The 87,819-nt window shown below is 70.0% G+C and carries 76 protein-coding genes, 2 tRNA genes, 1 other RNA gene and 1 pseudogene (1 of these 80 only partly in view); 25 read left to right on the top strand and 55 right to left on the bottom strand.

What is annotated here, in order from left to right; genetic code table 11:
- Nucleotides 1-93: 93 nt before the first annotated feature.
- Nucleotides 94-723, bottom strand: a complete 630-nt coding sequence (gene bluB, locus ABEU20_RS17075; protein ID WP_420165552.1) for a 5,6-dimethylbenzimidazole synthase — start codon at nucleotides 721-723, stop codon at nucleotides 94-96.
- A gap of 46 nt (nucleotides 724-769) precedes the next feature.
- Complete coding sequence (locus ABEU20_RS17070) at nucleotides 770-1,843, bottom strand: CobW family GTP-binding protein (RefSeq protein WP_420165551.1); 1,074 nt, start codon at nucleotides 1,841-1,843, stop codon at nucleotides 770-772.
- 143 nt (nucleotides 1,844-1,986) lie between these two features.
- Between ABEU20_RS17070 and ABEU20_RS17065 the strand changes: the two genes are divergently transcribed.
- The 3 genes from ABEU20_RS17065 to ABEU20_RS17055 all read left to right on the top strand — a co-directional run bounded on the left by ABEU20_RS17065 (nucleotide 1,987) and on the right by ABEU20_RS17055 (nucleotide 3,511).
- Nucleotides 1,987-2,712, top strand: coding sequence for a (2Fe-2S)-binding protein (locus ABEU20_RS17065; RefSeq protein WP_420165550.1), 726 nt, complete (start codon nucleotides 1,987-1,989; stop codon nucleotides 2,710-2,712).
- A 194-nt stretch (nucleotides 2,713-2,906) separates the two neighbouring features.
- Nucleotides 2,907-3,203 carry an antibiotic biosynthesis monooxygenase family protein gene (locus ABEU20_RS17060; RefSeq protein WP_420165549.1) on the top strand — a complete coding sequence of 99 codons (297 nt, stop codon included), beginning with the start codon at nucleotides 2,907-2,909 and terminating at the stop codon, nucleotides 3,201-3,203.
- 179 nt (nucleotides 3,204-3,382) lie between these two features.
- On the top strand, nucleotides 3,383-3,511 hold the full coding sequence (locus ABEU20_RS17055; RefSeq protein WP_420165548.1) for a hypothetical protein: 129 nt from the start codon (nucleotides 3,383-3,385) through the stop codon (nucleotides 3,509-3,511).
- A gap of 144 nt (nucleotides 3,512-3,655) precedes the next feature.
- On the opposite strand, the gene ABEU20_RS17050 is transcribed toward ABEU20_RS17055, so the two are convergent.
- The 3 genes from ABEU20_RS17050 to ABEU20_RS17040 form a co-directional block, all read right to left on the bottom strand.
- Nucleotides 3,656-3,728 (bottom strand) — tRNA-Ala (locus ABEU20_RS17050).
- 146 nt (nucleotides 3,729-3,874) lie between these two features.
- Nucleotides 3,875-4,624 (bottom strand): DsbA family protein, encoded by a 750-nt coding sequence (locus ABEU20_RS17045; protein WP_420165547.1) that lies wholly within the window; start codon nucleotides 4,622-4,624, stop codon nucleotides 3,875-3,877.
- 86 nt (nucleotides 4,625-4,710) lie between these two features.
- The gene (locus tag ABEU20_RS17040) at nucleotides 4,711-5,199 is read right to left on the bottom strand and encodes a MauE/DoxX family redox-associated membrane protein (RefSeq protein WP_420165546.1); all 489 of its coding nucleotides are present in this window, start codon (nucleotides 5,197-5,199) and stop codon (nucleotides 4,711-4,713) included.
- Nucleotides 5,200-5,272: 73 nt separating this feature from the next.
- Between ABEU20_RS17040 and ABEU20_RS17035 the strand changes: the two genes are divergently transcribed.
- Nucleotides 5,273-6,025 carry a VIT1/CCC1 transporter family protein gene (locus ABEU20_RS17035; protein WP_420165545.1) on the top strand — a complete coding sequence of 251 codons (753 nt, stop codon included), beginning with the start codon at nucleotides 5,273-5,275 and terminating at the stop codon, nucleotides 6,023-6,025.
- Nucleotides 6,026-6,031: 6 nt separating this feature from the next.
- Here the strand turns inward: ABEU20_RS17035 and ABEU20_RS17030 are convergent.
- The 12 genes and pseudogenes from ABEU20_RS17030 to ssrA form a co-directional block, all read right to left on the bottom strand.
- Nucleotides 6,032-7,222, bottom strand: a pseudogene (locus tag ABEU20_RS17030) (MFS transporter); the annotation flags it as partial.
- Nucleotides 7,223-7,257: 35 nt separating this feature from the next.
- Nucleotides 7,258-8,895 (bottom strand): phosphoglucomutase (alpha-D-glucose-1,6-bisphosphate-dependent), encoded by a 1,638-nt coding sequence (pgm, locus tag ABEU20_RS17025; RefSeq protein WP_420165544.1) that lies wholly within the window; start codon nucleotides 8,893-8,895, stop codon nucleotides 7,258-7,260.
- Between the two features lie 69 nt (nucleotides 8,896-8,964).
- Nucleotides 8,965-9,309 (bottom strand): fluoride efflux transporter CrcB, encoded by a 345-nt coding sequence (gene crcB, locus ABEU20_RS17020; RefSeq protein ID WP_420165582.1) that lies wholly within the window; start codon nucleotides 9,307-9,309, stop codon nucleotides 8,965-8,967.
- Nucleotides 9,306-9,662 carry a fluoride efflux transporter FluC gene (locus ABEU20_RS17015; RefSeq protein WP_420165543.1) on the bottom strand — a complete coding sequence of 119 codons (357 nt, stop codon included), beginning with the start codon at nucleotides 9,660-9,662 and terminating at the stop codon, nucleotides 9,306-9,308. Before ABEU20_RS17015 ends, crcB begins: the two co-directional genes overlap by 4 nt.
- A 57-nt stretch (nucleotides 9,663-9,719) precedes the next feature.
- Nucleotides 9,720-10,511, bottom strand: a complete 792-nt coding sequence (locus ABEU20_RS17010; protein WP_420165542.1) for a DUF1295 domain-containing protein — start codon at nucleotides 10,509-10,511, stop codon at nucleotides 9,720-9,722.
- Nucleotides 10,508-11,803 carry a class I SAM-dependent methyltransferase gene (locus ABEU20_RS17005; protein ID WP_420165541.1) on the bottom strand — a complete coding sequence of 432 codons (1,296 nt, stop codon included), beginning with the start codon at nucleotides 11,801-11,803 and terminating at the stop codon, nucleotides 10,508-10,510. The genes ABEU20_RS17010 and ABEU20_RS17005 overlap by 4 nt, the downstream gene beginning before the upstream one ends.
- Nucleotides 11,800-13,077, bottom strand: coding sequence for a class I SAM-dependent methyltransferase (locus ABEU20_RS17000; protein WP_420165540.1), 1,278 nt, complete (start codon nucleotides 13,075-13,077; stop codon nucleotides 11,800-11,802). Before ABEU20_RS17000 ends, ABEU20_RS17005 begins: the two co-directional genes overlap by 4 nt.
- Nucleotides 13,077-13,820, bottom strand: coding sequence for a DUF1365 domain-containing protein (locus tag ABEU20_RS16995; RefSeq protein ID WP_420165539.1), 744 nt, complete (start codon nucleotides 13,818-13,820; stop codon nucleotides 13,077-13,079). Before ABEU20_RS16995 ends, ABEU20_RS17000 begins: the two co-directional genes overlap by 1 nt.
- Nucleotides 13,817-15,109, bottom strand: coding sequence for an NAD(P)/FAD-dependent oxidoreductase (locus tag ABEU20_RS16990; protein WP_420165538.1), 1,293 nt, complete (start codon nucleotides 15,107-15,109; stop codon nucleotides 13,817-13,819). Before ABEU20_RS16990 ends, ABEU20_RS16995 begins: the two co-directional genes overlap by 4 nt.
- A gap of 25 nt (nucleotides 15,110-15,134) precedes the next feature.
- On the bottom strand, nucleotides 15,135-15,710 hold the full coding sequence (locus ABEU20_RS16985; protein WP_420165537.1) for an alpha/beta hydrolase: 576 nt from the start codon (nucleotides 15,708-15,710) through the stop codon (nucleotides 15,135-15,137).
- Nucleotides 15,711-15,803: 93 nt separating this feature from the next.
- Nucleotides 15,804-16,775, bottom strand: a complete 972-nt coding sequence (gene pip / locus ABEU20_RS16980; RefSeq protein ID WP_420165536.1) for a prolyl aminopeptidase — start codon at nucleotides 16,773-16,775, stop codon at nucleotides 15,804-15,806.
- 85 nt (nucleotides 16,776-16,860) lie between these two features.
- Nucleotides 16,861-17,232, bottom strand: a transfer-messenger RNA (tmRNA) gene (ssrA, locus tag ABEU20_RS16975).
- Nucleotides 17,233-17,453: 221 nt separating this feature from the next.
- Here ssrA and ABEU20_RS16970 point away from each other — a divergent pair.
- Complete coding sequence (locus tag ABEU20_RS16970) at nucleotides 17,454-18,659, top strand: lipase family protein (protein WP_420165535.1); 1,206 nt, start codon at nucleotides 17,454-17,456, stop codon at nucleotides 18,657-18,659.
- A gap of 139 nt (nucleotides 18,660-18,798) precedes the next feature.
- Nucleotides 18,799-20,868 carry a peptidase gene (locus ABEU20_RS16965; protein ID WP_420165534.1) on the top strand — a complete coding sequence of 690 codons (2,070 nt, stop codon included), beginning with the start codon at nucleotides 18,799-18,801 and terminating at the stop codon, nucleotides 20,866-20,868.
- Nucleotides 20,869-20,963: 95 nt separating this feature from the next.
- Here ABEU20_RS16965 and smpB read toward each other — a convergent pair whose 3' ends face one another.
- The 6 genes from smpB to prfB all read right to left on the bottom strand — a co-directional run bounded on the left by smpB (nucleotide 20,964) and on the right by prfB (nucleotide 25,746).
- Complete coding sequence (gene smpB / locus ABEU20_RS16960; protein ID WP_420165533.1) at nucleotides 20,964-21,437, bottom strand: SsrA-binding protein SmpB; 474 nt, start codon at nucleotides 21,435-21,437, stop codon at nucleotides 20,964-20,966.
- Between the two features lie 86 nt (nucleotides 21,438-21,523).
- Entirely contained in the window at nucleotides 21,524-22,429 is a 906-nt protein-coding gene (gene ftsX, locus ABEU20_RS16955; protein WP_420165532.1) for a permease-like cell division protein FtsX, read from the bottom strand.
- Between the two features lie 61 nt (nucleotides 22,430-22,490).
- The gene (ftsE, locus tag ABEU20_RS16950; protein WP_420165531.1) at nucleotides 22,491-23,180 is read right to left on the bottom strand and encodes a cell division ATP-binding protein FtsE; all 690 of its coding nucleotides are present in this window, start codon (nucleotides 23,178-23,180) and stop codon (nucleotides 22,491-22,493) included.
- Nucleotides 23,181-23,246: 66 nt separating this feature from the next.
- The gene (locus ABEU20_RS16945; RefSeq protein WP_420165530.1) at nucleotides 23,247-23,735 is read right to left on the bottom strand and encodes a hypothetical protein; all 489 of its coding nucleotides are present in this window, start codon (nucleotides 23,733-23,735) and stop codon (nucleotides 23,247-23,249) included.
- Nucleotides 23,732-24,637, bottom strand: a complete 906-nt coding sequence (locus ABEU20_RS16940; protein ID WP_420165529.1) for a mechanosensitive ion channel family protein — start codon at nucleotides 24,635-24,637, stop codon at nucleotides 23,732-23,734. The genes ABEU20_RS16945 and ABEU20_RS16940 overlap by 4 nt, the downstream gene beginning before the upstream one ends.
- Before the next feature lie 5 nt (nucleotides 24,638-24,642).
- On the bottom strand, nucleotides 24,643-25,746 hold the full coding sequence (gene prfB / locus ABEU20_RS16935; RefSeq protein ID WP_420165528.1) for a peptide chain release factor 2: 1,104 nt from the start codon (nucleotides 25,744-25,746) through the stop codon (nucleotides 24,643-24,645).
- A gap of 118 nt (nucleotides 25,747-25,864) precedes the next feature.
- Between prfB and hisN the strand changes: the two genes are divergently transcribed.
- From hisN to ABEU20_RS16920, 3 genes are all read left to right on the top strand, one after another.
- Complete coding sequence (gene hisN / locus ABEU20_RS16930; protein ID WP_420165527.1) at nucleotides 25,865-26,641, top strand: histidinol-phosphatase; 777 nt, start codon at nucleotides 25,865-25,867, stop codon at nucleotides 26,639-26,641.
- A 149-nt stretch (nucleotides 26,642-26,790) separates the two neighbouring features.
- Complete coding sequence (locus ABEU20_RS16925; RefSeq protein ID WP_420165526.1) at nucleotides 26,791-28,329, top strand: multicopper oxidase family protein; 1,539 nt, start codon at nucleotides 26,791-26,793, stop codon at nucleotides 28,327-28,329.
- Nucleotides 28,330-28,350: 21 nt separating this feature from the next.
- Nucleotides 28,351-28,680, top strand: a complete 330-nt coding sequence (locus tag ABEU20_RS16920) for a hypothetical protein (RefSeq protein ID WP_081120589.1) — start codon at nucleotides 28,351-28,353, stop codon at nucleotides 28,678-28,680.
- A gap of 11 nt (nucleotides 28,681-28,691) precedes the next feature.
- On the opposite strand, the gene ABEU20_RS16915 is transcribed toward ABEU20_RS16920, so the two are convergent.
- From ABEU20_RS16915 to ABEU20_RS16895, 5 genes are all read right to left on the bottom strand, one after another.
- Complete coding sequence (locus ABEU20_RS16915) at nucleotides 28,692-30,197, bottom strand: DUF4153 domain-containing protein (RefSeq protein WP_420165525.1); 1,506 nt, start codon at nucleotides 30,195-30,197, stop codon at nucleotides 28,692-28,694.
- Between the two features lie 98 nt (nucleotides 30,198-30,295).
- Nucleotides 30,296-31,291, bottom strand: a complete 996-nt coding sequence (locus ABEU20_RS16910; protein ID WP_420165524.1) for a HAMP domain-containing sensor histidine kinase — start codon at nucleotides 31,289-31,291, stop codon at nucleotides 30,296-30,298.
- Nucleotides 31,288-31,977, bottom strand: a complete 690-nt coding sequence (locus ABEU20_RS16905; RefSeq protein WP_081120592.1) for a response regulator transcription factor — start codon at nucleotides 31,975-31,977, stop codon at nucleotides 31,288-31,290. The genes ABEU20_RS16910 and ABEU20_RS16905 overlap by 4 nt, the downstream gene beginning before the upstream one ends.
- Nucleotides 31,978-32,066: 89 nt before the next feature.
- Nucleotides 32,067-32,705 carry a response regulator transcription factor gene (locus tag ABEU20_RS16900; protein ID WP_081120593.1) on the bottom strand — a complete coding sequence of 213 codons (639 nt, stop codon included), beginning with the start codon at nucleotides 32,703-32,705 and terminating at the stop codon, nucleotides 32,067-32,069.
- The gene (locus ABEU20_RS16895) at nucleotides 32,702-33,892 is read right to left on the bottom strand and encodes a sensor histidine kinase (protein ID WP_420165523.1); all 1,191 of its coding nucleotides are present in this window, start codon (nucleotides 33,890-33,892) and stop codon (nucleotides 32,702-32,704) included. The genes ABEU20_RS16900 and ABEU20_RS16895 overlap by 4 nt, the downstream gene beginning before the upstream one ends.
- Before the next feature lie 231 nt (nucleotides 33,893-34,123).
- Here ABEU20_RS16895 and ABEU20_RS16890 point away from each other — a divergent pair, with 231 nt between their 5' ends.
- Nucleotides 34,124-35,536 (top strand): acyl-CoA dehydrogenase family protein, encoded by a 1,413-nt coding sequence (locus ABEU20_RS16890; RefSeq protein ID WP_420165522.1) that lies wholly within the window; start codon nucleotides 34,124-34,126, stop codon nucleotides 35,534-35,536.
- A gap of 33 nt (nucleotides 35,537-35,569) precedes the next feature.
- On the top strand, nucleotides 35,570-36,778 hold the full coding sequence (locus ABEU20_RS16885) for an acyl-CoA dehydrogenase family protein (protein ID WP_013416686.1): 1,209 nt from the start codon (nucleotides 35,570-35,572) through the stop codon (nucleotides 36,776-36,778).
- A 445-nt stretch (nucleotides 36,779-37,223) separates the two neighbouring features.
- Here the strand turns inward: ABEU20_RS16885 and ABEU20_RS16880 are convergent, their stop codons facing one another.
- From ABEU20_RS16880 to ABEU20_RS16870, 3 genes are all read right to left on the bottom strand, one after another.
- Nucleotides 37,224-37,700 (bottom strand): Rv2732c family membrane protein, encoded by a 477-nt coding sequence (locus ABEU20_RS16880; RefSeq protein WP_420165521.1) that lies wholly within the window; start codon nucleotides 37,698-37,700, stop codon nucleotides 37,224-37,226.
- Complete coding sequence (locus ABEU20_RS16875; protein ID WP_420165520.1) at nucleotides 37,697-39,181, bottom strand: PepSY-associated TM helix domain-containing protein; 1,485 nt, start codon at nucleotides 39,179-39,181, stop codon at nucleotides 37,697-37,699. Before ABEU20_RS16875 ends, ABEU20_RS16880 begins: the two co-directional genes overlap by 4 nt.
- Before the next feature lie 152 nt (nucleotides 39,182-39,333).
- On the bottom strand, nucleotides 39,334-39,870 hold the full coding sequence (locus tag ABEU20_RS16870) for a hypothetical protein (protein ID WP_420165519.1): 537 nt from the start codon (nucleotides 39,868-39,870) through the stop codon (nucleotides 39,334-39,336).
- 127 nt (nucleotides 39,871-39,997) lie between these two features.
- Here ABEU20_RS16870 and ABEU20_RS16865 point away from each other — a divergent pair, with 127 nt between their 5' ends.
- Nucleotides 39,998-41,641: an acyl-CoA synthetase gene (locus tag ABEU20_RS16865; RefSeq protein WP_420165518.1), complete on the top strand. Its 1,644-nt coding sequence runs from the start codon at nucleotides 39,998-40,000 to the stop codon at nucleotides 41,639-41,641.
- A 176-nt stretch (nucleotides 41,642-41,817) separates the two neighbouring features.
- Here ABEU20_RS16865 and ABEU20_RS16860 read toward each other — a convergent pair.
- A tRNA-Met gene (locus ABEU20_RS16860) sits at nucleotides 41,818-41,894 on the bottom strand.
- 458 nt (nucleotides 41,895-42,352) lie between these two features.
- On the opposite strand from ABEU20_RS16860, the gene ABEU20_RS16855 reads away from it, so the two are divergent.
- On the top strand, nucleotides 42,353-42,904 hold the full coding sequence (locus ABEU20_RS16855) for a transglycosylase family protein (RefSeq protein WP_420165517.1): 552 nt from the start codon (nucleotides 42,353-42,355) through the stop codon (nucleotides 42,902-42,904).
- 84 nt (nucleotides 42,905-42,988) lie between these two features.
- Here ABEU20_RS16855 and ABEU20_RS16850 read toward each other — a convergent pair whose 3' ends face one another.
- Nucleotides 42,989-45,907: a UPF0182 family protein gene (locus tag ABEU20_RS16850; protein WP_420165581.1), complete on the bottom strand. Its 2,919-nt coding sequence runs from the start codon at nucleotides 45,905-45,907 to the stop codon at nucleotides 42,989-42,991.
- 228 nt (nucleotides 45,908-46,135) lie between these two features.
- Between ABEU20_RS16850 and ABEU20_RS16845 the strand changes: the two genes are divergently transcribed.
- A complete protein-coding gene (locus tag ABEU20_RS16845) occupies nucleotides 46,136-46,720 on the top strand; it encodes a PPA1309 family protein (RefSeq protein WP_420165580.1) in 585 nt (194 codons plus the stop codon).
- On the opposite strand, the gene ABEU20_RS16840 is transcribed toward ABEU20_RS16845, so the two are convergent.
- The gene (locus tag ABEU20_RS16840) at nucleotides 46,717-47,751 is read right to left on the bottom strand and encodes a YlbL family protein (protein WP_420165516.1); all 1,035 of its coding nucleotides are present in this window, start codon (nucleotides 47,749-47,751) and stop codon (nucleotides 46,717-46,719) included. The two genes, ABEU20_RS16845 and ABEU20_RS16840, sit on opposite strands and share 4 nt — an antisense overlap.
- Nucleotides 47,752-47,862: 111 nt before the next feature.
- Here ABEU20_RS16840 and ABEU20_RS16835 point away from each other — a divergent pair, with 111 nt between their 5' ends.
- Complete coding sequence (locus tag ABEU20_RS16835; RefSeq protein WP_420165515.1) at nucleotides 47,863-49,305, top strand: zinc-dependent metalloprotease; 1,443 nt, start codon at nucleotides 47,863-47,865, stop codon at nucleotides 49,303-49,305.
- Here ABEU20_RS16835 and ABEU20_RS16830 read toward each other — a convergent pair.
- Nucleotides 49,302-49,907, bottom strand: a complete 606-nt coding sequence (locus ABEU20_RS16830; RefSeq protein ID WP_420165514.1) for a M48 metallopeptidase family protein — start codon at nucleotides 49,905-49,907, stop codon at nucleotides 49,302-49,304. The genes ABEU20_RS16835 and ABEU20_RS16830 overlap by 4 nt on opposite strands.
- Before the next feature lie 157 nt (nucleotides 49,908-50,064).
- On the opposite strand from ABEU20_RS16830, the gene ABEU20_RS16825 reads away from it, so the two are divergent.
- On the top strand, nucleotides 50,065-50,958 hold the full coding sequence (locus ABEU20_RS16825) for a hypothetical protein (protein WP_420165513.1): 894 nt from the start codon (nucleotides 50,065-50,067) through the stop codon (nucleotides 50,956-50,958).
- Between the two features lie 7 nt (nucleotides 50,959-50,965).
- Nucleotides 50,966-52,309, top strand: coding sequence for an ABC1 kinase family protein (locus ABEU20_RS16820; RefSeq protein WP_420165512.1), 1,344 nt, complete (start codon nucleotides 50,966-50,968; stop codon nucleotides 52,307-52,309).
- Between the two features lie 89 nt (nucleotides 52,310-52,398).
- Here the strand turns inward: ABEU20_RS16820 and ABEU20_RS16815 are convergent, their stop codons facing one another.
- The gene (locus tag ABEU20_RS16815; protein WP_420165579.1) at nucleotides 52,399-52,725 is read right to left on the bottom strand and encodes a WhiB family transcriptional regulator; all 327 of its coding nucleotides are present in this window, start codon (nucleotides 52,723-52,725) and stop codon (nucleotides 52,399-52,401) included.
- A 504-nt stretch (nucleotides 52,726-53,229) separates the two neighbouring features.
- Nucleotides 53,230-55,401 carry an ATP-dependent DNA helicase UvrD2 gene (locus ABEU20_RS16810; protein ID WP_420165511.1) on the bottom strand — a complete coding sequence of 724 codons (2,172 nt, stop codon included), beginning with the start codon at nucleotides 55,399-55,401 and terminating at the stop codon, nucleotides 53,230-53,232.
- A 125-nt stretch (nucleotides 55,402-55,526) separates the two neighbouring features.
- On the opposite strand from ABEU20_RS16810, the gene ABEU20_RS16805 reads away from it, so the two are divergent.
- Complete coding sequence (locus ABEU20_RS16805) at nucleotides 55,527-55,751, top strand: mycoredoxin (RefSeq protein WP_420165578.1); 225 nt, start codon at nucleotides 55,527-55,529, stop codon at nucleotides 55,749-55,751.
- A gap of 4 nt (nucleotides 55,752-55,755) precedes the next feature.
- Here ABEU20_RS16805 and nudC read toward each other — a convergent pair whose 3' ends face one another.
- Together nudC and ABEU20_RS16795 are read right to left on the bottom strand one after the other, a co-directional pair.
- A complete protein-coding gene (gene nudC / locus ABEU20_RS16800; protein WP_420165510.1) occupies nucleotides 55,756-56,658 on the bottom strand; it encodes an NAD(+) diphosphatase in 903 nt (300 codons plus the stop codon).
- Between the two features lie 43 nt (nucleotides 56,659-56,701).
- Complete coding sequence (locus ABEU20_RS16795; protein ID WP_420165509.1) at nucleotides 56,702-57,769, bottom strand: potassium channel family protein; 1,068 nt, start codon at nucleotides 57,767-57,769, stop codon at nucleotides 56,702-56,704.
- Nucleotides 57,770-57,912: 143 nt separating this feature from the next.
- Here ABEU20_RS16795 and ABEU20_RS16790 point away from each other — a divergent pair, with 143 nt between their 5' ends.
- Complete coding sequence (locus tag ABEU20_RS16790) at nucleotides 57,913-58,305, top strand: DoxX family protein (protein ID WP_420165508.1); 393 nt, start codon at nucleotides 57,913-57,915, stop codon at nucleotides 58,303-58,305.
- Nucleotides 58,306-58,314: 9 nt separating this feature from the next.
- Here ABEU20_RS16790 and ABEU20_RS16785 read toward each other — a convergent pair whose 3' ends face one another.
- The gene (locus tag ABEU20_RS16785; protein WP_420165507.1) at nucleotides 58,315-61,692 is read right to left on the bottom strand and encodes an ATP-dependent helicase; all 3,378 of its coding nucleotides are present in this window, start codon (nucleotides 61,690-61,692) and stop codon (nucleotides 58,315-58,317) included.
- Nucleotides 61,689-65,006, bottom strand: coding sequence for an ATP-dependent helicase (locus tag ABEU20_RS16780; RefSeq protein WP_420165506.1), 3,318 nt, complete (start codon nucleotides 65,004-65,006; stop codon nucleotides 61,689-61,691). Before ABEU20_RS16780 ends, ABEU20_RS16785 begins: the two co-directional genes overlap by 4 nt.
- A 56-nt stretch (nucleotides 65,007-65,062) precedes the next feature.
- On the opposite strand from ABEU20_RS16780, the gene ABEU20_RS16775 reads away from it, so the two are divergent.
- From ABEU20_RS16775 to ABEU20_RS16765, 3 genes are all read left to right on the top strand, one after another.
- Nucleotides 65,063-65,839: an alpha/beta fold hydrolase gene (locus ABEU20_RS16775; RefSeq protein ID WP_420165505.1), complete on the top strand. Its 777-nt coding sequence runs from the start codon at nucleotides 65,063-65,065 to the stop codon at nucleotides 65,837-65,839.
- A gap of 9 nt (nucleotides 65,840-65,848) precedes the next feature.
- Nucleotides 65,849-66,145: an MGMT family protein gene (locus ABEU20_RS16770; RefSeq protein WP_420165504.1), complete on the top strand. Its 297-nt coding sequence runs from the start codon at nucleotides 65,849-65,851 to the stop codon at nucleotides 66,143-66,145.
- A gap of 65 nt (nucleotides 66,146-66,210) precedes the next feature.
- Nucleotides 66,211-67,980, top strand: a complete 1,770-nt coding sequence (locus tag ABEU20_RS16765) for an NTP transferase domain-containing protein (protein WP_420165503.1) — start codon at nucleotides 66,211-66,213, stop codon at nucleotides 67,978-67,980.
- Nucleotides 67,981-67,987: 7 nt separating this feature from the next.
- Here ABEU20_RS16765 and ABEU20_RS16760 read toward each other — a convergent pair whose 3' ends face one another.
- Together ABEU20_RS16760 and ABEU20_RS16755 are read right to left on the bottom strand one after the other, a co-directional pair.
- On the bottom strand, nucleotides 67,988-68,338 hold the full coding sequence (locus tag ABEU20_RS16760) for a PLD nuclease N-terminal domain-containing protein (RefSeq protein WP_420165502.1): 351 nt from the start codon (nucleotides 68,336-68,338) through the stop codon (nucleotides 67,988-67,990).
- Nucleotides 68,339-68,477: 139 nt separating this feature from the next.
- Entirely contained in the window at nucleotides 68,478-69,518 is a 1,041-nt protein-coding gene (locus ABEU20_RS16755; RefSeq protein WP_420165501.1) for an alpha/beta hydrolase, read from the bottom strand.
- Nucleotides 69,519-69,899: 381 nt separating this feature from the next.
- Between ABEU20_RS16755 and rsgA the strand changes: the two genes are divergently transcribed.
- Complete coding sequence (gene rsgA, locus ABEU20_RS16750) at nucleotides 69,900-70,988, top strand: ribosome small subunit-dependent GTPase A (protein ID WP_420165500.1); 1,089 nt, start codon at nucleotides 69,900-69,902, stop codon at nucleotides 70,986-70,988.
- 32 nt (nucleotides 70,989-71,020) lie between these two features.
- On the opposite strand, the gene ABEU20_RS16745 is transcribed toward rsgA, so the two are convergent.
- Together ABEU20_RS16745 and ABEU20_RS16740 are read right to left on the bottom strand one after the other, a co-directional pair.
- The gene (locus tag ABEU20_RS16745) at nucleotides 71,021-72,067 is read right to left on the bottom strand and encodes a hypothetical protein (RefSeq protein WP_420165499.1); all 1,047 of its coding nucleotides are present in this window, start codon (nucleotides 72,065-72,067) and stop codon (nucleotides 71,021-71,023) included.
- Between the two features lie 55 nt (nucleotides 72,068-72,122).
- Nucleotides 72,123-73,094 carry a R2-like ligand-binding oxidase gene (locus tag ABEU20_RS16740; protein ID WP_420165498.1) on the bottom strand — a complete coding sequence of 324 codons (972 nt, stop codon included), beginning with the start codon at nucleotides 73,092-73,094 and terminating at the stop codon, nucleotides 72,123-72,125.
- Between the two features lie 249 nt (nucleotides 73,095-73,343).
- On the opposite strand from ABEU20_RS16740, the gene ABEU20_RS16735 reads away from it, so the two are divergent.
- On the top strand, nucleotides 73,344-74,147 hold the full coding sequence (locus ABEU20_RS16735) for an acyl-CoA thioesterase domain-containing protein (protein WP_420165497.1): 804 nt from the start codon (nucleotides 73,344-73,346) through the stop codon (nucleotides 74,145-74,147).
- Here the strand turns inward: ABEU20_RS16735 and ABEU20_RS16730 are convergent.
- The 8 genes from ABEU20_RS16730 to ABEU20_RS16695 all read right to left on the bottom strand — a co-directional run bounded on the left by ABEU20_RS16730 (nucleotide 74,101) and on the right by ABEU20_RS16695 (nucleotide 85,354).
- A complete protein-coding gene (locus ABEU20_RS16730; RefSeq protein WP_420165496.1) occupies nucleotides 74,101-74,832 on the bottom strand; it encodes a sirohydrochlorin chelatase in 732 nt (243 codons plus the stop codon). The genes ABEU20_RS16735 and ABEU20_RS16730 overlap by 47 nt on opposite strands.
- Nucleotides 74,829-76,001 (bottom strand): uroporphyrinogen-III synthase, encoded by a 1,173-nt coding sequence (locus tag ABEU20_RS16725; RefSeq protein WP_420165495.1) that lies wholly within the window; start codon nucleotides 75,999-76,001, stop codon nucleotides 74,829-74,831. The genes ABEU20_RS16730 and ABEU20_RS16725 overlap by 4 nt, the downstream gene beginning before the upstream one ends.
- A complete protein-coding gene (nirD, locus tag ABEU20_RS16720; protein WP_420165494.1) occupies nucleotides 75,998-76,420 on the bottom strand; it encodes a nitrite reductase small subunit NirD in 423 nt (140 codons plus the stop codon). Before nirD ends, ABEU20_RS16725 begins: the two co-directional genes overlap by 4 nt.
- 63 nt (nucleotides 76,421-76,483) lie before the next feature.
- The gene (gene nirB / locus ABEU20_RS16715) at nucleotides 76,484-79,009 is read right to left on the bottom strand and encodes a nitrite reductase large subunit NirB (protein WP_420165493.1); all 2,526 of its coding nucleotides are present in this window, start codon (nucleotides 79,007-79,009) and stop codon (nucleotides 76,484-76,486) included.
- Nucleotides 79,006-80,493, bottom strand: coding sequence for an FAD-dependent oxidoreductase (locus ABEU20_RS16710; protein ID WP_420165492.1), 1,488 nt, complete (start codon nucleotides 80,491-80,493; stop codon nucleotides 79,006-79,008). Before ABEU20_RS16710 ends, nirB begins: the two co-directional genes overlap by 4 nt.
- Nucleotides 80,490-82,610 carry a molybdopterin oxidoreductase family protein gene (locus ABEU20_RS16705; protein WP_420165491.1) on the bottom strand — a complete coding sequence of 707 codons (2,121 nt, stop codon included), beginning with the start codon at nucleotides 82,608-82,610 and terminating at the stop codon, nucleotides 80,490-80,492. The genes ABEU20_RS16710 and ABEU20_RS16705 overlap by 4 nt, the downstream gene beginning before the upstream one ends.
- Nucleotides 82,607-84,055, bottom strand: a complete 1,449-nt coding sequence (locus ABEU20_RS16700) for a nitrate/nitrite transporter (RefSeq protein ID WP_420165490.1) — start codon at nucleotides 84,053-84,055, stop codon at nucleotides 82,607-82,609. The genes ABEU20_RS16705 and ABEU20_RS16700 overlap by 4 nt, the downstream gene beginning before the upstream one ends.
- A 132-nt stretch (nucleotides 84,056-84,187) precedes the next feature.
- A complete protein-coding gene (locus ABEU20_RS16695; RefSeq protein WP_420165577.1) occupies nucleotides 84,188-85,354 on the bottom strand; it encodes an MFS transporter in 1,167 nt (388 codons plus the stop codon).
- Nucleotides 85,355-85,611: 257 nt separating this feature from the next.
- On the opposite strand from ABEU20_RS16695, the gene ABEU20_RS16690 reads away from it, so the two are divergent.
- On the top strand, nucleotides 85,612-86,277 hold the full coding sequence (locus ABEU20_RS16690) for a FadR/GntR family transcriptional regulator (protein WP_420165489.1): 666 nt from the start codon (nucleotides 85,612-85,614) through the stop codon (nucleotides 86,275-86,277).
- A gap of 24 nt (nucleotides 86,278-86,301) precedes the next feature.
- On the opposite strand, the gene ABEU20_RS16685 is transcribed toward ABEU20_RS16690, so the two are convergent.
- On the bottom strand, nucleotides 86,302-87,156 hold the full coding sequence (locus ABEU20_RS16685; RefSeq protein WP_420165488.1) for a TIGR02569 family protein: 855 nt from the start codon (nucleotides 87,154-87,156) through the stop codon (nucleotides 86,302-86,304).
- Nucleotides 87,157-87,234: 78 nt separating this feature from the next.
- Nucleotides 87,235-87,819, bottom strand: partial view of an adenylyltransferase/sulfurtransferase MoeZ gene (gene moeZ, locus ABEU20_RS16680; protein WP_420165487.1) — the final stretch only. Its footprint extends 594 nt past the window's final position; 585 of the gene's 1,179 nt are visible here — the last part of the coding sequence; its start codon lies beyond the right edge, outside the window; it ends in the stop codon at nucleotides 87,235-87,237.

Here is an 87,819-nt window from a genome sequence, read left to right as displayed (position 1 = left end):
GGGCGCGGCCGGCGGATCCGCGTCGGGCTCCGGCACGGGCAGCCAGGCGGGCGGCGGCTCGCGCCGCCGCCGCGGCTGACCTCGGTCACCAGCTCAGAAGCGTTCCCAGTGGATCGCGTCGGACAGGTCCCGACGCGTCCGCCAGCCGAAGCGCTCCAGGTCGGGAACCTCCTGGAACTGGTCCACCTTGCCGACGCACAGCCACGCGATGGGACGCACCGGCGCGGGGATGTCGAGCAGCTCCGTGAGGTTCTCCTCGTCGTAGAACGAGACCCAGCCGACGCCGATGTTCTCGGCGGCCGCTGCCAGCCAGAGGTTCTGGATGGCCAGCACCGCCGAGAACAGTCCGGTGTCGTCGATGGTGTGCCGGCCCAGGATGTTCTGACCGCCGCGCGACGGGTCGTACGTGACGACGATGCCGGTTCCGCTTTCCCGGATCCCCTCGATCTTGATGGGGTCGAACGTCTTTCGACGATCCTCCGGTAGCGAGTCGGCGAAGGCGCGGCGACGCTCCGCGACGTGATCGGCGAAGGTGTCGAGCGTGTCCTGGTTACGGACGACGATGAAGTCCCACGGCTGGGTGTTGCCGACGCTCGGGGCCGCGTGCGCCGCGCCGAGCACCCGCTGCAACGTCTCGTCGGGGATCAGTTCGCCACTGAACTCGGCGCGGACGTCACGGCGTCGGCGGATGGCTTCGTACACGGAAACGAGAGATTCGGTCACGCCCTCCACGGTAGCCGCCGGGCCGCGGGCGCTTCCCGCGATCGCGTCAGGCGTCGACCGTGTAGCGGTGCACGCCCATCATGGTGTCGCTCTCGAGGCAGTCCGCCTCGGGTTCGACGCAGGCGTCGAGCACGGCGTCGACCGCGTCGGGGTCGAGATCCATACCGATCACGACCAGTTCGGTGCGCCGGGCCTCCCCCGCCCCCCAGCGTTGCGGGTGGAAGCTGACGTGATCGCCGACCACCTGCAGCAGGTACTTCTGTTGATAGCCGGGCACGCCGAAGTAGACGAAGCCCTTGATCCGGTAGACGCCGGCGGGCTGCTTCTCGAGGAACCGGATCAGCCGACGCGGGTGCATCGGCAGGTCGGACGTGAACGTGACGCTGTCGTACATCGCGTGGATGTGCGGATCATGCTCCCCACCGCACTCGCCGCACAGATCCGACGGCTCGTCGAGGCCGAGCAGCAGGTCGTCGAACGACAACTGCTGGCCGGGGCGAGCGGTCGAGCGCGGCGTCCGATCGAACAACAGTCCGGGATCGACGCGGCCCTGCACCGTCGACAGCACCGCTGCCCGTGGATTGATACGGCACACGTCGGCGAGCAGGCCGTCGTGCGCATCGGCGTCGATCCGGTCGGTCTTGTTGAGCACCACCAGGTCGGCGATCGCGATGTGCTGGTCCAGTTCCGGGTGCCGCTGCCGGCTGCTCCGGTACTCGGCGCCGTCGACGAGCATCACCAGGCCGCCGTACGTGATGTACGGGTTCTCGCTGCCGAGCACCAGCCGAATCATATTGCGGGGCTCCGCCAGCCCGCTGGCCTCGACGACGATGACGTCGATCTCCGACCGGCGGTGCGCGAGCTTGTCCAGCATCTCGTCCATGTCGCTGACGTCGACCGCGCAGCACAGGCACCCGTTGCTCAGCGCCATCATCGAATCGACCTGACCCGCAACCATCATCGCGTCGATGTTGACCGACCCGAAGTCGTTGACGATGACGCCGATCCGGGTGCCGCCGTTGTTGTGCAGCAGGTGGTTGAGCAGCGTCGTCTTCCCGGATCCGAGGAACCCGGCGACGATGACGACCGGGATCGACCGTGGTGCCCGCTTCTTCGCCACCCGACCTCCACAATCCCGACAACACCGACCAGCAATCGTACTAGGCACGCCCCTCGATGATCGCGGTGGCGCGTGCCCACGGGAACGCGTGCCACAATGCTCCGTTCGGGGGCCGCCCGTCCCCCTCACCGGTGGAGAACAACATGTCCCGACGATCGACGACCGCTGAGCCTCCCGCTCTCGCCCTGACTCTGGAGACCCTGGCCGGTCTCGGGCCGTACTTCACCGCCACGACGGGCGATCCCGGGCCGGGAGACTGGCGTCCCGTGCGCGACCTCTACGACGACGCGGGCGCGCTCGCCGTCGTCGTCGGCCACGTCGGCGCCCGGCTCGGCACCCGCGAGTACCGGGTGGCGGCGTCGACGCTGTTCCTCGGCTATGCGGCCCGGCTGTGGTCACTGACGCTCGGCGGCATCGTCCGCACCGGAATCCTGCCCGACGCCGACCGCCTGCTGTGGCGCGACATGGACGGCCGGATCGACCTGCACATGTCCGAACCCGGCGGCTGGTCCGGCGGCGAGCTGGTCGAGATCGCCCGGGAGACGGTCCTGGGCCGCCATCTCGAACCCATGATCGCGGCAATCCGGTCCGCCGAGCCGATGTCGGAGCAGGTGCTGTGGGGCAACGCCGCGTCGGCAGTGATCGGCGCCGCCCGCGTGCTCGACGGCGAGACCGGGACGACGGCACTGCAGATCGCCGAGAAGATACTGCTCGATCCCCGACTGGTCGACACCGTCGACCGCGAGGGCACCGGGTTCCGGCGTCGCAGCTGCTGCCTGTTCTATCGCACGCCGGTCTCCGGTTACTGCGGGGACTGTGTGCTCACCCGCCCGGCGCGTACGTTCGGGCAGCCCGACGCCGGGAAATAGGTCATTAGACCGAGGCAACGTGCCCCGCACCACAAATTGCACTACAGTACAAAAACGTTGCCCCTCCCCCCTGGGCAGCAACGGGGCTCGTCCGGCTTTCCCCCCCTGTCCGGACGAGCCGTCGGGTGGTGGCGCGTGAGAGCACTCCGCGCCACCACCTGGCACCGTCCCCGCGCGGGTGACAGGATGCGCGGATGATCCTCGAACATGCTTCCCTGCAGGTGAAGCCAGGCCGCGCCGACGATTTCGAAGCAGCGTTCGCGCAGGCGAAGACAATCGTCTCGGCGGTGCCCGGCTTTCGGAGGCTCTCGTTGTCCCGCTGCATCGAACGCCCCGACGCCTATCTCCTGCTCGTCGAATGGGACACCCTCGAGGACCACACCGAGGGCTTCCGCGGCTCGGACGGGTATCAGGAGTGGCGACGCCTGCTGCATCACTTCTACGACCCGTTCCCCACCGTCGAGCACTACGCGTCCGTCGACCGGGCCTGAAAGGCGCGTCGCACAGGGCGCGTTACCGCGCGTGTTCCGCCCAGCGGACCGCTCGACGAGACAGCCGCCACAATCTGGTTTACGGTCGATCCGCCTCCCAGCCAACCGAAAGGTTGTTTGGTTGCGGCTATCGACAACCGGACGCAGTGCCGGCGTGGAACACACAATGAGGAGTAAAAATGGGTTCGTCTGACGCAGATCTCGCGCTGATCAAGCAGATTCAGCCGGTCGTGAGCGGCATCGGCACCGTCATCGGTGGCCTCGGCGCCATCCTGAGCCTCATCGGCGCGGTGGCTGCCCTCAGCTGATTCGTCAGCCGTAGTCTCGAAACCCCCGACCCCGTCCCCGGACGGATCGGGGGTTTCCTCGTTCCAGGCGCCGCGCCGCCCGCGTTGGGGTCGACACGAAGAAGACCGGGTCACGATCGTGTGATCGTGACCCGGTCTTCGGAGTGGAGCTAAGGGGACTCGAACCCCTGACCCCCACACTGCCAGTGTGGTGCGCTACCAGCTGCGCCATAGCCCCGTGTCAAATTGTTTCCTGCGCTTCGGGAGTGACTCCCTCGTGCTGAAAGAAAGTTACACCACCGCCGACGCGGACAACAAATCGGCTGGTCAGAGGCGATAAGCCGTTCGGTGGCCGATCCGCAGCGGACCGGCCACCGATCGGTTCTACTGCGAAACCTTCGAGACCCAGTCGGGATCGCCCAGGGCGTCGATCACCTGGCCGTTGTGGACGACGGCCGGGGTGCCGGTGGCGCCCGACGCGGCGAGGGCCTGTCGGCCCGTCTCGGCGTCCGCGGCGGCCTGCTGCACACGCTCACCGCTGGTGATGCAGTTGACGGCGGCCTCGTTTGCGCCGGCATCCTTCGCGAGCGTCGCGAGTTGCTCGTTGGACAGGTCCGACTTGCCGTTCTCGGCGGGCTGGTTGGCGGGCGAGAACAGCTCGGCGTGGAACTGCGAGTACGCGATCGCGTCGCCGGTCTGCGCCACGCACTGCGACGCGGCCACCGCGCGCGTGGAGTAGTCGCCACTCGACGAGAGTCGATTGAGGAAGTTGAGGATGTGGTAGTTGACGGCGAGCTTGCCCTCGTCGATGGCCTGCGCCACCTCCTGGCCGTGCTTCTCCTCGAGCTGCGCGCAGTACGGGCACATGGGGTCCTCGAACACGTCGATGGTGTTCGTGACGTCCGGCAGACCCAGTCGGACGACGCCCGCATCCCCCATCGTCACCTGGACGGCGGAGTTCTGCACCGCCCCGTATCCCTCGTTGCGGGGCTTGTTGCTGTCCCGCGTGAGCAGAATGCCGCCGATCACCAGCGCGGCGATCACGACGATCGCGATGCCGCCGACGATGTAGGTGGCCTTGCTGGAGGTCGGTTGCGGGTTGTACTTCGCCGACTTCGGTTTCTTCGAACTCACTTCGCGTCCTTCGTCATGGTTGTGAGGTCCGTGCGGAACTGATCCGAGCGCCCGCCGCGAGGGCGCGCGCAGGCATTACTCCGGACCTACTCTGCCACCGTCGCCTGAGCGGGCACTGAGAACGGCGCGCGGGAGCGGGGCCCGAGAGCGAACGGGCTGCGCGGGAACACCGCGAGCCACACCGCCATCGCGAGGAACCCGACGTCGCGGGCGATTTCCTTGGCGTAGTCCCAGCCGTCGACGTCCGCGACGCCACCACCACCGAAGCATCCGCAGTCGATCGACAGGCCGCGAGCCCACACCGAGACGATGACGCCGATGAGCACCAGCAGGGCCGCGGCGGACACGATCGCGGTCACCCGCACGCCGAGTCCGATCACCAGGAACAGGCCGAGCGCGATCTCGAGCATCGGCATCGTCGTCGCGACGGGCTGCACGAGGCCTTCGGGCAGTAGCTGGTAGGCCCGGACCGCCACGACCGTCTGCGTGGGGTCGATGAACTTGATCCACCCCGAGATCAGCCACACGGCAGCCAGACCGAGGCGCGCGAGGAGGCTCACAATGCGTATCCACACGCCTCACACGCTACCGAACAGGTATGCCTGCGCTTTCTAGATCATCTTCGTTTCCGCAGCTAGATTCGGCCGTGTGAACGATGCCGTCCCCGACCCCGACAAGCCGAGCGCGTCGACACCGCCGCCCCGGCCGCACGAGTTCGACCACAAGCACTCGGACGTCTCCGGAGGCTGGCTGCGTGCGGCCGTGTTCGGTGCGATGGACGGCCTCGTCACCAACACGTCGCTGATCGCCGGTGTCGGCGGTGCGGGCGTGGACACGCAGACCGTGATCCTCAGCGGTGTCGCGGGGCTCGTGGCCGGCGCCTTCTCGATGGCGCTCGGCGAATACACGTCGGTGTCGACGTCCAACGAGCAGATCGACGCCGAGGTGCGCGTCGAGCGGCGCGCACTGCGCAGACATCCCGAGGCGGAGGAGGCGGAACTCGTCGAGACGTTCACCTCGATGGGCATGAGTGAGCAGACCGCGACGGCGGCCGCCGCGGAGGTGCACGCCGACACCGACCGCGCGGTCGACATCCACATCACCCACGAGCTCGGTGTCAACCCGCAGGAGAAGCCGTCCCCGCTGGTGGCGGCCGGGTCGTCGTTCGTGATGTTCGCGATCGGCGCGATCATCCCGCTGCTCCCCTACCTATTCGGGTTCGAGTCGCTGTTCGCCGGCCTCGCGATCGGCGGCGTGGGCCTACTGCTCGCGGGCGGGCTCGCCGCGTACTTCACCGCCCAGTCCAGGATTCGGGGGGCCGTCCGGCAGCTCGTGTTCGGTGCGATCGCGGTCGGTGCCACGTACGTCGTCGGCGCGCTCATCGGGGTCGGCGTCGGCTGATCCCGGCGGCCCCGTGGGGACCAGCACCCACAGCAGGATCGGCAGGAGCATGATCCCGCCGGTCACGGCCCACGCCGCCTCGAACGACAGCTTCTCGGCGAGCGTGCCCGCCACGAGGGGGCCGGCGAAGCCGCCGATGTCACTGGTCATCTGGAACGCGGCCAGCAGCGGCCCACCGCGCCGCCCGGACCCGACGACGTCGGCCACCGCCGCCTGCTGCGCCGGGCCCATCACGCCCGAACCGATGCCCGAGACGGCCGTCGCGATGTAGAAGATCACGAGGTCGTCGGTCAGGCCCATCGTCATCGTCGACACACCGCAGATCAGGAGTCCGGCGATCACGAAAGGCTTACGTCCGATGCGGTCCGACAGCCGACCCGAACGCAGCAGGACCAACGCGTTGCCGACCGCGAACACCGTGAGCGCGACGGCGGTGGCGGCGGTGTCCCCGTCCAGGGCGGTCACGACGAACAGCGGGACGAGCGCGATCCGGACACCGAAGATCACCCACCCGGTGGCGAGATTCGACGCGAGGGCCGCCCGGAACATCGGGGCGCGCAGCCCCTCACGCAGCGTCATGGTTCGTAGGCCGCTGTCCGTCTCGGGCGCGGCGAGGTGCGAGTTCCGGAGCGCGACGAACACGACGGCGGCCGCGATCACCAGCGCGACCGTGTAGATCGCGAACGGCACCCGCAGGCCGAACCGGGCGAACACGCCACCGAAGAGCGGGCCGGTGATGGTGCCGATCAGGAACGACGCGGTGTAGATCCCCGACACCCGGCCGCGGCCCTGCGGCGGCGACATCCGGATGAGCAGACCGAGCGCGGAGACGGTGAACATCGTGGACCCGATGCCGCCGAGGGCACGGAAGACCAGCAGCTGCCAGTACTCGGTCGCGACGGTGCAGGCACCCATCGAGGCCGCGGTGATGAGCAGGCCGGACATGTAGGTGGGCCGCTCCCCGAGCTTCTGGACGAGTCGTCCGCTCATCGGCGCGAACAACAGTCGCATCAACGCGAAGACACTGATGACCGCGCTGGCGGCAGTGAGACCGACCCCGAAGCTGCTCGCGAACTGCGGCAGTGCCGGCGCGACGATCCCGTACCCGAGTGCGACGATGAACGCCGACACGACGAGAACCCAGATCTCCTTGGGCAGTTTCGTGTCGGCGCTCGCCGTCGCGTCAGTGTGTCTCATTGCCGATGAATCTATCGGCGTGGGTGAACGGCCGTTCAGCCCAGTCCCAGTGCGCGGGAGACGACGTCCTGAGCGGCGGCCTGCACCTGCGCGAGATGTTCGGGGCCACGGAAGGATTCGGCGTAGATCTTGTAGACGTCCTCGGTGCCGGACGGGCGCGCGGCGAACCACGCGTTCTCGGTCGTGACCTTGAGGCCGCCGATGGCCGCGCCGTTGCCGGGTGCGGCGGTCAGCGTCGCGGTGACCGGTTCGCCGGCCAGCTCGGTCGCGGTGACCTGTTCGGGCGACAGCCTCGCCAGCACCGCCTTCTGCTCGCGGGTCGCGGGCGCGTCGATGCGGGCATACGCGGGATCGCCGTGCTGTCGGGTGAGTTCACGATATCGAGCCGACGGGGTCTGCCCGGTGACGGCGGTGATCTCGGCCGCGAGCAGCGCCAGCAGGATCCCGTCCTTGTCGGTGGTCCACACGGTGCCGTCGAGGCGCAGGAACGACGCGCCGGCGCTCTCCTCGCCGCCGAATCCGAGCGACCCGTCGAGCAACCCCGGAACGAACCACTTGAATCCGACCGGCACCTCGACGACGGGGCGTCCCAGCCCGCCGGCGACGCGGTCGATCATCGACGAACTGACGAGAGTCTTGCCGACCTTCGTCGTCGGCGACCACCCGGCGCGGTACGTGTAGAGGTAGTCGATCGCGACCGCCAGGTAGTGGTTGGGATTCATCAGGCCACCGTCCGGAGTGACGATGCCGTGCCGGTCGGCATCGGCGTCGTTGCCGGTCGCGAGGTCGAAACGGTCACGCGCCGCGATGAGCGACGCCATCGCGTGCGGCGACGAGCAGTCCATCCGGATCCTGCCGTCACCGTCGAGTGTCATGAACCGCCACGTGGCGTCGACGAGCGGGTTGACGACGGTGAGATCGAGGCGGTGCCGCTCGGCGATGGCCGCCCAGTAGTCGACGGAGGCGCCACCCAGCGGATCCGCACCGATCCGCAGACCGGACGCCCGGATCGCGTCGAGGTCGAGGACGCTCGGGAGGTCGTCGACGTACTCGGACAGGTAGTCGTACCGCCCGGCCTCCGCGAGGGCCCGCGCGAGCGGTACCCGGGCGATCCCCGACAGCCCGGAACGGAGCAGCTCGTTGGCCCGGTCGGCGATCACCGTGGTGGCGTCGCTGTCGGCAGGTCCACCGTGCGGCGGGTTGTACTTGAAGCCTCCGTCCCGCGGCGGATTGTGCGACGGGGTCACGACGATGCCGTCGGCACGCGCGGCCGGCCCGGATGCGTTGTGCCGCAGAATCGCGTGACTCACCGCCGGCGTCGGGGTGTACCGTTCACGCGAATCGATCACGACCGCAACATCGTTGGCGACCAGTACCTCGAGCGCCGTTGCCCATGCGGGCTCCGACAACGCATGCGTGTCACGGCCGAGGAACAGCGGGCCGGTGATCCCCTCCGCCGCGCGGTACTCCACGATCGCCTGCGTCGTCGCGAGGATGTGGGCCTCGTTGAACGCCGAGTCGAGGCTCGAGCCGCGGTGACCGGACGTCCCGAACACCACCTGCTGCAACGGGTCGGACGGATCGGGAGTGCGCGTGTAGTACGCGGACACCAGGTGCGCCAGATCCTCCAGATCCTCCGGCAACGCCACCTGTCCCGCTCGTTCGTGCACCATCGACCCCTCCGCATTTCTGGAACTGGAAACTCGGTTCCATCGTGCCAGGACCGGAGACACACGGCGCGTTCAAGCGGTGATCCGAAACCCCGACCACGCGAATCCGATACCGATCGCGACGCTGGCCGCGACATACACGACGGAGGTGACGGACCGCCGGACGCGGGCGAGACCGACCGACTCGGTGGCGAACGTCGAGTAGGTTGTCAGCCCGCCACAGAAGCCGGTGCCGAGCAGTGCGAACACCACCGGTGGCAGTGTCGCGCCGGACAGGAGCCCGAGAACGAAGCAGCCGACGACGTTGACGACGAACGTCGGCACCGGGAAACTGCCGTACGACACCAGGTGCCGACCGGCGAGGTAGCGCACCCCCGCACCGACGCCGCCCCCGAGCGCGACCCACACGACCGTCACGACGCCGCCTCCCGTCGGGAGTGCCACGCCTCGCCGATCCCCATTCCGAGGCGAGCCGCGAGCAGTGCCGGCAGCAGCGTCGCGAGGATGTAGACGATCGCCGACCCCGGGTTCTGCACGACGTCGACCGCGAACGTCGAGAACGTGGTGAATCCGCCGAGTACTCCGACACCGAGGAACAGCCGCCACAGCCGGTCGGGTCCGAGCACGGCGGCGAGGATGCCCAGCAGCAGCGACCCGACGATGTTGATCACGAGAATGGTCCAGATACCGGGGAACTGCTGCGCGAGCAGGTACCGCGCGCTCGCCCCGAGCGCCCCGCCCACAGCGACCACCGTCAGCGCCCGCACCATCGCACCTCCTGTCTGCCGACCGGGAACAACTGTGGCAGACGCATCCGAGTCACGGAATCAGCGATGCGGCGGCCGCGGCACAAAGTAGGCCGTGCGCTGCTGGTATTCGCGGTAGCCGGGGCGCCGCGCCATGTGCTGCTCGAGCAGGCGGGCCCCGGTGGCGTAGACGAGGAAGTACGTCATCGCGACGGGCGAGAGGATCGTGAGCACACCGGGCCACGTCTGCGCGGCGACGAGGAAGATGCCCCACCACACACACGCGTCGCCGAAGTAGTTGGGATGCCGGGTCCAGCCCCACAGTCCGCGATCCATCACGGTGCCGCGGTTGGCCGGGTCGGCCTTGAACGCCGACATCTGGGCGTCGCCCACCGCCTCGAACACGAACCCCACCGACCACACCGCGACTCCGAGGATCGTGAACACCCCGACACCGCCGTGCGCGACGGCGGCGACCTGCACCGGCAGCGAGACGAACCACAACGCGACGCCCTGCGTCAGGTAGATCTTGCGGATCGCGGTGAGGGTGCGGTTGCCGCCGGCGTCGTCGAGCAGCTTCTCGTAGCGGGGATCCTCGCCGTGCCCGCTGGTGCGCCGCGCCATGTGCGCGGCGAGCCGCAGGCCCCAGACCGCGACGAGCGCGGCGAGCAGCCAGCGCCGCCACGCGTCGCCGTCGCCGAACGCGGCCGCGACGAGCGCGACGACGACGAAGCCGACACCCCACGACACGTCGACCACGTTGTGCCGTCCCCGCGCGAAGCCGAACGCCGCGGTCACGATCATGAGGACGGCCGCGGCGACGAAACTGCCGATCGTGACGAGCGCGAAACCGCTCCAGTCGAACCCGTTCATCGTGTCGTCCATTCCGTCCGCTCGGGCAGGTCGTCCCTCCCGGGCCGGACCGCGAGGATCTGGTCGACCCCCATCCGCCCGTCCCGAAACGCCATGCCGCCGCCCACGAGGTACAGCCGCCACACCCGGGCGACCTCCTCACCGACCATCGCCACGGCGTCGTCCCACCGAGATTCGAAGGTGCGGTACCACGCGTCGACGGTGCGGACGTAGTGCTCGCGCAGGGCGTGCACGTCCCGGACCTCGAGGCCGGCTTCCTCCAACAGCGCGACGGTCTCCCCGACCGGCCGCATGAACATGTCCGGCGCGATGAAGGATTCGATGAACGGGCCGCCCCCGGGGTGCCGGCCGGTGCGCGACATCTGCTGCACCAGGATCCGTCCGCCGGGGACGACGTTGTCGCGCAACGCTCGCGCATACACCGGGTAGTTGCGCCGGCCCACGTGCTCGCCCATCTCGAGCGACGCAACCGCATCGAATGCCCGGTCCGGAACGTCGCGGTAGTCCTGCACGCGGATCTCGACGCGGTCCCCGAGGCCCAGTTCGGCGATGCGCCCGTCGACGAACCGTTTCTGCTCCCGCGACAGCGTCACCCCCACCACCCGCGCCCCGTACTCGGCGGCGGCGTACAAACTCAGCGACCCCCATCCGCAGCCGACGTCGAGCAGACGCTGTCCGGGGCGCCGGTCCAGACCCAGCTTGCGGCACACCAGGTCCAACTTGTCGCGCTGTGCGTCCGCGAGTGTGTAGTCGGCGTCGTCGGAGGTCCAGTACGCGCACGAGTACGCCATGTGCGGGTCGAGAATCAACGCGTAGAACTCGTTCGACAGGTCGTAGTGGTGCCGGATGGCGGCGCGGTCGCGGACCTTCGAATGCAGGCGACCGTGCACCCGCGCCTGGGAGGCGGGTGGTGCCGGCGGCGCCCCGAGCGCCCCGACCCGGCGCGACAGACGCGCGGCCCGGGCGAGCAGCGCCGGGGTGACCCGGACGCCGCGCAGTCCGCGCGCCCGCACGGTCTCCCACACGTGGGTGAGAGCGTCGTCGAGGTCGCCGAGGACGTCCAGGTCGCCCGTGACGTACGCCTGCGCGGCGCCGAGTTCCCCCGGACGCCACAGCATGTGCCGCAGGGCGTTCGGGCTGTACAGCACCACGGGCGGCGCGTCCGGTGGACCGGCGGTGCTGCCGTCCCAGGCGGTGAGCCGCACCGGGAGGTCGCCTCCCACGATCGGTTCGAGGATCGCCGCGAGGTCGTGGGCGATGCCGGTACGCGGACGCGTCGAGGCCGTGGTCATCGGGTCTCCCTCCGGTCGAGGACGAACTGTTGGACGTCGAGATAGCCGGACCGGAATCCGGCCTCCGAGTAGCAGAGATAGAAGTGCCACATCCGACGGAAGACGTCGTCGAAACCGAGAGCGTCTACCTCGGGCGCGTGCACGGCGAACCGCTCGTCCCACAGGCGCAGCGTCCGCGCGTAGTGGTCACCCATCGACAGCCGTTGCCGCACACACAGGCTCGTCTGTCGTGCGGTGATCTCCTCGATCGCCCGCACCGACGGCAGGAATCCGCCGGGGAAGATGTACTTGTGCACCCACGTGTACGTGCTCCGCGTCGCGAGCATCCGGTCGTGCGGCATCGTGATCGCCTGGATCGCGATCCGGCCACCCGGCGACAGCAGACGGTCGAGTGTCCGGAAGTAGGTGCCCCAGAACTGGTGTCCCACCGCCTCGATCATCTCCACCGACACCACCGCGTCGTACCGCCCCTCGACCTGCCGGTAGTCGAGCAGGTCCACCTGCACCCGGTCGGCGTAACCGGCCTCCGCGATCCGCTTGCAGGCCAGGTCCTGCTGTTCGGTCGACAGCGTCACCGATCGCACGGTGGCGCCGCGCGCGGCCGCACGAATCGCCAGTTCGCCCCAGCCCGTGCCGATCTCGAGGACGCGGCTACCCTGCCCCACCCCCGCCCCGTCGAGCAGGCGATCGATCTTGCGGTGCTGCGCGGCAGCGAGATCGTTCCACCCGGACGCCGCGACGTCGTCGTCGAACAGCGCGCTCGAGTACGTGAGCGTCTCGTCCAGGAACAGCGCGAACAACTCGTTGGACAGGTCGTAGTGGCGAGAGATGTTCGACCGGGTGTTCCGGGTCGTGCCCTTCTCGCTGCCCGGCGGTCTCGGGATCACCATGCCGCGCAGTCGCTGCAGCGGCCGGGGTATCAGCGTTGCCGCGCGGCCCGCGAACACCTCGAGGACGGCGGTGAGATCGGGGGCGGACCAGTCGCCGGCCATGTACGACTCCCCGAAGCCGATCAGTCCGCTCTCCCCCACCCGCGCCGCGAAGTCGTCCGGCCGGTGCACGATCATCACCGGCGGAGCGGTAGCGGTGGGATCGCCCAGCACGGTGCCGTCCGGGAACTGCACCCGCACCGGAAGCCGGGACACCGCCCGGCGGAACAGTCCGTCGGCGACGATCCCGCCGATTCGCGCGCGCACACCCGAGGGTGCGCGGTGCAGATCTCCCCACGAGCACCGGTCGGCCGGCCGCCGGGCCGGGATCACGGTCGCGGTCATCACACTGTCTCCTGTCGTCGATGTGCCGGCCGCGGCCGAACGGGTAAGCCCCTGGCCCACAGCCGAATACCCTGCCACCGGATCTGCGCGGCAACCCGCAGCGGCGCCAGTGGGACCGTGAGCGCCGCGCGCACCACTTCCAGCGCCGTCGCGTCACGGCGTTCGCCCACCACGCTCGCCACGAACGGGGGCTGACCGGGACGCTCGAGCGAGATCGCGATCCGCAGCGCGGCGTCCGGGGTGGGCAGGCGCATGCGGTACTCGCCGTCGACGTCGTTGAACGGCGAGACGTAGAACTCCTTCGCTGCCCGCGCGTTCCCGCGTTCGTCGGGCCGCAGCAGGTAGCAGTGCCGCTCGCCGTACGTGTTGTGCACCTCGGCGATCACGCACACCGGGCGGCCGTGGGCGTCGTGGCACCAGAACACGCTGAGCGGATTGAACACGTAACCGAACACGCGGGCGTTGGTCAGCAGCAGCACCTTTCCTCCCTCGAGGTCGATGCCGTGCGCCGCGAGGAACGCGTCGACGTTCTGCCGCAGACTCCACTGCAGGTCTCCGAGGTGGTCGGCGGAGGCGAACCCGGCGAGCGGGGCGAGCACGCGCGGCAGGCTTGGCAGGTGATCGACGTCGACGAGCCAGCTGTAGCTGCGATAGCGGAAGGCGTTGCGCAGCGGCGCGGTTCGCACATGCCGGATCGTCGTGCGGTAGATCGCCGGAGTCGGCGGCACCGGTGGTGCGGTCATGCCCACTGCCCTCCCAATCGCTGCGCGGCGCGCAGACCCGACAGCGCACCGTCCTCGTGGAAACCCCACCCGTGATAGGCGCCGGCGAAGGCGACGACGCCGTCGCTCAGTTCCGGCAGCCGCCGCTGCGCCGCGAGGGAGGCCGGGGTGTACTGCGGGTGCTCGTAGACCATCGTGTCGAGCACCCGTGTCGGGTCCACGATGTCGCTGCCGCCCAACGTCACCAGATAGCGCTCCCCGGTGTCCGGCAGCCGCTGCAGCCGCGTCATGTCGTAGCTGACGAGCACCTGCTCGGGGCGCGCGGCGCAGAACGGGATGCGGTAGTTCCACGAGGCCCGCGCCCGCGCCGATCGGGGCAGCACCGCCGTGTCGGTGTGCAACTGGGTGTGGTTGACCGAGTACGGCATCGCACCGAGCACCTCGTGCTGCAGTGGGGTCGGGGCCCCGAGGATCTTCAGGGCCTGCTGCGGATGCGTCGCCACGACGACGGCGTCGAACCGGCGCATCGCGTCGCCGTCGTCGCGGATGTCGACACCGTCGACATGGCGGTGGATCGCCCGCACCGGAGTCGCCACCCGCACCTCGCCGACGGCGTCGGCCACACGTCGTACGTACTCTCGACTGCCGCCCCGCACGGTCCGCCACGTGGGCGAGCCGCCGACGCTGAGCATTCCGTGATGCTCGAGGAACGTGAACAGGTAGCGGGCCGGGTAGCGGAGCGCGGTCGCCGGGTCGCACGACCACACGGCCGAGACCAGCGGCGTCATGAAGTGTGCGGTGAAGTACGGCGAGAAGCGCTCGTCGGCGAGGAAGTCGCCGAGGGTTCGTTCACCGTCGATCGTGTCGGCTGCGAGCAGCGCCCGCGCGCTGCGGTGGAACCGCCTGACCTCGAGCAGCATTCGCACGTACTCGGCGCTCAGCACCGCGCCGGCCGTGGGTACGAGACCACGCAGGCCCTGACCGCCCGCATACTCGAGCCCGCATCCGTCACACCGGATCGACATGCTCATGTCGGATTCCTGTGTCGGCACATCCAGTTCGGCGAACAGCCGGAGCAGGGTCGGGTAGGTGCGGTCGTTGTGGACGATGAAGCCGGTGTCCACCGCGAGCGACTCACCGGACGGAGCCACCACCCGATGTGTGTCGGCGTGGCCGCCCAGCCGGGCGTCGGCCTCGTACAGCGTCACGTCGGCGCTCTTCGCCAGCACCCACGACGCCGTCAGTCCCGCCACCCCGGACCCGACCACCGCGATCTTCCGCCGTCCGCCGCCACGTCGACCGTCGCTCATCCGTGCCCCTCCTCGTGTCCGCTGTTCACGAGACATTCGGAGACGTACGGCGGCGCGATTGGTCGCGAACGAAATCGATCGCGGCGCGATGCCACCGGGCCGGATCGCGCAGCATCGTGTGGCCCGCTCCCGTCACGCCGATCCACTGCGCGTCGACACCTCGCGCGCGGGCCAGCGCGGTCTGCCTCCGCGACGCCGCCGGGTCGGTCCACGTGTCCGCGCTGCCGTGCACGACGACCATCCGCACACCGGTCGGGATGCAGGCGCCCTCACCGTCCGGCCACCACGGGGCCAGCGCGAGCACCCCGCACACCAGGGGGTCGTCGGCGACGACGGCCGCGACGCGACCACCCATCGAGTGCCCGACCAGGGCCACCGGGATCTGCGCCGCCCGCAGGTCGTCGAGCGCCCTGCGGACGTCGTGGACGGGGCTGCGATCCGCACCGTTCCAGCCCCGGAGCCGGTAGCGGACCTGGCGCACCCGGGCGTCCGGGCAGCGCCGCCGCAGGGCCCACGTGAACAGGAACATGCGCAGGGGCGCGGCCTGCCAGGGCCGGGCTCGGCGCCGGTCGCGGACCTTGCCACCCGGCAGCACCAACACGATCAGAGACGGAGATCCGTCCCGATCGTTCCTCGCTCGTTTCCGTACCGGCATGACCGGTATTCGGCACCGGCGATCGACCGGATGGGTGCGCTACGTGCCGGCCCCGGCGCCCAGATGTGCGAACGAGTCGATCGCGGCAACGAGGTGCTCGGTGAAGCTTCCGCCACCGTGCCCGGCATCGTCGACGACGACCAGCCGGCTGCCCGGCCACAGACGGGTCAGTTCCCACGCGATGTCGAGCGGGCCGGACACGTCGTACCGGCCGTGCACGAGGACCGCCGGAATGTCGGCGAGCAGGTGCATACCGTCGCGGAGCTGGTTCGGGGCGAGGAAGCAGTCGTTGCCCCAGTAGTGCGTGACCAGGCGCGCGAAGACCATCCGGAACGTCGGATCCCGATACCTCGCGTCGGGGGTCCAGCCCGGGGTGAGGGAGACGTGGGCGTCCTCCCACTCGCACCAGCGGACGGCCGCGTGCTCGCGGACCGACGGATCGGGGTCGGCGAGCAGTCGCGCGTACGCCGCCGCGAGGTTGCCGTCCCGCTCGTCCTCGGCCACCGGTTCGACGAAGCGCTCCCATTCGCGTGGGAAGATCCGCCGCATGTCACGAGTGATCCACTCGACTTCGCGGCGAGAATCGGACGTGATCGCGCCCAACGCCATCGCGATCACCCGATCCGGATGTGCCTGCGCGTATGCCAGTCCGAGGGTGACACCCCACGACACTCCCACCACGACCCACCGCTCGACGCCGAGGTGCTCGCGCAGTCGCTCGATGTCGGCCACCAGGTGGGCGGTGGTGTTGGTCGACAGATCGACCGCGGGGGTGTCGGCGCGCGGGACGCTGCGGCCGCAGCCGCGCTGGTCGAACAGCACCGCGCGGAACACGTTCGGGTCGAAGAGCCGTCGCCTGCCGGGGCCGGCCCCGGAACCCGGTCCGCCGTGCAGATAGACCACCGGGACACCGTCCGGGTCTCCGACGGTCTCCCAGTAGAGGCGGTGGCCGTCGGTCACCTCCAGCCGACCGGTCTCGTACGGCTCGATCGACGGGTGACGCGCAACCATGGGTCGAGTCTGCCAGCCGGTCGCCGGGAGGTTCCGACAACGAAAAAAGGGGCCCGATCGGAAGTCTTCCGATCGGGCCCCTTCTCAGTGGAGCTGCCGGGAATCGAACCCGGGTCCTCCGCCGCTTTGCCAGGGCTTCTCCGTGTGCAGTTCGCTAAGTCTCTACTTGGATCTCCCGGTCTCGCGAACAAGCCGTGATGACGATCCCAGTCGCTGTTCGATGTCCCGTCCCACTCCGCGACCGAGTGGAACGGTAAAGCCCTCTAGCTGATGCCAGTACCCGGATCGAGGGCGAACCCGGACTGACAGACACGCAGTCGCTACTTAGGCAGCGAGGGCGTAGTCGCGCTGATTGGAATCGGCGCTTATTGGTTTGCAGCGACGCTTACGGTGGTCTCTTGCCTGCACCGACACGCTTCCCCTAACTCAACGTACGCAGTCGAAACCGTTCAGCCCCGTACGTCCCCACGTCTTTCATGGGGCTACTTACTCTAACCCGTGCGGTGCCGGGAATCATCCCAATTTCCGTCGGGCGTCCCGCGCCCGCCACCGACTCGGCCTGCGGCGCCGCCCGCATCCACGCGTTTCCGCCTTCAGCAGCACTCCATTCCGTTAGTGTCTGGCCCCGGGACGGACTTTCGGTGACATTCGTCACTCGACACTCTGGGGGAAACTGGGATGACGTCGTTCGCGCGCCGACTCGTGGCCGCTGCCGCACTCGCTCTTGCCGCCGTGACCGCGGGCACGGTCACCGCCCCCGCGGCGGGGGCCGCACCGGCGTATCCGACACCCGTGGCGGACCCGTTCTACGCGGCGCCGGCCGACATCGCGACCAAGGCGCCGGGCGACGTTCTCGAGGTGCGCCGGGCGGACACCTGGCTGGTCCCCGGCAACGAGGTGTGGCAGATCAAGTACCGGTCCACGAACTCGGCGGGCGAACCCATCCCCGCGGTCACGACGGTGATCAAGCCGATCAATTCGCCCTCCGACATGCCCGTGCTGTCGTACCAGGCGATCGTCAACTCGCTCGGGCTGCGCTGCGCACCGTCGGCCGCGCTGTTCACCGGCGAGATCAAGGACGTCTTCGGGTTGCCCCTCGCCCTGGCGCAGGGGTGGGCGGTGGCGATCCCGGACCATCTGGGACCCGACAGCGCTTACGGCGCCGCCAAGCTCGGCGGCATGATCACGCTCGACGGCGTCCGCGCGGTGAAACGCTTGCCGGAACTCCGATTGGCGAACAGCCCCGTCGCGCTGGCCGGGTATTCGGGTGGCGGCATGGCCACCGCGTGGGCGGCGGCCCTCAACCCGACGTACGCCCCTGACGTCGAGCTCGCGGGCGTCGCCCAGGGCGGCGTTCCGGCCGACATCGAGGAGATGGCCGTCGGACTCGGCCTGGCGGATCGGCATCCGGGCTTCGGGCTGGGATTCGCCGCCGCCGTGGGGCTCGAACGGGAGTACCCGGACCGGTTGCCGATCGGTGACCAGCTGACCCCGGTGGGCCTCGGTTTGCGAGAAGAACTCAAGGACGAGTGCCGAACGATCATCATCGCGAAGGGCCTCCTGCACGGGGTGAGCGAGGTCGCCAAGTCGACGAGCCTGCTGCAGGACGAGCGGACCCGCGCCGTGATGCGAGAGAACAGCCTCGTCGACTACCCCGGAATCCCGACCGCTCCGGTGTTCATGTGGCAGGGCTCGACGGACGGACTGACGCCGTTCGGGTCCGTGGCCAGGACCGCCGAACGCTACTGCAAGGCCGGCGCGACACTGGTGTTCCGCGGTTACCCCATTGCCGAACACATGACGAACGCGGTCGTGGGCCTGCCCGAAGCCTTCCTCTATCTGAAGGATCGCTTTGCCGGCCTGCCGGCTCCGAGGGAGTGCTGAGCAGCGTTTACGTCGGCGAACGAATCGTATATGTCCATTCCTCGGGATTTGTTCGCGAAAGCACCTGGACGTCCGTTCAGCTTCCCCTAGCGTGCTCGCGTGAAGACGTGAATTGCGCCTGTTAGGGGATGTCCGCCGAATGTCCGTCCGCTCCAGCTTCGTCCGCCGCCGACTGCTCCCGACGCTCGGCGCCTGCACGGCGATCGCGATCGCCGGAACCGCGATCGCCGTGTCGGTTCCGTTGTCACCCGATCCCACCGACCCCGGTCCTCCCACCGATCCGGTCTACGGCCTCGCGGGGGGCTGCTACACCCTCGCGTCGGAGACCGTCCCCGGGTTCGTCGTCCGCGACGGTGACGGATACCGGGTCGGCGCCGACGCCGCCGATGCCACGAAGTTCCGGATGCAGGCCGCCCAACTCGGCCGCTTCCTCTTCTTCGGTGACGACTCCGCACTGATCGCGGGCGAGCCGGGCCATGCGTTCGCCGCACTGCAGGCGACGCCTGCCACCGACTGGACGCTCACCTTCACCGACGGCGCGTACACCGCCACCTCCACCACCAACGGACAGCAGCTGGGCGTGAACCGGGCCGACGGCCGGCTCGCGGTGACCGATCCCGGGCAGGACCCCGAGGCGGGACGCTTCCGGCTCGCCCCCGCCGACGGCTGCGCAGACTTCCCCGAAGCGGAGGTCGGTGCCCGCGGCGTCCCGCTCACCACCTCCCCCGGCGAGGTGCGCGGCTTCATCGACGCGCACGTCCACATGAACGCCAACGAGTTCATCGGCGGCGAGATCCGCTGCGGCGAGCCCTATTCGCCGCTCGGCGTCACGGTCGCGCTGCAGGACTGCGAGGACCACGAGCCCGACGGCCTGCCCGCGCTGCTCGAGAACGTCCTCTCGCACGGCAGCCCGTTCGAATCGCACGACACCACGATGTGGCCGAGTTTCGCGGACGTCCCGTCGTACGACTCGATGACGCACGAGCAGATGTACTACCGCTGGGTGGAGCGCGCGTGGCGCGGCGGCCAGCGGATCATGACGAACCTGCTGGTGTCGAATCGCGTGCTGTGCGAGCTGTATCCGCTGCGCAGCAATCCGTGCGACGAGATGGAGACCGTCCGGATCGAGGCCCGGCAGGCACACGGGATCCAGGACTACGTGGATGCGCAGTACGGCGGTCCCGGTCGCGGCTGGTTCCGGATCGTCAGCTCCCCCGCCGATGCCCGCGCGGTCGCGGCGTCGGGCAAGCTCGCCGTCACGCTCGGCATGGAGATCTCCGAGCCGTTCGGCTGCGGTCTTCGCAACGGTGCGCCGCTGTGCACCGAACACGACATCGACGCCGGACTCGACGAGCTGTACGGGATGGGTGTGCGCCAAGTCATCCTCACCCACAAGTTCGACAACGCCCTCGGCGGTGTGCGGTTCGACCAGGGCGTGACCGGCCTCGCCGTCAATGCCGGCAACTTCCTCGGCACCGGCGAGTTCTGGAAGACGGAACCGTGCACCGGCGTCGCGAAGGACAACCCGATCGGCAACGTCGATCAGTCCACCGCGGAGCTGACGAAGTCGCTACCGCCGGGCGTGACGCTGCCGGTGTACCCCGACGGTGATGCATGCAACGCGCGCGATCTGACCCCGCTCGGCGAGTACGCGATCCGCGCGATGATGCAGCGCGGCATGATCGTCGACATCGACCACATGGGGGTCGAGACGGCCGACTCGGCCCTGAAGATCCTCGAGGACGCGCAGTACTCGGGTGTCGTGTCGAGCCACGGCTGGACCGACCCGTCCAACTACCCGCGCATCTACAAGCTCGGCGGGTTCGTGGCGTCGTATGCGGGGCCGTCGGAGAACTTCGTCGGCGAGTGGCGGGCGGCCCGGGAGGATCGCGACGAGCGCTACTACTTCGGCTACGGCTTCGGCGCGGACACCAACGGGTTCGGCGCGCAGCCGGCTCCGCACGAGGACGGGGCGCGGGGCGTCGAGTACCCCTACAGCACGTTCGACGGCGGCACCGTGATGGAACAGCAGCGCGCGGGCACCCGCACGTTCGATTTCAACACCGACGGGCTGGCGCAGTACGGAATGATCCCGGACTGGATCGAGGACATGCGAGTGTTCGCCGGTCAGGACGGCGCCCAGTTCATCGACGACATGTCCCGCGGCGCCGAGGCCTACCTGCAGATGTGGGAGCGCGTCGCCCGCTAGAAGCCGCGGTGGCCGTCGCGTTCACCCCTCACGCGACGGCCACCGCTACCACCTCGACTGTCCGGACGGCGGATCCGCCGTCCACGCATCTGCGGTCAGCGCATGCCCTTGACGCGGCGCCCGATCTCGCGGGTGACCTCCCGCTCGGCGGTGCGTCGGGCCAGATCCTGACGCTTGTCGTAGTCCTGCTTGCCCTTCGCGAGCGCGAGTTCCACCTTGACCTTGCCGTCGGAGAAGTACATCGACAGCGGCACCAGCGTCTGATTGCCCTCGCGGGTCTTGCCGACCAGGTGCTCGATCTCGCGCTTGTGCAGCAGCAGCTTGCGGGTTCGGCGCGGCGCGTGGTTGGTCCACGTGCCCTGCGTGTACTCGGGGATGTGCAGTCCGCGCAGCCACACCTCGCCGTCGTCGACGGTCGCGAACGCGTCCACCAGTGACGCCTTGCCTTCGCGCAGGCTCTTCACCTCGGTACCGAGGAGCGCCACGCCGGCCTCGTAGGTGTCGATGATGGTGTAGTTGTGTCGCGCCTTGCGGTTGGTCGCGATGACCTTGCGGCCCTTCTCTTTCACGTGCGGGCCCTCACTGTCGTCGATCCGCTGTCACATTCTGGTACCACTCCAGCATAGGAGTCCCGGCAAGCCGTTTACCTATCGCGTCAGTCCCGGACGTACAGGCGCAGCGCGATGTAGGCGGTGACGGCCGCCATTCCGGCGCCGACGATCACCACGAACGGAGTCACCAGCAGCACGTCGCTGTTGGAGATCCGCGCCACGATGTTGGCGTCGTAGATGTCGCCCAGCACATCGTCGATGAACAGATTCTTCGCGGTGAACAGGCCCACGATCGCCAGCCCCGCGCCGATGAGCGAGGCGACGACGGCCTCGAGCAGGAACGGCAGCTGCGTGTACCAGCGGGTGGCGCCGACCAGTCGCATGATGCCCACCTCGGTCCGGCGGGTGAGCGCGGCGACCTGAACCATGTTGGCGATCAGGAAGATCGCGGCAATCGCCTGGACGATCGCGATCGCGAAGGCCGCGTTGCGGATGCCGCCGAGCACGCTGAACAGGCGGTCCACCAGCTCCCGCTGGTTGAGGATGCTGTCGATGCCCGGGCGCGCCGAGAACTCGGCGTTGATCAACGCGAACTGGTCGGGGTCGCTCATCTTGACCTTGAACGACGCCGGGAAGCTCTCGGCGCTGACCAGCGACGCCAGTTCCGGGTTGTCCTTGAACACGCGGTCGGTGGCGTCGGCGACGGCGTCGTCCTGATTGAGGTATTGCACCGCGACCACGCCGTCGGCGCTCTCGAGATCGTTGCGGATGCCACGGCACAGGTCCTGCGCGCAGTCCGGGTCGGCCGCCGAAATGTCCTCGGTGAGGAACAGCTGCACCTCGACACGGTCGAGGAAGATCTGCTGCGTCTTGTCGGCCATCTGCACGACGAGCAGGCCGCCGCCGAACAGTCCCAGCGAGATCGCGGTCGTGAGGATCATCGCGACGGTCATCGAGATGTTGCGGCGCAGGCCGGTGAAGACCTCGCTGAAGATGAAGCTGGCACGCATCGGGGAGGGAGTCCTTACGTCGTCTGGTCGAACGGTTCGGCTGGGGTGTGCCTGTCGGGGCCTAGCGGCCGACGGCGTACACGCCCCGCGCTTCGTCTCGGACCACGCGGCCGAGGTCGAGCTCGACGACGCGTCGGCGCATCGAGTCCACGATGTGGTGGTCGTGCGTGGCCATCAGTACCGTGGTTCCGGTGCGGTTGATCCGCTCGAGCAGCAGCATGATGTCGGCACTGGTGTCCGGGTCGAGGTTGCCGGTGGGCTCGTCCGCGAGGAGCACCAGAGGACGGTTCACGAACGCGCGAGCGATCGCGACACGCTGCTGCTCACCGCCGGACAGCTCGTTGGGCAGACGATCGGCCTTGCCGGACAGCCCGACGAGGTCGAGCACCTCGGGGACGGTCCGCTCGATCATCGACCGCGACTTGCCGATCACCTCGAGCGCGAACGCGACGTTCTGCGACACCGTCTTGCTCGGCAGCAGGCGGAAGTCCTGAAACACGTAGCCGACGCTCTGCCGCAGCTTCGGCACCTTGCGGCCCGAGAGCTTGTTGACGTGGAAGTCCGCGACGTAGATGTCGCCGGAGGTCGGCGTCTCCTCCTTGAGCAGGAGCTGCATGAACGTGCTCTTGCCGGAACCGGACGGCCCGATCAGGAACACGAACTCGCCCTTGTCGATCTCGACGCTCACCTTGTCCAGGGCGGGCCTGGTGGAGGCCTTGTAGAACTTGGAGACATCCTTGACGCTGATCACGGGAAGCCAGTCTAGCCGTTATCGAACAGTGACCTTGGGTAACGACGCGCGCCGATCGGCGACCGCTCAGCCCTGCGGTGTCGGGGCGGTGGTCGTCACCTCGTCGGATGTTCCCGACTCCGGTTCCTGCGACTGCTGCGGGAGCTGGGGCTCGGTGGTGGTCGACTTCGTCGGCGACTCCGACGAGGGCGTGTTGCGACCCTGGTTCGGCGTCGTGGTCGGGGTACCGGACTGTTGCCCACTCCGACTCGTCTCCGACGAGTTGGACGACGACGTCGCCGGGTCCTCCGTCTCCGAGGGCCGGGTGGACGTCTGGGGTGACGTCGACGCCCGCTCGCTCTGCTGCTTCTCCACCGGCGCGGGTTGCTGCCCGTCGCTCACGGCGGGCACGGGATCGGTCGTCACCGGTTCGGCCGGCGGGTTGAGGTCCGCGTTGAGCATCGCCAGGCCCAACCACAGCAGACACATCACGACGGTGGTGGTGCGCATCCTGCCGCCGAACACCCGGCGCGGGACGCGCCTCCACAGCAGCGACATCTTCTCCTGAGGGCTCACTGGTCGTCACCTCCACCCACGGCATCGGTCTCGAGTTCGGCCGCGACGGTGATCCCCGCCCGGCGCAGCGCCGTGACGACCCGGACGCGCAGCGCGCGCCCCACCTGGAACTGCTTGCCCGGCAGGGTGCGGGCGACCATACGGACGCTCACCTGGTCGACTGCGAGGCTCTCGACACCCATGACCGACGGGGTGTCGAGCAGCAGGGGCCGCAGGCTCTTGTCCTCGTACGCGTCGACACCGACGCGGTGCAGGATGTCGTTGACGCGATTGATGTCGGCGGTGGCCGGGATCGGCACGTCCACGACGGCCCGCGCCCAGTCCTTCGAGAGGTTGACGGCCTTGACGATCTGCCCGTTGGGGACCGTGATGACCTCGCCGTCGGCGTTGCGCATGCGGGTGACCCGCAGTGTCACGTCCTCGATCACGCCCTCGGCGTCCGTGCCCGAACCGGTGATCGCGATCTGCACGGTGTCGCCGAAGCCGTACTGCCGCTCGGTGATGATGAAGAAGCCGGCCAGGATGTCCTGCACCACGCGCTGCGCACCGAAGCCGAGCGCCGCACCGAGCACCGTGGCCGGGGCCACGAGGCTTCCGATGGGAAGACCCAGCTGGTTGAGCACCTTCATCGCGGTGATCACATAGATGATCGTGATCACCACCCACGTGATGACCTGTGCCACCGAGTGCCGATGCTTCGTCGCCTCGGACCGCACCAGCGCATCGCCCTGCTGGTAGTTGTCGTCGATCCGCTGCGTGATCCGGCCGCCGGCCCAGTTCACGAACCGGGCGACGATCAGCGCACCGAGGATCGTCAGCGCGATGGGCAGTCCGGTGACCTTCAGCCAATCGAGCAGACGGTCGTACGGGGTGAACGTCAGGGCGAGATGTGTGGTCTGCATACGTCCTAGGCTTGGTTTTCGCTCATCCGCCAGCGGATGCCGGCCTCGATGAATCCGTCGATCTCACCGTCGAGGACGGCGGACGGGTTGTTGACTTCGTACTCGGTGCGCAGGTCCTTGACCATCTGGTACGGGTGCAGGACGTACGAGCGCATCTGGTTACCCCACGAGCTGCCGCCGTCGCCCTTGAGGGCGTCCATCTCGGCACGCTCCTCCTGGCGCTTGCGCTCGAGCAGCTTGGCCTGCAGGACCCGCATCGCGGACACCTTGTTCTGCAGCTGCGACTTCTCGTTCTGACAGGTGACGACGATGCCGGTGGGGACGTGCGTCAGGCGAACCGCCGAGTCGGTGGTGTTGACCGACTGGCCACCCGGGCCCGACGAGCGGTAGACGTCGACGCGGACGTCGTTCTCGTCGATGTCGATGTGGTCGGTGGTCTCCACGACGGGGAGCACCTCGACCTCGGCGAACGACGTCTGACGGCGGCCCTGGTTGTCGAACGGGCTGATGCGCACCAGGCGGTGCGTGCCCATCTCGATCGACAGGGTGCCGTAGCTGTAGGGCGCCTTGACCGCGAAGGTGGCGCTCTTGATGCCGGCCTCTTCGGCGTAGGACGTGTCGTAGACCTCGACGCCGTAGCCGCGCTTCTCGGCCCAGCGGATGTACATGCGCATGAGCATCTCGGCCCAGTCCGCGGCGTCGACGCCGCCGGCGCCGGCGCGGATGTTGACGAGTGCGTCACGCTGGTCGTACTCGCCCGACAGCATCGTCTTGACTTCCATCGCCTCGATGTCGGTGCGCAGCTGCGCCCGCTCGGCGTGGGCATCGGCGACGGCGTCGGGACCCTCTTCCTCGGCGAGCTCGTAGAGCACCGCCATGTCGTCGAGGCGCGAACGCAGTTCCTCCACGCGACGCAGTTCGGCCTGCGTGTGCGACAGCTGGCTGGTGACCTGCTGCGCGTGTTCCTGGTCGTTCCACAGCTCCGGATCGGACGCCTGGTGTTCGAGTTCGTCGATGCGGCGGCGCAGCTCCTCGACGTCGAGCACCTTCTCGACCGTGGTCAGAGTGGTGTCGAGCTCGTTGAGGTCAGCGGAAACGTCAGGATGCACAGTTATCCAGGCTACCGGGTGAATCGACGGGTTCGACGTTGCACCGACCACATCCCGGTCCGCGCCCCTTCCGTCTTCGTCGTTCGGGGGCATTACCCGGTGCAGTAGCGTCGGACCGGTGACCGACCTCGAACTCGCCCTGCGTCTCGCCGACGAAGCCGACACCATCACCCGCGCGCGATTCGGAGCGTTGGATCTGCGGGTCGACTCCAAGCCCGACCTCACGCCGGTCTCCGACGCCGACCTCGCGGTGGAGCGGGCCCTGCGGGCCGTGCTGGCTCTCGAGCGCCCGGGCGACGACGTGCTCGGCGAGGAGTTCGGCGGCGACGCGAAGTTCGCGGGCCGCCAGTGGGTGATCGACCCGATCGACGGCACCAAGAACTTCGTCCGCGGGGTGCCCGTGTGGGCCAGCCTGATCGCGCTACTGGAGGACGGTGTCCCCGTCGTCGGCGTCGTGAGCGCACCCGCACTGAACCGTCGCTGGTGGGCGTCGGCCGGCGCGGGCGCGTGGGCGTCGTACGACGGTCGCGAGGCCCGCAAGCTGTCCGTGTCCGCAGTGGGCGATCTGGCGTCGTCGAGCCTGGCGTTCTCGTCGCTCTCCGGGTGGAAGGATCGCGGGATCCGCGACCGGTTCGTCGATCTCACCGACGACGTGTGGCGCATCCGCGGCTACGGCGACTTCTTCTCCTACTGCCTGCTCGCGGAGGGCGCCCTCGAGATCGCCGCCGAACCCGAGGTGTCGCTGTGGGACCTGGCGCCCCTGGACATCCTGGTGCGTGAGGCCGGCGGCCGGTTCACGAGCCTCGACGGGGCCGACGGCCCGCACGGCGGAAGTGCGGTCGCCACCAACGGTCTGCTGCACGACGAGGTCCTCGCGCGTTTGCGGTCGTGGTAACGCTCGGATAGCACGGCGCCGCGGCCCGCACAAGGCCCACGGGGAGGACTCTCCGGTCGCGCTCACCGGCCCGAGGGCGGGGGTGTGGCCGTCGCTCACCGCGAAGACTGGATCGAGGCAGCAATTCGCCGCAGTCTTCGAGGAGCACAGTGACGCACATTTCCCGCCGGTCCTTTTTGATCGGCCTCGCCGCCGTCCCGCTGGCCGCGTCCGCCGGATGCGTGGTGGCGCAGTCGAGTCCCCCCGCGCCGGGCGCCGCGCCGAGCGGGAAGTTCACGCGCACGCTCCCGATTCCACCGCTCGCGGACTCCGCGGTGGACGCGGCGGGCACCCGGCACTTCGCGCTCACGGCGGGCACCGGGAGCTCCGAGGTGTTGGCCGGAAGAACCACCGCGACATGGGGTTTCAACGGATCGATGCTGGGGCCGACCATCCGTGCCCGACGCGGTGAGACCGTCGCGTTCGCGATCGACAACGCGCTGTCCGAGCCGACCAGCGTGCACTGGCACGGCATGCACGTGCCGGCCCGGTACGACGGCGGCCCGCATCAGGCCATCGAGCCGGGCGCGCGGTGGGAGCCGACGTGGACGGTGAACCAGCCGGGCGCGACGCTGTGGTACCACCCGCACCCGCACGGCTCCACCGAGAAGCACGTCTATCGCGGGCTGGCCGGGCTGTTCCTCGTCGACGACGACGTCACCGATGCGATCGATCTCCCGAAGGACTACGGGGTGGACGACATCCCCCTGATCGTCCAGGACAAGCGTTTCACCTCCGACGGCGCACTCGACGAGTCCGACCCCACCGACGTCGGGCTGCTGGGCGACACCGTCGTCACCAACGGAATTGCGGGCGCGTACCTACCGGTGACCACCGAACTGGTCCGGCTGCGCATCCTCAACGGTTCCGGCGGCCGCACCTACAATCTGGCGTTCTCCGACGATCGCGAGTTCCGACTGGTCGCCACCGACGGTGGTCTGCTGTCCGCGCCCGCCGCGCTGCGACGGCTGCTGCTCAGCCCGGGTGAGCGCGCCGAGATCGTGGTCGCCGTGCGCGGCGGCTCCGACGTGGTGCTGCGGTCGGTGCCGGCCGACGATCGCGGAGGGTTGGACCGCACGGCCGCCACGCAGTTCGGGTTCACCGACACCCTGGACATCCTCGAGTTGCGCCCCGAACGCACCCTCGCCCCGTCGACCGCCGTGCCGTCGGTCCTCGCGCCGATCGCCCGGCTGGACCCGGCGACGGCCGTCGCGGAGCGGGACTTCGAGCTGCAGTGGTTCATGATCAACGGCGCGCAGATGGACATGAACCGCATCGACTTCTCCCCCACGGTCGACACCACCGAGATCTGGACGGTGCGCAACGCCGACAACTGGCCGCACAATTTCCACGTCCACGACGTCCAGTTCCAGGTCCTCGACATCGACGGTTCCCCGCCGCCCGCGCACCTGACCGGCTGGAAGGACACCGTCTACGCCCCGCCGGGGCGGCGGATCCGGCTGGCGCTACGTTTCACCGAGTACACCGATCCGGCCGTCCCGTACATGTTCCACTGCCATCTGTTGCTGCACGAGGACCAAGGCATGATGGGGCAGTTCCTGGTTCTGGAACCCGGCGCGTCACTGCGTCCGATGCGGATGGGTACGAGCGCGCCCACGACCACGGGACACGGTGGACACGGCAGCTAGTCAGGCGAGAGGTACAGGTGGATGACGGATCCGAACGAGGTCGACTTCGCCCACACGGACGCGGCCGACCGGAAGCGGCGCGAGAAGGCGACCGGGCTCGCCCGATACATCTGGGAGCGTGACATCAGCGGCGCCGAACTCCTCGACCTGCCGGACGCGCAGCTGCGCAAGCTGGCGCGGGAGGCGGGCGTCAATCCGCCCAGCACGCGCGAGACCTGGACGGTGGTCGCGGAACTGCTCGACGAGAAGTCGCGCTGGGCGGCCGCCCACCCCGGTCATCCGCAGGCGACACCGACACACTCCGACGAGAAGATCATGTGGATCAAGCGGCCGATCACGCCCTGGACGTGACTCCCCACCAGTCAGTTTCCGGGATCGATGCCGAAGCCGTGGTTACACGGTTCGGCCGGCCTCGCCTGCAGGATGTGCTGCGCCCGCGTCCGGGAGGCGTTGTAGTCGAACCACGCCGGCTCGTCCCGCACGTCGATGCCGCTCAGCGCGCACGACCGCACCGGTTCGGGTAGTCGGTCGAGCGCCGGCACGGCGTCGGTGGACAGGCCGCGCAGGTACCCGACGTCGATCTCGCCGGTGTCGGCGTATCGGTCCACGTTCCGCTCCGCGATGTAGCCGTCCGGATTCAGTGCGGCGAATCCGAGCAACCCGGCCGAGGCCGACACCAGCACCGCCCGCGGCAGCCACCGCACCGACATCCGGATCCCCGCCGCGATCAGCAGCACGAACACCAGACCCAGCCACAGCTCCGCCGCCATCACGCCCAGACGCAACCGGGTGAAACCGAACTCGTTCTCGTACAGTGCCATCCGATGCACCGCCGACGCGACGACGACGAGCGTCAGCAGGCACAGTGTTCCCAGCAGCAGGCGTGCCGTCACACGATCCCCCACGCTGCTCCGATCCACCTTGCGTACAGCCACGGCGACGACGAGCAGCGTCAGGACGGTCACCGCCGCGAGCTGCCAGAACCCCTGCCGCGCGTAGTTCGCGTACGTGAGACCGGCGGTGTCGCGGACGTGCCGATCGCCCCCGAACAGCACCCGTACCTGCACCGCGACGAAGCCGGCGAACAGCGCGTCGAGCAGGGCCAGGGGCACCGCCCACTCCCACCGCGCGAGCGGGCGCCCTGAGCCCGGCGCGAGGGCGTCGAATGTCGGGGGCCGCCGCCGCAGGTAGGCGGCGGCCGCCGCGGCCACCGCGACGAAGCACCCGACGAGCAGCCGACCGACGGGGTTGCTCACCCGCACCTCGGGAACCACGGAGTCGAACAGTCGACCGAACTCCGGGTCCGCGCTCACGAACAGTGAACCGAACAGCGCCACCAGCGCCACACTGATCGCCGTCACCGCGATCACCCGGCCCGGCTTCACACCGCGGCCGACGCCCAGCCTGGCTCGCCCCCGCTGCACCCAGCCGACCAGCCGTACCGGAGTGAGCCCGAGCGCCACGGGCGCGAGTGTGATCCCGGTCCACGTCCGGCCCCCGACCAGCGCGACCGATCCCACGACCCAGCTCGCCACCACGCACAGTGCGACCAGCCATTCGGCCCCACGGACGGCCGCCACCGCGAGCAGGGCGAGCGCTCCCGCGACGGCGACGAGCTGCAGCGGTGTCGGACGCGGACGCACGGTGGCGAAGGCCGTGACCGCCACCGCGGCCCCGGTCAGCAGGTACGCGATGCTCACCACGGACACCTGCAGGATCAGCGTCGCGAGCGCCCCCGCCCCGAGCGCCGCCGCCAGCGTCGCCCGCGGGGCCAGCGACGTCCGATCACGGCGCCACACGTCGCGGCGCCAATGCCACAGGCCGTCGTCCGAAGCAGTCTTCGGCGGTCTCGTCGTCGGTGCGGTCATCCTGGTCTCCTCCTCCACGCCGGCCGTCGATGGGCAGGCGTCATCGCGGGGCCGACCACGAGGGTCCGGTCCCGAAGGGATGTCGATCGTGAGCGGGTCTAGCTCTGCGGCAGCGCCACTCGGATGCAGCAGCCGCCGGACGTGTCGAGAACTTCGATGCGGCCGTCGTGCAGTTCCACGGCCCAGCGGGCGATCGCGAGCCCGAGTCCGGTCCCCCCGTCCTGCGCGCCGCCCCGCGCGAAACGTTCGAACACCCGCGAGCGGTCGGCGTCGGGTATTCCCGGTCCGTCGTCGTGTACGTCCAGGATCAAGTCGCCGGATTGCGGGTCGGCGCGCACGCGGATCCGGATCCGCACGGGCGAGTTCTGCGATCCGTGCCGTGCCGCGTTGTCGACGAGATTCGTGATCACCTGATGCAGGCGGGCGGTGTCCGCCACTGCGCGCAGCCCCGCCGGGGCGACGTCCACGTCCACCCGCAGCGACCGGCCGGGACCCGACGCCTGCGCGATCACCTCGCCCAGGAACGGCTCGATCTCGAAAGTGGCTCGCCGCAGCGGAACCGCACCTCCCTCGAGCCTGGACAGATCCAGCAGATCCGCGACCAGGCCGCCCAGTCGCTCGGTCTGTGCGAGCGCCGACATCATCGTCGAACGGTCGGCGACCGCGACGCCGTCGACCACGTTCTCGAGCACCGCCTGCAACGCTGCGATGGGTGTACGCAGTTCGTGGGAGACGTTGCCGATCAGCTCGCGGCGGTACCGATCCTCGGCCTCGAGATCCTCGGCCATCTGGTTGAACGCCGTGGCCAACTGGCCGATCTCGTCCCGCGACGTCGAGCGCACCCGGCGCGAATAGTCACCCGTCGCCATCGCTTTGGCCGCCGCGGTCATCTCCCGCAGCGGCGAGGTCATCCCGTGCGCGAGCACCTGCGTCACCACCAGCGCCGCAACGAGCGCAGACAGGAGTGCGAACCGGAACTGCCACTGCGACGTGAGCCAGAACGTCAGCGACGCGAGCAGCAGCGACGCGACCACCAGCAGCCCGGTCTTGACCTTGAAGGAACGGAACGGGTCGAGCGGACGCGGCCAGCTCATCTCGGCACCTCCAACGCGTAGCCGACACCGTGCACCGTGCGGATCAGTTCCCCACCGAGCTTGCGCCGCAACGCCTTCACGTGAGAGTCCACGGTTCGGCTACTGGCCGCGTCACCCCAGCCCCACACCTGCTCGAGCAGGGTTTCACGCGCGATCGCCGCCCGCGGCCGGGACGCCAGGTGCACCAACAGGTCGAACTCGGTGCGGGTGAGATGGACCTCGGCTCCCGCGACCCGGACCAGGCGGGCGCTCACGTCGACGGACACCTCGCCGAGAACCAGCAGATCGGCGTCCACGGCGCGGTCGGCGCGACGCAGCAACGCCGAGACCCGCGCGACCAGAACCCGCATGCTGAACGGCTTGCTCAGGTAGTCGTCGGCGCCCACCCCGAGCCCGATCACCATGTCCGTCTCGTCGGCCCGCGCGGTCAACATCAGCACCGGGACGGGCCGGGACGCCTGGATGCGCCTGCACACCTCGAGTCCGTCGAAGCCGGGCAACATCACGTCCAGCACGACCAGATCGGCGCCGAACGCCTCACATTCCGAGACGGCGGTCGGTCCGTCGAACGCGACCCGCACGTCGTACCCCTCGGCGCGCAGCCGCGCGGCGATGGACTCGGAGATCGTGCGTTCGTCGTCGACGACGAGGACTCGGCGCTGGCTGACTCGATCGGGCTTGGTCACGCACTCGACTGTATGGGGCGGTTATGGGGATGCCCGGCAGGAGTTGTGAAGGTTGTGTGCACGTTTCGAATCGTCACGGACGAGACGCCTCAGCCGCGTTTGTGCGAGTAGACCGCGAGCCGCACCCGGTTACCGCAGCCGGTCTTGTCCATCAGATTCGCAACGTGCGTCTTCACGGTGGTCACGCCCAGATGCAGGCGGTCGGCGATCTCCTGGTTGCCCAGCCCCTCACCGACGAGGGCCAGCACGTCCTGCTCACGCGCGGTGAGTGACACCGCGTCGGCGGCGGCCGTCTCGCCGCCGGGACCCGACGCCACGGCGCGGTCGACGAGTCGTCGCAGAAGGGCAGGTGAGAAGAGCAGGTCCCCGTCGACGGTCCGGCGGATCGCGTTCAACAGGTCGGTGGGCGCGGTGTCCTTGACGAGGAAGCCCGTCGCCCCGGCAGCCAGCGCGGGATAGAGATGATCGTCGTCGTCGAAAGTGGTGAGCACCAGCACCTTCACGCCGGATCCCGAACCGACGATCCGGCGGGTCGCCTCGATGCCGTCCAGGCCCGGCATCCGCAGGTCCATCAGGACGACGTCCGGTGAGAGTTCGGCCGCCTGACGGATCGCCTGTTCGCCGTCGGCGGCCTCACCGACCACCTCGAGGTCTTCGGTCGATTCGCACAGCATCCGCAGACCCGCGCGCACGAGTCGCTGATCGTCGACGATCAGAAGCCGAATCATCGGTCCCCGTCCTCGCTCGTCAACCCCGGTTCGGGGCCGAGTTCGGGGATCCAGGCGTCGACGACCCATCCCCGGCCGGTCGCGCCGGCCTCGAGTCGGCCGCCGACGAGATCCACCCGCTCCGCCATCCCGATGATGCCGTGCCCCGTCTGACTCGAACCGTCGCCGTGTCCGGCGCTCTCGATCCGCACCCGGACGCCGTGGCCGCCGCGCTCAACTGTCACTGCGGTGTTGCCGTGGGGATCACCGTGCTTCATCACGTTGGTCAACGACTCCTGGACCACCCGCAGAAGCGTCAGCCGGCCGATCGTGTCGAGTCCGTCCAGATCCGGGTCGACGTCGGCGGTGACGTCGAATCCGGCCGCACGGGTCCGCTCGATCGCCGACGCGATCTCGATCGGCACCGCATCCGACTCGACGAGGGCGACCTCCCCGAGCGCCGGATCGCGCAGCGCGACCAGCAGTCGACGGATGTCGGTCAGCGCGTCGGAGGCCGTCCGGTGCACGTCGTCGAGCACCTCCAGCACCCGCGGGTCGGCGTCCGCCGTCACGTGCCGGGCAACGCCGATCCGCAACACGATGGACGCCATGTGATGGGCGACGAGGTCGTGCAGCTCACGCGCCACGGCGCTGCGTTCGGCCGCCCTGGTCTGCAACTCGGCTGCCGCCCTGCGAGATTCGGCCTCGGCGGCCCGCGCCCGGTACGTGGCCGCGAGGTCACGCTGCGCGCGCAGGTAGAGTCCCAGCAGCAGCGGCAGTCCCACATAGGCCACCGTCGAGACCAGCGTCGCCGCCCGCCAGAAGCTCTCGGAGGTCTCGAACCACAGTCCCACCAGCACCGCTCCGGCCCAGCACAGGGCTGCCACCACGATCGCCGCGGTGCGGTGGGTGCGCATCGCCAACTCGGCGAGCGCGACCGCACCGAGGTACGGCACCGACCCGGACAGGCCCCACGCATCCGCGGCGAACATCGGCACCGCCAACGCCGACGTCGCGATCGACGCGGCAAACGGCCGACGGTCGGCCACCACGAAGACCGCCGCGGCCGTCATCGCCAGCGCCCAGTAGCTCCACGGGACGTGGTATCGACCGGGGAAGGTGCTCGCGACGAGCATCAACGGCACCAGGACCACCGGCGCCCAGCGCACCAGCAATCCCACGTCGACGCGCGAGCGGATATCGATCACAGCCTCAACCGTAGGCGGGCTCCCCGGCCGCCACCTCCTCCCCGAGGAGGAGACCGCCCCTCTCGCGTTTTGCGCACTTATCGCGCTCGGCGCGCCTCGAATCGCGCGACAAGTGCGCAAAACGCGGGAGCGGGATGTCCGTATCGTGATGCTCGTCACTTTCGAGATTGACTCGACTTCGTTTCTTACTCCAGAGTAAGGTAGGGGCGTCCGAGACCGCACCTCCGAGAAATGGTCATCATGAGCAAGCAAGACGTTGTGAAGACGAACGGCGCCAAGCGTGAGCCCCGCGACACCTCGGCGGTCGGCCTGAACCCGGTCAAGCGGGACGCGATGGGCGCCGCCATGCGCGTGCTGACCCGGATCACCGGGTCCGACCTGGCCCAGAAGTACAACCTGCGGCAGGTCATCGACCGCGTCACCTACGAGGGCACCAAGACCGGCTTCAAGACGCTCGGAGCCGCGACCCGCACGTTCAACCGGGTCTCCGGAAACGGTGCGCCCAAGCGCCTGCCCGACGGCGCCCCCAAGAACGCCGGCTACTTCGACCTGACGCCGGACGACGAGCAGAAGATGATCGTCGAGACGGTCCGCGAGTTCTCGGCCGAAATCCTGCGTCCGGCCGCGTACGACGCCGACGAGGCCGCCGCCGCCCCCGCCGACCTGCTGAAGCGCTCCGCCGAACTCGGCATCACGCTCATCAACATCCCCGAGGAGTTCGAGGGGGTGGCGTCCGAGCGCGGCGCGGTCACCAATTCGCTGGTCGCCGAGGCCCTCGCGCACGGCGACATGGGTCTGGCGCTGCCGATCCTCGCGCCCAGCGGCGTGGCCGTCGCTCTCACGCAGTGGGGCACGGACGCGCAGCAGAAGACGTACCTGCCCGCGTTCGCCGGCGAGAACGTGCCCGCCGCAGCCGTCGTGGTGAGTGAGCCCCGCGCGCTGTTCGACCCGTTCGCGCTGCAGACCAAGGCCGTCCGCTCCCCCAGCGGCTACAAGCTCAACGGCGTCAAGAGCCTCGTCCCCGCGGCGGGTTCGGCCGAATTGTTCATCGTCGCCGCCGAACTCGACGGCCGTCCGGCGTTCTTCATCGTCGAGTCCGACACCAAGGGCCTCGTCGTCGAGGCGGATCCGAGCATGGGTCTGCGCGCCGCCGGTCTGGGCCGCCTGGTCCTCACCGATGTCGCGGTGCCCGAGTCCGCGATCCTCGGTGACGGCGACGCCGACCAGCGTGCCCGCGAATACGCCGACGCGGTCCGGCTCGCGCGGCTGGGCTGGGCGTCGCTCGCGGTCGGCACCAGCCAGGCCGTACTGGACTACGTGATCCCCTACGCCAACGAGCGGGAGGCCTTCGGCGAGCCGATCAGCCACCGGCAGGCGGTGGCGTTCATGATCGCGAACATCGCGATCGAGCTGGACAGCATGCGTCTGGTGACACTGCGGGGCGCATCCCGTGCGGAGCAGGGGCTGTCGTTCGCGCGTGAGGCCGCGCTGGCCCGAAAGCTCGCCTCGGACAAGGGCATGCAGATCGGTCTGGACGGCGTCCAGCTGCTCGGCGGCCACGGCTTCACCAAGGAGCACCCGGTGGAGCGCTGGTACCGCGACCTGCGAGCCATCGGCGTGGCCGAGGGCATCGTCCTCATCTGACGCCGACCCGATTCGTTTACAGGAGACCTTTCGATGATCAATCTCGAACTTCCCAAGAAGCTGAGGGCCTCTGCGAACCAGGCGCATCAGGTCGCAGCGCAGATCCTCCGTCCCGTGTCCCGCAAGTACGACCTCGCCGAGCACGAGTACCCCAAGGAACTCGACACCATGGCGGCCATGGTCGAGGGCCTCAACGACTCCGGGCAGGGCGCGTCCGGCGCCGCACTGGGCCGCGGTGACGAGCAGCCCAAGGCCGTGGGCAACACCAACGGCGGCAACATGGCGTCGCTGATGAACGTGATCGAAACCTGCTGGGGCGACGTGGGTCTGACCCTGTCGATCCCCTACCAGGGCCTCGGTAACTCGGCGATCGCCGCGGTCGCCACCGACGAGCAGCTCGAGCGCTTCGGCAAGGTGTGGGCGTCGATGGCCATCACCGAGCCCAGCTTCGGATCCGACTCGGCGGCCGTCACCACCACCGCCGTGCTCGACGGCGACGAGTGGGTCCTCAACGGCGAGAAGATCTTCGTCACCGCCGGTGAGCGCTCCACGCACGTCGTGGTGTGGGCCACGGTCGACAAGACGAAGGGCCGCGCCGCGATCAAGTCGTTCGTCGTCCCGCGTGAAGCGCCGGGCCTGAGCGTGGCCCGCCTCGAGCACAAGCTCGGCATCAAGGCGTCGGATACCGCCGTACTGCTGCTCCAGGACTGCCGCATCCCCAAGGACAACCTCCTGGGCGATCCGGAAGTGAACGTGGAGAAGGGCTTCGCGGGCGTCATGCAGACGTTCGACAACACCCGCCCCATCGTGGCCGGCATGGCCATCGGACTCGGCCGGGCCGCGCTCGAGGAGCTGCGCGGCATCCTGGAGGAGGCCGGCGTCGAGATCTCGTACGACACCCCGGCCTACAACCAGCACGCCGCTGCCGCCGAGTTCCTGGCGCTCGAGGCGGACTGGGAGGCGTCGTACCTGCTGGCGCTGCGCGCGGCGTGGATGGCCGACAACAAGAAGCCGAACTCGCTCGAGGCATCGATGTCGAAGGCCAAGGCCGGCCGCACCGGAACCGCGGTGTCGCTCAAGGCCGTCGAGCTCGCCGGCAGCTACGGCTACTCGCAGCGCCCACTGCTCGAGAAGTGGGCCCGCGACAGCAAGATCCTCGACATCTTCGAGGGCACCCAGCAGATCCAGCAGCTCATCATCGCTCGGCGCCTGCTGGGTAAGAGCTCGGCCGAGCTGAAGTAGCAGCGCCGATCGGCCGTTCGAGCCCCCGTCGCAGCTGCGGCGGGGGCTCGTTCCATTCCGGATCACCACCGGCCGAGACGCCGAAGCGCCTCCCGCGCATGGGTCGCGGGAGGCGCTTCGCATCGAGGGCTGAGGAGGCGCCTCGCCCTCGGGTCATTGGGTGCGCGGTTCGACGGCTCGCGCTCTCTCGCCGTCCGACGCGGTGTCGAAACCGGTCCACCGGTGTGAACTTTCACCAGCCACGAACACCGGGTCCGGGTGACGAGATGGACGTACCGTACCCCCGAGCCGACCGATGCGCCTCGCGATTCGGCCGAATACTTCAATCGGAGAAAACTGCACTGCAGTACATGTGTGACACGACTTGATGTACTGCAGTGCAACTTCTCATTCCTGGAGCCACGCCGCGACGTTCGGCGGCGTGACTCAGCACTGCAGGAGGGACTCAGCGCTCCAGGAGGTTGGAGCGTCCGGCGACCACCGGGATCCACAGCACCGCGAGGAGTGCCATCGCCGCCCACTCGATCAGCAGGCCGTAGCCGAGGCTGCCCGTCTCGGCGCTACGAACGCTGTGCTGCGACCAGTACGTCAACAAGCCCAGCGCCGTGCCGACCGTGACCCCGGCCATCGCGACCCACGCGAACACCCAACGTCGGGTCCAGGCCGCCAGCGCCGATGCCCCGATCCCGAACACCACCACGAACCACGTGAACAGTCGGGCCAGGGCCGCGACCTCGTCGTGGCCGCCGGCGAGTACCTGCCACGCCCGCAGACCGTCGACCTGCGGGGCCGCGAGGGCGATCAGGAGGACCAGCACGGTGGCCGCGATGAACGGCCCGCGCCCACGCGGGTCGACCTCGCGTGCCACCCGCGCCTCGATCGACGCGAGTTCGCGTCGCAGCAGCGACAGGTCGTCACTCATCTGCTCGTGCCGGTCGATGCTCGTCTGCGCTGAAACACACCGACGACCATATCGACGACGACGAACCCGAGCAGCGTCAGCCCCAACAGCGGCACGAACCATCCGACCAGTACGGAACCGATCACGATCGCGCCGATCGCGGCCGGATGCAGGCCTCGCAGGGCGCCCCGGCTCGGCGGTCGACCCCAGCGTTGCGCGCCACGGACCGGGCGACGCAGCCACCACATCCGATAGCCCAGCACGATCATGGCGAGCAGCGCGATCGCCAATGCCAGCAGCGCAACCTGATTCAGCAGACCGAACAGGATGCCCATGTGCAGGGCGATGCCCCACGTGGTGAGCTTCGCCGCTATCGGCCAGTCGGCGAACCGCGACTCGTCGGTGACCTGTCCGGTCGCGCCGTCGATAGCGACCGAATCCGTCGAGAACTGCCACGGCTGACGGGTCTGCGTCACCGTGAACGCGCTGTCCGCCGTCGCCGGGATCGACGCCTCCACCTCACCGGACACACCGACATTCGCGGCGACGGCGAGGACGTCGTCGATGCGTCCGACGTTGCCGTCCAGCACATCTGTGCCGGCCGGAGCAGGAGCATGCCCGCCGTGGCCCTCGTGCCCACCGGACGGAGCGGCGTCGGTGCCGGACAGCGTCTTCGCCACCGACGGCGTCGTCCAGCCCAGCGACGTCCGCAGGTCGGTGACGTTCTCGCCCGCGTACTTCGACCAGGTCAGGCCCGTCGCGGACAGGAACACGAGACCGATCGCGATCCACAGCCCGACGGCGCCGTGCCATCCGAGCGCCCGGTTGCGCCCGCGTGCACCCCGCTTGACGGTCCACAACCGGGGTGCGGCGGCCGCGCTGCGGGCCCAGGCCGTCCGGTAACGACGCACCCACAGGTAGACGCCACCGAGCGCGATCACCCACAGCCACGACGCCGCGAGTTCGCTGTAGAGCCGTCCGGGTTCACCGAGATGAAGGTGCCGGTGCAACTGCGAGATCCACGTCCGCAGCGGCAGCGCACTGCTGCTGCCGTAGGCGACGAGTTCGCCGACCGGCCGCGCGGTCACCGGATCGACGAACACCGAGAGCCGTTCGGACTCACCGAGCGTCGGATCGGTGAACAGCACCCGCGTGGTGCGGCCCTCCGCTGCGGACGGTCGTACCGCCGACACCGCCAGGTCGGGACGTGCGGCCTGCGCGGCCGCAACCTGCTCGCTGATCGGAGCCGCGGGACCGGTCGACTCGACGTGCAGGTAGTCGCGGTAGACGAACTGCTCGAGGGTGGGCGCGATCGCGTACAGGCCGCCACTGATCGCCGCGATCACGAGAAACGGCGCGACAAAGACGCCCGCGTAGAAGTGCAGCCGCAGTACCAGTCTGCGGAGTCCGCCGGGCGGGGACGAATCATTCGACGCCGGGCGAGATTTCGGCTCGTCGGAAATGCGCGCAGGGGTTGTCCCCACGTCTTCGGCAGCGTGCATGACACAGGCTCTTTCCTGAAGTCTCGGATCGGCGCGCGAAACGAACGCGCGCCGCAAGGAACCCGCCCACGGCCCCCGGCGCAGGGTTCTGCGGGGACATCGGCGGTGAAGACAACGGCAGACGCCGGACACGCGGGCGCGTGACCGGTCGGCTACCAGGAAAGTGCGGGCGGTCCGCGGGTTCCGCCCGCGGCGCGAACGACGCGAGTGATCGTCGGGTCGAGACGGCGGACGACGGTGGGCGTCCACCTCGGGAGATCAGGGACGGGCGGCGCGGACAGCACCGCGACGACGACCCGGAGCACCGATCCGGCGACGCTCGACAGCGCCCGTTCGGCGGCCCGGATCAACGCGACGCCGACGACGGTGGCCGCGGCGTGCGCGGCGAGCATCTGCGGGGTCAACTCCAGCCCGTGCGCATGCTCGGACGACAGCGTGAGCGTGAAGTGGCCGATACCCTGGCCCGCCGCCAGCATCAGCGCGAGCAGCACGAGCGGACCACGCCGGGCCCGCGCGGACGCGACCGCGGCGCCGACTACCGCACTCGCTGCGACCAGCAGCACGACGGCCTCGTCCCGAGGGAACGCAGATCCGCCGCCGAGGCCGTGCGCCGCGATGCTGATCGCACCGGACAGCGCACCGACGATCGTGCCGCGCAGGTGCGCGGCGGCGTCGGCTCCGGATTCCACTCCGCGAGACTAGCTGTCGTCGTCGGGACCGCCGCTGCCCGGGAACCGTCGGACCAGGACGAATTTCCCCACTGTGATGCACATCACCGCTAGTCTGGGGCTGCCGACGTCACCGATGGGAGCAACCATGCAGGACGTTCTGACGAAGATCACCGACACACTCAGCGCGGTGCGCGTGATGCAGCGGTCCGGTCTCATCCCCTTTCCCCGCGTCGACGAGGGCATCCGGGTCCTCCTCGCCGTCGACAAGTACGGACCGTTCGCCGGCTCGGTGCATGCCCACGCCGCGGCCGGCCACGGCCGGACCGCCCTCGTCGACGAACGCGGCACACTCACGTACCGCGAACTCGAGGCCCAATCGAATGCGCTGGTGCGGGCCTGGAAGGCCGAGGGCATCGGCGTCGGCACGTGCGTCGGGGCGATGTGCCGCAACCACCGTGGCCTGATCCTCACCATGCTCGCCGCTGCCAAGAGCGGCGTGCGCCTGGTGCTGATGAACACCGGCTTCGCGCGCCCCCAGCTGGTCGACGTCGCGGCGCGGGAGAAGGTCCAGGTCTTCGTCTTCGACAGCGAGTTCACCGACATCGCCGACGCCCTGCCGTCCGACGTCACGCCGCTGCTGTCGTGGATCGACGAACCGGTGCGCACTCCCCCGGCCGAGACCCCACCCCGCACCCTCGACGACCTGATCGCCGGACAGTCCACCGACACGGTGCCCGCCCCCGAACAGCCCGGCGTCTTCATCCTGCTCACGAGCGGCACCACCGGCACCCCCAAGGGCGCACCGCGCGGGCACACCTCGCCCTTCGTCACCGCACAGTTCCTCGACCGGATCCCGTTGCGCCCCAAACAGACCATGCTGATGGCGGCGCCCGCGTTCCACGGCACCGGCATCTCACAGCTGGGGCTCGGGATGGCGCTCGAGAACACCGTGGTGATGCAGCGCCGCTTCGACCCGGAGACCACCGTCCGGTTGATCGCCGAGCACCGCGCCGACACGCTGGTGCTGGTGCCGACGATGCTGCAGAGAATCATCGATCTCGGACCCGACGTGCTCGGCAGGTACGACACCTCGTCGCTGAAGGTGATCTTCGCGGCCGGATCCGCCATCCCCCCGGATCTGTGCATCCGCACGCAGCAGGCGTTCGGGAAGGTGCTGCACAACTTCTACGGCTCCACCGAGGTCGCCGCCGTCACCGTCGCCACCCCGGACGACCTCGAACGGGCCCCCGGCACGGCCGGACGACCGCCCGCGACCTGCCACATCGCGCTGTTCGACGACGCCGGCAAGCGCATCGAGGAACCGGACGTGGTGGGACGCATCTTCGCCAAGTCCGGCCTGAGCTTCGAGGGCTACACCGACGGCCGCGACAAGGAACGCATCGACGGCATGCTCTCCACCGGCGACGTCGGCCACTTCGACGGCGACGGACTGCTGTTCGTCGACGGGCGCGACGACGACATGATCGTCTCGGGCGGCGAGAACGTCTACCCGCTCGAGGTCGAGAACCTCATTGCCGAGCGGCCCGACGTCCTCGAGGTCGCGGTGATCGGAGTGGAGGACGACGAGTTCGGCCACCGACTGCGGGCCTTCGTCGTCGCGGCGGCCACGTCCACGCGCGATCCCGACGAGATCCGTGCCCACGTGAAGTCGAACCTGGCGCGCTACAAGGTGCCCCGCGACGTCGTCTTCATCGAGGAACTACCCCGCAACGCAACCGGCAAACTGTTGCGCCGCGTGCTGGTGGAGATGGAGATCGAGGCCCCCTGACCGGACTCGGAGCAGCACGCCACTCGGGCGAGCGAGCCGAGTCCGCTCGATATCGCCTACACCCTGGACGTCATCTCACCCGAGCTGCAGGCAATCTCCGGGTGCGCGACCACGACGACACACAACCGAGCACAAAGGAAGAACCCCCGCCCTGAATCAGGACGGGGGTTCTTCGTTGGTAGCGGGGACAGGATTTGAACCTGCGACCTCTGGGTTATGAGCCCAGCGAGCTACCGAGCTGCTCCACCCCGCGATGCATGAACGAAGTTACACGAGCGCCGGAACGGAAGGCAAATCGCCTGGAGTGGGGGCGACTTCGCCCCCACTCAACCGGGCCGAGGCGCTGCGCGAGTGAGCCGGATCACGAAAACTCGGTAATCCATCTCACATAACAGGCATGTAACGGAGCAGGGTTGGAACGACAACGCGCCGCTCCGACCTGGGAATACGCCGCGTTGTAGCACTTTCAAACGGGTTGACCGGCCTGTTTCGTCGACATGACTTTCCGGCCGACGTCGCCGTACGTTCGTTACCAGCTCGTGATGTTCGAGTGCAGGACCGACCCGCCGCTGCCAGCTCTGCCCCCGCGGGATCCGGACGAACACAAACCCTTCGAGGGGCAGGGACGCGACACCGCGAACACCGCACGCCCGGGACGACACCCGTCTCCCGCCGGTGCCCGTCGCGTCGGCGCAGGAGAGGAACACCCGCATGACCGACACCAGCTTCACCAAGCGCGCCCTCGGCTGGGCCGCCGTCACCGGCGCCCTCGTCGCGGTCCCGTTCGCCGCAGGCACCGCCACCGCGAGCGCCGCCACCCACAACTGGGACGGCGTCGCGCAGTGCGAGAGCGGCGGCAACTGGGCCATCAACACCGGCAACGGCTACTCCGGCGGACTGCAGTTCTCGCAGAGCACGTGGGCGGCCAACGGCGGCACCGGATCCCCCCACACCGCCTCCAAGGAGGAGCAGATCCGCGTCGCCGAGAACACGCTCGCGTCTCAGGGCCCCGGGGCGTGGCCCACGTGTGGCCAGTACCTGACCGCGGCCGAGCCGGCGCCCATCGCCGAGCCCGTCCCGGCCCCCGCACCGGCCGCCGCGCCGGCTCCGATGTCGGCGCCCTCCGCCGCCGACCTCGTCGACCAGGCTGTGAAGCTTGCCGGCGACACCGCTGCTCAGCACGGCTACGGCGACCAGTTCCAGCAGCTGCTCGACGCTCACGGCAGCACCGTCACCGACGTGAAGGCCGCGCTCACCCGCTGAGCCCCACAACGTCGAAGGGACCCTTCGTGCGCTCGATGCGTACGAAGGGTCCCTTCAGTCGTCACGGGATTCGCGACCTACCGATCAGCCACCGGCCGACTGGTAGGAATTGACCGCCTTCTGCAGGCGCTCGAGCGCCTCACCGTAGGCCTTGAAGTCGCCGCCCGACTGCGCCGACTGCAGGTTCGCCAGTGCCGCATCCAGTTCCGCGACCGCGGCTGCCTTGTCCGGCGTCTGGCCGGCCGCAGGTGGGGCCGGCGTGGGCGCGGGCGTCTGGCCACCCGTCTCGGCCGGTTTCGCGGGCTCACCGCTGGGCCTGGTCGCCGAGCTGCCCGTGCCCGAGCCGAACACCTGATCCAGTGCCTCGGCCAGCGTCGGTGCGTAACCGACCCGGATACCGGTGGTGTCGGTGAAGCTGACCATCACCCTGGCGAGCTGCGGGAAGGCGTTCGCCGAGTTGCGCTGCGTGTACAGCGGCTCGACGTAGAGGATCCCGCCGTCCGCGATCGGCAGCGTCAACAGGTTTCCGAAGATCACCTTGTTCGACTGCCGCAACAGCGCCAACTCGCTCGCCACGCGCGGATCCGACGTCATCGCCGACTGCGCCTGCTGCGGACCCTGCGTCTGTGTGTTGGTCGGCAACTGCAGCACCCGGAACTTGCCGTAGTTCTCGGGATCCGACTGCACCGAGATGTACGCCGACAGCAGCTCACGCTGGTAGCCGACCATCGGGCTCGTCAGGACGAACTGCGGTTTCGCCGTCTCCGGATTACCTGCCAGCACATAGTACGGCGGCTGGTTCTTGTCCGTCTCGACCGTCGGGTCGCTCGGCACCGACCAGAACGCGTTGTTGCTGAAGAACTCGCCCGGATCGTCCACGTGGTACTTCGCGAGCATCTCGCGCTGCACCTTGAACAGATCCTCCGGGTACCTGAAGTGCGCCTGCAGGTCGGGGGTCACCTCGGACTTGGGCTTGACCGTGTCCGGGAAGACGCCCATCCACGCCGAGAGCACCGGATCCTTGTCGTCCACCTGGTACAGCGTCACCGTGCCGTCGTACGCGTCGACGGTGGCCTTCACCGAGTTGCGGATGTACGAGACTTCCTTCTTCGGCAGCATGCGGCCGTTGGCCTGGTTGGTGCTGTCCTGCACCAGACCGTCGAGGGAGGAGCGCTGCGCATACGGGTAGTTGTCGAGCGTGGTGTACGCGTCGACGATCCACTGCATGCGCCCGTTGACCACCGCCGGGTACACGGTGCCGTCCGTGGTCAGCCACGGCGCCACCTTGTTCACGCGGTCCGCGGGATCGCGGTTGTAGATGATCTTCGAATCCGAGCCGATGGCACCGGAGAACAAAATGTTGCGCTCGGTGTACTTGGCGGCGAACGCCAGGCGGTTGAACCAGTTCCCGATTCCGACGCCGCCCTCACCGGTGTAGGTGTACTTGCGCGAGTCGGTGTCGTACTCGCGAGGAGCACTGCCCGGCTCACCGCCCACGATGGCGTAGTCCGCGTCCGACGACGCGATCACCGGGCCGTAGTAGCTGCGCGGATTCTCGACTGCGAGCGCCGGATCCGCCGGCTTCGTCTCCAGGTCGCTGACGCTGTAGATCGGGTAGCCGCCCGTGTTGTTCTGGGTGTCGCCGCTGACCGCCGTGACCTGGTTCGCGTATGCCGCGACGAAGCCGTTGCCGTGCGTGTACACGGTGTGCTTGTTGATCCAGTCCGTCTGGTTGCCCTGCAGGCTCGACGGCGACAGCTCGCGGGCCGCGACGACGAAGTCACGGAGCGTGCCGTCCATCTCGTAGCGGTCGATGTTGAGCGACTTCGGGAACGCGTAGAAGTTCTTCAGCTGCTGCTGCGCCGTGAACGTCGGCGAGAGCACGTTCGGATCCAGCAGACGCGTGTTCGCAATGGTCGTGACGTCCGCCGGAACCTCCTTGGGCTCCTTGGTCGACGAGCCCGAATAGTCGACGTATTCGACGGTCTGATCGGTGATCCCGTACGCCTGCCGGGTCGCCGTGATGTTCCGTTCGATGTACGTCCGTTCCTTGTCGGCAGCGTTCGGCTTGACCGAGAACTGCTCGACGACCAGCGGGTACACGGCGCCGACCAGAACCGACGACAGCACCAGCAGCGCGACGGCCATCGCGGGGATCCGCAGATCCCGCAGGAAGATCGCTGCGAAGAACGCAATGGCACAGATGACGGCGATCGCCAGCATGATCAGCTTCGCCGGCAGCACCGCGTTGATGTCGGTGTAACCGGCACCGGTGAAAGTAGGCTCCTTGCGCGAACTCGACAGCAATGCGTACCGGTCGAACCAGTACGAGATCGCCTTGAGCAGCACGAACGTGCCGGCGAGCACGGCGAGCTGCACGCGCGCGGACCGGGTCAGCGCGCCCTGACGCCCGCTGAGCCGCAGCCCACCGAAGACGTAGTGCGTGATCAGGCTCGCGAAGAACGCGATGACCACGGCGACGAACAGCCAGTTCAGCACGAACTGGTAGAACGGCAGGTCGAACGAGTAGAACCCGATGTCCTTACCGAACTGCGGGTCCGTGATCCCGAAATCCTTGCCGTTGAGGAACAGCTGCACCGTCGACCAGCTGGCCTGTCCAGCGAGACCGGCGAACAGGCCGATCACGACGGGAATGCCGATGCCGAACAGCTTCTGCCGCGTCATCACCGCGGTGCGGTAACGCGCCACCGGGTCGTTCGAGCCCGGCGAGGGCAGGAACATCGGACGCGATCGATAGGCCAGCAGCAGCGCCAGCCACACGATCGCACCCACGATGAGACCGACCACGAAGAACAGCGCGATCCGAGTCAGCAGAACCCTGCTGAACACGCTGCGGAAATCGACCTCACCGAACCACAACCAGTCCGTGTAGATGTCGATGAATCGTGGGCCGACCAGCAACAGTGCTGCGGCGATCAACGCCAGGATCAGCAGCACGCGTGTGCGTTTCGACAACGAAGGTAAACCGGCGGGGGGCCTCATGCCCACGTGCCACTCTCCCAACAATCCGGCGACGCCTTCGCGCCGCAGCCAATGCACCGTCCAGCGTCACCTGAGAGTGACCGTTTCGTCCCACTCTACGTAACCACCCGCCGACGTCGCGCCCCGTGACCGAACCACGGTGCCGACGGGCCATGGTGCAAGGATAAGGATGTGATCGATAGCGATGGTGTTTTCCACGGGGACGGGTTCTCGCGCAACAGCGGAAATGTGAGCCTGTCCAGCGAATCCTTGAGCCGATGCGTGCACGAGGTGATCGACTTCGTCGACGCCGGAGGGTGGGGTCAGCCGCCGACGGTCTTCGCCATCGTCCCGACGGCGCTCGTCGCCGCGGCCGAGCCGTCACTCCTCGACCAGTTGGACGACGGCGCCGAACTCACCCCGATCGAGCAGGAGTCGCTGCCCGACGACGTCGAGGGCGGCTCCCCCGCACTCGACGAGTTCCTCGCCACGACCACGTGGCCGTCCGAGGTGGTCGGCTGCGCACTGGTGCAGGAGATCGTGGTGTTGCCGCCCGAGGCGGAATCCGACCTGGACGACGCGGTCGCCCCGACGCTCGCCGATCGGCACGCCGCGAACGAGGCCGCCCGGACCACCGCGGAGTCGCACCCCGATCGGCGTGAGGCCCGGCTGATCGCCGCCGTGCTGCGAGACGGTCCCTCACTCGCGCTGCTGCAGCTGCGGCCGACGGACGACGACGACCCGTTCGCCGGGATCGAACTGCGCACGTACGACAACCTCGCGCCCGGTGTCGTCTCCGCGCTGTACGCGACGCTCGACGCGGACGAGCTCTAACAGCTGGGTGCCGGTCGGCCCTCGTTGATGTCGGCGAGGGCGTCGACCGCGCCACCGAGGCTCTCGACCTTCACCAGGTCGAGGCCGTCGGGCCGGTTCGCCACGGCCTCGTCGCAGTTCTTCGCGGGCACCAGGAACGTGGTGGCGCCGGCTTCCTTCGCGGCGATCATCTTGTAGGGAATGCCGCCGATCGGCCCGACGTCCCCGTCGGGGTCGATCGTGCCGGTACCGGCGACGAAGTCGCCGCCGTTCAGTTCGCCCGGGCTCAGCTTGTCGACCACGGCGAGGCTGAACATCAGACCAGCCGACGGCCCGCCGATGTCGGCGAGGTTGAAGTCGATCGTGAACGGCACCTCGGGCACCGTGCTGGCACCGACACCGAGGTAGCCGCGGTTCGCGTCGGCGCCGTCCGCGTGGGGGCGGGAACCGAGGGTCACGGGGGCGGTGGTCTCCACACCGTCACGCACGAAGGTGATGTCGACGGTGGATCCGGCCCCGGCCGCGCCGACAGCCTCCTGCAGTTCCTCGACGCTCTCGACGGGGGTGTCGCCGACCCGCAGCACGCGGTCGCCCTCGCGCAGCACCCCGGCGGCGGGGCCACCCTCGCCGACGGTGCCGATCTCGACGGCCACGGGCAGATTCAGAAACCGGAGAGCTGCGATCTCGGCACTGTTCTCCGACTTGGCGAACTGTGCCGAGTTCTCTTCCTGCACCTCGTCCTTGGACTTCTGCGGCGGGTACACCTCCTCGCGGGGCACCAACCCCTGCCGCCCGCTGACCCACAGACCGAGCGCGTCGAAGAGCGTCAGCTTGTCGCGCACCGCGACCGTCGTCATGTTGAGGTTGCCGCTCGTGGGGTCCAGTGCGGTGCCCTCGATCTCGACCACGGGTCGGCCGTCGATGTCGCCGAGCGTGTTGAAAGTGGGGCCGGGGCCGAGGGCGACGAACGGGACCTTCACCGTCGTTCCGAGGACTCCCAGCACCAGGACCGGGGCCAACGTAGCCAGCAGGGTCACCATCCGTCGGTTCACCTGGCCAGGATAGAGGCCGCCGCGCCGCGCACGGCCGGGCCCCGGGTGGTGTTCGCCGTGAGCGTGATCTCCGTACGGGCCATGCGCCCCCGCGCCTTGTACCGTTGAACTATGAGCGATCTGCCCTTTGGCTTCTCCAACTCAGACGACGACCCGGACCGCAAGAAGGATTCGGCGGGCCGCGAGCAAGGCGGGGGTCAGGGGGGTTCGGCCGGTCAGCCGTTCGGGTTCGACCCGAGCGCCTTCGGCCTGGGTGGCGCGGGCGCTCCCGGCGGCGGCGGGTTCGATCCTGCCGCGCTGGGCCAGATGCTCAGCCAGTTCGGCCAGATGCTCAGCGGCATGGGTAGCGCGATGGGCAAGGGCGACCAATCCGGTCCCGTGAACTACGAGATCGCCAAGAACATCGCCCGCCAGCAGATCGGCTCGGTCACGCCGGTCGGCGAGAGCACCGCGTCCGCCGTCTCCGACGCGGCCCGCCTCGCGGAACTGTGGCTCGACGGTGCGACGACGCTCCCCGCCGGCGCCACCCGCACCCTCGCGTGGACCGCCGACGACTGGCTCGACGGCACCCTCGACACGTGGAAGCGGCTGTGCGACCCCGTCGCCGAGCAGGTCTCCGGCATGTGGGTGCAGGGCCTGCCCGAGGAGGCACGCACCATGATCGGCCCGATGGCCGGAATGTTCACCCAGATGGGTGGTCTCACGTTCGGTTCCCAGCTCGGCCAGGCGCTCGGCCAGCTGTCGAAGGAGGTTCTCACCTCCACCGACATCGGCCTGCCGCTCGGCCCGGCCGGCACCGCGGCCCTCCTGCCCGCCGCGATCGAAGCCTTCAGTGAGGGGCTCGAGCAGCCGCACCGCGAGGTGCTCGTCTTCATCGCCGCGCGCGAGGCCGCGTACCAGCGTCTCTACAACCACGTTCCGTGGCTGCGTCAGCGCCTGCTGTCGACCGTCGAGGACTACGCGCGCGGCATCAAGATGGACTTCTCCGCGATCGAGGAGGCCGCGCAGGGCCTCGACCCGTCGGCGCTCACCGATCCGTCGCAGCTCGAGAAGATCCTGCAGCAGGGCGCGTTCGAACCGCAGACCACGCCCGAGCAGAAGCAGGCACTCGAACGTCTCGAGACAATGCTGGCCCTGGTCGAGGGCTGGGTGGAGACCGTCGTCGCGGAGGCGCTGGGCGAGCGCCTGCCCGGTGTCGCCGCGCTCACCGAGACACTTCGCCGCCGCCGCGCGACCGGCGGCCCCGCCGAACAGACGTTCGCGACGCTCGTCGGCCTCGAGCTCCGCCCGCGCAAGGTCCGCGAGGCAGCGCAGCTGTGGCGCCGGCTCACCGCCGACACCGGCGTCGACGCCCGCGACGGCGTGTGGGCGCACCCCGACCTGTTGCCCGACTCGTCCGACCTGGACAACCCGGCCGCGTTCGTCGACCGTGTCCTCGGGGGCGGCGAGGCCAGCTCGTTCCACGATCCGATCGCGCAGCTCGAGCAGACCGAGGCGCGCGAGCGGGAGGAGAAGAACCGCGAGCAGGGCGACGCGGGAGAGTCCGAGGCCTAGTCGAAGCCGACGGTGTCGTCGTCGGCGGCGCACTCGTCCGCGTCGCCGCCCTGCAGGCCCGGTTGGCGCGTCACCACCGCGTACGCCTCGAGGTAACCCATCGCGCGCTCGGTGCGTGGGTACTGCCGGACCTCGCGCCAGAACCGCTCGTTGTGGCCGCCCGTGACGTACAGGTGCACGAGTTCGTGCACCAGCACGTAGTCCAGCACGTAGGCCGGCACCGTCCGCAGCAGTTCGCTCATGCGGATGGTGCCGTCCACCGGCGTGCACGACGCCCAGCGCGTCTTCATCGACGGCACCCACCGCACCGACACGGGCTCGGCTGCGCCGCCGAGCCAGCGCGCGGACAGCCGGGCGGCGCGCTCGGCCAGTTCCACGTCGCTGCGTTCGGCGCGGCTCGCGGCGCGGCGATCCGCCCGCTCGAGCTTCTCGATCATCTCGGCAACCAGATCGGCCTCGGCCTTCCGCGACAGACCGGTCGGCATCAACACCACGACCTTGTCGCCCTCGCGGCGCGCACTCACCGTCCGCCGCCTGCGTGCGCTTCGGCGGATCTCCACCTCGGGACCCGCACCGCTCTTCGACGTCTCCGACCCAGTCACGGGCCATCACGCTAGCGGCCCGGGCCGACACCGCCGCACGCGGATTTCGCACCGATCCGCCGCGCCCGGGTAAACCCCAGTTCACGGCGCACTTTCTCCTGTGGATAACCCCCGGTATCCGGCAGGATTCCGTCGTCCGGGATGAGATCGTCCGTCCATGACCACGCCAGTCGCCCCGCACCTGCGACGTCTCGTCCTCGATCCCCGGCTACCCATCCTGGTCCGGCCCAGCGGTCGGATCCAGATCGGGTGGGATCCCGAGAGTTCGATGATCCTGACGCCGCCCGCATCCGTGGATCCGCAGGCCCTCGTCTCGGTGCTGGGACTTCTCGACGGGCGCACGTCCCGGCCCGGCGTCGTGTGGCGGGCGGTGGAGCACGGCATCGCTCCGGCGGACATCTCGACGATCCTGAGCGAGCTGGAGGAGGCCGGGGTGTTGCGGCCCGCCCCGACACAACCGGACCCCGCCCCGGTCATCCGCGTGCACGGGCGCGGTCCGCTGGCCGACGCGATCTCGACCTCGCTCGCCGCCGGACCGGCGCGGGTGAGCCGGTCCACCCACTTCACCACCGACACCGACGTCACGACGTGGAACTGCCTGTGCGTCGTGCTCACCGACGACCTCGTCGTCGATCCCCGCCTCGTGGACGCGCTGCTCGTGGCCGGAATCCCGCACCTGCACGTCCGCCTGCGGGACGGCCGGGGCGTCGTGGGCCCGCTCGTCCTGCCGGGCAGTACGAGCTGTCTACGGTGCGCGGACCTCACGCGGTCCGACGCGGACGAGGAGTGGCCGCACGTGGCCGCGCAACTGCTCGGCCGGGTCGGTCACGCCGGCCCGGCAACAGTGCTGGCCACCACGGCCGTCACGCTGGGACAGCTGGAACTGGTGCTCTCGCGCACGGCGTATCCCGCGCCGGCGAGCCTGGACGCGACACTCGAGATCGACCTGGGAACCCACCGGTTCGCGGTCCGCGAGTGGCCCCGGGACCCGCGGTGTGGATGCTCACGTTCCGCAATCTTCTTGGACGAACCCCCGAATCTTCCGCCATGATGGTCTGGTGTCCGACATCCCACGCAGAAGCACCGCCCGCACCGCCAAGCTCGCGAGCATTCCGCTGGGTATCGCCGGCCGGGCGGCGATGGGCTTCGGGCGGAAGCTGGCCGGTGGCGATCGGGACGAGATCGACGCCCAGCTGACCGCCAAGGCTGCCGAGCAGCTGTTCACCGTGCTCGGGGAACTCAAGGGCGGTGCGATGAAGCTCGGGCAGGCGCTCAGCGTCATGGAGGCGGCCATCCCGGAGGAGTTCGCCGAGCCCTACCGCGAGGCACTCACCAAGCTGCAGGCCGAGGCACCGCCGCTGCCCGCCAAGCAGGTGCACCGGGTCCTCGATCAGCAACTCGGCACCAAGTGGCGTGAGCGCTTCGCCGAGTTCGACGACACCCCGACCGCGTCGGCGAGCATCGGTCAGGTGCACCGGGCGGTGTGGGCCGACGGTCGCGAAGTGGCCGTCAAGGTCCAGTACCCCGGCGCCGACGAGGCCCTGCGCGCGGACCTCAAGACGCTGACCCGGTTCGCCGGACTGTTCACGTCGGTGATGCCGGGAACCGACATCAAGCCGATTCTCGACGAACTGAGCGCGCGCACCGAGGAGGAACTCGACTACCGGATCGAGGCCGACAATCAGCGCGCCTTCGCCAAAGCGTTCCACGGCGATTCCCGGTTCGTGGTGCCGCGGGTGGTCGCGAGCGCGCCCAAGGTCGTCGTCACCGAGTGGATGTCCGCCACCCCGCTGTCGGCGATCATCACCGGTGGCACGGCGGAGCAGCGCAACACCGCCGGTGCGCTGCTCGCAGAGTTCCATTTCGTCTCGCCGGCGCGGGTCGGGCTGCTGCACTGTGATCCGCACCCGGGCAACTTCATGCTGCACGACGACGGGCGCCTCGGAATCATCGACTTCGGCGCCACCGCCCCCATGCCGAACGGACTGCCCCCGGTGCTCGGCCGCATGGTCCGGCTCAATCTCGAGGAACGCTTCGACGAACTTGCGGAGCTCTTACGCGCCAACGGTTTCGTCCTGCCGGGCCGGACGGTCACCGATCAGGAGATCGCCGACTACCTGCGCCCGTTCACCGATCCGATCCGCACCGAGTCCTTCCACTTCACTCGCGCGTGGCTGCAGAAGGCCGCCGGCACGGCGACCGACCTGTCGGGCGCACACTTCCGGACCGCGCGAGCCCTCAACCTGCCCGCCGAGTACCTGATGATCTTCCGGGTGCTGCTGGGTTCGGTGGGCATCTGCGCCCAGCTCGACGCCTACGCGCCGTACATGGCGATCCTCACCAAGTGGTTGCCGGGATTCTCCGACGACGCCGACGACCTCGAAAGCCTCGACGGCGCATAGGCCACCGCTCGTCCGATACGCCGCCACACGGCCGAATGTCACACGGGTTCCGTCGGACTGAACCCGTGTGACATTCGGCTGTTGTCAGGTCAGGCGCACACCAGCGCCTTGCGTTGATCAGGATTCTTTCGAGGCCGACCTCGCGGCCGCTTACGGGCGATCACGACACCCTGGTCGAAGATCTCACCGCCCCACACGCCCCAGGGCTCGGCGCGATCGAGCGCGGCACTGAGGCACCGGTTGCGGACCGGGCACTGTCCGCACAGCGCCTTGGCCCGTTCGAGGTCGGCAGGTGTCTCGGCGAACCACAGGTCGGGGTTTCCCGCCCGACAGGGCAGCTCCGGGCGTGCCGAGTCGACTACTGCCAATCCTCCGCCGGACACGGTGCTGGTCTCGTTCTGTACTCGGCATGTCACGGTAGACACGTCGTTCTCCTCTGTGTTGTTTCGCGGCTGGCGCCGGCTTTCGGTGGTCACACGAACCGGAGTCGAAGGCCTGGAGCTGGAGGGCTCGAAACACGAAGGCCACGGTTCGCAGTTGCGATCCGTGGCCTCGAGAAGGACGGGCGGAGTGCCTACCGAACGAAAAGTCGGTGTCTACTCCGGGCCACGGATGCGGGGGCTGCTGCTTCTGCTGCTGCGCGCAGACGGATTGCGTGCGGTGCGGTCGCTGCGTTCCTCGCAGCGACCGGGGCGGCCGCAGGGAGGTAAGCGCCAGCGATTGCGGGCACCGATGCACGTGCCGCTGCTGCTGCCATTGCAGTTGCGTTCCAGTCGTTCATCGTTCTTGCCACCTCCCTTTCATCTCGGTCCGACAGATACCGCACACGGATGTCACCCCGTGGCGTGCAGTCCAGGGTATGCAACCCGAACAGACCGCACAAGTTATTTTTGACCTGCGGTTTTACCGCCGATCGCCGATCACGTCAGATCCAGTGTCGCCGACGACCACTCGCCCCGCACCACGGCGAGGACGTCGGCGCCGTACTGCTCCAGCTTTTTCGCCCCGATGCCCGAGATCGCGGTGAGCGCGCGCTCGTCCTGGGGTTGCTGCTCCGCGATCGCCTGCAGCGTGTTGTCGGTGAACACCACGTACGCGGGCACCTTCATCTCGCGCGACGTCGCTCGACGCCAGTCCTTGAGCGTCTCGAACAACTCGACGTCGAGGTTCGACGGGCAGCCCTCGCAGCGGCCGAGCGTGTGCGCGGTCGCGTCCAACAGCGGCTTTCCACACACGCGGCACCGGGGCCGCTGCTTCGTGGACCGGGCGGGTTTGGCGATCCGCGACGCCGGTGAATCCTCCGGGATCACGTTGGTGAGGAAACGGGACCGGCGCCGGGACTTGCGTCCGCCCTCGTTGCGCGCGAGCGCCCACGACAGCGCGAGATGCTCGCGCGGCCGGGTGACGCCGACGTAGAGCAGTCGACGCTCCTCCTCGATGCCGTCCTGGTCGCCGGGCGAGGTCGAGTCGCCGAGCACGTGCGCGATCGGCAGGGTGCCCTCGGTGAGGCCGACGAGGAACACCGCGTCCCACTCGAGCCCCTTCGCCGCGTGCAGCGACGCGAGCGTGACGCCCTGCACGACCGGAGGATGCCGGGCCTCGGAACGGGCCGCCAACTCCCCCAGGAGACCTGCGAGCGTGAGCTGCGCGTCGTGCGCGAGCAACTCCTCGGTGAGCGCCACCAGCGCGGTGAGTGATCCCCACCGCTCCCGCGCCTGGGCGCCCGTGGGTTCTTCGTCGGTGAGCCCCAGCGGAACCAGCACCGCCCGCACCAGCGTCACCAGCGACGCACCGGTGTCGGCGCCCTCGGGCAGATCGTCGCGACCGGCCACCTGCCGCAGCGCGTTGATCGCCTGCCGCACCTCCTGCCGAGTGAAGAAGCCCTCGCCACCGCGCACCTGGTACGGGATGCCGGCCTCGGTGAGCGCCTGCTCGTGCACCTCGGACTGCGCGTTGATGCGGTACAGCACCGCGATCTCGGCGGGCTCGACCCCTCGGTCGATGAGTTGCTTGATCTGCCGGGCGACCGCGGCGGCCTCGGCGGGCTCGTCGTCGTACTCGGCGAACGTCGGCTCCGGGCCGGACGGCCGCTGCCCGATCAGTTGGAGACGGGTGCCGGCGATCCGGCCGCGCGCCTCGCCGATCACCCGGTTGGCGAGCGAGACGACCTCCGGGGTGGACCGGTAGTCGCGTTCGAGCCGCACGACGGTCGCATCCGGGAAGCGGCGCGAGAAGTCCAGCAGGTACTTCGGGGTGGCACCGGTGAACGAATAGATGGTCTGGTTGGCGTCGCCGACGACGGTGAGGTCGTCCCGGTCGCCGAGCCACGCGTCCAGCACTCGCTGCTGCAGCGGCGTCACGTCCTGGTACTCGTCGACGACGAAGCACCGGTACCGGTCGCGGAACTCCTCCGCCACCGCCGAGTGCTCCTCGAGCGCGGCCGCGGTGTGCAGCAGCAGATCGTCGAAGTCGAGCAGCATGCCGTCGTAGTTGCGGGCCTTGAGTTCCTCGTAGCCGGAGTACACGGCGGCGACCTTCGCGGCGTCGGCGGGTATGTCGCGGCGGGCCCGGGCCGCGACGGCCGGATAGTCCTCCGGCGCCACGAGCGAGCCCTTGGCCCACTCGATCTCGCTCGCGAGGTCGCGGATGCTCTCGGTGCTGGTGGACAGTCCTACGCGGCTCGCCGCCTGCCCGACGATCGCGAACTTGCGGTCCAGCAGTTGCCACTCGGTGTCGCCGATCACCTGCGGCCAGAAGTACCGCAGTTGCCGCAGCGCGGCGGCGTGGAACGTGCGGGCCTGCACCTGCGGGCCACCGCCGCCGATCCCGAGGCTGCGGAGCCGACCCCGCATCTCCCCCGCCGCGCGCGCGGTGAAGGTCACCGCCAACACCTGGCCCGCCGAGACGTGGCCGCCGGCGACGAGGTGCGCGATCCGGCGGGTGATGGTGCGGGTCTTGCCGGTGCCGGCGCCCGCGAGGACGCACACCGGGCCACGCGGCGCGAGAACGGCGGCGGACTGCTGCGGATCGAGTCCCTCGTCGGGCCGGGTTCCGGTGCTCTCCGGGGTGACATCCGCTGACATGCCGTCCATCCTCTCAGGACGCACCGACACCAGCCGCCCTCACCCGCTCCGGTGTGACCTACGCCCGTGCGGGAACAGTACGGACCGACCGTGGTGTTATAGGCGCCGTGACTACCGAAGCTCCCGCCCTGACCATGTACTCGACCACGTGGTGCGGCTACTGCCGCCGCCTCAAGAAGCAGCTCGACGAGAACGGCATCTCGTACGCCGAGATCGACATCGAACTCGACCCCGCGTCCGCCGAGTTCGTGGGCAGCGTCAACGGTGGCAACCACGTCGTGCCCACCGTGAAGTACGCGGACGGCAGCACCGCCACCAACCCGAGTCTGGCGCAGGTCAAGCAGGCCTTGGGCCTCTGACCCGTCAGTCGGTTCCGGCCCAGGACTCGATCATCACCCGCGCGATCGAGATCGAGCCGGGCAACAGCAGTTCGGCGTCCGACCGGGACGTCCAGTCGCCCGCGTCGAGCGCGGCCCGGACCTCCTCACGGGTGAACCAGTGGGCTTCGGCGATCTCGCCGTCCGCGAACTCGAGCGGAGCGGCGGGATCGCCCACGGCCGCGAAGCCGATCATCACCGACCGCGGGAACGGCCACGGCTGACTGCCGAGATACCGGACGTCGTGCACGTCGAGGCCGACCTCCTCGCGGATCTCCCTCGCGACGCACGTCTCGAGCGACTCCCCGGTCTCGACGAAACCCGCGAGGACGGAGAACATCCGCGGCGGCCACACCGGCTGACGCGCGAGCAGCACCCGGTCGCCGCCGTCGTGCACCAGGCAGATCACCGCGGGATCGGTACGCGGGAACTCCTCGTGCCCGGTGCTGGAGCTGATTCGGGACCACCCCGACATCGTCGGTTCCGTCGCGGCCCCGTCGATCGCGCTGAAGCCCGCGTGATCGTGCCAGTTCAGCAGCGCCACAGCGGTTGTCAGCAGCCCCGCACTGGACTCGTCGAGCCGGTGCCCGAGCATCCGCAGATCACCCAGTTCTCCGGTCATCGCCGGCACCCGCACCGCCCACACGTGGCGCGTGCCGTGCAGCCCCAGGAACACCGCGTCGCGGGCCGGCTCGGCACCGAGCGTCGATGCCGGCTCGAGCACGAGCTCGCCGTCGTTCACCCGCACCTGGCCGCGCGGATTGACCCGCAGCAGAAGCGCTTCCGGCCATCCCGCCCGCAGCGCGTCGGTGTCCGAGCGCAGTTCCTCCGCCCGGTCCTGGGCGGCACGGGACAGCAGCGGGGTCTCGGTCAGTTCGAAATGCGGCACGGGGACGACCCTACTGGGGCGGGCCCGAGCCGCTCCGCTGCGATCAGTTGGTGACGCGCCGGATGTACAGCAGGAGATCGTCGGCCTCTACGGCGTCGACCTCCGGCGAGCCGACGCGGAGCAGTCTGCCGTCCCGCACCACACCCAGGACGATGTCGGAGAGGTGACGCGGCGAACCGCCGACCTCCTCGGGTTCGACCTCGCGCTCGGCGATCGCGAACCCGGCCTCGGGCGTGAGCAGGTCCTCGACCATCTCCACCACGCTCGGCGTCGTGCGGGCGATACCGAGCAGGCGTCCCGCGGTCTCGGAGGAGACGACCACCGAGTCGGCACCGGACTGCCGCAGCAGGTGCGCGTTGTCGGTCTCGCGGATGGCGGCGACGATCTTCGCCTTGGGCGCGAGTTCGCGGGCGGTGAGAGTGACCAGTACGGCGGTGTCGTCGCGGTTCGCGGCCACGATGATCGACGCCGCATTCTGCACTCCGGCCAGCCGCAGCACGTCGGACTTGGTGGCCGAGCCGTGCACGGTCACCAGGCCCATGCTCGCCGCGGTGTCGAGGACTACCTGATCGGTGTCGACGACGACGATGTCGGAGGGCACGATGCCGTCACCGAGCATCGCGTCGATGGCAGTGCGCCCCTTCGTACCGAATCCGACGACGACGGTGTGGTTGCGCACGCGGTGCCTCCAACGCTGGATCTTGAACGCCTGGCGGGAGCTCTCGGTCAGTGCCGAGAGCGTCGTACCGACCAGGACGATGAGGAAGAAGACCCGGAGCGGCGTGATGACCAGAACGTTGATCAGTCGCGCTTCCGGGGTGATCGGGGTGATGTCGCCGTAGCCGGTGGTCGACAGCGACACCGTCGCGTAATAGATGCAGTCCAGCAGCGACAGCTGGTTCTCCTGAGCGTCGCGGTAGCCGTCCCGGTCGATGTAGACGACCAGCACGGCGAGCGCCAGTGCACCGAGTGCGTACGAGACGCGGCGCGCGATCGCACGGGAGGGGCTGGTCTGCATCTCCGGAACCCTGAGCACGCCGACCAACGTGAAATCCGGCCGATCCGTCAGCGCGTCCGAGGCTCCGAACCGCGCTCTCAACCTACCGGGCATCCACTGGTCCCCATCTCCTCTGCTCCGACCGACCGTCACACAGTCGGTTGGCAGCCTAACCGCGGATCGGGCAATCGCGGAACGGCACAGGAAAACCGGGGTGGGCGGTGGCGGAGCGGCCGCCCGTCGGGCAGGGTGGGCGCATGTCGTCGCCGAACCGCCCCAGTCAGATTCCCGCCCTTCGCCTCGCTGCGCTGTTGTTCGGCGCCGGAACCCTGCACTTCGTTCGGCCGCAGCCGTTCGACTCCATCGTGCCCCGCAGCCTGCCCGGGCAGGCGCGGACCTACACGTACGTGTCGGGCGCCGCCGAGCTCGCGACCGCCGCGGCGCTCGCGGTGCCCCGCACCCGGCATCTCGGCGCCGGCCTCGCGGCCGCGCTGTTCGTCGCCGTGTTCCCCGCCAACGTGCAGATGGCGTCCGACTGGTTCCGGTCGAGCCGCACGTCGGCACCCGCGAAGGCGCTCGCCGCCGCCCGCCTTCCCCTGCAGATCACCCTCGTCACCGAGGCGTTGAAGGCGCGGCGCAACGCGACGTGACATCGCCGCTCAGCCGGTCGGCTCCTCCTCGGCACCCGCGGTCGTGACGAGGCGGGCCAGCCGATCCGCATCCGGCAGATTCTCCGGAGCGATGGTCCGCCCGGTTCGCACGTAGTGGAACGCGGCCCGCACCTTGTCGAGCGGCGGCGCCACCGGCCGCCCCGTCAGCCGGGACTGACGCGCCGCCATCAGTTCGGCCCACGCGATCCGGTAGGCAGCCAACTGCATCACGACGGCACGCTCGTTCGCGGCGGACGGCTCGGCGCCCGTCTTCCAGTCGATGACCGTCCAGCCGCCGTCCGGGTCCGCGAACACCGCGTCGATCCGGCCGCGCAGCACCGTCCCGGCGACCGACGTCTCGAAGGGCACCTCCACCTCGACGGGGCTACGGTCGGCCCACGGGGAGCGGAGGAAAGCGTCCTGCAGCAACGCCAGCTCGGTCTCGGTACCCACACCGGTGTCCGCAGCGCCGGGCAGCTCGTCGAAGTCGAGTAGCCGGGTGGCGCCGAATCGCTGCTCCACCCAGGCGTGGAAAGCAGTTCCCCTGCGCGCCAGAGGGTTCGGTGGAAACGGCAGCGGCCGACGCAGCCGGGCTGCGAGCGCGTCGGGATCTGCGGCCAGGTCGACGAGCTGACTCACCGACAACTGCGCGGGCAACTCGACATCGGTCCCGCCGTGCCCGCGCTCCCTGCGCTCGGCCAGCAGGGCGTCCACGTCCGCCGCCCAGTTGTCCGGATCGTCCTCCGCCGCCTCGGGCTCCGGCCTGGCCTTCCCCAGCCCCGCGAGTGCTCCGCGCACCAGGTCGGCGCCACGCTCGACGTCGGCCCGTCTGCGCCCCAGCGGATCCCGCGGCCACAGCGCAGACCGCGGTGTGGCCGTGAGCGGATTCTCGGCGCCCTCGTCGGGCGCGGGAGCCCACACGTCGATCGCGCCGAGCCGCTCACCCTCCCACGCCGACACGAGTTCCTCGAGCTCCAGCAGGAACGGTGACGGGCCCTTGGGGTCCGAGCCCGACTCGGCCCAGTGGTGCCCCGACACGAACAACGCGCGCTCGGTCCGGGTGAGCGCGACGTAGAACAGGCGCCGATCCTCGTCGAGCCGGCGGGTGGACAGCGCGTCCTTGTGGGACTTGATCGCGTCCTCGAGGTCCTTGCGGTTGTACAGATCCTCGAGTTCGAGAACCGGTACGCCGTCGGCAGATTCGCCCGGGAACGCCCGGTCGCCGCGCAGCGCGGGCGGCAGTTCGGACACCGACCCCAACCACGTGGCCGATGCCTGGCTGGACGGGAAGACTCCGGCGGTGAGGTGCGGCACGGCGACGACCTCCCACTCGAGGCCCTTCGCCGAGTGCACCGTGAGCACCTGCACGCGATCCGGTGCCACCTCGACCTCGCCGGGTGCGAGTCCGTTCTCGACGTGCTCGGCGGCCGCGAGGAACGACAGCAGCCCCGTCAGTGTCGCCGACGTCCGGTTGGCGTAGCCGGACACGACGTCGGCGAACGCGTCGAGGTGCTCGCGTCCGGCGCCGCCCGCCTCCGACTGCCGGGTCCGCGCCTGCGCCTCGATCCCGATGCCGATCATGCGTTCCACCTCGGCCACCAGTTCGGTGAGGGGCTGCCCGAGCCGCTCGCGCAGCGACGCCAGTTCGGCGGCAACCGCGCAGATCCGCACGTAACCGGCCTCCGAGTATCGATGCGCCGGACCGGGATCGGCGAGAGCATCGGCCAGGCCGGCCTGCTCGGACTGTTCCCCCGGGAGCGCGCTGCCCAGCGCGTCGTCGAGCGCGGCCGCGTCGGTGACGGCACCGGTGGTGCCGTGGTCGGAACGGATCCCGAGCTCGCCCGCCCGCTTCCACAGGGCTCGGATGTCGGCGGCGCCGATCTGCCACCGGGCGCCGGTGAGCACCCGCACGGCGGCGCTGCCCGCCATCGGATCGGCGACAAGACGCAGCATCGCGACCACGTCGGCCACCTCCGGGGTGTGCAGCAGACCCCCGAGGCCCACCACCTCGACCGCGAGACCGCGGGCACGCAGTTCCTCGGCGATCGGGGCGGCGTCGGCGTTCCGCCGCACCAGCACCGCGGCGGTGGGCGGCATCGCACCGTCGGCGCGGGCCGCCTCGTACTGCTCCGCGATCCGGTCCGCCAGCCACGCGCGCTCGGTCTCGACGGTGTCGAGCAGCGCGAGGCGCACGTCGCCGGGTACCGCCGCCGGCCGCGCCCGCAGCTTGCTGACCTCTACCCCCCTGTCCCGCAACGGCTCCGACACCATATTGGCGAGCTCGAGTGCCTCGGGCGGATTCCGCCAGCTCGTGAGCAACTCCAGCGTGGGCGCCGGGGTGCCGTCGGCCAGCGGGAAGTCGGTGGCGAAACGCGGCAGGTTCGCCGCGGACGCCCCCCGCCAGCCGTAGATGGACTGCATGGGATCGCCGACCGCGGTCAGGGCCAGCCCGGCGTCCTCGCCGCCGCCGAACAACGACGACAGCAGTACCCGTTGCGCATGTCCGGTGTCCTGGTACTCGTCGAGCAGCACCACGCGGAACCTGGCGCGTTCGCTGCGCCCCACCTCCGGATGTTCGGACGCGACGCGCGCCGCGAGCGACATCTGGCTACCGAAGTCCAGTGCGCCCTCGCGGCGCAGGGTGTCGGCCAGCCGCTGCACGAGCGGGAGCAGGTCGAGCCGCTGGTGCTGCACCTCGAGCAGGTCCAGCAGTGTCTTCGACGGCCCGCCACGCTGCTTGGGCCCGGCCGGGAGAGTGTGGATCAGCTTGTCGAGTTCGGTGTGCGCCTCCCGCAGGTCTGCGGGTTCGACGAGGTGCTCGGCGAGCTGGCCCGACAACGCGAGCACCGACTCGGTGATCGAGGCCGGGTTGCGGTCGGTGTCGAGGTCACCGTCCCACGCGCTGACCACGCGGTACGCGAGCTGCCACAGCTCGGTCTCGGACAGGAGCGTGGCGGACGGCTCGATCGGCAGCAGCAGGCCGTGCTCGGACAGCAGGCGACCGGCGTACGCGTGGTACGTGCTGACCTCGGGTTCGCTGGCGAGGATCCGGGACCTCAACGAGCCGCTCGGATCGAGATCGCGGACCAGGGAGGAGCCCGCCAGCTTCGCGAGCCGCTTGCGAATACGGGCGGTGAGCTGCTGCGCGGCCTTGCGGGTGAACGTCAGTCCGAGGACCTGCTCGGGGTCGACCAGGCCGTTGGCGACGAGCCACACGACGCGCGCGGCCATCGTCTCGGTCTTGCCTGCTCCGGCGCCGGCGACGACCAGGGTGGGGCCGAGCGGCGCCTCGATGACTGCGGCCTGTTCGGGCGTCGGCGGGAACTGTCCCAGCGCCTCCGCCAGCTCGGCCGGGCTCACGCGGCGCCCGGTCTGCTCGGTGCTCATTCCGATGTCACCTGCCGTCCTTCGTCGTGCGCCGGGCAGCTCGAGAGCACCGGGCAGTGTCTGCAACCGTCGTTGATACGCGCCAGGAAGGTCGGGCCCCGAGTGGCCGCGGCCGCGTCGTGGATCACGTTCTCCCACAACGCGATTCCCTCATCGTCGAGGGCCGACTGGATGCGCTGCGTCGAGCCCTCCTTCTTGTGCGGTCTGGCCACGAACACCAGCCGCGCTCCGCCGGGCCGCGACGCCGGTTCCCCGTCGATCAGACCGCGCGCCGCCGCCACCTGGTAGGCCGCCAACTGCGCGTGCTGCTCGGCCTGGTCCTTGGTGACCGCGGCCTTCGCGGTCTTGACGTCGATGACGACGGGGCGGCCGTCGGGATCGCGTTCGAGCCGGTCGATCCGACCACGGATCCGCACCGTCGCATCGCCCTCCGCACGCGGTTCGAGCACCCCGTCGACCGCGACCTCGACACCGATCTCGGTCAGCTCGGAACGCGTGCTGCGCAGCCAGTCGGCGAAGTTGTCGAGCATGCCCCGGGTGCGTTCGAGTTCCCGCCGCGAGAACCACTCCGAGCCCAGATCCACCGAATCCCACGCGGTCTCCAGCGCGTGGTCGACCTGATCGGGCGGGATGTGCCCCGCCAGTGCCTGCACGAGGGTGTGCACGAGGGTGCCGGCAATCGCGTGGGTGTTGTCCCCGTCGCTACCTCCGTGCCGTTCGAGCATCCACCGCAGCGGGCAGTTCGCGATCAGTTCGATGGTCGACGGCGACAACGGCACCGGACCGTCCGCCGGATCCCACAGCCCCACATCCGAACTCGGATCCGACGTCCCGTACCACTGGTCGGGGTGCGCGCCGCGGACGCCGGCCTCCGCGAGCCGGGCCAGCTGGTGCGCCGCCCGCTGCTGCCGCTCCGGATCCTCCGCGGCCACATCGGGATCGCACACGACGCTGCGCAACTCCGCGACCAGTGCCGGTAGGGCGAGGACGCGGGGGCCGTCGTCGGTCACGGGCGCGACGTCGTCGACGTCCAGGTCGTCGTCGCCGCGCAGGAGGTCGTCGACGAACCGCGACCGCACCAATTCCGTGTCGCCGCCCGACGAATCGACCGCCGTCACGAGCAGCGCATCCCGGGCGCGGCTGCACGCCACCAAGAACAGGCGCCGCTCCTCGGCGAGGAGCGGCGCGGTCCGAGACAGCGTCTTGTCGACCTCGCCGACCCCGCTGGTGATCTCGATCAGTTCCTCGACACCGAGCAGGGTGCCGCGCGCCCCGAGGCTGGGCCACAGGCCCTCCTGGACGCCGACCACGACGACCACCCGCCACTGCCGGCCCGCCGCGGAATGCGCGCTGAGCACCGTGACGGTTTCCTGCGACGCCACCGCACGCATCGGGGCCGGACCCGGGATCGCCTGCTCCACGAGATAGTCGACGAAGCCGGACAGCTGGGCCCGCGGCAGACGGTCGACGTAGTTCGCGGCCGCGTCGAACAACGCGACCACCGCATCGAGGTCACGGTCGGCCTGGGCGCCGATCGGCCCACCGAACGCGGACGCCGCCGCCCACCGCCGCTCGAGCCCGGTCGCCTGCCACGCCTCCCACAGCACCTCCTCGATGCCGCGCCCGCGCTGCAGCGGCACCCGGGCCCGCCGCAGCACCTTGAGGACTCTCCGCAACGAGAGCGATTCGACGTCGGTGAGGCCCGGGAGCAGGTGGGTCATCCCGTCGGCGTCCGGCCCGTCCACGATGAGCGATCGCAACAGCTCGGCCGAGTCGCGGTCGCCGCCCGAGGCCAACTCCACCCGTCGCAGGCCACGACGCAACCGCCGCAGGCTCACCGGTTCCGCTCCCCCGATGGGCCCCGAGAGCAGCGCGATCGCATCCTCGCCGGTGAACTCGCCGCCGACCAGTGCCCGCATGACGGACAGCAGTCCGGCCACGCCGTGCTGCTTCGCCAGGGGCAGTTCGCTCGCCGCGGTGGTGACCGGTACGCCCGCCGCGAGAAGCGCGCGGCGCAACGGCGGCAGCACCCGGGGTACCGACCGCGCGACGATCGCCATCTCCGACCACGGCACGCCGTCGATCAGGTGCGCGCGGCGCAGCGTGTCCGCGACGAGCGCGGCCTCCTTGGCGGGGGTCGAGAGCACCCGCACCACCGCGCGGCCCTCGGTGTCGTCGTCGGTGACCGGCACGGCCGCCCCGCGGTGCGGCGGGTTGCCGGGCAGCCGGCCCGCGATCTGCCCCGTCACCCGCGCGACCGCCGGCGCCGCCCGGAAGTCGGTGTCGAGGATCACCTGCGCGGGTTCGCCGCGGTCGGCGAGGCCGGTGAGGAACTGTGGATCCGCGCCGCGGAACGCGAAGATCGACTGATCCGGGTCACCGGCGATCGCGGTGCTCGCGGTGCCGGTTCCGATCAACCGCACCAACTGCGCGGCCTGCGGATCGAGGTGCTGTGCGTCGTCGACGAGCAGGTGCCGGACACGGGCTCGCTCCCGGTGCAAGAGGTCGCGGTCGATCGCGAACGCGGTGAGCGCCGCGCTGATCAGCTCGGCGGCGTCGAGTGCGGGCGCGGTCGCCTCCGGCGCCTCCATGCCGACCGCTCCGCGCAGCAGCATGCCCTGCTCGTAGTGCGCGGCAAACCTGCCCGCCGCGACCCATTCGGGCTTGTCGTGCGCGTGCCCGAGATCGATCAGGTCCTCCGGACCCAGGCCGCGCTCGTTGGCGCGCAGCATGAGATTGCGCAGTTCGACGGCGAAACCGGTCATGCCCAGCGCGGGACGCAGCCGCTCGGGCCACGTCGCCCCGCCGTCCGCGATGTCGCCGCGCAGCAGTTCGCGCAGCACCGCGTCCTGTTCCGAACCGGTGATCAACCGCGGCGGCGGATTGCCGTGCGCGGCGGCCTGCAACCGGAGCACCGCGAACGCGTACGAGTGGACCGTGCGGACGAGGGGCTCACGGGTGGCGCGGGGGTGCACGCCGGAGAACTCCGGGTCGTGTTCGGCCTCGAGCAGGCGTTCGGTGATCTGCTCGCGGATCGCGGTGGCGGCGCGCCGGGACTGGGCGAGCACGAGCACCGACTCGGGATCCTCACCGGCGACGATCCGGGCCACCGCGGCGTCGACGAGCAGTGTCGTCTTCCCGGTGCCGGGGCCACCGAGGATCTGCCAGGGATGCCACCCTCGTCCGGGCGGGGCGCCGGTCAGGACCCGTGCGGGATCGGCCGCCCAGGTGCGTGCGGACGGCGCCGACCCGCGTCGACCGACGAGACGTGCAGCGGGCGCCGAGAGTCTGGTGCGTGCGCCCGTTTCGCTCATACGAGGAATCTCACCAGACGGGTCCGACACCGACTACATCCGGCATAGTGGACGGCATGCGCGGTCTCCACACGTACCAGTTCGGCACGCCCGGAGCGCCCGAGGTGCTCGCCCTGCACGGCCTCACCGGGCACGGCCGCCGGTGGGAGGCGCTCGGTGCGGATCAACTGAGCGACACCCGGATCATCGCGCCCGACCTGCGCGGCCACGGCCGCTCCCCGTGGACACCGCCGTGGGGTCTCGACACCCACGTGAGCGACCTCGTCCGGGTACTCGACGAGCACGCCACCGGCCCGGTCGTCGTGGTCGCCCACTCGTACGGCGGTGCGATCGCGCTGCACCTCGCGCAGGCGATTCCGGATCGGATCCGCGGGATCGTCCTGCTCGATCCCGCCCTCGGGCTCGACCCGGAGAACATGAGCCGGATCGCCGGACTCGTCGCCGCGTACCCCGACTACACCGACGCCGCGGAGGCCCGCTCGGAGAAGGTGCACGGCGCGTGGGCAGACGTGCCCGCCGACGCTCTGGACGCCGACCTCGCCGAGCACCTGATCGACCTCGAGAACGGCCGCGTCGGATGGCGTATGTCGGTGCCGGCGATCGTCTCGTCGTGGGGCGAGATGGCGCGCGACTTCGTGCTCCCGCCGAAGGGGATCCCGACGGTGCTGGTGCAGGCGCTGCGCGTGCAACCGCCGTACGTGACGCCCGAGTTCCGCGCCGCACTCGCCGAGCATCTCGGGGCCGACCTGACGATCGCCGACCTGGACTGCGACCACATGGTCGCGCATGCCAAGCCCGACGACGTCGCGGCCCTCGTCCGCAAACTCCTGTAGGGACGAAGCGTGGCCGCCACCACCGAGGAACAGATCGAACGCGTCCGGGACCTCGTCGCGTCCATTCCTCCCGGCCGCGTCGCCACCTACGGTGACATCGCCTCGGCGGCAGGACTTTCCAGCCCCCGCACCGTCGGCTGGATCATGCGCACCGACTCGGCCGACCTGCCGTGGCACCGGGTACTCGGCGCGTCCGGCCGTCCCGCCGCGCATCTGGCGCACCGACAGGTCACCAAGCTCGAACGCGAAGGCGTGCCGATCCGGGACGGACGGGTGGATCTCGCGGTGGCGCGCCACCAGTTCTGATCGGTGGCGCGCCACCGGTTCCGATCGCCCCCGCGCGGAGTCGGTCGATGAGGCAGCATTGGCTCATGACCACGTTCGGCCACCCCGGCAATCCCACCGACGCGATCGTGCTCGCCGGTGGACGCGCGACCCGGATGGGCGGTATCGACAAGCCCGCCCTCGTCGTCGCGGGCCGGCGCATGCTCGACACCGCACTCGACGCCGTCGCGACCTGTGACCGCATCGTCGTCGTGGGCCCGCACCGCGCCGATCTGTCTCCGTCGATCGTGCAGGCCCAGGAGTCCCCGGCCGGCGCCGGCCCGGTGGCGGCGCTGGCCGCCGGCCTGGCCGCGCTCGACGATCGACCCGACGGTCTCGTGATCGTCCTCGCCGCCGACCTGCCGAGCCTCGACCGCGCGACGGTCACCGCCCTCGCCACGAGCCTGTCCGACGCCCCGGACGCGGAGGCGGCGTTCGCGGTCGACGAGGCGGGCCGGTTGCAGTTCCTGTTGTCCGCGTGGCGCCGCTCAGCGCTGGCCGCGCGTCTCGGCGCACTCACCGACCTCGAGAACCTGCCGATGAGGACGCTCGTACCGGACCGTCACGTCACCCTCGAGTGCGCGGGCGTCGCCGACTGCGACACGATGGCCGACCTCGAACGGGCGCGTGTCGCTGGCGTCCCGGGGCCGATGGACGTCGAGGAGGCACGGGCGGCGATCCGAAACACGATCGTGCCCTTGCCGATCCACGAGACCGCGCTCGTCGGCGCGCTCGGCGCCACGCTTGCCGCCCCGCTGGTCGCCGCGGAGGCACTGCCACGTTTCGACGTCTCCGCGATGGACGGGTACGCCGTCGCCGGGAGGGGGCCGTGGCGCCTGCACACCGAGATCCGCTACGCCGGCTCGTCCACCGACCTCGCGCTCACCGACGGCGACGCCGTGCGGATCGCCACCGGCGCCCACGTCCCGTCCGGCGCGACGGCGGTGATCCGCGACGAATTCGTCGACGTGGCCTCCGACTCCGTCGGCAAACTCGTGGTGCGCCGCCCGGACACACCGGAGCGGGACGACACGCGACGCCGCGGAGAGGACTGGCAGCCGGGACACCACCTCGCCGAGCCTGGTGCGGCCGTCACCCCGATGCTGGTATCGGCCGCCGCTAGCGCGGAAGTGACGGGGGCCCGCGTGCGCGGGCCGGTACGTGCGCACGTCGTGGTGACGGGCGACGAGATTCGCCGGGACGGACCGCTGCGGGACGGACAGACCCGCGACTCGCTGGGTCCGGTGCTGCCGGACATGCTGCGACACTGCGGTGTTCACACGGTGACGAACACCCACCTGAGGGACACCGCGGACGGATTCGACGCACTGTTCGAGGGCGCACGGGACACCGATGTGATCGTGGTCGTCGGCGCGACGGGCGGCGGCGCCGCCGATCAACTGCGCGACGCGCTCCTGCGGGCCGGCGCTCGAATCGTCGTCGGGCGGGTGCGCTGCCGCCCCGGGGGGTCGCAGGTCACCGCCACGTTGCCCGACGGCCGGGTGGTCCTGGGGCTACCCGGGAACCCGCTCGCGGCGGTGGCGACCCTGCTGATGGTGGTGCCCGCGATCGTCGACGGGCTGACGGCGCGCACGCCCATCGTCCCGCTGACCGGCGCGGTGACCAACGCGTCGGAGGCCGGCGCGCCGGTCACCCGGATCGTGCCCGTTGCCCGGCACGTGGACGGGACCTGGCGGGCCGACACGATGGTGCGCACCGCACACCTGGCGGGACTGATCGGGCGGGACGCGCTCGCGCTCCTGCCGCCCCGTCCGGTCGACGGTCAGCGCGTCGAGTTGCTGTCGCTGCCCGGGTGAGCCACGGTCAGTCGGACTGAGTGCGCCGCTGTTCGCGGCCGATGCGACGCTGCTCCTCGGCGCGCTCGCGGCAACGCCGCAGGAACTCCTCGTCGGTCTCCGAATCCTGCGCGATGTGCCGTCCGGGACGGTCGTACTCCGGAAACGCCGCCGGCGGGCCGGTACGACGCGCCGCGCCGTATCCGCCCTCCGGGCGCCCGGCGACGAGCCACAGCACCGATCCCAGCAGCGGCAGCAGCACGACGACGATGGCCCAACCGATCTTCGGGATGTTCCGTACCGCGTGCTCGTCGGCGACGATCACGTCGACCAGACAGAACACCCACAGGACCATCACGATCAAACCCAGATACGGCATGAACGCCGAACCTCCCCAATTCCGCCCCGACCACAGTGAGTTCCCCGACCACACGTGCACGTCGATGAAACCAACCCGAAGGTACGTAGCGCAACTATCGAATCCTTCCCGGGCCCGCGGAGGGCGCTCGGGCGGTCGGTCAGATCCCCATCGACCGCGCGATCATGGGCCAGGAATTGTGCAGGTCGTCCTGCCAGTAACCCCACGAATGGGTACCGCCCGGCTTGAAGTCGAACGTCGCCGGAATCTGCAACTGGGCCAGCCGATCGGCGAGATTGTGGGTGCAGTAGTTGGTGGCCGCTTCGATGATGCCGCCCACGATCACCTGGTTGGCCAGCGCGGCCGGTCGGCCGTCGATGCCGACGCCGTCCAACGTCTCGTGCGGGCCGGGGAGCCCGGATCCGGTGGTGACGTACAGCTCCGTGCCGCGGAGGCGTTCGGCGTTCGCGACGGGATCGTTCTGCCCCCAACCGGGTCCGTCGAGCGGTCCCCACATGTTGGTGACGTCCACCCCGCCACGGAGACCGACCACGGTCTGGATGAAGCTCTGGCCGGCCGGGGTCGCGGTCTCGGCGCAGCCGCTGAACGAGCCGACGCTCTTGTAGAAGCCGGGCTTGGCGATCGCGTAGTTGAGGACGGACGTGCCGGTCATCGAGATCGCGGCGATCGACTGCACCTTGTTCGTTCCGAACTCGGCGTCGATCACCGGCGGAAGCTCCTCGAGCATGAAGGTCTGCCACTTCTGGCGGCCCAGCTTCTCGTCGTCCTTCTGCCAGTCGGTGTAGTAGCTGAAGGCACCCTGGAGCGGGGTGACGACATTGACGTTCTTGTCCTGGAAGAACTGGTTGATGTCGGTGTTGCGCTGCCACGTGGCCCGGTCCTCTCCGCCACCGGCGCCGTTGAGGAGGTACAGCGTGGGGCGCGGCGCGCTGCGATCCGCGGGAACGATCACCTCGAGCGGGATGTTGCGGCCCATCGAGGGCGAGTACACCGAGATGGTCACCTTGCGGTCGGACACCTTGGTGGACTTGACCAGATAGGCGCCCGAGGCAGCCTCCACTCGTCCGCCGGTGACGTCGCCTCCGGCCGACGCCGTCGCCGGCACCGCGACCAGCGGAACCGTCGCCATGACAACGGCCGCCGTGAGAACGCGTCCCCACCCCGACTTCGAGGTCCCCATATCGAATGTTCCTCCCCAGAATCCGACCGACCGACTGTCGGCGCGCTCGTGTCGGCGCGAACGCTACCGATCGCCGCGCCCCGTGTGTCCTGATCCGGGAATCCGGCGGCGGATTCACCCGGGCATTCACTCCGCGCGCTAAATCACGTTGCGGACCTGCGACATCGGTCGCTAGGGTCGTCCGCAGACGTTCGAGTGCGACCAGGAGGTGAGTCGATGATTGCGGTGACAGCCACTGCCGTGGGCAGTGCCCGGACCATCCTCACGTCCCGGGCCTCGGTCTGAGTCGGCTCCCCTCTTCCTGATCGGACGGTGTGCACCAGCGCGCACCGAGGGTGAAGCGCGTCCTCCGACGGGGCCCGAATCCCGAAGGGGCTCACCATGTCTTTCTCACCATCCCCCAACTCCGCCGCATACGACCTCGCCGCTCTCGGCTGGGACGGCACACTCGCCGAACTGTTCACCGAGTACGGCTCGCGAGGGCTGATCGCCGCCCGCGTCACCCGGGTCGACCGCGGTCTCTGCGACACACTGACCGCGGGTGGCGCGGTGCGCGCCGACAGCACGGCAGTCACCACCGCCGACCCCGAACACACGGTGTGCACCGGAGACTGGGCCGCGCTCGAGCCCGGCCCACAACCGCGACTCGTGGCGCTACTCCCGCGGCGCGGCGTCATCGCACGCGCATCGGTGGATCGAACATCGCACCGCCAGATTCTGGCCGCCAATGTCGACACCCTCGCCGTGGTCGCCTCCCTCGCGGCACCGATCAAACCCGGCCGGATCGAGCGTCTGCTGGCACTGGCCTGGAACGCGGGCGCCACCCCGGTGATCGTCCTGACGAAAGCCGATGTCGCCGAGCGCGATCCGGCAACGACTGCGGCGGACGTCTCCGCGCTGGCAATCGGCGTGGACGTCGTCACCGTCAGTGCTCGCACCGGTGCGGGCATCGACGATCTGGCGCGGCGTCTCCCCGGGACCACCGTGCTGCTCGGGCCCTCCGGCGCCGGGAAGTCCTCGCTCTCCAATGCCCTGCTCGGCGTCGACCGGATGGACACGAACGACGTCCGCGCCGTCGACGGCAAGGGACGGCACACCACCGTGCATCGGGAGCTGTTCCCGCTCCCCGGCGGCGGCGTCCTGATCGACACCCCGGGACTCCGCGGCGTCGGCCTGCACGACGTCGGCGACGGCATCGAGCACGTCTTCGGTGACATCGAGGAGATCGCCCACGGGTGCGGCTTCCGGGATTGCCGGCACCGCAGCGAACCACGATGCGCGGTCCAGGACGCGGTGACCGACGGTCGTCTCGACCTCGACCGGCTCGACCGCTACCGCCGCATGGTGCGCGAGAGCGAGTGGGCGGCATCCCGCGGCGACGTGCGGCAGGCGAGCAAACGCACTGCGGCGGACAAGGCCGTCACCCGCGACATCAAGGCCCTCTATCGCCTCCGCGGCCGCCGCGACTGATACCGGACCGGCGCCGGTTCTGCCGCGATCCGCTATGCCGGCGCCTTCGGCAACCTCTGACGGCGGCCGAGCACGAAGGACCCGTACGCGACCGCCGCAACCACCAGGAGCAGCGCGAGCGCACCGGCGACAAAGACCCACGCCGGAGTTCGGTCGGCGTCGGCGTCCGGGGCGGCCTGCACGGCAGTGTCCGCCTCGGGCGCCTTCGTCTGCGCCGACGGCAGCGCTTTCGACGCGTCCGACACGTTCGTCGAAAGTCCCTGCACCACACCGGTGATCGGCCCCGTGCCGTCGACGAGCTGACCGGTGCCGTCGGCGAGCGCCTTGCCGCCGTCGTCGAGGAGGGCGAGGCCGTCGCTCAGCTGCCGGGCGCCGTCCGCGACCTGTCCCACACCGCTGACGAACTGGGCGGACGGGTCGCTCAGCTCGTACGACAACTGACGAGCGCCGTCCTTCAGCATCCCGAGCTGGGCGAGGGTGTCCGGTCCGAGTCCCTCGGAGTCGAGTTGCGTGACGAGGTCGTTCACGCGTCCGGACGCCGCCTGCGACACCGGATCGGTGGATGCCGACAGCGCTGCCGCCACCTGCCGCAGCGAACCGGTGACCTGCCCCTGCAGGTCCCCGAGCCCGGCGAGCCGGTCCACGACCTCGTCGACGCCGCCACTGATCTGCTGCGCACCGTCGCCGAGTTGTCCGACGCCTCCGCCCAATTGGTCGAGCCCGGCCGACAGCTGCTGTGCCCCGTCCCGGGCCTGGCCGAGTCCCACCGAGAGCTGATTGGCGCCGTCGTCGAGTTGACGGCCCCCGTCCACCAGCTGGTTCACCCCACCGTTGAGCAGCGACAACGGCAAGCTCGTCTGCTGCAGGCTGCGGCGGGCCTGTGCGAGGGCGTCGGCGCCGGTATCGGCGGGAGGACCGGCCTCGAGCGAGGTGTCGGGATCGGCTCCCGCCGGGGAGTCGTCGGCGAACACGGTGAAGTACGACACGGCGCCGACGACGGCGACGACGAGCACGCCGAAGAGCGCGACGACCTGTCGGGTGGAGAGTCTGCGGCGGCGGGGTGTCTCGTGTTCGCTCATAGGACCGCGAACGGTAGCCGCGGCAATTAAGCGATCTCTGAGATGGAGACGCCTCTCACATCGACGACGCCTCCGCCGCGACTTCGGCGATGGCTGCCGCGTCCTCCTCGCCGAACGTCTCCTCGAGTGCCTCGGGCGAGTAGTCCAGGTCGATCTCCTCGACGGGCCTGCCCCGCGCCGATTCGATCGCACCGAGGCGCCGCTGCGCGCGGTCCGCGGCGTAGTCGAGGAAATCCTGCGGGGCGATGCCGAACGGCGGTTCCTCGAACTGGTCGTTGACCCACTGAATCATGTCGAGCGCGTGCGGAAGGAGCTCGCCCATCCGCTGCTGGACGAGGTCCCAGTTGCTGTCGTCGGCGGCCACGTGGCGCCGACACGTGAAGGTTCCCCACGCCATGTGCCGGCGCTCGTCGTCGCCGATGCGTTTGATCAACTCCTGCATGCCCGGGAAGATGCCGCGCTCGGTGCACACGCGCTGCCACGCGTAGTAGCCGGTGAGTGCGAGGCTGCCCTCGATGACGTGGTTGTAGGTGACGCTGGCGCGGATCTGGTTGGCCGGGCTGGGATCGGTCTCGAGGATCCGCAGTGATCGCGGCAGCTCCTCGTAGAACAGCGTGCGGTAGTGCGGGTTCTCCGCGACGAACGGATGCAGGTCACCGTCGAGACCCACCGCGTCCATCCACCGCCGGAAGACCTGGACGTGCTTGGCCTCCTCGAAACAGAACTGCGTCAGATACATCTCGTCGTTGAACCGACCCTCGGCGGCCATCGCCTTCATGAACGGCTGGATGTCCTCCGTGACCGCCTCTTCACCGGCGATGAACTGTGTACACAAATAGGTGGAACTGCGCCTCTCCTCGTCGCTGAGCGAGGCCCAGTCCTCGGCGTCCTGCGTGAAGTCGATGTCCGCCGGATTCCAGAACTTGGCGTTGCCCTTCATGAACAGGCGCAGCGGGAAGGCGTCCCAGTTGAGCCCGCCCTTCCGGAGCGAGCTGAAGCCCTGTCTGTCGACTGATGTCGCGGTCATCCGAAGAACCCTCCTCCCGGCCTGCGCCGACGTCCGCCTCGCACGCTCCGAGCCCCGGACCTGGATCGATCGGTGGGCCGAGCGTGCCCGGTCGCTTCTCACGGTAGTCCGGTTCGGACCCCGTCGTGAGGGTTTCTTGCACACCGGTGCGCAAAGAGCCGACCGGTCCGGCGTCGACACCTGTGTCGCCGATCACGCCCGATGTCGTATGTTCCGGGAAACAGTCGTGACGAAGGAGCAGTCGTGGAGATGACCGAGATCGGATTCCTGCGCCGGGACGGTGACGGATACGCCCCGCTCGACATGGGTATCAGCAAGTGGTCACCCGACATGATCAACGGACCGGCGATCACCGGCATCCTCGCCCGTGCCATCGAGAACAGCCACGGTGCAGAGGGGTTCGTTCCGGCGCGACTGACCGTCGACCTGTTCCGGCCGGCGCGGGCCGAGCTGCTCCACGTCGTCACCCGCAGCGTGCGCGACGGTAACCGGATCCGCGTGGCCGACGCCGAGGTGCTCCAGCACGGCGAGGCCGTCGCCCGCGCGTCGGTCGTCTTCCTGCGCCGCTCGGAGCAGCCCCCGGGCGAGCTCTGGACCCGTCCCGACGCCCCGCAACCGCCGCCGCTGAGCCTCCTGGAACCACTGCAGGCCCCGTCGCATCCGTGGATCGGCAGCGACGGACACCCCGCCGGATGGTCACCGTCGCTGCGCGACCACGAGGGCTCGAGCCGAAAGCGCATGTGGCAGTACCAGATCCCTGTGGTCGCCGGCGAGGATCCGTCCCCGTTCGTGCGCGCCGCAATGGTCGGTGAGACCACCAGTCTCATGACCAACTGGGGCACCGCCGGAATCGGGTTCATCAACGCCGACCTCACACTCGCACTGTCCCGGCTGCCGGAAGGCCCCGAGATCGGCATCGAGGCCGACAATCACCTCAGCGTCGACGGCATCTCCGTCGGCAGCACCACGATGTTCGACCGCCGCGGGCCGATCGGCACGTGCATCGTCAGCGCGCTGTCGAACGCCGAACGGCAACTGGGTTTCCGGCGCTGATCCGTGCCGCTCGCGGACTCGCCAGGAAGAACCGCTCGGCGACCAGGTCGGCAATCGCGTCGTGGGCGCCGAGCGGGTCCGTGACGCCGTCGGCCCCGGCCTGCCCGAGCCTCGTGTGGAACAGACCGGGCGCCAGCAGGTACGACGCGACGAGCACCCGGTGCTCCCCCGCCGCCCGGAGCCGCGCGACGGTCTCCGGCACCGTGGGCGTCCCGGTCGCGATGTAGCCGACCGGGACGTCGCGGCGCACCCGCGCCGACAGCATCGCCGCGGCCCGCCGGACGTCGTGGCGCGCCCGCGGATCCGAGGAGCCCGCCGCGGCCAGCACCACGGCATCGCCGGGTCGCCAACCGGATTCGTGCAGCCGCCGTGCGAGCACCCTCGCCAGGACCGGATGTGGTCCGAGCGCCCGGGTCACAGTGACCCGCTGGTGCCCGCTGTCCACGACGGCGCGGGGAACGTCGGTGTGGACGTGGAACCCGGAGGCCAGGAACGCCGGCACCAGGACCGCCGGACCCCGGAGGTCGCGCAGCACCTCGGTCGGCGACGGCCCCAGCACGTCGACGAACGCGGTGCGCACGCTTCCGACCCGCTCACCGACTGCATCGGCCAGCGCCGCAACGGTTTCGACTCCGACCCTGCTGCGGGTGCCGTGCGCGACCAGCACCAACTCCGCGCCGCTCACGACCCGCTCGCTTCGAGCAATCGGTCGTACTCGGCCGGATCGAGCGCCAGCCGGTATCCCCGCTTGACGACGGTCTGCACCGCCTTGGGCGCACCGAGGTGGCTGCGCAGCCGGGCGATCGCGGTCTCGACGGCGTGCGGATCGCCGCTGCCACCCGGTAACGACGCCAGCAGGTCCGCGCGGGAGACGACCATGCCGGGCCGCTCCGCCAGGCGTCGCACGAGCGCCATCCCGGCGGGCGAGAGCGGCTTGACCTCGCCGTCGACGACGACGCACGTGCCGCGCACGCTCAGTTCGTGCCCGCCCGCCTGCACGTGCGCGTCCCGCCGGGGCAACTCGTCCGCGATGTGCCGCGCCAGCGACCCGAGGCGCGAGCGTTCGGGGGCGGTCGTGGGCACCCCGAGCGCGGTCAGCGGCGCCGCGGTGACGGGACCGACACACGCCGCGAGCACCCGCCCGTCCAGGGCACGGAGCAGTGGCTCGAGAGCACCGATCTGCTTGGCTCGACCCAGGATCGAGGCGACGGCGGGTGCGCTGGTGAAGCTCACCGCGTCCAGTCCGCCGCACCCGACGGACTCGATCAGCCGGTCCACCGCGCCGCAGTCGTCGGGCGGTGTCCACCGGTACACGGGCACCGCGATCACGTCGGCGCCCGCTGCCCGCAGCGCGGCGCAGAAGTCCGGGATCGGTTCCCATTCCGTGGTCGCGCCGTGCAGTTGCACTGCGATCCTTCGGCCCGCGACACCCTCTCCCAGCAGGTGTTCGAGCACCTCCGCCGACGACTCGGAACTCGGCGACCATTCCTCGCGGAGACCCGCCGCCCGGACCGCCCCGGTCGCCTTCGGCCCGCGGGCCAGGATGCGGGCCGACCCCAGTGCGGTCAGCAACTGCTCGCCGACACCCCAGCCCTCGGCCGCGCCCATCCAACCGCGGAAGCCGATCCCGGTGGTCGCGACGATCACCTCCGGCGGATCCGCGACGATCGTCTCGGTCACCCGGGCCAGCTCCGTGTCGTCGGCGAGCGGGATGATCCGGATGGCCGGCGCGTGGACGACGTCCGCACCCCGCCGGACGAGCAGCGTCGCCAGCTCGTCCGCCCGGCGCGACGCCGTGATCCCCACCGTGAATCCGCGCAGTTCGTCACCGCTCGGCCGCCCCCCAGCCGTCACGTCGACCCGACCGGGATCACGCACACCTGCACGACGTCGTCGCCGCGGCCCTCGACCACACGGACCGGGTACACCGGCAGGCGCACCGATTCGTCGTCGAGGCAGCGGCCGTCGACGAGCGAGAACACCTGTTTGAGCAGTGGTGACGCGATCGTGGGTTCGCCGTGCCGATCTCCGACCAGCCCGCGGGACATCACCGCCGCCCGGCCGATCGGGTCGATGTTGCCGACCGCCCGCAGGCTGCCGTCGGCCAGCCGGAACAGCGCTGCCTGGGCGCCGCCGCGCAGGAGCACGGCCACGCCGCGCCCCGGGATCAGATGGCTCCGCGTGCACGCGGACGTCCAGTGCCGTCCCTCCGCCTCGAAGGGCGTCTCGTGGGTGCCGACCTCGCCGGACACCCAGCTCTCCATCACCGTCATCGCAGACCTCCCTGTGCTGTGCTCATTCAAAAGTCGGGTTGTTTCCGCGGCGTTACTCCGCGATTACCGGCTCGAGGAGAGTTCCGAACGGCGTCCCGGAACGTCCGGTATGCCCATCAGGACGGGCACCTTGCGGGTTCCGGAGTCGTCGAACACCACCGTCGGGTCGGGCACGTCGGGGGCGTTGACGAACGACACGAAACGCGACAGCTTGTCCGGATCGTCGAGCACGCCCGCCCACTCGTCGCGGTAGCCGGCGACGTGCCGCACCATCGCCGCCTCGAGTTCGGCGGCGATCCCGAGGCTGTCCTCACACACGACGGACTTCAGGTGGTCGAGCCCGCCCTCGAGGGATTCCACCCACGGCGCGGTGCGCTGCAGCCGGTCGGCGGTGCGCACGTAGAACATGAGGTAGCGGTCGATGTACCGGACGAGCGTCTCGTCGTCGAGGCCGCCGGCGAGCAGTTGCGCGTGCCGGGGCGACTGGCCCCCGTTGCCGCCGACGTACAGGTTCCAGCCGCTGTCGGTGGCGATGACGCCGACGTCCTTGCCGCGGGCCTCCGCGCACTCGCGCGCACACCCCGACACCCCGAACTTGATCTTGTGCGGTGCCCGCAGGCCGCGGTACCGGTTCTCGAGCCGCACCGCCATGCCCACCGAGTCCTGCACGCCGTACCGGCACCACGTGGATCCGACACAGCTCTTCACGGTGCGCAGCGACTTCCCGTAGGCCTGACCGGATTCCATGCCGACGTCCACCAGCCGCCGCCAGATCTCCGGCAGCTGCTCGACGCGGGCGCCGAACAGGTCGATCCGCTGGCCGCCGGTGACCTTGAGATAGAGACCGAAGTCGCGGGCGATCTCCCCGATCGTGATGAGCTGTTCGGGTGTGCATTCGCCACCGGGCATCCGCGGCACCACCGAATAGGTGCCGTTGCGCTGGATGTTGGCGAGAAAGTGGTCGTTGGTGTCCTGCAGCGACGCCTGCTCGCCGTCGAGCACGTGGTCCGACGACGTGGACGCGAGGATCGATGCGACGACGGGTTTGCAGATGTCGCAGCCGGTTCCACTGCCGTACTGCGCGATCAGGCCCGAGAAGGTGCGGGTCCCGGTGGCCCGCACGATCTCGAACAGCTCGGCACGGGACTGGGTGAAGTGCTCGCACAGCGCCTTCGACAGTTCCACGCCCGACGACGCGAGCAGCGCCTTGACGGTCGGCAGGCAACCGCCGCACGTGGTGCCCGCGTCGGTGCAGGACTTGACCGAGGCGAGGTCGCACGCGCCGTCGGCGATCGCCGCGCAGATCTCGCCCTTGGTGACGGCGTTGCACGAGCACACCTGGGCGTCGTCGGGCAGCGCACCGGCGCCGGGCTTCTCGCCGGCCGGGGAGATCAGTGCCGCCGGATCCCCGGGCAGTTCCCGTCCGACGAGCGGACGCAGCGACCCGTACGCGCTCGCATCGCCGACGAGGATTCCGCCGAGCAGCGTCCTCGCGTCGTCGGAGACCACGAGCTTCGCGTACGTGCCCTTTGCGGCATCACTGAGCACCACCTCCAGAGCGCCGGGGGTGGTGGCCTGCACGTCGCCGAAGCTCGCGACGTCCACGCCGAGCAGCTTGAGCTTGGTGGACAGGTCGGCCCCCGGGAACACGGCGTCCCCGCCGAGCAGCCGGTCCGCGACCACCTCGGCCGTGGTGTACCCGGGGGCGACGAGCCCGTAGCAGCGGCCCTCGACCGCGGCGCATTCGCCCACCGCGAACACCGCGGGATCGGAGGTGACACAACCGCTGTCGGTGAGGATGCCGCCGCGCTCGGCGACGTCGAGCCCGGCATCGCGGGCCAGTTGGTCGCGGGGGCGGATACCCGCCGAGAAGACCAGCAGGGCCGCGTCGATCACCGCACCGTCGGACAGCTCGACACGCACCCCGGCCGGTCCGTCGGTGATGGACGCGATACCGGTGCCGGTGTGCAGCGCGAGCCCGAGGTCGGTGACCAGCCGGGCCAGCACGGCGCCGCCACCCTCGTCGACCTGCAGCGGCATCAACCGGGCATTGTGTTCGACCACATGCGGCGTCATACCCAACTGTCGCAACGCGTTCGCGGCCTCGAGCCCCAGCAGCCCGCCGCCGACCACGACACCGGCCGCGCCGGGCCGGGCAGCCTCGGCGCGCGCCCGGATCCCGTCCAGATCGGAGGGGGTGCGGTAGACGAAGCACAGGTCGTGCTCGTGACCGGGGACCGGCGGCACGAACGGGTACGACCCGGTGGCGAGGACGAGCGCGTCGTAGGGCAGCGTCTCTCCTGCCGACGTCGTCACGGTGCGAGCGGCCCGGTCGATCGCCTCGGCCCGCACACCCACCCGCAGATCGACGGCATCGTCTCCACCGAAGTCGTTGCCCGCCAAGGCGAGTTCCCGTACATCCCACGCGCCGACATACGACGACAGCGCCACCCGGTCGTACGCGGGTACGTCCTCCTCGCACAGCACCGTCACACTCCAGGTATCGGCGTCGTCGCGCGCCCGCAGCGCCTCGACGAATCGGTGCCCCACCATGCCGTGTCCGATCACGATCGCGGTCCGTCCGTTCATGCCGCACCTTCCTTCCGGGCCGGTTGTGTTGTGTCTTCGTCGTGCTCGTTCTGGGGATCGGTGGTCCGCAGCCACTCGCAGATCCCTTCCACCGTGGAACCGCAGCCGCCACAGCCCGTCGTCGCCCGGGTCGCCGTCGCGAGCGCCGCGACCGACCGCGCCCCGGCCCGCCACGCGCCCGTGAGGCTCGACTTGGTGACCGAGTTGCAACGACAGATCACGGCACTGCCCGGCATGCCGGCGGGGCTGACGGATTCCACCGACGTCCCGGGTCGACCGGTCAGCAGCGCCATCCGGTCGTGCGGCACCGGCAGTTTCGCGTCGAACATCTGCGTGACGGTTCCGACGACGTCGGGCGACCCGAGCAGCACCGCGCCGACGATCCGCTCGTCGGCCACGACCAACTTGGCGTAGCGACCCCGGGCCGGGTCGGCGACGGTGAGAACCTCGTGCTCGCCGTCGTGCAGGTCCGCACCGACATCACCCATCGACGCGAGATCGATGTCATGTGCCTTGAGCCGGGTGACCGGCGGAGTGCCGTGGTACTCGGCGGCCGCGTCGGCGCCGGTGATCCGATCGGCGACCACCTCCGCCTGCTCCCAGCCCGGCTGCACCAGCCCGTACACCTCGCCGCGGTGCTGCGCGCACTCCCCGATCGCCCACACGTGCGGGACGTCGGTGTGCAGCGCGTCGTCGACGACGATGCCGTGCTCCACCGTGGCACCGACGGCCGCCGCGAGTTCGGTCGCCGGCCGGATACCCGCCGTGAACACCACCAGATCCGCGGGCAGTTCGGTGCCGTCACCGAGCACCAGCGTGCGGCCGGTGTGGTCGCGGCGCAGGGCGACCGCTCGACGCCCCAGCAGCACCTGCACTCCCAGGCCGGTCAGGACCCGGGTGAGGACCCGGCCGCCGCCGTCGTCCAGTTGCCGTTCCATCGGCACCGCCTTGGGGTGCACGACCGTGACGTCCGCGCCGCGCAGCAGCAGCCCACGGGCCGCCTCGAGCCCGAGCAGTCCGCCGCCCAGCACGACGGCGCGGCGGCCCCGCCCCGCGGCCTCGGCGATGCGCTCGCAGTCCTCCACGGTCCGGAAGGCGACGACATGCGTGTCGTCGGCCGCCATCCCCTCGATGCGCGGCACGAACGGGACACTGCCCGTCGCGAGCACCAACTCGTCGTACCCGAGGGCCGTGCCGTCGTCGCCGTGCACGGTTCGCGTCGCGGTGTCGATCCCGGTCACCCGCACCCCGACGCGGACGTCGACGCCGTTGCGGGCCCACCAGTCGTCCGGCCGCAACCGGGTGTCGCGGGCGGTGATGCTGCCCGCCAACACATTCGACAGCAGGATCCGGTTATAGGCGGCCCGCGGCTCCGCGCCGAACACCACGATCCCGAGCCGGGCCGGATCACGTTCGCGACGCCGCAGCTCCTCCGCCAACCGGGCGCCGGCCATGCCGTTGCCCACGATCACCACGCGCGTCACGGCGTCACCGCCCGGGCCGGCTCGATCCGCACCGCACACACCTTGAACTCCGGCATGCGGCTCGTCGGATCGAGCGCCGGGTTGGTGAGCAGGTTGGCGCGCGCGTCGCCCGCGAAGTGGAACGGCAGGAACACCGTGTCCAGACGCATCGAGTCGTCGCACCGCACCGCGACGGACACTCGGCCGCGGCGCCCGACGACCACCGCGTCGTCCCCGTCGCACACACCCGCCCGCACCGCGGTGTCGGAATGGAGCTGGACGAACATCGGCCCGGCCGCGGTCGTCAGCTCGCCGACCCGTCGGGTCTGCGCACCCGACTGGTAGTGCGCCAGAACGCGTCCGGTGGTCGCGACGAGCGGGAAGTCGGCATCCGGTTCCTCCGCGGGCCCGCGATGCTCGACGACCGTGAACCGGGCGCGGCCGTCGTCCGTCCCGAACCGGTCGAGGAACAGCCGCGGCGTCCCGGGATGGTCGACGTCGGGGCACGGCCAGTGCAGCGTCTCCCCCGCGTCGAGCCGGTCGTACGTGACGCCCGCGTAATCGGCCACCCCGCCCGCGGACGCCGCGCGCAGTTCGTCGAACACCACGCGCGGCTCGACCGGGAACCGGTGCTCGGGCTGACCGAGCCGAACAGCCAAGTCCCGCAGCACCTCGAGCTCGCCGCGCGCGCCGTCGGGCGGAGTCGTGGCCCGGCGGCGACGCAGCACGCGCCCCTCGAGGCTCGTCATCGTGCCCTCCTCCTCGGCCCACTGCAGGACCGGCAGCACGACGTCGGCCATCGCGGCGGTCTCCGACAGCAGGAAGTCGCACACCACCAGCAGGTCGAGGGAGAGCAACCGGTCGACGACGTGCCCGGCCCGCGGCGCCGACACCGCGAGGTTGGCCCCGTGGACCATCAGCGCGCGGGGACCGTCGCCCCGGCCGAGCGCGTCGAGCAGTTCGTACGCGCTGCGACCGGGCCCGGGCAGGTCCGCCGGGTCGATACCCCACACGTGTGCAACGTGCTCGCGCGCAACGGGATCGGTGATCTTGCGGTATCCGGGCAGCTGGTCGGCCTTCTGCCCGTGCTCGCGGCCGCCCTGACCGTTCCCCTGACCGGTGACCGGCCCGTAGCCGCTGCCCCGCCGTCCGGGCAGTCCCAGCGCGAGCGCCAGGGCGATCCACGCCGAGACGGTGTCGGTGCCGGTCGCGTGCTGCTCGGCGCCGCGGGCGGTGAGCACGTAGGCGCCGGTGTCGGCCCGGCGCGACCGCGACAGGATCTCCACCGCACGCCGCAGCGCCGCGACCGGCACCCCGGTGACGCGTTCGGTGCGCTCGGGCCACCACTGCGCGGCCGCGAGCCACGCGTCGTCGAAGCCGGACGTGCGGGCCTCGATGTACTCGCGGTCGAGGTGGCCCTCGGTGACGGCGAGGTGCACCATCCCCAGCGCGAGCGGCAGATCCGTGCCGGGCGCGAGCTGCAGATGCAGGCCGCCGCCGGCCAGGGCCCGGTCCGCGGTCGCGGTACGGCGCGGGTCGGCGACGATCAGCCCGCCGGCGTCGGCCGCGGCCGTCAGGTGCCCGACGAGCGGCGGCATCGTCTCGGCGACGTTGCCCCCGACCAGCAGGATCGCCTTCGCCGACGTCAGATCCGACACCGGGAACGGCAGCCCCCGATCGAGGCCGAAGGCGCGGATCCCCGCCGCGGCCGCCGACGACATACAGAAGCGCCCGTTGTAGTCGATGTTCGACGTGCCGAGCGCGACGCGCGCGAACTTGCCGAGCATGTACGCCTTCTCGTTGGTGAGCCCGCCGCCGCCGAAGATTCCCACCGCGTCACGTCCCCCGGCCGCCTGCGCGGCGCGGAAGCCGTCGGCGACCCGGTCGAGGGCGTCGTCCCACGACGCCGGCCGCAGTCGCCCACCGGCTCGGACCAGCGGGGTGGTGAGCCGGTCCGGGTGTCGCAGCAGTTCGGCACTCGTCCATCCCTTCTGGCACAGGCCGCCGCGGTTGGTCGGGAACTGCCGGGCCGTGACGGTCACCCCGGCCGCGCCGGCGGGAGTGAGCGTCATCGCGCACTGCAGGCCGCAGTAGGGGCAGTGCGTATCGATCCGTCCGGCGACGGCGGGCGCGGTCACGGCGTCACCGCGATCGGCTGTCCGGCAACCTCGTTCGGCACCGTCGTGCGTCGCACGAACACGATCCAGGTGACCACCGCGCACACGACGTAGAAGCCGAGGAACACCCAGAACGCCATGGTCGCCGACTTGGCCGGGCTGCTGTACGAGGCCCGCAGCACGAGGTTGATCCCGACGCCGCCGAGACCGCCGATCGCGCCGGCGAACCCGATGAGCGCACCGGACATGTTGCGCGACCACGCGGCCCGGCCCGCCGCATCCAGGCCGCCGAGCGAACGGGACCGGGTCTCGAAGATCGACGGGATCATCTTGTACACCGAGCCGTTCCCGATGCCGGACAGCACGAACAGCGCGACGAACCCGATCACCAGTGCTGTCATGGTGGCACCGGTCGCGGCCCCGGGGGTGGAGTCGTCCGCGGCGCCGGCCGCGACCAGCACCGCGGCCGCGAGCACCATCGCCGCGAACGTCCACAGCGTGATCCGCCCACCTCCGACGCGGTCGGCGAGCCGGCCGCCGAGTGGACGGGCGATCGATCCCAGCAGCGGGCCCACGAACGCGATCTGCGCGGCGTGCAGCGCGGCCTGCGCCGGAGTGTCGCCGCCGGCCAGGAAGTTGATCTGCAGCACCTGGCCGAACGCGAAGCTGAACCCGATGAACGACCCGAATGTGCCGACGTACAGGAAGCTGACGATCCACGAGTCCCGCACCCGCAGCGCCTCGAGCATCGAGCGGAGGTCGGCCTTCTGGCCCGCGAGATTGTCCATGAACAGCGCCGCGCCGACCGCGGCGACACCGATGAGCACGAGGTAGACCGCGCACACCAGATACGGCGCGGTGTTGCCGACCGTCGCGATCACGAGCAGGCCCACCAGCTGGATGACGGGTACCCCGATGTTGCCGCCGCCCGCGTTGAGCCCGAGTGCCCACCCCTTGAGCCGCTGCGGGTAGAAGGCGTTGATGTTCGCCATCGACGACGCGAAGTTGCCGCCGCCGACACCCGCGGTGGCCGCGACCAGCAGGAACGTCGTGTACGACGTGCCCGGGTGCATCACGAACCACAGCGTCAGCAGCGTCGGGACCAACAGCACCAGCGCACTGAAGATCGTCCAGTTACGCCCCCCGAACCGGGCCGTCGCCACCGTGTACGGGATGCGGAGGAGCGATCCGACGAGGGTCGGGACGGCCACGAGGAAGAACTTTCCGGCGGCGTCGATGCCGAACACGTCGGTCGGCATGAACAGCACCATCACCGACCAGATCGACCAGATCGAGAAGCCGACGTGCTCGGCGACCACCGACCACACGAGATTGCGTCGGGCGATCGCCTTGCCACCGGCTTCCCAGGCGGCGACGTCCTCGGCGTCCCAGTGCTCGATGCGGTGCCCGCGCACCACGGGTGCGTCGGCGGACGGTGCTGTGGGCCGATCGGAGAGAGTGGTCACCTGAGCCTCCTACCTGTGTGGGAAACCCCAAGGTAGGAGGCCGGTGTTGCGTCGGTGCTGCGCCCGGTGACCCGTCCGTCAACTCTCGCTCACGATCGCGCGTCCGGTCGGTGAGGTCGACGGACGCCCAGGTCAGGCGGCCTTCGCGCCCCAGCTGTCCTCGAGCATGCGCGGCTTGCACGCCGCCCACGCGGAGATCAGGACCACGACGACGGCGACGCCGAGCAGCGCGAACGGCGCACCCCAACCGCCCGTCGACTCGTGCAGCACGCCGAACAGCAGCGGGCCGATGCACGCGACGGTGTAGCCGATGCCCTGCGTGAATCCGGACAGTGCCGCGGACCCGGTGTGCGTGCGGGTGCGCAGGTTGATCAGTGTCAGCGACATCGGGAACGTGCTCGGGCCCAGGCCGATCACGACGACCCACAGGATCGGCGCCGCCATCGGAGCGAGGAACAGTCCGGTGAAGCCGATCGCGTAGGCGAGCGCGCAGCCCACCACGATCGGGAACGGGTTGCGCATCCGGGCGCAGACGCTCGGTGCCGCGAACGCCGCGATCAGCCCCATGAACGAGAAGAGCGCAACCATGCTGCCGCCGAACGACTCGCTCGCCCCGGCCTCGGTGAGGATCTTCGGGATCCACGTGAACATCGAGTACGTGATGAGCGACGTCATGCCGAACATGCCGGCCATCCCCCAGCCGACCGGCGAACGCCACGGGCGCCCGGGCGCGTGCGACTCGGCCGGCAGCGCCGCAGCGGCAGTGGTGCCGCCGACCTGCTTACGCCCGCGAGCGAGGATCATCAGCCACGGCGCGGCGGCCGCGAACCCCACCAGCGACCACACGCCGATCGAGATCCGCCAGTCGAACGCGTCCGCGAGCGGCACCGCGACCGTGGCGGGCAGGATCGTGCCGATCTGCACACCCGTGATGTAGACCGAACTCATGAGCGCCAACCGGTCGCCGAAGTACCGCTTGACCAGCGGCGGGATCACGACGTTGCCGATACCCATGCCGCCGAGGGCGAGTGCCGACAACGCCAACAGCGACCACGTGTCCGACACCATCGCGCGGGTCAGCATCCCGACGCCGGCCATCATCATGCCGAGCAGAGCGGTCCACTCGAGCCCGAGTCGGCGCGCGATGGCCGGAGTGAGGAGCCCGAACACCGCGAACATCGCGGTCGGCACCATGCCGAAGACGCCGACGACGGTGGACGAGAAGCCCAGTTCCGCGCCGATCTGGTCGGCGAGGGGGGTGAACGAGGTGACCGCCGTGCGCAGCACCAGCGCCGACATCGCGATCGCGGCGAACACCAGTACCCGGCCTGCCAGGAGCGGTTGTGGCCCACGCGGGGCCTGGGCGGTGGAACCCGCGGAGCGGGAACTGCCTGCAGGCGCGGTCATGTACTGCCTCGTTCCGTGATCGATCGGAGAAGAATCGGGAGCGCACCCGCCGGAGGGCTTTGGCACTCGACCCGATAAATCATAGGATGACCGGACGAAAGCTGGCAAAGCATAATTCGTGTGACCCCCGTCTACCCGCAGGAGCGCCGTTGCAACCCGTCCGCCGCAGCACCCTGATCAACCAGGTGACCGACCAGCTCCGGGAAGAGATCCGATCCGGCAACTGGCCGGTCGGCTCCCGCATCCCCACCGAGCCCGAGCTCTCCGAACTCACCGGGACCGGACGCAACACCGTCCGCGAGGCCGTCCAGGCACTCGTCCACACCGGGCTGCTCGAGCGTCGGCAGGGATCGGGCACGTTCGTGCTGGCGGCGTCCGAGGTGAGCGGCACGCTCGGCCAGTACTTCGCCGGCGCGCACGAACGCGACGTCCTGGAACTGCGGCAGTCGCTGGACGTGACCGCCGCGGGACTGGCCGCCCGCCGCCGCGACGACGCCGACATCGAGAACCTGCGCGCCCTGCTCGCGGCACGAATCGACGCCTGGCACGGCAGCGATCTGCGAGCGGCCATCGCCGCCGACATCGCACTGCACCGCGGGATCGTCGCCGCCAGTCACAACCGGGTGTACCTGGAGTTCTACGACTCGCTGCTGCCCGCGATCGAGGAGACCGTCTTCAAGCATGCATCCGCGACCGGGGCGGGCTTCCACGACGAGCACAGCGCGTTGGTCGAGGCGGTCGTCGACGGCGACAGCGAGCGAGCCGTCGCTGCGGCGCGCTGCTTCTTCGACGAACTCCTCGCGGGCTACGCGTAGGCCGACGCGGTAGCAGTACGCCGGCTAGAGAATCAGCCGCACCAGGTCCGCGGTCCGCAGCAACCCGGGCAGCGCGTCCGGCGTGGAGCGCGGATGCAGCGTGTGAACCGAGAGCCGGAAGAGCAACGCCCGCAACAACATCTGCGGCCACTCGGGCAGGTCTTCCCAACGCGCGATCAGGCCCTCGTCGGCGCCGCCCCACGACAGCGCGTCCACGACGACCACCCCGGCGGCCCACGCGGCCGGCCGCCAGTACGGGGTGATGTCGGTGACGCCCGGCGCGACGGCGCCGTCGAACAGAACGGTGCCGAACAGGTCTCCGTGCACCAACTGGTCCGGGGACCGCACCGGCTTGCGCAGGGTCGCGAGCTGGCCGATCACGTCGACGCTGCGCTTGGCGTCGGGCGTCAGGTCTTCGAGCGCCCCGGCCGCACGCGCGGTCCGCAGCGGGACGGTCTCCCACGCGGCCCGGTCCGCGGCGACGAAGACGTCGACGTCGGCCCACGGCGCCACCGGCGGCTGGGCCAGGAATCGCGGACGCTCGAGCTGCGCGGTCGCGGCGTGCAGGCGCAGCGACAACGACACGACCTCGTCGTGCCGCGGTTCCGAGGAACCTTCCAGGAACGTGTCGGCGCGCCAACCGGAGACGACGTAGCGGCCGTCCGTCGCCCGCACCGGACGGGCCAGCCGCACCGCGTCCACCGCGAGTGTCTCGCGCACCTTCGCGGACCACGCCGCACGCGCATGATCGGCAACGGCCGACAGCACGACGTCACCGCAGCGCCAGCCGCCGTCCCAGTCGGCGCCCAACGCGACCGGCTCGACCTCGCGGAGGCCGAACGTCGAACAGACGTGCTGGGGCGGTTGCGTAGAGCTCACGGCCGTCAGGCTACCGCTGCAGACCGTCCGTTTCGGTGAGGCTCTCCGAAGGCCACGCTGAATAGATCCGTGGGGCGTTCAGTAGACCGGAAGCGACGGGTCGACCTGGTGTGCCCACGCGATCACGCCGCCCTGCAGGTGCACCGCGTCGGCGAATCCGGCCTTCCGGACCGCGGCCAGTGCCTCCGCCGAACGGACGCCGGTCTTGCAGTGCAGCACGATCCGCCTGTCCTGCGGCAGTTCGGCCAGGGCCTCCCCCGACAGGATCCGGTCCTTCGGGATCAGCGTCGCGCCGGGCAGGTGCACGATGTCCCACTCCACCGGCTCCCGCACGTCGACGATCGCGACGTCGGTGCCCGCATCGAGCAGCGCCCGCAGTTCCAGCGGGGTGATCGTGGCGTCCCGATCCGCCTCGGCGACCGGCGCCACCCCGCAGAACGCGTCGTAGTCGACCAGTTCGGTCACGGCCACCCTGCCGGGGTCGCGGCTGAGCTTCACGGTCCGGTAGTTCATCGCGAGCGCGTCGTAGACGATCAGCCGGCCCAGCAGCGACTCCCCGATGCCGGTGATCAACTTGATCGCCTCGGTCGCCATGATCGACCCGATCGACGAGCACAGCACGCCGAGCACGCCGCCCTCCGCGCACGACGGCACCGTGCCCGG

Source organism: Rhodococcus parequi (assembly GCF_046042785.1).
Classification (GTDB): domain Bacteria; phylum Actinomycetota; class Actinomycetes; order Mycobacteriales; family Mycobacteriaceae; genus Prescottella; species Prescottella parequi.
This window is presented reverse-complemented; position numbering and strand designations above follow the sequence as displayed.

What these genes read in the sequence shown, in the direction of transcription:
- ABEU20_RS17065 (WP_420165550.1), top strand. Translation starts at nt 1,987, where the DNA reads ATGTCCCGACGATCGACGACCGCTGAGCCTCCCGCTCTCGCCCTGACT.
- ABEU20_RS17060 (WP_420165549.1), top strand. Translation starts at nt 2,907, where the DNA reads ATGATCCTCGAACATGCTTCCCTGCAGGTGAAGCCAGGCCGCGCCGAC.
- ABEU20_RS17055 (WP_420165548.1), top strand. Translation starts at nt 3,383, where the DNA reads ATGGGTTCGTCTGACGCAGATCTCGCGCTGATCAAGCAGATTCAGCCG.
- pgm (WP_420165544.1), bottom strand. Translation starts at nt 8,895, where the DNA reads ATGGTGCACGAACGAGCGGGACAGGTGGCGTTGCCGGAGGATCTGGAG.
- ABEU20_RS17015 (WP_420165543.1), bottom strand. Translation starts at nt 9,662, where the DNA reads ATGGTGCGGGCGCTGACGGTGGTCGCTGTGGGCGGGGCGCTCGGGGCG.
- ABEU20_RS17010 (WP_420165542.1), bottom strand. Translation starts at nt 10,511, where the DNA reads ATGAACGGGTTCGACTGGAGCGGTTTCGCGCTCGTCACGATCGGCAGT.
- ABEU20_RS17005 (WP_420165541.1), bottom strand. Translation starts at nt 11,803, where the DNA reads ATGACCACGGCCTCGACGCGTCCGCGTACCGGCATCGCCCACGACCTC.
- ABEU20_RS17000 (WP_420165540.1), bottom strand. Translation starts at nt 13,077, where the DNA reads ATGACCGCGACCGTGATCCCGGCCCGGCGGCCGGCCGACCGGTGCTCG.
- ABEU20_RS16995 (WP_420165539.1), bottom strand. Translation starts at nt 13,820, where the DNA reads ATGACCGCACCACCGGTGCCGCCGACTCCGGCGATCTACCGCACGACG.
- ABEU20_RS16990 (WP_420165538.1), bottom strand. Translation starts at nt 15,109, where the DNA reads ATGAGCGACGGTCGACGTGGCGGCGGACGGCGGAAGATCGCGGTGGTC.
- pip (WP_420165536.1), bottom strand. Translation starts at nt 16,775, where the DNA reads ATGGTTGCGCGTCACCCGTCGATCGAGCCGTACGAGACCGGTCGGCTG.
- ABEU20_RS16970 (WP_420165535.1), top strand. Translation starts at nt 17,454, where the DNA reads ATGACGTCGTTCGCGCGCCGACTCGTGGCCGCTGCCGCACTCGCTCTT.
- ABEU20_RS16965 (WP_420165534.1), top strand. Translation starts at nt 18,799, where the DNA reads ATGTCCGTCCGCTCCAGCTTCGTCCGCCGCCGACTGCTCCCGACGCTC.
- ftsX (WP_420165532.1), bottom strand. Translation starts at nt 22,429, where the DNA reads ATGCGTGCCAGCTTCATCTTCAGCGAGGTCTTCACCGGCCTGCGCCGC.
- ABEU20_RS16940 (WP_420165529.1), bottom strand. Translation starts at nt 24,637, where the DNA reads ATGCAGACCACACATCTCGCCCTGACGTTCACCCCGTACGACCGTCTG.
- ABEU20_RS16920 (WP_081120589.1), top strand. Translation starts at nt 28,351, where the DNA reads ATGACGGATCCGAACGAGGTCGACTTCGCCCACACGGACGCGGCCGAC.
- ABEU20_RS16915 (WP_420165525.1), bottom strand. Translation starts at nt 30,197, where the DNA reads ATGACCGCACCGACGACGAGACCGCCGAAGACTGCTTCGGACGACGGC.
- ABEU20_RS16910 (WP_420165524.1), bottom strand. Translation starts at nt 31,291, where the DNA reads ATGAGCTGGCCGCGTCCGCTCGACCCGTTCCGTTCCTTCAAGGTCAAG.
- ABEU20_RS16900 (WP_081120593.1), bottom strand. Translation starts at nt 32,705, where the DNA reads ATGATTCGGCTTCTGATCGTCGACGATCAGCGACTCGTGCGCGCGGGT.
- ABEU20_RS16890 (WP_420165522.1), top strand. Translation starts at nt 34,124, where the DNA reads ATGGTCATCATGAGCAAGCAAGACGTTGTGAAGACGAACGGCGCCAAG.
- ABEU20_RS16885 (WP_013416686.1), top strand. Translation starts at nt 35,570, where the DNA reads ATGATCAATCTCGAACTTCCCAAGAAGCTGAGGGCCTCTGCGAACCAG.
- ABEU20_RS16880 (WP_420165521.1), bottom strand. Translation starts at nt 37,700, where the DNA reads ATGAGTGACGACCTGTCGCTGCTGCGACGCGAACTCGCGTCGATCGAG.
- ABEU20_RS16875 (WP_420165520.1), bottom strand. Translation starts at nt 39,181, where the DNA reads ATGCACGCTGCCGAAGACGTGGGGACAACCCCTGCGCGCATTTCCGAC.
- ABEU20_RS16865 (WP_420165518.1), top strand. Translation starts at nt 39,998, where the DNA reads ATGCAGGACGTTCTGACGAAGATCACCGACACACTCAGCGCGGTGCGC.
- ABEU20_RS16855 (WP_420165517.1), top strand. Translation starts at nt 42,353, where the DNA reads ATGACCGACACCAGCTTCACCAAGCGCGCCCTCGGCTGGGCCGCCGTC.
- ABEU20_RS16850 (WP_420165581.1), bottom strand. Translation starts at nt 45,907, where the DNA reads ATGAGGCCCCCCGCCGGTTTACCTTCGTTGTCGAAACGCACACGCGTG.
- ABEU20_RS16835 (WP_420165515.1), top strand. Translation starts at nt 47,863, where the DNA reads ATGAGCGATCTGCCCTTTGGCTTCTCCAACTCAGACGACGACCCGGAC.
- ABEU20_RS16825 (WP_420165513.1), top strand. Translation starts at nt 50,065, where the DNA reads ATGACCACGCCAGTCGCCCCGCACCTGCGACGTCTCGTCCTCGATCCC.
- ABEU20_RS16810 (WP_420165511.1), bottom strand. Translation starts at nt 55,401, where the DNA reads ATGGACGGCATGTCAGCGGATGTCACCCCGGAGAGCACCGGAACCCGG.
- ABEU20_RS16805 (WP_420165578.1), top strand. Translation starts at nt 55,527, where the DNA reads ATGTACTCGACCACGTGGTGCGGCTACTGCCGCCGCCTCAAGAAGCAG.
- ABEU20_RS16795 (WP_420165509.1), bottom strand. Translation starts at nt 57,769, where the DNA reads ATGCCCGGTAGGTTGAGAGCGCGGTTCGGAGCCTCGGACGCGCTGACG.
- ABEU20_RS16790 (WP_420165508.1), top strand. Translation starts at nt 57,913, where the DNA reads ATGTCGTCGCCGAACCGCCCCAGTCAGATTCCCGCCCTTCGCCTCGCT.
- ABEU20_RS16785 (WP_420165507.1), bottom strand. Translation starts at nt 61,692, where the DNA reads ATGAGCACCGAGCAGACCGGGCGCCGCGTGAGCCCGGCCGAGCTGGCG.
- ABEU20_RS16780 (WP_420165506.1), bottom strand. Translation starts at nt 65,006, where the DNA reads ATGAGCGAAACGGGCGCACGCACCAGACTCTCGGCGCCCGCTGCACGT.
- ABEU20_RS16775 (WP_420165505.1), top strand. Translation starts at nt 65,063, where the DNA reads ATGCGCGGTCTCCACACGTACCAGTTCGGCACGCCCGGAGCGCCCGAG.
- ABEU20_RS16765 (WP_420165503.1), top strand. Translation starts at nt 66,211, where the DNA reads ATGACCACGTTCGGCCACCCCGGCAATCCCACCGACGCGATCGTGCTC.
- ABEU20_RS16760 (WP_420165502.1), bottom strand. Translation starts at nt 68,338, where the DNA reads ATGCCGTATCTGGGTTTGATCGTGATGGTCCTGTGGGTGTTCTGTCTG.
- ABEU20_RS16755 (WP_420165501.1), bottom strand. Translation starts at nt 69,518, where the DNA reads ATGGGGACCTCGAAGTCGGGGTGGGGACGCGTTCTCACGGCGGCCGTT.
- rsgA (WP_420165500.1), top strand. Translation starts at nt 69,900, where the DNA reads ATGTCTTTCTCACCATCCCCCAACTCCGCCGCATACGACCTCGCCGCT.
- ABEU20_RS16745 (WP_420165499.1), bottom strand. Translation starts at nt 72,067, where the DNA reads ATGAGCGAACACGAGACACCCCGCCGCCGCAGACTCTCCACCCGACAG.
- ABEU20_RS16740 (WP_420165498.1), bottom strand. Translation starts at nt 73,094, where the DNA reads ATGACCGCGACATCAGTCGACAGACAGGGCTTCAGCTCGCTCCGGAAG.
- ABEU20_RS16735 (WP_420165497.1), top strand. Translation starts at nt 73,344, where the DNA reads ATGACCGAGATCGGATTCCTGCGCCGGGACGGTGACGGATACGCCCCG.
- nirD (WP_420165494.1), bottom strand. Translation starts at nt 76,420, where the DNA reads ATGACGGTGATGGAGAGCTGGGTGTCCGGCGAGGTCGGCACCCACGAG.
- nirB (WP_420165493.1), bottom strand. Translation starts at nt 79,009, where the DNA reads ATGAACGGACGGACCGCGATCGTGATCGGACACGGCATGGTGGGGCAC.
- ABEU20_RS16695 (WP_420165577.1), bottom strand. Translation starts at nt 85,354, where the DNA reads ATGTCGGCGCTGGTGCTGCGCACGGCGGTCACCTCGTTCACCCCCCTC.